A 115,343-nucleotide genomic window follows, 5' to 3' on the forward strand; every position below is an offset into this window, starting at 1 on the left:
GAGATTGCCGTAACCATCCAACGCCATCGAGTACGGCCCGTAAACCATGGCGGCATTGGCCGGTCCATCATCACCCTGGAAAGACTGTCCTCCAGTACCTGTAATCGTTTCGATCAGCCCGGAGACTGCATTGATCCGCCGCACCCGATTGTTGCTGGTATCCGCGATCAGGAGGTTTCCGGCGGTATCGAAGAGCAGCGCTCCGGGATACTTCAGCTCCGCCCCCAAGGCCGCACTGCCATCACCGGAGAAATCGGGAGTCCCGGTACCGGCAACATGCTGGATCACGCCCGCAGTGACGCACCGCACCCTGTGGTTGCCTTGGTCGGCGATGCATACATGGCCGTCGGCCGCGACCGCTACTCCCCAGGGAAGATTGAGCTGCGCAGAAACGGCAGTGCCTCCATCGCCGCTATACCCTGCCACGCCGGTTCCGGCAAAGGCATTGATGGTCCCAGTTACCAGGTCCAGCTTGCGTACCGCGCTGTTGCCGGTATCGGCAATGTAAAGAACCCCAGTTGCCGGATCGACAGCAAGTCCATTCGGTCCATCCAGACGGGCAGAGGTCGCTGCGCCTCCGTCTCCGGAGTAGCCGGCGGTGCCTGTTCCGGCGACGGTACGGATGATATTCGTACCAAGGTCCACCGCGCGCACCACGTGGTTGTAATTGTCGGCGATGTAGAGCTTGCCAAGGCCATCCAGCGCCAAGCCGGTGGGATTGCTCACAGAAGCCAACGTCGCCGCACCGCCGTCCCCGGTGTATCCGGGGTTACCGTCACCGGCAATCGTGGTAATCACCTGGGTCTGAGCATCGATGCGCCGGACGCGATTGCTGCTGGAGTCAGTGACGTAGAGGTTTCCCGCAGCGTCCACCACGACGCCCTGAGGTAGAAACAGGGTTGACGCTGTAGCCTGCATACCGTCGCCGCGATAGATCCAGGTTCCATCGCCCACTACCGTGGACATCGTGCCGGGCAACCAGCCAACCAGGGGACCGGAACCGGTTCCGCTCAGCAGAACCCAGCCCATCACAGTGCCGCTGCCACTCTTCAGGACGATGCCACCGGAGCGCAGGCCCGGCGATTGCGGCGCGAACTGCACAGCGACCGTACAACTCTGACCGACGAAATAGCCCGTGTTGATACCGCAGGTTCCGCCGCTGACCTTGGAGAAGTCGTATCCCGTAAGTCCCTGCGTGCCCACCGCAATCGAACCGAGCGATCCGGCGGAGGTCACCTGAACCGTGACAGTCTGAGTGCTATTGCCCCCGACTGCAACCGACGATGGGAACTGGAACACCTGCGCCGCGGCAGGAACCGTCGCGAAGACGGTAGCAGCGAGAATGAGCGGAAGGACGGGCAGAAACGCGCACACACGTTTCCACAAGGTGGAGAGAGAACCAAGACGGCAAGACTGCACGGAAGCCGGACCTCGAAACAGATAGCTCCAGCAGTGTTTTAAACCGGCGAATATTCCTCGTACGTGGGCGGTCTATCGGGCCACGATACGTCGGTGACATAGCATCCGAAATTCGTGCTCAGGGGGGATGGCATAGGTCGTCGGGGGAGAACCTGCGGAAGTGTTAACCAGGAAAGTACCACCCGTAACATTATTCCCGTCACCTATTTTCGGGGTTACTGAGTATGCAGTCCCGATTTGGTAATTGCGAGGCGGATCTCGTCTGCCTGCATAAATGTGGCCCAGATCATCTCGGTACGCAGGTTCTCAGCCATCAGCACGCCGATTCCCTGGTCGATCCCCAGAACATCATCGTTAAACCAGCGAGCCGAGGGCCGCAAGGCGTCGGTAAACCCGTATCTCCCCCAGGCATCCTTGCCGTAGCGCTCCCGCAGTGACATCAGCACCCGCAGGCATTCCTGGGGTAGAAAGGCCACTGAACCCGCCGTAGCACACGGCACCACGCTGCCATCGATGTGGCCAAGCGCCGGCGGGCCTCCCCAGGCCTGGTATCCGCGCTGCGAGTCTGAGGCAGTTACACCCCAGTAGTCGTCGTTGTACCACTGCTTCATCGAAAGACAGAACGCCCTGTGCGCCCTCGTCGCGGAGATGGAGTTATCGAAGTAGTTTGCAAACTTATCGCGCAGATTGCGGAAGTCGAACCACGCATGCGAGAACTGGTGCGTAAACAGCGGATCAGGCCCACTGATATAGCGAATTCCGGAATAACTCGCAATCGGCCGCCGAAAATACTGCCAGTAAATGCCATCGATCGGATGGGTGTTCGACCCGATGGCTAACAACACCAGCATCATCAGTTCGCAGTAATGCTGCCAGCGGACAGCCAGAAAACCGAACTCCGGCGTCCATCCCATGCTGAACTGTGTTTCCTTGTTCAGCATCCAGGGAAAATCCACGCGGTCGTAGATCTTCGTTGCCAGCTCGGCGATCTGCGGCCCCAGGCCTGATGTGTTCTTGAAGTACTCCCGCGCCATCAGAGCGCCGCACAGAAAGATGCAGGTGTCGATGGAAGAAAGCTCGCATTTGAAGGCGCGCACTCCCGTCTCCATATCGTTGTAGTGGTAAAAGAAGCCGTGCTCCTGCGGCATCTGCTCCCAGTGGTACTGAAGTGTGTGCAGCACACGCAGACGAATATCGTTGCGTGGCAGGTAACCGCGCCAGTCAGCGATACACAGTGCCGTCAGACCGAAACCGGTTGCAGCGATGCTGGAGACACGCCGACTCTCTTTGCCATGAGACGAGGGGATCTGGGCCATGGCGCGATCACGCACCTGACCGGTTTTGTCGCTTGCCTCTTCCCAGAAGTAGCGGCAACCTGCCTGGGTTAGATCCTCAAGGAACGCATCCTCAGGCGGAGTAAGCTCCCGCTTTTTGGTACTGCCAAATGGGAAGGCTAACGCTGTTTCATTCAGACCCAGTCCTGCCGCGCCAGCGGCCACCAGTTTCAGCGCATCTCTCCGGTTCAACGAATCTCCACCAGCGCCAGGCCCTGCGCCGGAACATGCACCGTCAGCTTGCCGCCACGAAGCGCAAGCCTCTCCGGCGGGGCCAGGGCGCCGGCTTTCTTCAGTGCTACGATCTGTGCCTGGGTCGGCGTTGCAGGCCGCCCCATGTCGTCATATGCCTTCACTACATTGCCGTGGTTAACATCCACACGCCATACTGTCGCGGAGGTCGCCCCCCTGCCCTTCACCACCACCTCGAAGGTTTTTTCGGGGACACCGTCATAAGTCTCCTGTGTATACGATGCTCCGGTTCCGGCCGGGGGTGCGTAGTTCCACACGGCAATCGCCAGCCCGCCCGATTTCGTTTTTGTCGCCAATACATCATCGCTATCCAGTTCCAGGCGGCGATCACCCAGCTTATGCAGCAAAACGAACGCGTTGAAGGCCGGCTTGGGGATTCCACGCTCCGCAAGCAAGCCAAATCCGCCATAGAACGGCGTCTTCACAACACCTTGCTCCTCAAAGACATCGGAGAAGGTCCAATAGCTCATCACATCGACCAGGCCGTCGCATTGCCGTATCGTGTCAGCCAGCCACGGCCCCATGAAGATCGAGTCAGTCACATTCGGCTCGTTGGCGTAACTTGCGTTGTACTCACTCAAGATGAATGGAATATCCGGATAAGCCGATGCCGCAATCTCGTTGTGCACTTTGCTGACTGCACGACACACCATGCTGTCCCGTGGGATACGCTCCTCTGTCTTGAACACGTCTTTCGCTGTGTCGTTGGCATAGACATGGCTGGAGACAAAATCCACGGGAACGTTGGCCTGCTTGCAGTGCGCCAGAAACTCGCCGGCGTAAGCGGCCTGTGCCGTGGACGGACCACCGACGCGGATACGATCGTTCACGCCCTTCAGAGCGCGGGCGGTGTGGTCATAGAGCTCGTAGTAGGTCGGCATGGAAGGCTTGCCACCCCAGAAGTCGAGGTTCGGCTCGTTCCACACCTCGAAGTACCAGGTCGCCACCTCATCGATGCCGTAGCGCGCGACAAGATGCCTGGCGAAGGCGCGGATCATGTCGTCCCACAACGTATAGTCTTTCGGCGGAGAGATGTTCTGCTTGTACCAGAAGGCGTGCAGTTGATTCGGATCAGCCGCCAGCTTCTTCGGCATAAAGCTCAGCTCCACGAACGGCTTTACTCCGTTCTCCAGCAGACCGTCGTAGATCTGGTCGATGTAGGAGAAGTTGTAGACGGGCTTGCCCTGTGCATCCAGGTCGAAAAGACCAATCTCATCCATAAAGATGCCGTGCGGACGCACGTAGGTGAAGCCAGTTGCCTTCTTCACCGTCCTCAGGTCTTCGCGATAACTGTCGCGCAGCGTAAGAATGGCGCGACCGGAGCCGAACATCTCCTCCCAGAAGTGAGGCAGGGGCGTTCCCTGATCTCGGGCATTGATTACGACTTGTTCAAAATCCTGCGCCGGCATGGACGCGGCAATAGCTAGTACGAGCACCGACAGAGATTGAATCCAGCGACGCATGGTCCTCCCCTTACTTTCTTGGACGCAAAATAACGCCGCGACGGCAGAAACCGTCGCGGCATTGGTTTTCAAAGGTTGGCTAGAAGTTGAACCGGCCGGTGAATTCGATTACGCGGGCGCCAAGAGCCCGCTGCGCGATGCCGAACTGTGGGTTGGAGGTAACTCCATCGGAGCTGATGACATTGGTGATGCTCGCCGGATCGAGGTTGAGCTTGTTGAAGATATTGAAGAAGTCCGCACGAACGACGAACTTTGCACTGTCCCCAAGAAAGCCCCAATTCGGCAGACCGAAGCCTTTCTGAGCCGACATATCGAGGTTGAAGTATCCAGGACCGCGGAGGCTGTTGCGCCCAACACCGGGCGCCGGAGGAATTCCCGAGCCTGCGGTGTAATTAGGAATTGTGAAGTAGTTCAGCGCCCCACCACTGTAGTTGCTGCCGGTCTTGAAGGCGTCGTTGCTTTGGCTGGCGCCTGCTCCGCCCCGATAGCCGCCTGCGCGCAGCGAACTGTAGCCGCTGCCGCTATACACGATATTGCCGCCATAGTTGGAGTAAAGAGGCTGCCACGGATAACCCGAGTGCCAGTTCATAATGCCGCTGAATTCCCATTTGCCGGCGACCTTCTCCTTCCAGTCATTCCCGCGGAAGATAACCGGACGAAAGGTGCCATAGAGCTTGACGTTGTGTTTCACGTCATAGTCCGAGGGGCCGGTGGCAAAACGGATGTCATACGGGTACTCGCCGATGTAGTAGTCATTCGATCCGTTATCCATCGACTTCGCATAGCGATACTGCGCATCGATATCGAACATGCGCGAGAAGCGATGATTCAACTCCACCCATCCTGCATTGAAGTTCGCATTGGCGTCATTCACGTAGAAGTACATGTTCTGGATGCGGGAATCCCGAATGTTTGGGTAATTCCAATTGAGATTCAACTGGCGTGTGTAGTGCCGGGTAGAGCTTCCCTGGTATCCAACGGTTGCCACCCAGTTCCCGCCAAGCTCCTGACTTGCCGTCAAAGAATAGCCATAGGTCACAGGAGTCGGCAAAGAGAGTGGGAAGCCAGTCAATGAAAGCGCCGTACCTCCAACAGGCAATCCCTTGGAGTCGAAGGTCTGCCTTGCCGCGGGATTGGATGGATATCCATCGAAAGACGTCGGACTGCTTGGTGTCTGATACAAGATGCTGCCGCATCCTGTGCGAGCGTTCACATCAGTACACTGCAACGTAAGGTTTGTAACCAGCGGAGGATTTGCGCGTCCATTCAACGTGATGGCTTCCTGCATACGGTTGTAGCCAATGCCAAAACCACCACGGATGACAAACGGCTTACTCCAGGCCATCTTTGGCGTGAAAGCAAAACCAACCTGGGGACCCCAATTGTTCTTGGAGGCTCCGTAAAGATCACCACCAACTCGAATGGAAGCTCCGGTCAGAAGCGCATTCCCCTGACCAAGAACAACATTGCTGAGGTTGTTGTACTTCTCACGCACCGGCGTGAAGTACTCCCAACGCAGACCGAAGTTGAGCGTTAGATTCGGCAACGCCTTCCAATCGTCCTGGATAAAGCCCGCCCAGATATTGGAGCGGATGTATTTTTTGTTCGACGTCGGGGAACCGGTTCGAGGATCGAAATTGCCGCTTTCTTTGTACGGCACGTCGTTCGCGACATCCCAAAGATTGCGGAAGAAGTACTGCGGCCGAGCTGCGCCCGCCTGCACATCGTTGTCCTGCTCCCAGTAAAGATCTGCCCCCGCCTTGATAGTGTGAGAGCTAATCGTTTTTGTTACGACGTCGCGGAAGTTGTAGGTCGTCTGATAAAAGACTCCAGGCCCGGGTGCTCCTGCAGGCTGAAGTCCTGTCGCGATGGTTCCCGGCGTATCGGTGGTAAGCGTTGGCAATCCCCATGGTTCCTGCGGGTTCGAGGTTACTTCGTTGAAGTACCAGCGACTGACATTTCCACGGACTTCATTCACCAGTGTCGGGCTGAAGATATGGTTCCAGAGCAGAGATGCAGAATAGTTCAAACGGCTCGAATGCCAAAGATTTGCGGAACGAATCGGGCCGTTATAGAAAGTTGAATTGCTGGGGACCCAATATGTCGTATAGGTCAGCAGGTCATGTTGCGTAATCTGCGCGTCCGCTCTTCCCTGGAACTGCTGAAATGTATTCTGAACCGGGTTTGCGGTTGTGACATTGAAGATATCAGGGGCCCCATCGAATCCACCTCCTACACCAGGTGTTCCGCTGCTGACATAGGTTGGATCGGGAGTTCCAAGAGCAGTTGACGTTGGGGAACCTAGATCGAGCCCACCATTCACATTACGGCAGCTCGCAGATGTAAGACCAATGTCACTGCAGGTTCTCCCATTGATCCCGGTATAGGAGACCCCCATCCCTTTGTAGTTGTACAAGCGCGAACCAATGCCATTTGCTTTACGGCTGGCGAGGGTCTGGATGTATTGCGGAGTCTCATACCAGTCGTTTCCGTAACTGATGCTGTTATTTCGTAGCGTCTCATAGGAAAAGAAGAAGAAGAGCTTGTCCTTCCAGATGGGTCCACCGACACTGCCGCCAAATTGATTGAACTTATTGGAGTCGCGCAATGTCTTCGTGTTCGGTCCGTTGTACCGTTGATAGGCATTCAACCCAGGCCGGTGAAATTTGAAAAAACCGCTACCGTGCCAGCTATTCGAGCCGGCCTTCGACACGACCAGCACCTGCCCACCGCTGTTGTGTCCGCTCTCGGCATCGTAAGGATTCGCCGAGACACGAACCTCTTTGACGCTCTCTTCGTTCGGTGTGATTACGGCTGCGCCGCCCCACGCGAGGCTGTTAACCGATACACCATCAACCTGCATGTTATTGGAGATATTGCGGGTGCCATTCGCGCTTACCTGCGCCTGGTTTTCTGTCTGAAAGATGCTGCTCGTCGTACTCGCTCCGCCTGGACCGGCATTCCCTGGAAGGTTATTGGCGCCGCCAGAGCCGGAACGAGACGAATCGCCATACATGCCGGGAGCAAGCTGCAGTAATTGGAACGGATCGCGACCGGTTGATGGCAGCGACTGTATCTGCTCTGTCGAAATTGTTCCACCCACCTGTGCGTTCTGCGTGTTAATCAGTGGCGTCGCATCGGTCACTTGCACGGTTTCTGTTACAGCGCCGACATGGAGCTTCACATCCAGTCCCGTCGTCACCTCGCCCTGTACCGTAACATTTGAAAGCTGCTCCTTCACAAACCCCGTTGCTTCCACCGTCAGCATGTAGTTCGAAGGAGCGAGGCGCGAGAAAGAATATGTTCCATCCGCGTTGGAAGTGGTTTGCAGTGTCCGGTTCGTCGCCTTATCGACCAGTGTGATCTTTGCATTGGGAATCACTGCCCCATCCGGATCAGTCACCGAACCCTGCAGTCCGGCACGATACTGCGCCAGCACAACGACCGGCACTAACAGCACGAGGGCCACGAGCATGGCCGCGCGCATCATGCATTTCCTGTTGTTCTTCATCCTGCCTCCAAAGAAGCGCGTCAGGAGCCGTCACATTCAGGAGCCGTCCATATTTATGGGGGAGACGGCAAACTTTTCGGTACCTGGCCCGCATTGGTCACACGCCTGGACACACGTCATGTATCCGCAGTCCATAGCCGCGCACGTCATCACGCGGTTTCCAATCTGGAAAACCGGCTGGCAGGAAGATGCGAGTCTTGTTAGAAAGGGTTGTCTTTTAAGGGGATGACTTCAGGGAGAACAGCGGTTAACTACAAGGGAACGCGCTGTCAGCAATTAGAGCATTTTCCCTGTTACTGGGTATCCCAGAGGGGCTTGCAGCGGCGTTTTCATTGCGGAAAACGCCCATCAGATGCGGAAGCCCTACACTGCACCTACAGGAAAAATACTCTAGCGCACTACGCCCATCTGGTCGAAGGGCCAGAAGACGAGCACAGCTTTACCGTAGATATATTTCCGGCCCACAGCTCCGAAGTCACGGCTGTCGCTCGATACCGAGCGGTGGTCACCCATGACCCAGTAACTCTCCGGACCAACGGTCTGCAGCACCACGGAACGCTCATCGCGGAAACGCCCAGGCACATATGGCTCCGGCACGAGATTGCCATTGACATACACGCGGCCATGACGAATCTCCAGCGTGTCGCCGGGTAACGCAATGACGCGTTTGATGTAACTCTTCGAAGGATCACGCGGATAGTTGAATACCACCACATCGCCGCGATGAATATCACCGACGCGATATGCGACCTTGTTGATGAACAGGCGGTCCTGATCTTCGAGCCGCGGCAGCATTGATGTTCCTTCCACCACGACCGGCTGGTAAAGGAAGATGATGATAAACGCCGAGATTGCGATGGAGATGACGAAGTCGCGAATCCATCCCGTCACCTGACGGGCGGGCTGCTGCGCTTGGCTCGGTTTTAGCTCGTCGTGCATGACCACCTGAAATATTAGACGGGGTGATACCACTAATCTACTACTTCAGGCCCAGTCCCGGTTTCATTTGCCGGGCGTCCAGACCCTCCGGGGACCATTCCTGCACAATCTCCCGGGCAATTCTGGCAATGGTTCCTTCTCCTTCGTTATCCGTCGTCCAGCTCGTGTCCTTGTTCTGCCAGGTGAAGATGCTGATCACGATTGGCCCGGATTTAGCCGCCACGATTGCCACATCATTCCGTACAGCATTCAAGGAGCCGGTCTTGCTGGCGATCGCTGACCCGGCCTCGCTGGAGTCCAGCGTCTCCAGATAACGCGGGATGGTATTGCGGTAGAACTGGTTCCGGAGCATGTTCAGTGCGGTCTGGCAGATAGCCTCGTCCTGGGGCTGCGACGGTCCCCCGAGGTCGCAGCGGCCGATCTTCTCCATAACCGTCGCCATCTCGTGTGCAGTGGTCTTTCCCAGGCCAAACTTTGGCTGATCCTCGGGCATGGGCTCCGTTGCAGGCTTCATCACTTTCTTATAGAAGTGCGTGTCTTTCACGCCGAGCGCGTGAATGCGATCATTCACCGCCTTCACGCCGAAGCGGTCGATCGCCAGGTTGGTGGCCGTGTTGTCACTGAGAATGACCATCAGGGTGAGAACGTCCTTCAGCGTCAATTCCTTGGGCGGATCCATAAAGGTCAGCACGCCCGAGCCGCTGACAGCATCGCCAGGTTTCAGCACGATCTTTTCGTCCCATTTCGCCTTGCCGTCACGGATCTGCTCCATGGCTTCATACAGCATCGTCAGCTTGATAACAGATGCCGTCTGGACAGGTACATCCTCGTCTACTGCAATGACTTTGCCGGTATTGAGCTGCCGCGCGTAAACAGCAACTTTGCCATGATGAGCCGCGACTAACCCGCGGATGGCTCCGGGGACGTGGTCCTGTGCGTGGGTCAGGGATGTCGTCGCGAGACAGAGGCAGGTCTGAAACCAAAATTTCCGGAAGTGAAACATAAATGGCACCTTAACATAACAAAGGATCAACCAACACTTTCGGGTACTTAGCCATCCAAGCAAAAGTATCGTTCCTTCCAACATGCACGATCGTAAGAAAGGACTTCGTATGTCTCGTTCGTTTTCTCTCGTAGCCACCCTTATTTTGGCCACGGTCGGTTTCACCGGATGCAAGAGCTCACAGCCCACGACACCTCCAGGGCAGTCGCCTGACAGCGCCAGCCAGCCCGCAAACAGTCAGCCGGCACCCGCCGGAACAGCAACGGCGCCTTCGGGCACCGCTGGCAGTTCAGCAGCCCCGCGTGAGGCGCGTGCTCCTCGCCCTGCTGCTCCTGCCGCCCCGGTCGTCACCACGGTGACGGTTCCGGATGGCACCCGGGTTGGAGTCCGCGTAAACCAGACCATATCCGCCAAAACCTCGAATGTGGGTGACGGATGGAGCGGTGTGCTGAATGCCCCAATCGTCGTCGGTGAGACCACCGTCTTCCCGCGTGGCACCGAAGTGAGCGGCACTGTGATCGCGGCCAAGGGACAAGGACGTTTCAAGGGCGCGGGCGCTCTCGGAATCGAGCTGAGCGAGATCGGTGGAATGCGTGTGTCGTCCTCTCCCTACGAGGTAGCGGTAAAGGGTAAGGGCAAGCGTACTACCGGATTCATCGCCGGCGGCGCCGGTCTGGGCGCCTTGATCGGTGGCCTGGCGGGCGGCGGTAAAGGAGCCGCGATCGGTGCCGCCTCCGGCGCCGGCGCCGGCACGGCTGGCGCGGCCTTCACCGGAAACAAGGATGTAACGATCCCCGCGGAGACCCTTATCAACTTCACCCTTACGGCTCCTCTGACGGTTCGTAAGTAAGTAGTCAGGACTGGAAACCAATAGCGGGCGCTGAGAATCTCTCCGCGCCCGCTACACTTAACAGCGTGAAGGTTTCCGTAAAGTTCCTGCTCTCGGCCACCAGTCCGTCGCATTTCCCTGCCCCCACGGTGCCTGAGGTCGCGTTTCTGGGCCGCTCCAACGTCGGTAAGTCCAGCCTGATCAACGCGTTACTGGGAACTACCGTCGCCCGGGTCTCGTCCACGCCCGGCCGCACACGGGCCATCAATTTCTTTGCCCTGTCCACCTCGCCGAATGCGCCCGCGAAGATGATCTTTGCCGACCTGCCGGGATACGGCTACGCCAAGATCTCGAAGTCCATCTCCGCGGAATGGCCCTCGTTCATTGAGCCATACCTTACCGATCGCGAGTCACTGGCGCTCTCAGTCTGCCTGGTCGATACCAATATCCCGCCGCAGGCCAGCGACCGCATGCTGATCGACTTCCTGCAACAGCACCAGAGGCCGTATCTGGTTGTCGGAACTAAGGCAGACCGGCTCTCCAACAATACGCTGTCGAAGTCGATTGCACTGTTGAAACGGGAGCATCAGATCGACGATCTGGTTCCGTGCTCGGTTAAGAAGCCGGATGGGACAAAGGCTCTATGGTCACGCCTGCTGGCAGCACTGCCGTCATAGCATCCCGTTCCTGCTCCGTCAGCCATAGATAACGCCGTGGCGGCTGCTCGCGGCGAAAGAACTTCGGAGCACCGACAACCCAACCGCGGCGCGCATCACCGTCCGTAATCAGACCTGCGGTTGCCTGCTCGGCGAAGCGCAAATCTGCATTCGACCCCGCCGTAAGCCTGCACGGAATCCAGCCCGGCTGCGCTGCAACGGTCTCTCCGGACTCCAGCAAGTGAACCAGGTTCTCTGTCCGCTCGGCGGGAATCGCATCTTCCGCAGAACGAGTTACCAGCAACTGAGGGTAGACGCCGCGCTCACCGATCTCCTTCAGGATGGCAGAGGTATTCCCCTCCAGCACGACGGTCAATGGGCGGCGTTTGCGAACCTCATTTTTCATGGTCCTCAACGCTTCATCCAGCGTGTTCACCAGGAAATCGCAGTAGCCGCCACGCATCGCAACACGCGCCTGTGCCGGATCCGCTTCCACGCTCAGGCAGACAGCTCCGCAGAGATTGGCGGCAACTGCCAGGGCTGAACCGAGGTCATCTACGCCGCGATGTATCAGGATGCTTCCACCCCAATCTGAGCGATGCGCCCGAAGAGCCCCGTAGAGCCTCCAAGCGGAGAGCTGGCGGTCTACCATGTCGAATACATGCTGCCGTCGGTGCCGATCTCCTGCGATCCGCTATGGACATCCTGAATGCCCGTGTCCGTCTGATCGACGGAGCTGTAGGTACCGTCGGAGCTGGTCTGCCAGGTATCGCTGCGATGGGTAAAGGGATCGATCGGCATCGCTTTCAGATACCCCGCCTGTACCAGGTCTTCCAGGGACTGAGGACCTTTCTCCTTATCGACAGTGTAAGAGTCGATCGCCTGCCGCATGGTTTGCAGGTCTTCCTTCAGGACAGCCTCTTTGGCTTTCTTGACCGCATTCTGATATGCAGGGATAGCCATTGCCATCAAAAGAAGAATGATGGTCATCACAATGATGAGTTCAATCAGAGTGAAGCCGCGTTCGGGGTTCCGCTTCCTTACCATTCGGAGTACCTCGATCCGTCAAGTCCTGTGCCTGTGCTGCGGGTGTGCACATCGAAGACATTCTGTCCGCCCCAGCTATCGCTGCTTGGGTCATCCTGCATGGAGCGCAGCCCCCAGTCAGTATTTCCGGTCATTGGATCTTTAGGAATCTGCCTCAGGAAACGCACCTTGTGCCCCTGTACATCTACACCGTTGACCAGGGTCTCCAGGTCGGGCGGATAGTTCATGCTCTCGAGCTTGGTCTGAAAGGCGCCGCGATCGGCAGCGTCTTTATAACGGTCAATCGCCGCACGCATCTCCCACAAATCTCGCCGGAGCTCCCGTTCTCTTTGACGCTTGAGCTGGAACCGCGCAATCGGAAGCACCGCGGACGCAAGGATGGCGATGATCGCTGTCGCTACGATCAGTTCCACCAGGGTGACGCCCGCCTCCCCCCTTCGGTTTGGAGCATGCTTCGGCATGGCTTACTTCACGTGCACAATGGCCTGAGAACCGACAGCCGGCAGATTCACCTGCACCGAGTTCTGAGCGCCCACCTTCGTCAGCATGAGGTTGGAATCACCCGCGGCAGTGGCCTTGAAGGTCAGCACGCAGATGCTCCCCTGTCCATCGACACCCTTTGTCGAAGGCGGACGCGAGGCAGAGATCGTGACCATTCCATTGCCCTCATCGCGATGCGCCAGAGCCACAGCCTGACCGTCACGGCCCAGCATCTCCCCGCTGTCCACGTTCACCAGTTGCAGGACCTGCGGATTGAACTGCATTTGCAGCGGCACCGAGTACAGGTCGCGAGCATTCGAAGCCATGACTGCCACCTGGAAGGTGCTGCCAACGGCCTGGGTCGCATTGCCCGGCGTAATCGCAAAACTGACAGGCGCGGCCACCGGAGCCGAGGTCCTAGCCGTACCGTCCTGCTGAAGCTGCTGAAGAGCAGCATTTGCTGCGGCGGCAGCCGTCGTACGCTGTGCAGGCGGAACAAGCGGCCCGCCGGGACCGTCAGCCCCCGTCGTCCTGGTTGACGCAGAATCCTGCCCTGCTTCGCGGCGCAACTCAATCGACTGGCTGGTGCCCGTATCAATGGCGCGCGTGTTCATGCGGCTCAACAAGCTCTCTCGCACCAGGTGCGGAATCAGTAGGAAGACAACCTCATCCTGCGACTGGGTCTTTGACCTGGAACCAAAGACATACTTCAGAATCGGGAGTTCTCCCAGACCGGGAGTTCCGCTCACACCTAATGAATCCTGCCGCTGGAGAATGCCCGCAAGAATGCTAGGCTCCCCCTCTTTCAGTTGGATCGTATGTTCAACGGAGCGCTGACTGATGATCGGTTGCGTAACCGAACTGATGGTCACCGAACCGCTCTGGGAGGTGACCTCGATCTTCATCTTCAGCGTAATATCCCGATCCGTGTGCACGGTCGGCGTCATATCGATGTTGACACCAACATCGATATAGGTGAACTGGGTGTTCACAAGCGCGCTGACGGCGGTCGTCGTACCGGAAGCGAATGATCCGGTTGCGATAGGAATCTTGGAACCGATCTTCAGTGTCGCCTTTTGTCCATCGGTTGCGCGAATCCGGGGATTCTGCAGAATGCGCGTGTCGCTGTCCGTAAGCAGCGCATTCACCGTGCCGGTTCCGATGGCCACGTTGAAGTTGTTTCCATTGAGGTGGGCCAACTGATTGAGTGTCAGAGCGCTGTTGTTGTTCGAAGAAGACGAACTGGAGCTCGAACTCGAGCTGGAGCTGGACGAACTGGTACTGGAAGTACTCGACGTAACAGGAGTGACCGCAAAGGACTGCGGAAGCGTAATACCCAGATTACGAACCTTCTCGCGGTTTACTTCGAGAACGGCTACATCGACCACGACCTCCGGCTTGGTGCGATCGAGATCGTTCAGAAGTTTCTGCGCCAATAGAAGCTGGTCAGGTGTGGCCCGCATCACGACCGCGTTCTGGCTGGGAATGGCAAAGACGCCGACGTTCTGCCCGGTACCGAAGACGTTGCGCAGCGCAGTGACAATTTCGTTGGTGTCAGCGGTCTGGGTGGCATTGGTCAGATAAAAGGTCTGGACCGCCATCTCGTCCAGGTCTTGACGCTTATTACGGGTGTTCTGCGCTACCAGGATGGTGTTTTCTGTCACCGGCTTCCAGAAGGTACCGGAGATGGCGCCCACAATGCGCAGGGCGTCATACAGTGACACATTATTCAATTCCACCGGGATACGCGTGGAGGTATACGCCGGATCAAACAGAACATTCAGGCCCGCGGCCTTGCCGATGGCCTGATAGATATTCTTCGTGTCTTCCACCATGCGAAGCGTGATGGGGTCATTCGAGATGGGCTTGAGAGAGACCGGTCCGCCCAGCCCGGAAATTTCGGCCTGAGTGGCCAGAATTCCGCTCTCCAACGACTGCAGTTGTGGTGATGGGGGAGCGGCCGCCATCTTCTGGGTGAGATCCAACTCCTGCTGTGCGGTCTGGTTCGCGGGATCGATCTGCAACGCACGAGTGAACTCCGTAAGAGCTCCGCCGAGGTCGCCTCCCTGCCGCAAAAGGCGTCCACGATCTACATGTGCCGTTGCCGCCTCAAAACGCAGGCGCTCCGTCTTCACCTTGTAGCGAATATCTCTTGGCTTTTTTGCGAGGGCCTGGCGATATGCCTCATACGCCGCGTCGTAGTCTTGCCGTTCTTCGGCTTGCTGCCCCCGTTTATAAAACGAGCCGGCAGACTGGGCATGCGCTGCCCCTCCGGTGAGGGCCAGAACGGTGACGACGAAGGCTGCATTGCGAAGGGACGTGAAGCTGCGATCCATGTTTCTATAGAGGCTCAAATATGTGGGTGAAATCGGACCGCTCCCCGCTTGCTGATGGCGAAAGTATAGCATTCCGTTTCTCTTAGACGCCGACCCTGCCCTTGAGGCTGGCCGCCGAAGACATGGCCAGAGTTGGAATCTTTTGCCGCGTGTTAACATCAAACGTCCAGATGGCCCGTTCTGTAAGCCAACCCGTTCCCGGAGCTGTTAAGGCGCGCCCCACGCGCCCGCGTGATCCCGTGGCGACGGGAGAGCGGGACGCCGCGCAGAATCGCGCTGCCAGCCACAATTATTTCCTGACCGACCGTTTTGAGGCCGGCGTCGCCCTGCGCGGTACTGAGGTCAAATCCGTCCGCGAAGGCAAAGCCAACCTGAAAGACGCCTACGGTCTGGTAAAAGACGGAGAAATCTACCTCCTTAACGCGCACATCGGTCCCTTCTCTCATGGCAATGCCATGAATCATGATTCGCTGCGGACCCGCAAGCTGCTGCTGCACAAGGAGGAGATTCGCAAGCTAGTAAGTAAGACGACACAGAAGGGCTTTACGCTTGTTCCGACGCGCCTTTATTTCAGGCACGGCCGCGTGAAATGCGAGCTGGCCCTGGCCAGAGGCAAGCAGGATTGGGATAAGCGCGAGACCGAGCGGCGTCGGGAAGCCGACAAAGAAGCTCGCGCTGCCGTGGCACGTGGTCAGCGGCGCTGATTGTCGAATTGCCGACATTCCGTCTACGATGGACTTTCTTCTCCACCGTTACCATCGTTACCATGAGGAATATGCAGACCAAGCTTGTTTTTGAGGATGCCGCATCCTCCGCCTCCCCCCTGCTTACCGTTTTCGCCCTCGACCAGAACACGGAAAAGGAAGGCGATCCGAAAATCGCCCTGCTCTCTGTGTCTGCCGCCGTACAGTCGGCAGCCGCCGCCGTGCTGACCTCCGGAGAGTTCAAGGGAGGAGTTGCGGAGACTCTGCTGCTGCATAACCCCGCTGGGTTGAAGGCTGCCCGGCTCCTGATTGTCGGCCTGGGCAAAGCAAAGTCCCTTTCCACCGCTGAGCTGCGGAAGGCCGGCGGCACGGCAGTCCGCTTTGCCAAACCTCGCGGGATCCGCGAGGTCGCAATCATCTTCCCTGAGGGGCAGGACCTTGCTATCGAAGCTGCCCGTTCAGCGCAGGCCATCGTTGAGGGCGCGGTGATCGCCGACTTCGATCCGGACACCTATAAGTCTGACCGCAAGGACCAGAGCATTTCCACCCTTGCCCTGTTTGCCCCCTCTGGGGCACGTGCGGCCGTTGAAACCGGCGCCGCTGAGGGCGAGCTCATCGCCTCTGCACAGAACTTTGCCCGCTCGCTGGTCAACGAACCGGGGAACAAACTTACTCCCACCGTTCTGGGGCTGCGTGCCGCGGAGATGGCCCGGACGTCCGGTCTCGCCGCCGAAGTGTACTCCACCGAAAAGATGAAAGAGCTGGGCATGGGCGCCTTCCTCGGCGTGGCCCAGGGCAGCTATGAACCGCCCGCGCTCATCGTGCTGACCTATACGCCTCCGTCGGCTCCCACAGCCGATGCTCCGGTGTTTGGCCTGGTCGGTAAAGGCATTACATTCGACACCGGCGGCATCTCCATCAAGCCGGCTGACGGCATGGAAAAGATGAAGTACGACATGGCCGGCGCGGCCGCCATGCTGGGCGCCATGCAGGCAATTGCCGCGCTGAAGCCGCCGTTCAAGGTTATCTCCGTCATCTGCTCTTGCGAGAACATGCCCTCCGGCCGCAGCTACAAGCCGGGCGACATTCTCACCTCAGCCAGTGGAAAGACGATTGAGATCAACAATACCGATGCCGAAGGCCGCCTGGTGCTGGCCGATGGCCTTTGGTACGCCAAGCAGCTTGGCGCAACCAAACTCGTCAATGCAGCCACCCTTACCGGGGCCTGCGCCGTCGCCCTGGGACTGATCAACGCCGGCCTGTTCACTAACGATGAGGCCACCAGCACAGCGTTTACCGGTGCGGCCAAGATCGCCGGAGAAGGTTTCTGGGCACTTCCCAGCTCCGACGAGTATCTGCAACTGATGAAGTCTTCCATCGCCGATCTGATGAACACCTCCAACACACGCTGGGGTGGAGCCTCCACTGCAGCGGCCTTCCTGAAAGAGTTCGTCGGTGAAACCCCCTGGATCCACCTCGATATTGCCGGTCTGGCCTGGCAGGACGCAGACAAACCCTGGATGCCGAAAGGCCCGTCGGGTTTCGCCGTGCGCTCCATCGTGGAGTGGGTTCGTTCTGCCCAGTAGAAATAAAGAAGTAAACGTGCTTCAGAATGCAGCAACAACCAACGATTCTTTTCGTCGATGACGAACCCGTCCTGCGCGAGCTTCTCCCCCTGTGGCTCGCGCAGCATGGATACCGCGTGCTAACGGCCTCGAGCGGAGAAGAGGCCTTAGCGATTCTGCAAAGAGAGACCGTCGATGTTCTGCTGACCGATTACAACCTTCCTGGTATCAGCGGAGCGCAATTGATCGAACAGGTTCCGGACAAGCCCGCGCTCGTCCTGTATTCCGATGCAGCCGACTTTCCAGAGAAGGAAAAGCACCGCCTCAAAATTAGAGCGGTGCTCTCCAAGCCCATTCGGCGCGAGATCCTACTCTCCGCGCTCAAAGACATCACGCTCCGAAGCTAGAGCTGGACGGCGGACCTCCGCCGTCCAGCCCGGGCGATCATGTTGGTCTACATCACGTCGGGAGCTTCAATACCCAGCAGCGACAAGGCGCGCATCATCTCGCGTTTAGCGACTGCTGCCGTAGCCAGAAGCAGTTTCTTCTTCGCCATATCCGTCTCAGTCAGGATGTGGTGCTTGTGGTAGAAGTTGTTGAATTGCTGAGCCAGCTGGAAGACATACTTTGCCAGGATCGCCGGTTCTGCATTCTGGATGGCCTGCTCGATTACCATCGTCAGCTTCGAGGCCGTGAGCCATACCTCCCAGATGCTGACGCCACTCTCCCCTTCCAGCAGATCCCCTGCTGCGAGGTCAGACACTGCGTCCCGCTCATCGACACCGGCTTTACGGAAGATATTTGCGGCCCGCACGATAGCGTACTGCACGTACGGCCCGGTCTCCCCCTCAAAGCTCAATGCATCACGGAAGTCGAATGCGATGACGGTATTCCGTGAGTACTTCAGCATGAAGTAACGCAGAGCGCCAACAGCGATTTTGCGCGCAGTTTCAAAGCGGTCGGCCTCGTCCAGTTCAGGATGACGCGTATCCACTTCGACCTTCGCCGCGGCGATCAGCTTATCCAGCAGGTCGTCGGCTTTAACGCCGAATCCCTTGCGCCCGCTTACCTCGATGTAGGCTCGCTGCTGATCTTCCTCGCTGACGGTGTAGCCCAGCTCGATCGCACAACGCGGCGTCAACGCTACCATCTCGTAGTTCACGTGGGTATAACGATCTGCCGCATCCTCGTATCCCATACCGCGCAGAGCCTGGATGACGTTGTTCTGCGGATCGTTCTGACGCGAGTCGATGACGTTGTAGATGGCATCCGCGCGGCCGAAATATGGATGCTGCTCTTCGCCATGTTCGGTCGAGATCCAGCACATATGGTTTGGGTATTGATGGAACGGCTTATAGCCGAAGTCCTTGCCCAGCAGACCGAACTTCCACAGATGATAGGCAATATCCTTACCGACGTAGGTCACCGTGCCGTTAGACCGTACGATCACCTTCGCATCCTCGTCCGGCCCCTCGTTAGGAACCTCCGAGCCGGCGCGACGCATCACCCAGCAACCTTTGTTTTTGCCCTCGGTCTCCTGGTAGAGCACTCCCTTCTCAATCATCAGTGCCCGTGCCGCATCCCAGAACTTCAGATGAAGGATCTCGCTCTCTCTGGGCAGGAAGTCATACTCGATGGCGAGCCGCTCCATGGTCTCGAGATGCCGGCGCAGAACGGCCGTTGCAATCAGGTCAGCAACCTCGGCAGTCTCATTACCGCCATGCTCGATGGCGTGCAGCGTGTCGAGACGCAGCGTCTTCCGCGCTTCCTTCTCTGCCTCATCGGCGGTGTACCACTGCGAGACACGCGCATACAGGTCCCACATGTAGTAGTCGACTCGTTGGTTACTGGCCGCGAGTTCTTCAAGCAACGACTTCACGCCGGCCAGCGAGCGACCTTCCAGGGCAACGAGGCCCACCACCACATCGGCTACCTGCACTCCGGTGTTGTCGATGTAGTTCTGAACTCCGACGTCATAACCGCTCTTATATTCGTCTTTGCGCAACAGCCGCTGAAAGGTATCTCCCAGAATGGCATTGCGCAGGTGACCGATGTGGGCAGCTTTGTTCGGATTGATGCTGGTGTGCTCCACCAGCCGGAACCCTGGACCGCCAACGTCGGCATGTTCACCCGTTGCGATACGGCTGGCAACCACGCCGCGATCGAGCTTGATGTTCAGGTAGCCCGGACCGGCAATCTCCACCGAGGCGACGCCATCGATCGATTCGAGCTCGGAACGAAGCTCCTCGGCGACAGCTCGCGGCGCCTTTTTCACCCGCTTTGCCAGTTGCAGCGCTACAGGCAGCGCATATTCGCCGAACTCAATCTTCGGCGGCTGCTCCACGGCAACCTGGGGCAGTTCGATTCCGTATTTTTTCTCGACGACAGCGGCAATCTGCCGCAGAAGATCTAATTGAATCTTGCGATACATACACTCTCTACTTTACGGAAGCTCAACAGGAAGCTCTTGGACTTCCTGGGACAACGAAGGGTGCGGGCCGCGCCGCGCCCGATGTAACAGGAACATGACACCGCCAGCAGCGGTTACCGTGAACAGGATAAAGACATGGACCACCAGGGCGAAGACCACAGCAGGTGTCTCCGCCGCTCCATGCGAGACCATAGCCAGTTTGGCGGTGAATTCGAAGGTCCCCACGGCTCCCGGCGAGCTCGGGATGAGATAAGAAAGGTTGCTGAAGGCCAGAGCCCCCCAAGGCCCGATCCAGTCACTCACAATTCCCAAGGCACGCGTCATCGCGACGAAAATCATTCCCTCACACGCCCATAAGACAAAAGACTCCAGCAGAAGAGCCAGCCGCACCGGGAGAGAGATGATGGCAATTGCATCCAGCGCCGAGACCAAACGAGCCTCAATCTTGCCGACCAGCCCGGGATGCGGTAACAGGTTCAAGAGCTTCCTGAAAGGCGATTTAAGCTTTCCCGCAGCCAGCAGAAGCACCAGCACCGCACCGCTCACTCCCAGCAACAGCACACGCGCCACGATCTGAGTTTTGTGCGAAATCAGCGTCGAATTGCGCCCCATGGTAGCCACAAATAGAAGCAGCAGCGTGAAGACGTCCAGAACGCGTTCCAGAACCACGGTGCTCAAAATCACAGGAGCGGTTGAGTCCAGATCACCGGCATAGCTGAAGACACGGAGAAAATCTCCAATGCGGAGCGGCATGATGTTATTCGCCGCAAAGCTGGTCATCAGTACGCGGGCACAGGCGGAGAACTTCGCGCGGCTGGAAGCACGCATCATCAGCCACCAGCGATGTGACCGCAATGTATAACCGGCAACAAGAAAGATCACGGCCACCAGCATCCACGCGGGTTCCACCAGCCGTACCTGGCGCAGACCGGCATAGTTCACCTTGCGGAAGGTGAACCAAAGAAAAAAACCGCTGATCAGAAAACCGGGGACTGTTTTCAGCAAATTGCGGCGCTGCTGCGGCGTCATGCGGTTATCCTTGGACGGGCCTTGGGAGCGGGCACGGGCAACAGTTCATGGGTGCGGAGCATCGTCCTTATTATAGTGAGGACGACGAGCTGGCCCATTTTCTTCCCGCGATTGAGCGACATCGAAACTTTTTCCACAATGCTGTTCGTCTAAATATCTCGGAGCCCTTCTAACCATTGGCCACGTTCGTAGTAACGCAACCGCGACCGGTAGAGCGCACTGTTCGCCAGTTCACCGCCTCCCGCAGCGGACAGGCCCTGGTTCTGGCTGTTCTCACTCTTGCGGCACTGGTCATTCATGGCTACCACCCCTATAGCGAAGATGGCGGTATTTATATCGCCGCTGCCCAACACGCGCTGCAGCCCCAGCTCTTCCCCCATCTCAGCCAGTTTGCGAATGCACACGTCTCCTGCCTCTTCTTTTCGCGGATGATGACCGGCATTGTGACGCTGACGCATCTGAGCCTGACCTGGGTCTTTTTTCTCGGCTATCTGGCCTCCGTCTATCTCACTCTGAGCGGGCTGCACAGCATTCTGCAAACGTGCCTGCACAGCGAGGCAGCCAGGTGGTTCGCTCTGTTTCTCTTCACTGCGATCATGTCGATGCCCGTCGCAGGGACATCGATCATCATGGCGGATCCCTATCTCACCTCGCGTTCGCTTGGTCTTCCGATGGTGCTCTTTGCCATCGCCGAAGCCCTGCAGGACCAGCCACGCTGGATGCGCATCGTGATCTTCCTTATACCCGGCAGCCTGCTCCACCCACTGATCGCGGCCTGCGGGGTCTACTTGATCGCTCTGATTGTTGCCCTTCGTAGCGGAAGCCGCGCCATGGTATATGGCGTCATTGCATTTGCCCTGACGACATCGACGGCCGTCCATTGGCTTGCGCCTGTCGAATCCCCTGCATATCGCGAAGCCGCCGTCTCCCGAACCTACTGGTTCCTGACCCGATGGAGCTGGGATGAGATCGTAGGTGTGATCGCCCCGATTCTGTTGCTGTGGGCGCTGGACCGCTTTCGTCCCACAACTTTCACCGACACCTTTTCGACCTTTCTACGGGCTCTCTGTCTTGGCGGGATCGTCACCATCGTGGTCAACCTGTTGTTTGCACATCCCGGGAGCAGCAATCACCTGGTTGCCAGCCTGCAGCCTCTGCGTTTTTTCACATTTCTTTATCTGGCGATGGTCCTGGCGCTCGGCTCACTGCTCGCTCTGCTGCCTCGCAGAATTGTTGGCGGATTCATCATTGCCGCGCTCGCAGCATATCTCTTCCTCGTCCAGCGCAATATCTATCCGAACACAGCCCACCTGGAGCTCCCCTGGCGAGGCTTGTCGAATGAGTGGGAACGCGCCTTCCTCTGGGTACGGGAACACACGCCGCAGGACGCAGTGTTCGCGATGGACTCCGACTACCACAATCTTCCGGGTGAGGACACACATGTCTTCCGCGCCATTGCGCTGCGCGATGCATTGCCGGACTACTCCAAAGATGGAGGGATCGCTGCTGTAAAACCATCCATCGCCAGCGACTGGGTCAGTGGCGTCGCCCTACAGCGTGATCTCGATGACCTGGATGACACGACACGTATCGCCAGAATGAAATTGGCGGGCGTGACCTGGGTCATACTTCGCCCTTCAGCCAACACCCGCCTTGATTGTCCCTACATCGATCACGATATCCGAGTCTGCCGGATTCCGTAGTTCATTATTACTGCCGCCTTAGTTGCTCGCCCCCGTGGTCGTAGCCGCCGGTGCAGGCTGTAACACGACGTTCTCCTGATCCTTGGCCTGCAGCTTGTTATAGAAGGTCCGGATTGTCGGATAGTCGGTGACTGGATAAATCAGGCCGTTGCGCGCCAGGTTACGCCGAACCGTGATCGTGTTCGTCACCTGCTGGCTGCTGATGTCATACAGCATGCTGTCGAGGATCTTATCCTGCGCTGTCGCGGGAGCCGACTCAACCTTCATCCCAGCCGGAAGAACATACCGCACGGCATCGCGCTCCCATACCTCATAGTTGAAGTAGATCGGAAGCTCGCGCTTGTCATGCGGGAACGCCGCCTTGGCGCGCGACTCGTAGATGTCACCCGGAAGGATCATGCGCTTGGAGGTTGTAGCGCCTACCGGCCCACTTACCTTCAGCGTCACTCTCAAGGGCTTTTCGTAGTCATAGAGCTGTTCGATCTTCGTGACTTCCGCTTCCATGCCATTGGGCAGCATGGCTTCTACAGCGTCCTTCAGATCCCGATTCAACTCCGTTTCGTCCGTGCGGGATGCACGTTGACGCCAGCGTACGGCAGGAGCTCCCATAAACGTAACCACACCAACACCAGTTGCCTTACCCGTTTCATCGAGTTTCAGGTCGGCCACTCGTTGCACCTGGGAGTATTTATAGCTCTCACCCGGCAGCTCTGCGACCTTAACGCCCTGGTCGCTCTGACGAATGCCGCCGGCATACGTATGCTTCCAGTCCAGATGGCCGTAGGGGACGTACTTCATACCTGGATCAAAGAACTGCTCCTTACCGTCCACTACAACAATGGCGATCAGATCGTCCAACTGGACAAGGTCAAGCCATCCAGGAAGAAAAACACGATCATCACGCCGCACAACCGCCATACCGTAGGCTTTCATGCCGGCCGCGCGCGCCATTGCGAGAAAGAGCTTCGTCAAATCGTCCCCGCTGCCGCGCTTGCGCGTGAGGATATCATCCGCTGTCTTGACCGTTTTTAGACCATTGGCCTTATCTTCGGAGGCACTTCGCGCGCGGGTGAAGTCGGTGTTGTCCATTGCCATCACAGCGGCATAGATCTTCTTCAGCTTGTCTTCCTGCGTCGTGGCCCCGCCAGTACTTTCCGTGGTGAAGGTCCGCACGGCCGAGGAGGGCTCGGCAAACTTATCGATGTCCTTTGACCATTTCTTGCCTTCCGACTGCCAGAACTCATCCGCCGTCCGATAGCTCAGGTAATAGAACATCACCCGGTAGCTATTGCTCTTCATGGGAGGCATATAGTCCTCCTCAACCACAGCCGGAATATCCTTCGCGTTCAACTCGAAGATGATCTGTCCGTTGTTTCCATTCACAGCAGGCAATTGGGTCTGCTTGATTTCCGTACCTTTGGGAAGAATCGGTGTCCAGGAGATTCGTGTATTGTTCTTTCCGTCAGAGAAATACAGATCCTTGGTGCTGGGCTTCCATACGTAATGCGCCTTCTGCATGTATAGATCTCCCTGAACGTCCCAGCGAGGGAAGGTGTAGTAGTTATCATCCCAGCGTCTCTTATAACGGAGTTCGATAATGCTGCCTACTGTGACGTCGGGAAGAGTAACGACTTTTGCCGTGTACTTATTCCCCTTGGTCTTTTCCATGACCTTTTCATAGGGCTTTCCGGTGTACGGGATAATTGTGCCGTCTGGATGAATCGTGCGACCCTGAACATCGTCGATATTCCAGTACCAGCCATCATTGCCGCGATACTGCACTAGTTCGTAGTTGGCTCTGTCTCTACCCTCTTCGCTAAGCACCTTGATGCGAACGTAGACACTGTGCATGTGCAAGGCATCCTCGGTCAGCTCGTCATAGTTCAAGATCACGGCTGAAGCTCCCGGCGCCTGCGGGAAACTCATCATCTTCAGTTCTTCCGGTGTTGGCGTAATCCACTGATCAGCAGCGTGCGCCACACTGCTTCCTACGACCAACGCCGCTGCCAGATATGCGGCTCTTACGATACGAAACATCTCAACCCTCCGAAACCACCCGTCGTTACTTCTTTTTCAGAACGACATTGCTTTGCTCGTCGTAACCGATCACACCCGCGAGCTTCTGCACTTCTTCGTATTTCTCCGCGGGTAACTCCACCTGCCGGACCACATACGTCCGTGTGTAATGCAACTTGTTCCCTTCAACCTTGCTGGCGCTCTCATAGGAAGCCCAACCCATGTCGATCTTCACCGGATCGGGCAACTCATCGGCCACGTAGCCATCTGGAAGTTCGATCTCGTAGTCGTCTTTCACTTCGCGCGCTGCGCCGAGATCAATGGGATACACACGTACTTTCTTGTCCGTGTCCAAGGTGTCTGTTCCAAGCACACGGGGGCGCATCATAAGCAACGAGCCCGCCGGCCTGGCGAAGCTTGATGCTTTGAGTGCATAAGACATCTTCAAATCCTTCGTGAGCTCCATCGCATTTTCGACTTTGAGCCCGTCGTAGCTAAAATTCACCAGGTCGCGCCCGAGCATGCGATCAAAAATCTCGCGTTGCTCTTTTTCCGTTCCGGTACGGAAAAGCCGACGATGCCAATCGGCAATGTCACCGAATCGGCTTTCTAACATCTGACCATTCAGTGAACCATCTTCCGCCAGCTTGAATTGTCCCGTACGGTGGATGGAGTTCACATTAGGACTGAGTATGGGGAATTCAATGACCTGACTGTCCTTGCCGTCTATCAGCACACCATAACCGCCCTGCAGATTGAACTCCAGGTGTCCGAAGGGGGTGTACTCCCATGTAGGGTCGAAGATCAAAAACCGTTTGCCGCTGTTCGCTTTCACAACAGCATGGAGCTTCGGAGACTCATATCCTGCCGGAAGCTCGATCGCGGCTACCATATGATTTGAGGCAATCGATGGAGCATTCGGATCCACTACACCTCGCTCGGTATCGACTCGCACCCATGTCGAGCGGATACCGATACTAGCAAGCATGGCGGAGAGTAGTGTCGCTTTGTCTTTGCAGTCACCAGATTTGTTCTTGTAAATCAACTGCGCCGGATGAGGCTGGTTCCCACCTATGCCGATCTCGATAGCGACATAGCGAATCTGACTCTGCACATATTCCCCAATTGCCTGGGCTCTATCTGCAAAGTCTGTTTTTCCAGCTATCAGTTCCTGCGCTTTGGCGGTGATTTCTGGTGTTGCATCGTTCCGTCCCTTAGCCAGAACCTCATACCATTCACCGATACTCTCCCAGGTTCCGTTCGTCGCATAGGGAGCCGCGGCACCAAAATAATGGACAGACATGCGCTTCATTTGTCCTCGCCGCTCCGGAGCCATATTGACATCCCGCAGGTCGAGTGGCGGTTCGTTGGAGACCTCCCACAAATATTTCCCTTTTTCAAGATCGACTGGGGTTGTTTCCTTCTTTCCCTTCCAGACCTCTTTGTAGTCCATCCCTGGCGGCAGTTCGACCTTCAGGCGCTCTTTCAGGACGGGTATTTCCTTCTGAACGCCCCAAATATATTCGGTGTAATAGGGTCTTGCTTCCTGTTCGTACTCCATGGCAACAATTGCGCCGGGATCTCCGGCCGGCGCAGTGCCTCCGCGATGGCGGTCATCGTTGTAGATCGAGTAACCATCATAGACAGCCTGATCGGTAATCTCGTTATCCTTCAATTCATACTCATGACCATCCGGCCCAATGCTCCATATCTTCAATGACCGGATTTTCGAATCGCCATCATAGTACGTACCAAGATGGGCATACCCTCTTCCCTGCGGTCTAAGGATCTTGATCGCCCGTCGATGATGCTCCACCGCCCGCAAGTCGCCACCCACGGTATAGGTAGTGTCCGAAAGCAGGACAACGGCATTGGTATTTGCTGGATATGAGGGCAAGGGCTGCTTCGCAGCCTCTTTCAGCCAGTCAGGCAGGACCGGTTTCTTTTCCGCTAATGCGGAAGGGCTAAGCAGCGCGAAGAAATATGCACATGCGAGGAGACGAACCGAGGAAGGAAAGGCAAGAGAACGATTCAGTAACACAGCTACAAACCCTTTGCAGATCAAGCCAACGAGCGGGCCAAGGAATGACGGGCAGAGAAGAGTTTCTTCCCCGCCTGACGTACCAAATTTGGTAATGTAGCTGCTTTATATCCTGCACAGTGAGGCGTGGCAAGAGAATTTGCACAAGCTTTTAGAAGCATTTTCCCTTTTCTGAAAACGCCCATAGATGCGGAAGCCCTACTCTACGCCCCCGGGGAAATGCTTTAGAGCATTTTCCCTGTTGCTGGGTATCCCGGAAGGGCGTGCAGCGCGTTTTCATTGCGGAACGCCCGTAGATGGGGAAACCCTACACCACACCTACAGGGAAATGTTCTAGGGTACACGCAACGGACGGAAACCGTCGTACGGGAACAGGCCCGTCGGGTAATCCTCCGTCGGCACCTGCGGCTTGAACAGGTAGCGGAAGAAGAATCCGGCCGTAATGGTGTTGTAGTTATTCGTATTGTTACCGTTCAGGATGCCGCCAACGTACCAGTGGTCGGCGATGCGGTAGCTCATCTCTGAGTTAAGCGAGTAATTCAACCCGGTGCTGGTGTTGACCGGATACTCTCCGCAGGTATGCGCCGCGATAGAGGGCAATGTGCAACCCGAGTACGCCCCGGTCTGCTGCGACGTATCCAGCGGATAGTACTTGGCGTAGGCTTCCTGGAAGCTCTGTACGCCGACGGCGCCGGCAACCGTATAGTGCCAGTTCGTGCCGTAGAAGCCGTTGAAGGTGACCGGCACAGCGCCCAGGAAGTAAGCGTTAGGGCTGAAGTATCCGCCCATGCCGTACGTCATGCCGCGCTGGTTGTTGTCATAGTGCATGCCAAAGAAGCTGGCGCCGAGATTCAGGCTGCCATAGCCCGGGAACTGCTTAACGCGCCAGTAGGACCCGACCGTGCCTTCGAATTTTCTGTTATCCAGAACGTGATATCCGGTCAGAGTGGCGCCTGCCGCACTAACGTAGAAGCCCGAGCGCTCATTGCCAAAATCGAGACGCATACCGCCGCCGGTGGAGACGACGCCGCCCCAGATGTTGCCCGGAAAGACCGGTGTGGCGGAGCCCGGATCGCGCATACCGGAATAGGACAGCTGCGTGTCCTTCACATTGTCACGGTCAGCGAACAGCAGGAAGTGGCCACCGAAGGGGCGCCAGCGCCCGTGGCCAATGACATTGGTTACGAGAAACTCGTAGGGGGTAAAGCCAACCGACAACGCCATGTTCGTGGTTACCAGTTGCGCCTCGCCACCGAGGCCAGCCGTCAGCTGCTGCGAGGGCTGATTGATGGCATTCAAAGGAAGTGTGCCCAGAATCGGTACCGTACCGCTGGCGTTCTGGTACGACGCAAGATCGAGTGTGCCAGCATTCAGGAAGACAGCCCGGGGAATGATGCTGAGCCGCAGTGTCTTATTCGCAACCAGCGTCGCCTCAAAGGGCGATTCCAGATCGAACAGCCGGTTCATGCCGGAGATGCCGCTGCGATAACGAGCAAGAGCCGTCGCGCCGATCCATGAGGAATAGCTTGCCTCCAGCGAGGCCAGGTCCAGTTCCGTCTGCTGCCGCTCGCTTAGCGGAGGTCCCGGAGTCAGAGCTGCGGCGCGATCCCAACCGCCACGCAATGGCGGAACGTTCTTTGCCACCAGCATGGGATCGGTCGGAGGATTCCCCAACGGATAGCTCGGTCCCAGATCGGGATACGGTTGACCGCTCAGCGCCACAGGAACGCCGGGATAGAACAGCGGAGCCTGCTGCGGTCCGGTGGAGGCTCCTTCGACCGAGCGGCTACGCACCGTCCGGCGACCGGTCGTAGCGGGGCGACGTGCCGGCTGCGGATACTGCTGTCCGTAGGTCTCTGTCGCGGCAGCCGCGCCGGTATTCTGCGCCAGGTCGCCACGGTACTGATAGTTCGACTGCGTCTGGGGAGCCTGAACGGTCGAGCCCATCCCGCCCTGCGGCTGCGGAATCTGGGTCTGCGCGGCGTTGTACGGCTGACCGTTGTACTGAGTCTGCGTCAGGGGAGCAACATCGATCGGATCCTGCGGAGGATGGCTGGCGCCAACCAACGGTCTGGGGTCGGACTGTCTGCGGCGCGTGGCAGTTGCCTCGGCGGCCGCGATATCCGGATGCGAGGATGACGACGGCACCCGTCCCGTGCGCTTGGAGTTCGGCACATACTTCGCCGTCGGGACAACGTCTGTAGGCTGCTGCACCGTCGGCTGGATGGGCTGGAGGTCCGAACCAAGATTTACCGGGGACTCCTGCGCCATATAGGCGGCATTCTGGTTCACAGCATTTTGCGGGTTGTACGGAACGTATGGACCGTACATATCAGAGCGCGCCTGCTGCTGCGCCGGAGGACCATAGGCAGAGAGAGGGCCTGCACCATTGACTGCACGCTCTGTCAGCCGCCGGATCTGCTCCCGCTGATACGCCATATAGTCATTGGCATTGACGGCATTGCCGTTGGTATCCGTCTGCGGAAAGGCCGGAAGAGCACTCTGCGCGGTGACATCGGGTTGCTGCTGCCCCAGAGGAGCAAGCGCCGGATTTGCCTCAGCCTGCGGGATATAGTCCTTCAGCCGCGTGGTCGTTCCAGGACGAGCCGGTGTGCGCTGCTGCTGATAGGCCGGGTTCGTCATATATGACGGAACAAGACTGCTATTCGGGGAGGCGGCGCCGTTTCCCTGTAGCTGTACTGGCGCGGTTCCGTACTGGTTCGAGTAGCTGGGAAGATACGGTGGAGGCGCTGGAGCTGCAAACTGTCCGGCCGCAACGGCTGAGTCCGATCCCGGGGCCATCAACTGCGCCAGGTCCAGAGCCTGAGTTGCATTCGGCAGACGGCCACCATTCTGGGCCGCAAGACTCATCTCGGCAGCGAGCTCCGCACCTGGATCTCCCGGAGGCATCGCACTGAGACTTGCCTTGTAGTAATCCGCCGCACGTCCGCTGTCGCCGCGAGCCTGCTCAAACTTCGCCGCCAGGATCAGCATCTGCGCATCTTTCGGATACTGATCGAGGCCATAACGCAGCCACAGTTCGGCATTCTTGGTATCGTTCGCCGCCAGAGCGGCTCCGACGGCGGCCTTGTAGTCCGTCGCCGAAGCTGTCGTCATGTCCTGCGAACGGAAGATCGCGACGGCCTGCTTCGGTTGACCTGCACGCGCATAGCCGGTCGCCAGGGCGCGAATCACTGCTGGATTATCGGGAAAAGCCTTTGCCGCGGCGTTCAGAATCGCCAACGCACGACGGATATTATTGGCCGCCACTGCCTGATTGGCGCGGCGCACTGCCCAGTTCGCCCAGATGGTCTGCACCGTACGGCGCTGCTCTTCGTTCAGGTCGTTGCGGCTGCCAATCATCATTAACTGGCGATAAAGACCGGAATCATTCTGGGAGTTATAGAGCAGCCAGGCGTCCTGGATATCGATATCCGCGGGAGGCGCCATGTTCTGCTTGGCATAGTGCTGCTGCACGCGCTGCAGAAAGACCATCGCCTGCTGCGGCTGTCCCAGGCCTCCGTAGATACCACCTACGGTCTGCAGATACTCCGGATCCAGTTCGAGCTGCTTGCGTGTCTGCTGCGGAATCTGCTGAACCTGTGCCAGCGCCTCCTGGTCATGGCCGCTTGCATGCAGAGCCGTCAACAAACCCTTCCAGCTATCGAGCCGGTCAGGGTTCTCTGTCAGGACCTGGCGATAGATGGCATAGGCCTGCTGGGCGTTGCCGCGCTTCATGTAGATGCCCGCCAGTTCGCTCTGCATGGCGATCGACGGCTTCTGCCCTGCCATGCTTGCCTGCGAGACAGCCTTCTCCAGCATGTCCTGCGCGACATCGAGCTTGTTCTGTGCGTCGTAGACCGCTGCTACCGTGCTGACAAAGCCAGGATCGCGGAGCGCCTGGTCATACGCGGAGGGCGGCATGCTCTCCAGCGTCTGCTCGGCAAGCGCGTCATTCTTCATAGCGTGCTCAACACGCACCAGCCCCTGCCAGGCAGCAACATTCGCAGCATCTTCACTCAGGACCTGGCGATAGAGCCCGGCGGCCTGATCCATGTGATTGCCGGCCAACAGAAGGCCTGCGTACTGCAACTGCGTCTCGATCTTGATACCGCGCCCATCAGCGGGAAAAGGGAGCTCAAGGGCTCCCTTCAACACTCGCTGCGCATCTGCGTCTCGACCTACGGCCGAGTAGGCCGAGGCCAAGGTTCGCAGGAAGTCCGGGTCCCTCATGAGCTGAGCTCGCACCCCCGCCGGCATCTTCCGTTCCGTTGCCAATGCAAGAGCTGCGTTCCCTGACTGATACTGCGCGGTGAACAAACCTCTCCAGCCGGTAATTCCGCTGGCTCTCAGCCTGATGTACTGCTCGTAGTATGGAGCCGCAGCTTCAGGCTGTTGTGCCTTCATCAAAGTTCCAGCCAGACCTTCAAGAGCTTCCGGGCTGCCGGTCTTCATGTCCAGCGCCGCACGGAAATGCTTCTCTGCCGTCGTCAGATCATTCTCATTCAGGGCTGAGGTACCTTCGCCCATCGTGTACCAGAACCGCGAGGTCGAGAGAGCATTTTCCAGACCAGCATCGCGCGCGCCGTCCTGCTTGGCCTGCTCCAGGAAGCTGATGGCTCCACCGAAATTCGACTGCTGCATGCGGATATAGCCCATGCCGGCCAGCGCGCGAGGGTTATCCGGATTCTTGCCCAAGAGCGCCTTGAAGCGCTCTTCTGCTTCCGTCAGCCGCTTTCCATTCAGTGCCGCATAGGCTGCCTGCTCTTCCTGGCTTACCTGACGGTTTGCAACGATCTCCGCCTGCTCTTCAGGAGTCATCGCCGGCCCCTGCGCCGCAGTGCGCGCTCCCGTGCGGACCGATGCAGCGACGCGAGCCTGCGTGCTCTTCATCGCCATCTCCAGAGCGGGATCCTTGTGCTTTGCGAGATAGGAGCGAATGTCAGAAAGAGCCGCCGGATTCTGTGCATCCCAGGTCAGCGACTGACGCAGTGCTTCCATGGCTCCCGGATCACTGGGATGGCGCTCAAGATAACGCCGGCCTTCGGCGCGGGTGGCTGGGTTGTAGGTCAGAATGCGTCCCAGAGCAATCTGGTAACGCGAGTCCTGCGGATATTTATCGATGAGCGAACGCAGGCCGGCGACGGCATGAGGACGGCCATCTTCCGTGGCCGATTCTGTCTCGTAGTAGGCCAGCGCCCAATCGCCCGGAGGCGGCGTTCCGCCGAAGACCTGGCGATAGATATTCATCGCCTGCGCGTATTGCCCGCCCTGCGCCAGCTTGCCAGCCTGCTGCAACTGCTGCAGTTGGTTCTGCTGGGTCATCATGTTCTCGGCCCGCTCAATATTCGGGTCGTTTGGACTGACCGCCCGCAGACGATCCAGATATTGCTTTGCCTGCTGTTGATTTCCCGCCAGCTTGGCGGCGCGGGCCAAACCGCCCAGCGCCTCAGGATTGTTCGGGTCAGCCAGCAGAACCTGTTGCCAAGTCTGGGCTGCCATATCCATACGCCCTTTTACTTCAAGAGAGTGCGCCTTATCCAGCAGAGCCGCTGTCGTAGACGCATTTCCCTGCGCCCAGAACATGGCAGGCGTGCCCATCATGCCGGCGTATAGCGCCAGGGTGGCCGTGAGCATTCGCATTGGTGGCAGATTCTTCATTCCTACTCGCAAAATCGTTAGGCGGCGCGAGGGGGTATCTAGAGAGACACCGCGTCGCAGCTTAGCTTACCGCTTTCTTAGGGTTTTGTCCCTGTTTTTTTCCGCTATTAACTGCGGAATCACTAGTTTACGGCGTGAGTTGTTACTTCCACTTCAGCTTCAATCGTCCTTCTTTGTCAATGCGAAACCGCTGGTCCTGCCAACCGGTGGCAAACATTACCAGGTTCTGGTCGTAATAGTCGCCATTCCTGCCATAGAGTCCCGTCGATGGATCTTTAAGGGCCGCCAGACGATCCATCTGTGTTTTGAACTGCTGTTTCAAGCCCATCATCTGCAGATAGGGGGCAAGAGCCGCGGAAAAACCAACGGGAGCATCGGCATTCAACACCTTGCCGGCGGAGTCCACCTGCAGCGGCGGCAGCAGGTTGGTCCGCATGTAGTTCGTCATGCCGCCGAGCGGCGCCGCCATCTCTCGAAGTCCAGGAGTTCCCGGGTCGCTGATCCCCAGCCACAGATAGATGCGAATAGCCTCGTAGGCGCCCACCGGGACACCTTCATTCTTCCCGGTAGCCAACTGCGCCGGAGTCAGAGAAGGACGCACACCGCCTGGACCAGCCAGGACCCAGTCCATGGCAAAACCGCCACCACTTCCCTGCGCCAGCAACTGAGGCATGGAGTCCAGAACCGTCGACCACGGTCCCTGCGGGTTCTCCTTCGCCAGCCGCACAAGGATGAAGGGAGGCAGATAGCTGGGATTCAAGATGTAGGCCGTGGGTTCGGGATGGAATCCCTGTGGCCCCGGAAGAATTGTCGTCCCCAGCCCCGGCGCGAGAATAACTTCGCTCTGCGCGATGCGGCTGGCCATCACCGTCCCCAGCTTCGCGTAACGATCGTCGCGCCAGATGCGTCCAGCTTCCAGAAGCGTGTAGGTCATCCAGAGATCGGCGTCTGAAGCTGCGTGATCATCCAGCACCTTCCATTGGCCTTCAGGAGACTTGCCCCAGTTCCAGGCGGGCAAACGCAGCGTCATGTCACCGCCCGCAAGATTCTCCTCTGTCCACTTCAGCAGCTTGTCAAAGCGGCCGCGGTCCCCGGCGACCAGTGCGAAGAACATGGCATAGGCCTGTCCTTCGCTGGTCGTGCGATCCTGCGCCGTGCGATCGATGACGCGACCCTGCGGGTCAACGAACTTCGCGGCATACTTCTCCCACAGGTCCCAGGATTGTTCCGCCCGGCACCCCTGGCCGAGCCAGGCCACAAGTGTCATCAACAACGCAACGCATGTGCTCACGCGTGCACGGTTTGTTCTGCTCCGCATCTCCGTCTCTCTTTTATTCGCCCTGCAGGCGGACTCTGGCCCGGTGCCGTAACCATACGCGGACGAGACCGGCCATCAGGAAGGAGAAGCCCATGACCAGGATCACTACCGTCCAGGAGAACTGGGTGAAGAACATCTTCAGCCGAGCCCAAAGCGACAGATAACCCACATGGTAGACATAGTTGCCGATGCGATACGACGAAAACTTCTCGCCGTGCAGCACGCTAACAGACTGAGCAATATCCGACGACTGAGAGTCTCGAAGGAAGGTGGACAGGAACTGCGGGATCACGGAATGATCCCGTGCTGCGATTACCACGACAGACCTGCCCGAGTTGTTCGGCCACTCGATGCCTTCGAGGATCGTATCCGGCAGACCGCCGGCCATCGTCAGCTCACCGGTCTGTACATGATCGCTGGAACGCACCTTCCACCATGCGTTCTGCAGAGGCGTGAAGAAACCCTGCGTGTCCTGCACATGCAGGCCGCCTCCGTCGATGCGCACGGGAAGGTCGTTCTTCAGAATGCTCAGAGCCGGCTGATCCTCAACCGTTCCAAGAACGATGTAGTCCTTCTTGGAGTCGCGCTTCATCCCGTCGGCCGTCACGACCGTAACGTCGGTGACCGGATAGCCGGTCTGCGCTCCGAAGTGACCCATCAGCGTCAGGTACTCTTCGATCTCGTCCGTCTGCGCGTTGTCAGGAATGACGACGGCGGTCTCTGACAGATCCTTCATGCGGGTGAAGGGATATCCGGCATTGGCGAAGAGCTCGAGATTCGGCAGCACCGCCCAGTGGGGAATATCGCGGATATCGAGATAGGAACCTTTCAGGATGGCGCCCTGCAGGTTCAGCGGAGCCGTGTCCTGACACTTACCCTTCTTCGCGATCTGGAAGACGAACTTCAGCATCAGCGAATTGGAGAAGGGCCGCATGTTGACGACCGGCACCGGAATGGGGGTCTGCAGAACAGCGCTGGCATTCTCCTGATGCGGCATCGGCGTCGAGCTGACATAGGCGCCATTCATATAGACCTGCAGCGTGCTCTCATTGGCCAGGGGTACCGGGTTGTAGCGGTACTCCATGTGGAACTCGAGATTCGGCTTCGTCACGCAGTCGTAGCAAAGATCCGGAGGTACGCGCATGTAGACGCCCAGGGGGACGCTGCCGTCGCCCTGCAGCTCGGCCTGCCGTGTGATATCACCCAGCGTGCGGAGCTGATCGGTCGGCAACCAGCGTGGAGCATCATCAGGCTGGCTGGCGGCCGGATGTTTCACCTGCACGCTCACCTGGCTCCCCTGCCACATCGAACGCTGCAGGGACAATCCCATCGCAGCCTTCACCGTGTCTTCCGCGCTGTCGCCGGTAAGAATCAGCACCTTCGAGTAAGGATCGCTCGGGTTTGTTCGCATGGCCACTGTGGCCCCACTACTTCCCGTGACACTTAAAGCTGCCGGCAACTCAGACGCATTCTCACTGATGATGATTGCGTTCCCCTGAGGAATGGTGCCGTAGGAGACGGGGAAACGTACCGGGTGGTAGTCGGTAAGAATGCCGAAGTACGAAGCGACGATACCGGCGGCCTGCAAACCTTTCGGCGTGGGCTGCGAGAGAAAGACGATGGGGATCGACGGATGCAGATTCACCGCAGCGTCATAGAACGGCAGCGGCAACAGCTTGAGGTCATCCTGCAGAGGCAGCAGATTGCCGGCCAGCTCGATCGTCGTAGTGGTATCCACATGGCTCCACAGCGTGGAGTGCGAAGGGTCTTCGCACTGCAGCGTGTAGTGGCCGACAAACTCAAAGGTGATCTGGTTGTCATGCACCAGCATCTCCGCCGGCATGGTAAGCGTTGCTTCCAGCAGAGCATTGTTCTCGAAAGAACGTGCATTGCTCAGGCTGTTCTGCGCCGCAATCTTCTGCTCGGGAGTCAGATCGGCAGGCTCACCTACAAAGTTCGGCTGAGTCGTCACCGGCAGGGTCGCAAACAATGTGCCGTTCACGCTTACCTTCAGGTGGCTGATCGCCGGCAACAGGCCGGGCGAAAAGTGATACCTCAGGTGCATCGTCGCCGACTTTACGACCTGGTTCTGCGGAATCGAAAAGTAGGTGGAGTGATAGGCATCCACACCGCGCAGCACGATCGTGTCGGGAACGCCAACATCCGAGAGAGTAAAGATATTGTCAAACTGTCCGGGCGGAACGGGACGCGCCTGCACACCGCCGTCATGTCCCGGTAACTGGGACTGGGGAGCGCCTGTGGGCGCAACTCCTCCTCCGTTTGCATTCGGAGAGGTTGCCGGCAGCATCGGCCGGGCCTGCGCCTGAGCCTTACCCGCGCCCATCAGCATTGCTGCCAGAATCAGCACAGGAGCAACACTGGCTGCCATCTTCTCTGTCGTCTTCTTCTTCATCAGGCCCTTGACTGTCTGCTGCAACCCAAATATCGCCAGCCGGAAAATTCTCATCAGGCTCACCAGCGGCTTATCAATTTCACGAGATTCACCCCAGCCAAGCCAGGTATCGGCGCGGGAGTACAACACCATCGTCAGCGCCTCTTCTTCCTCAATCGTCAGTGAATCGAACTGCGCGCGCAGCTGCACACCGTCATACCAAACAACTGTGGCGGGAAGCTCGGCATCACCATCCAGTACCGGGAAGACTACCTTGATGTTGTCGCCGGCATGGAGCGCTGCATTGCCCTCCACGTTCATCTGCAGACCACCGCTGGAGATATCCGCGGTAAGGCCGGAGATCACCGAGCCGTCCGGAGCGATGACGTCCGCCGGCACACTCATCGTGATACGCACAGTCTGACGCCGCTGCTGGCTTTCCCAGGCCACGGCCGTAGCCACGCCCAGGATCATGATCGAGAAGAACGTCCAGATCACGTTCATCCAGATGGTGCCTGGATGTGTGCCGTCATACAGTCCGCTCAGATAGTTGAACGGGAACGGAAGCGTGGGCGAGAAGTAGAAGTAGCGCGGAATCGCCATCAGCAGACCGATAACGTTCAGCACCAGCATCACCAGGAAGGGTTGCGCAATGCGAGAGTCGAAGAACCTGCGGTTGACCACACCACCCTTTGCCGTCACGTTGAACGAACCCAACTTCGGGTTGATCAACGCCATCATGGTCGGAAGGAAGATATACGGCGCCAGAACGGTCTCATAGATCTCATTCCAAAATGAATGCCGATGCTGTCCCTGGATACGCGAGTTGGTAATGCTTGAGAGCACCAGGTGGGGGAAGGCGTACGCCAGAATCGCAGCCCAGTAACCGGGGATATTCGTGTGACCAAGGATCAGGTAGATCAGAGGGGCCGTCAAGAAGATCAGACGCGGCAGGCCATATAGAAAGTGCGACATCGCGTTGAAGTAGCAGAGGCGCTGCGCCGGCTTCAGTCCCTTGGCAAAGAGAGGGTTGTCCGTACGCATGACCTGGATCATGCCGCGCGCCCATCGGATACGCTGCTTGACGTGACCGCTCAACCGCTCGGTCGCCAGACCTGCCGCCTGAGGAATGTTGATGTAGGCCGTATTCCAGCCATTGATCTGCATGCGCAACGACGTGTGCGCGTCTTCTGTAACCGTCTCGACGGCGATGCCGCCGATCTCATCCAGAGCTTCGCGCCGCAGCACTGCGCAGCTTCCGCAGAAGAAGGTAGCGTTCCAGAAGTCGTTGCCGTCCTGCACGATGCCGTAGAACAGTTCGCCTTCGTTCGGAATGATGCGGAACTGTCCCAGGTTGCGCTCGAACGGATCAGGTGAATAGAAGTGGTGCGGCGTCTGCAGCATCGCGAGCTTGCGATCGCGCAGGAACCAGCCCACGGTCACCTGCAGGAAGCTGCGCGTCGGCACGTGATCGCAATCGAAGATCGCAACCAACGGCGCGCTCAACCGCTTCAGAGCGCGATTGATATTGCCGGCCTTCGCATGCGCGTTATCGTCACGCGTCATGTAGCCAATACCAGCCTCTTCGCAGAATGAGCGAAACTCTTCGCGTTTTCCGTCGTCAAGAATGTAGACGTTCAGCTTGTCCGCCGGCCAGTCGATGTTCATGGCCGCAAGCGCGGTGTAACGCACTACGCTGAGCGGCTCGTTGTAAGTCGGGATCAGCAGGTCGACCTCGGGCCACTCGTTCGGATCCTCCGGCAGAGGCACGGGGGTGCGGCGCAAAGGCCAGATGGTCTGCAGATAGCCAAGGTAGAGGATCAGGAAGGCGTAGGTCTCTGCAAAGCAGAGCGTCAGGATAAAGAAGGCATCCAGCGGTCCCCACTTCGTTCCGGGATCCTGAAAGAACTCCACCACCGTTGCGATACGCCAGTAGCCATACCGGAAGGTCGAGAACATTGACGCCAGCATCAGCGTCAGCGTGACCAGATAGCTGCGAGAGCTGCGGTCCATCCAAACACCGATCAGCACGGTCAGCAGACCAAGCACAGCCTGCTGCGGCCAGGATAACCGGAGCATGCCCGTGGTTCCCAGGACGAAGAAACCGCCCAGGATCACCAGCACCCTTACCAGCTTCATCACCAGACTGTCGCCAGTCTCAAACTCACGCCACGCCGTGGTATGCGTCATCGTTCCGTCCACCTTGCTCCGCGGAATCCGGCTGTTGCCGGCGCGGTAGCCGCGCGTACCCACGTTGCCACGTTCATAAAGTCTTCAGAGACAGGGCTCGACGGAGCATAGTCGATCACCGTCATTCCCTCTGCCAGCGCCTCACTTACCGCCGGGTTCCGGCGGATGGTAAAGGGCAGAAGACGATCGCCAACCAACTGCCGCATCACCTCACGTACATCCAGGTGCAGCGGCAGTGAAGAATCGAACTGATTCAGAACATAGCTCGGCCGTACTGGACGTCCATCGGCATCCGTGACTCCGTGGAAGAACTTCTCCACGGCCTGCAGGCTGATGACCGAGTTCATATCGGGAGCCAGAGGCACAATCACTGTGGGATTCAAGCGTCCCAGGCGGCGCAGCAACCAGCTCGAACCGGAGCTAAGGTCCACGATCATGCGATGCGCGCCCTGACCGTTGCGGGCGACCTCATCCATCACCCACTCCTGGGTTGCCTGATCGTTGCCCTTCTGATCGAGCTCGTAGTTCACCAGGTAGATGGGCGCGTCGGTGCTTCCAGGCGGCGGCGAGAAGGTCCGCACCACGCTCGGACGCAGTTCACGCGCACCGAAGTAGAACGGCAGCAGACCATGTGATGTGGTATCGGTCAGCAGTACCTTTTCACCCATGCTGGACATGGCGCGGCCCAGCGTAGCCACCATGCTGGTCTTACCGACACCTCCGGCGAGCGAAAAGATCACCAGGGTTGGAACGCGATACTCCGGCTTGCGTGCAGGCTGCGGCTCGGCCTGTTCCTGCGAGTGATCGAAGACACCCTTCAGAGCAAACCAGCGCGAAGCAACACGCTCACGCGAGTGCTGCAGCGTATCAGGAACCTGCGGCGGCTCCTGCTGCTGCACAGGCTGAGGCTGCGGACGCTGCTGGCGATCTTCACCATACAGCCATGCCGGACGCACCGGACTCTGCTCTCGCTGAGCCGCCGGCACCATACCGCTCTGCCGCACCGGCGCAGGGCGATACATCGGCTGAACCGGTTCGCGCTTCTCCGGCATCGTCTCAACTCGTTCCTGCGGAGGATAGTTCTTAAGCGGCGTCTCGTGGACGGGCGGCAATGTGACCTCGTGAGGCTGTGGCTCCTGCCGAGGCATCGGAGGAGCAGGAATAAAGTTACGGACCGGTTCGACAGGTGGCTCCACGACATCCGGACGCCGCGGCATGGTTGCCGGGCGGTCTTCAAAGTGCGGCTGGGGAGGCTCCGGAGCCGGAATGAAGCTGCGCTGAGGCGCCTGATAACGCGGCTCTTCCCGATATGCGTCCATCTGTGCTGTTGGAACATCCGGACGATAGCCGCGCCGCAACTGCTGCTCCTGCTGTGCTGCCGGCTGTTCGACAACACGCTCAGGCTGCTTCGGTGTGACGGGGTCAACGATAGGAACCTTCTTCATGCCCGATGAGAATCCGGGCTGTACGCGCACCGCCGCGCGGATTGCAGAGCTCTGCCGCAAAGCAGCGGCACGTTCGGCAGAAGAGGTATGCGGGCGATGGATATGGTGTTCGATCTCGACATCGTGCGTAGGCTTGCTGTACGGATCGCTGATCTCGCCCGGGACGGCGGGCTGAAGCTGTTCGTTCGGCCAGCGGCGCTGCTGCATCTCGGCATGAGCGTGGGCTTCAGCGGCTTCGCGCTCGGCACGGCGGGCCGCGGCCTCTGCCGCAGCGGCAGCTTCGGCATGACGCGCTGCCTCCAGACGATCCTGTGCAGCCTTCTGCGCCTGCCGCGCACTCTCAGCGGCGGCAGCAGCCCTTTGCGTCTCTTCCGCATCAGCCGCTTCCTGAGAGAGCTTCTCGGCGACTGCCTCTTCGTGGCGCGCAGCCTCTTCGGCTTCCGTCTTCGCCTTCTCTTCCGCTTCACGCGCTGCTTCCGCGGCGCGATGCTTCATCTGGGCGCGGAACTCACGCCGCGACGCCGAAAAGTCACGATACTTAGCGCCCTGCAGATTCGCCCACGAATACAGTACGGCGACGTCTTCAGGGGTCTCGTCCGCAGCTTTCTGCTCTCCACTCCGCTCCGGATTATTGCTGTCCATAACTGCTCCTTGAGCCTGGTGTGTCGTCAAACCGTCAGCCAGTTACTGTCCGGAAAAGACACACTTTTTCCGCAATTGTTCGATCCAATGCCCTGAGCGTACTGGCCTTAGGAACTCAAGTCAATCACCAGCAGATGCTACTTAAGTGTCAGAAATCATGCATTTTGAGCCTTATGGAAACAGCCTTTCCATAGGGCCGGGCACCACTGCACATGCCTCATTTGTGCTACCTTGAAGAAAGTGCGAGAGCGTAGCTCAGTTGGTAGAGCATCGCCCTTTTAAGGCGCTGGTCCTGGGTTCGAGCCCCAGCGCTCTCACCACTCTTCCTTCCCTTTTCTTCTCAACTCAGGGCGATTCTACCCACTCGATGGGCAACCTGAACCACACAGTAGTACCCTTCTGGGCACGAATCCTGAACGTTACCTGTCGGGCACGGGTCTGTCCGGAAGTATCGCGCTATCGCCAGCCTCAAGAGTATCGGTAGAGAAGCTGCAGATTTCTCCGCTATGTTTCACCCCAGCCACCAACGCTGGCCGGGGACACGAGCGTGGGAAAGTTCCCGAACCAACTTGTTGAGAGTTTTTGTTGGTCATCCCGAAGGGATCTGCTATCCGATTTTGCCTTCGTTTGAGAAGCAGATTTCTCCGCTCCCTTCGGTCGCTACGAAATGACAAACAAAAAGACGATTCGAGCTTCGCTCGAATCGTTCCCCCTGCGAACAAGTTCGCCTGGACCCCGAATATCCCATCCAGTGCGTGGATTACGTTCCTGCTCTAGCCTACGGGCCTGTCGGGAACGGGAGCCGTGGCGCAGAAACGCTCCAGGAACTCCGCCGAATACTGCTGCACCAGCGTGTTCACCCGTTCCGCGCTCTCGGAGGCAACGATCAGCCCGGCGTGGTGATGACGTTTCAGCGTCTCGACCACCTCCGGAGCATCGAACGGGGAGAGGTCAGGCTCCGCCATCTTTGCCAGGCAGAGCACGCTGCCGGCATAGAGGCTCTTCGGGCGAGGCAGGTCGTACTCAACTCCGGACATCGATGCGACCTCGATCTTCGCCCATTCCCGCCAGAGATTGATCCCGGTCGAGTGCTCGATGACATCGGCGATATACGCTCCACCAACGCGGGCGGCTGATTCGAGGAAGTAGAACTCTCCATCCTCATCTGCCTTGATGAACTCGGTATGGGTCACGCCGCTCACCATCCCTAGCGCAGGGATCACAACTCCGTGAGCCTCGACGAGCATGCGGGCATCCAGGCTCTCCCGGTGGATGGCGCGCGTGGTGAACACGCCGCCTTCATGCATCACCTTCATCGGTGGAGCACCGTACTGATGCACGGCGCTGAAAAGGATGCGCTGCTTCCAGGTCACACCATCGACGTGGAAGACCTCACCGGGCACAAAGCGTTCCAGCAGATAGTGGCTCTGCTTGTCACCGAGCTCATCCAGCAGCGGCCAGAGATGCTGTGGTTGATGAATCTTCTGAATCCCAATTGCTGAGGCGCTGGAACGCGGCTTCAGCAGCCACGGCCCCGGAACGCTCTGCATGAACTCCCGCAGATCGTCGTAGTTCAGAATTGGCGTGAACTCCGGCACAAGCACGCCCGCTCTCTGGGCGCGCTGCCGCATCGCCAGCTTGTCGCGAAAGAAGCGCGTGGTCGACTGCCCCATGCCCGGCAGGCGCATATGCTCCCGGATCAGCGCCGCCGATTCGAGTTCGAACTCGTCCAGAGCCACGATGCGATCAATGCGCTGGTGCCGTGCCCGATAGGTCACCGTATTCAGCACCTGTTCCGGGGTAAGCCCCTCAGGCATCGTCATCAAGTCGGCCAGGGCTTCGCGCGGCCACGATGCATCCTTGAGCTTTTCGACCGTGAGCAGCAGGACATTGCAGCCGAGCCCTGCGGCCTCGCTGAGAAACGCCTTGCCCTTCTCATAGCTGGTGATGCACAGAATCGTCTCTTTGCCGTCGCTCATAGCATCCTCTCGCCAGTCGGTCTACCGCCAGGGCATGTCATCAAAACTCCTTAGAGCTGCAGCGGCTCCTCGGCGAATGTCTGACGTACACCCTCTTCTACATCGGTCATCGGATCCGCATATCCAGCCTGGCGCAGACCAGTGACATCAGCCTGGGTAAAGTGCTGGTACCGTCCGTGCAGGTCCGCGGGGAACGGAATAAACGTAATCTTGCCCTCACCATGGACGCTCATCAAGGCCTTGGCAACGTCCTTGAAAGTCCGGGCCTTACCGGTGCCTGCGTTCACAACGGCCTTCACCGGCTGCTTCGGGCTCTCCAGGAGCAGACCTCCGAAGAACATGTTGATGCGCGCAAGATCCTTCACAAAGACGAAGTCGCGCAGCTGCTCACCGCTGCCGTACCCGCCTGTTCCCTCGAACATGCGGATCTCGCCCTGCGTCTTCAACTGCTTAGAGAAGTGCTGCATCACGCTCGCCATGCGGCCCTTGTGACGTTCACGCGGACCGTAGACATTGAAGTAACGCAGACCGATCACAGTGGACTCAAAGCTGTTCATCCGGCGGCGCACATAGTTATCGAAGACCAGCTTGGAGTAGCCGTAGATGTTCAGCGGCTTCTCGTTTTCCTTGGTCGGCGTGAAGTTCTCGCTCAGGCCGTAGACGGCCGCGGTCGAGGCATAGACCAGCGGGATCTTGCGGTTGGTGGCGAAGTGCAGGAGCTCCTTCGAGTACGTGAAGTTGTTGTCCATCATGTACTGCCCATCATCTTCCAGCGTGTTGGAGCAGGCGCCCTGATGCAGGATCGCGCGAATCTTCACGCTGTCGAAATCGCCGGCGTTGAGTGCTTCGCGGAACTCATGCTTGTCCATGTAATCGGAGTAGTCCGCGCCCAAAAGGTTAACGAACTTCGGTCCGGTCCAATTCGCAGCAGGCGCGAAGTTATCCACCAGCAGAATATCCTTCTCCCCGGCACGGTTCAGTTCATGAATCAGATTGCTTCCGATAAACCCGGCGCCACCTGTGACAATGATCAACGCACTTTCTCCTTCAAGTTGCTATCGCGGTAGGGAACCTGGGCGGACTTCAGCAGACGCCCGTAAGCTTCTTTACGATGTTGGTCGTTGAGAACCCGGCTACGATAGGCACAATCTCGACACGGCCTCCGGAGGCAATGACGATTTCATGGCCTACAACCGTTTCTATGGTGTAGTCGCCACCCTTCACCAGAACGCTCGGCTTCAGGTCACGGATCAGTTCCAGGGGCGTGTCCTCATCAAACAACACAACCGCATCGACCGCCGCCAGCGCCGCCATTACCCGGGCGCGTTCGTTCTCTCCCACAACCGGACGCATTGGCCCCTTCAGCCGCTGCACGCTGGCATCGGTATTCAGGCCCACAACCAGCTTGCTGCCGAACCGGCGGCAGTCTTCCAGCAGCGTGATGTGTCCGACATGCAACAGGTCAAAACATCCGTTGGTGAAGACGATGGTTTCGCCCGCAGCACGCCACTCCTCGACACGGCGCTTCACGCGCTCCCGGTCGAGCACACGCTCATCCGATCGCAGGTCCTGGCTCGGCGTCAGCAGCTCAACCAGCTCGCCGGAAGTGATGGGCACAGTACCAACCTTACCGACGACGATACCGGCAGCCAGATTCGCCAACTCGATCGCCGTCTCAACCTTCAGACCACCAGCCAGGCTGGCGGCAAGTGTGGCAATTACCGTATCGCCCGCACCGGAGACATCGAAGACCTCACGTGCCCGGGCGGGCGAGTGATAGGTGTATCCAGGCCGTACGATCCGGATTCCCTTCTCGCTCATCGTGACCGTCAGGTATTCGAACTCGTGCTCCACCACCTGCTTTTCTGCGGCATGCAGCAGGGCGTCCACCTCATAGGAGGGGACTCCCGTTGCCTGCGACAGCTCATTCAGGTTTGGGCAGACGGTCGTTGCTCCGGAGTACTTGCCCAGATCACGCGTCTTTGGGTCCACCAGTACCGGAATCGCGCGGGCGCGTGCGGCGCGGATCACCGCCGAGCATAATTCGTCGGAAAGCGCGCCTTTGGCGTAGTCACTCAGGATGACTGCATCAGCATGAGCGACTGCTGCCACTGAGGCGTCGATCAGCCGCTGCAGATCGTCAGGGGAAGGCTTCTTCTGGCTTTCGATATCCAGCCGCAACATCTGCTGGGTGCGCGCCACGATACGTGTCTTCGAGATAGTAGGCAGGCTGCCAGTAACGACCGGGGCATAGTTCACGCCATCCTGGTCCAGCAGCGCCGCCAGTTCTTCTTTTTCACGGTCAGCGCCCCAGAACCCTGCGAGCGTGGCCCGTACCCCCAGTCCGGCCAGATTCATGGCCACATTTGCGGCGCCGCCGGCGCGCTCATACCGCTGCGCATGGCGCAGCACCGGTACGGGGGCTTCGGGCGAGATGCGCTCCACCTCGCCATGAATGTAACGATCCAGCATGATGTCGCCCACAACCAGAACGCGGAGGTTGGAAAACCCTCCCTCCAGCAACCCGAGCACCTCATGAACCTGCGGAAGCATCGTCTCTCCTTCTTCCCATCATCGCATCACGCGAACAATCCATCATTTCGCCACTGTTGACAGAGCCGCACGGACCTCGTGCATCACCTCATCCACGGTGATTGACATCAGGCACTTCTTTTTCTCAACGATGCAGGTCTCCAGGCCGCATCCCCAGCAGTCAACCTTGTGATATATCACTCTGTGCCCAGGGCCGTATGGGAACCAGACCGCCGGCTTGTTGCGAGCGGCGAAGATGGCCACGCATGGCGTTTGTACCGCTGCCGCAAGATGCATCGGACCGGAGTCGTGGCCTACAAACAACCTGGCATGGGCAAAGGCCGCGGCACTCTCACGCGGGGTTAGTTTGCCGCAGAGATTCACCACCGGCCCTCCGCCGGCTGCGCGCCAACCATCGGCTGCTGCTTCGCTCACCGAGCTCTCTTCCGGAGCTCCGGCAAGAGCAAGACCGAACTCCGGATAAGCCGCACCCATCTGCGCCAGCAGGCCGCGCCAGTTCTCTACACCCCAGTCCTTTGCCTGTACTTTCGTGCCAACACTGACAGCGATCACCGGGCGGTCGCCCAGCGGCTTCAGCAGAGCCGCTGCCTTGTCCTTCTCCGCAGGAACCAGCTCCAGATCCCAGCTTGCGGCGTCGTCCAGACGTACATCTCCCAGCTCGGCGATATTCCTCGCATGCTTTGCGGCTTCCTGCTCGTAGATGCCGTTCTCATCCAGCCGGTTCTGCTGCATGTCTTGCGTCAGAGGGATGCCTACAAATTTCTTCACTCCAGCGAGGCGAAAGAACGCGGCATCACGCTTCGCATTGGCCAGGCCGCGGCCTGCCGCCAGATAGACAAGAACATCGGGCTTGAACCGCCGTATCTCCCAGGCCAGCTTCGCTAAAGCCAAAGGATTTCGCATTCCTACCTGATAGCGCATGTATCCATGGATCAGCCCGGTAGGGCCCAGAACCGCTGCCGCGGCAGGAGCCTTGCTACTCACAGGCCAATTCGTCAACATACGCCGCTCGGCGTTTGGAAAAGCCCGCGCAATCAGGCGCAGGCTAGGAAGAACAATCAGCGTATCCCCAAGACTTCCCAGACGGTAGACCAGTACTCGCTTCGCATCGAGATTTGGAGTCATTGCACATAGAATATCCGCTGAGCATGTCTGTTCCGTTACTCGACGCCTTCGCCATCACCGCGGTCCAGGATCTGCAGACCAAAAACTGGCATCTGCCCGAGCCTCCACGCACCACGCCGGCAGACCCTTTTGAGCGCCTGCTCAGTCAGCTCCATCGAGCCAACTTCGACCTGTGGCACGAGGAGGACCGGGCCCGTGACCCCAACGCCAGTTCTGATCAGATCGCGATTACCAAACGAGCGATCGACATTTTGAATCAGCGCCGCAACGATGTGGTCGAACAGCTCGACCGCGCACTGCTTGATGCCCTGACACCTCTCTCATTACCCAACGCGGACGCGGCGCTGCACTCCGAAACGCCAGGACTGATCCTTGACCGGCTCTCTATCCTTGCGCTCAAGATCTTTCACACCCAGGAACAGATTGACCGCACCGACATCACCGAAGAGCATCGCTCCAGGAACCAGGCTCGCCTCGCGATGCTCACGGAACAACGCAACGATCTTGCCGGTTGTCTGGACGCTCTTTGGAGCGATGTCACAGGCGGCAGGCGCCGCTTCAAGCTGTACCGGCAGTTGAAGATGTACAACGATCCGACACTGAATCCTGTGCTCTATGCTCGGAGGAACATCTAAGCGAAGTTTGGCGTTTCTTGACCTGTGCGCGTATCCTGCGTATAAATCACCAACGACCTTTTTAGACGCTACCCCTTGCACATAACCCTGCGTCTGAATCAACTGGAACCGCAACCATGGCCACGACCAAAGCCAAAACAGCAAACAATATACGTCGCATGCCTCGCACCATCGCTGCCCAGCCCGCCCCCGATGCTGCTCGTCAGCAGGCCCTCGAACAGTTTTCCGCTGCCGTCCAGTTGATGCAGTCCGGCAAGTTCGATAAGGCTCTCGTCGCTTTTGAAAAGCTCCTTCCCGATGCTCCCTTCGAGCTCGCAGATCGCATCCGCACCTTCCGTACTGCCTGTGCCAAACAGACAGAGAAGGTCGCTGCGAAGTTTACGTCAGAAGAAGAGCGTTGCGACTATGCCGTTGTTCTGTTGAACGACGGTAACTACGCCGACGCACGCGAACATTTCGATGAAATTCTAAAGAAGAACCCGCAGAGCGACTTCGCTCTTTACGGACTGGCAGTGCTGTCGTCGATGACAGGAGACTTTACTGCCTGCCTGGAGCACCTGACCGCCGCCATCAGCATGAATCCGCAGCGCCGTATCCAGGCACGTTCCGACTCTGACTTTCAGGACATGGCCGATGATCCGCGGTTCACGGAACTGCTCTATCCGGAGACCTAAACCACTACGCATGCAAGAGAAAGGGCGTGGCCCGCGGCCACGCCTTCTTGTTTGACCCAATAGATAAACGGTTAGTTCGGCAGTGAAATCTCGGTGGTGTTGGCCGGTCCGGAAGCGCCACTGTTTTCTCCATCCTGCATGTAGCGCTTGAGCAACTGATGATGCAGGCAGTAGAGGGCCAACTCCAGGCGATCGCTTACGCCCAGCTTGTCGTAGATCTTACGCAGGTAATTCTTGATCACCTGTTCGGTAGTGCCTAGCTGGAAGGCGATCTCCTTGTTACGCATGCCGCGCGTAATGCAGGAGATAATCGAGATCTCCTTGGGTGACAGGCGTGGCTGCACCTTCGGGTTGGTGAGAGTCGTCGCCTGAGCTCGGTAGGCCTCGATGACCCAGTTGATCGACTGATTGTCGATCCAGGTCTCACCGGCTGCGATCTTGCGGACGCACTTCACCAGCAGATCGGGAGAGATGGATCGGGCTACGACACCACGCACGCCGCGGCGATACAGTTCCACGGTATTCGCCTCATCAGTCTCCACCACCTGGACAATGATCTTGGCGTCCGGAGCTCGCTTGACCAGCTCGGGAATAGCGTCGATGGTGCCGGCGATCATCTGCCCTTCAAGCAACACCACATCGGTCGGATAGCGCTGCAGCGCCTGATAGAGATTGGGAAGATTCTCCGCCTGAGCGACGACACGGATATCGTCTTCAACGGCAAAAATCTTTCGCATGCCCACACGGTAGATGGCCTGGGAGTCAGCCAAAATCACACGAATGGCGCTACCTGCACCGGTTTGTCCTTCAGTTACATCCACGTCCTGGATCGGTTCGTTCCCACTCATACTCAGCTTGCCTCAAGAGAATACTCATCGATCACCACAGCCGCTTTTTGTTCTGTTTCAGACTGCTGATGACGTACAACCCTGCCCACACAATGCACCTTGACATCCGTAGACGTACCCATAATGGCGGACGGCATGGCCATCGTAAATTCCACCTTTGTGTCTACCCCCGGCAACTTACGGGCTACAAGCAGCAGACCACTGGCGGAAACATTCTCCGTCATTGCCTCGAGAATGCCTTCGGGGGTCTGTAGACTCACTTGCAGCCGTAGGGGAAATCGCACGGCGGTGCGTACAGGGTCTTTCGTCAGAGCGAAGCTGGGAGGCAGATAGGACATACGATTTCTCCCGCGGAATTGGGGCCCTTGTAACCTCTTACCCTCTTCTTGGTTACCACGGTGGACCCCAGTGTAACTCATTTACAAATACCCGCTACCTCAAATTTGAAACAAGAAGTTACCGTTTTGGGAAGAATCCAGCGGATCCGCCGACCCAGGTTTTATCGCGGTTATGGTCGACTCCCATCATGAGCCCACGTCCCATCCTGGCCAGGCTGATCATCGGCCGCATCCGTTTTCCCTCCGGCCAGAGATAGAGAATCCGCACCTCAACCTGGGTTGCTCCCTCAGGTGTTTGGATGACCGGCTCAAACTGAACCCGCTCCTGTAACAGGTAGTTCCGGCGCTCCGCTTCCGGGATCGAGCGTAGCACCGCCTCCTCCGGGGCGAACGTAATTCCTTTTCCTGCAAAGGAATACAGGGGCTTCAAAATCCATTGCTCGCGTTTTTCTGGAAGCCGGTCGCGGCCTATGCCAGCCATCCAGTCGTCCAGAAAGACCGCGGCCGGTACCGTTCTGTGACGCAGATATGGAAGCGAAAACTTGCTGATACGGAAGTACCAGTTCGGGTGGCCGGCCCACTCAACCTCAAGCTCCTCGCGATAGTCGAAGCCCGGAACGACTCCCTTCCGCTCCATCTCATCGACGATCGCCCGGTTATAGATCCTCTTGACCGGAATCTCACGACCATCGGATTCATACACCAGCCCCCGGCCACACCGCTTCAGAGCGGTTACGTCCACGATCCGGAGGCCCAGGCGGTCAGCATGCACATGAAAGTCCGGCAGTGTCTTCTGCTCGGTGGGAGTCACCTCGGCGAGAACGACCTGTTCCGGGTCATGAGCGCCGACAATCTCCTGCCGCAGCAACTCCCAGTAGCCGGCCTCGTCCAACCCGCCGAGAAACCAGGAGCAGTCGTCGATCCCGAAGATCTCCGCATAGGCACTCGACAGGGCCGCCTGATAGCCAAAGATCGAAGGGAATGCCTGCATCTCGACCAGGCGAGGCCGTAGTGTGCCGTCCGGCTCACGAACCAGCCCGAAATCGATGGCCAGAAAGAGTGGCCGGCGGCTCTCCTGGGGCACACGGTAGCGCTCCGGCACGGTTGCCGCTGAATCCCGCATGTACTCCGGATTTTCGGTCAGTTGCAGGGTAAGCTCTTCCCCAGCCTGTACCATCTCCTCGAGCGTCTCCGGGGCGAAGAAGCATGGCGTCTCCGCCATACGGAACTGGACGCTGGCACGTGTGCGTTCGTCCATCAGCCGCTGCAACCGGCCGTACTTTTCCGAGCTAAACCCCGCGTTGAAACGTTCCCGCCGGTCTGCCAGCATTCGATCTCTTCTCCCGCAGACGCCAACGCCCCGCACGAGGCGGGGCGATGCTGGCGCCTTGATGGCTAGCTTAGGTTACTTCAGTTCCTTGAGGTACACATTCTTTACCGAATACTCGCCGGTTGATTCCACTTCGATACCGAGTTTGCCGCTGGCGCGGAAGTACTTCGGGTCGAGATCGACAAACGAGGTGATGAGGTGACCGTTCATGAAGATCTGGGTGGTGTTGCCCTTGGCAATGATCATGAACGAGTTCCAGTCGTCCTTCTTAAACCACTGATTCAACTGTTCCTTCTCCGCGATGGTCGCCGTCGTCAGGGTTGGCTTGCCAGGCTCGGCGAGGATGGCGTGTCCCGGGGGCGAGATGATGGAGCGGCCCCCCTGCTCGTAGAACATGCCCGACCACATGTTGCCGGCGTCGAAGTCGGCCTGCGGTCCAAAGAGATCCCATTTGGCCTGCGATTCCTTGCTCGGCGGCGTTCCAGGGTTCGCGCATGCCGGCTGACGCGGCGGCGCACCGGCTGGACGAGCTGCTCCCTGACCGGCAGCGGCGCCGGCACCTGCAGCAGCCCCTGCAGGACGAGGAGCTCCGCCGCCGCCCATTCGCTGACGCGGCGGATAAACCGTGCCTGTCGGCTTCTCCGAGAGATAGCTGCGGAACTGCATACCGCCGTTCACGCGCTCTGTACCCTTGAAGTCGTACTTGAGGATGAAGTCGGCAGGTTCTCCTCCCTGCCAGATCAGATACACCGTACCGGTGGGGTGTTCGCAGCTCGGATGGATGTAGATAGCGCCGTCTTTGACAGACCACAGCGAGGTATCGCCGTCCCAGCCCTTCAGGCTGCTGCCATCGAAAAGAGGCATGAAGCCGGTGTTGTCAATGTAGTCATACGGCGCGGAACCACGCGGATTGAACCCTGGCGGAAACGCAGGGGCGGCCTGCCCGGCCGGAGCCTGTGAGACGGCCATCGGAGCCGCCAGCATAAGGGCAGCGGCGCCAAGGTGCAGTGGAATCGAAAACAGCTTCTTCATCGGTGTATAGCCTCCAGAGCTTACAAAATGAGTCGTCTCAGGTACGGACCCGAAATTTCCCTCTTCAAGACTGCGAACGGAATCCTACCCGAACCGAGTCACTTTCGCCTAGGGGAGAGTTGCCGGTGCGTGCAGAGACGCACGCACCGGCCCCGGAAGTCTCAACCGAGCGTCATCTTGACCGGGTCCCAGTGAATGATGGAGCCCTTCTCAGCACTGCGGTTCGCCAGCAGAGCTGCACCTGCCGCACGGAAGCCGAAGGTAGCATCTTCGACCGGCTGTTTGCGGGTTCGTACTGAGTTAAAGAAGTTCCGGAAGTGATCGTAGTTGTCCGCGTAGCCCTTTTCGGCAGAGAACTTCTGGATCGTCTGCAGAGGCGCACCCTCGGGATGGGGGACGGGATACTTCTTGCGATACTCTGCCGTCGCCTCCTTCTGCATGGCTTCGGTGAAGGTGCCCACGGTCAAACCGGGTTCCTTCTCATGCGGAACGCGGGTTACGGTCACGGTGCTACCGGCGATCTCCATCGTGCCCTCGTCGCCCGTAAAGAGGAATCCTTCGCTCTCTTCGCCACCGTTCACGAAGTTCACGCGCAGGCTGAGGTTGAAGCCCTCGGGATAGTCGAACAGCGCCAGCAGCACGTCGTTGGCGTCCCGGCCATCGTTCCAGTAACGGATTGCGCCGGTCGCCATCGCCCGTGTAGGTCCGTTCGATCCTGTAATGAAGTGCGTTCCGCTGAAGAGATGGACAAACAGATCGCCGGCAACGCCCGAGCCGTAGTCGCTCCACTTGCGCCACTGGAAGAAGCGCTCCGGGCTCCACTCATGTTTCGGAGCAGAACCGAGGAAGCGCGGCCAGTCGCAGGTCTGCGGGCTGGCATCCGCAGGAACGGTGTAGTTCCAGGCGCCGATCGATGAGTTGCGGTCCCAGCGGGCGTTGATGGTATTCAGCTTGCCGATAGCGCCTGCGGCGAGCAGTTCCTTGGCCTTGGCATAGACGACGGAGCTGACGCGCTGGCTGCCGACCTGCAGGATGCAGCCGGTCTCCTTTGCCGTGCGGACGATCTCCGGACCATCCTCGTATACGTGGATCATCGGCTTTTCGAGATAGACGTCCTTGCCTGCCTTCATGGCGTCCACGGCGGCCTGCTTGTGCCAGTGATCGGGCGTAGCGATAAGCACCGCATCGACATCGGGACGGGCAAGAATCTCCTTGTAGTCGCGGGTGGTAAAGACATCGCTGCCCCAGAGTTCTTTGCTGTGCGCCAGACGGCCGTCGTAGCAGTCGGCAACAGCAACCAGCTTGACTCCAGGAACCTGTACGGCCCAGCGCGCGTCGCCCTGCCCCTGGATGCCGGCGCCGATCAGCGCGAGCTGGATGGTGTCATTCGGCGACTTTACGCGCGGTCCCTGAGCGTGCAGGGAACGCAAGGTGACTGCTCCGGCAGCAGCCATAGCCGAAGAACGAAGAAACAACCGGCGATCCATATCCATCCTGTAAGCCTCCACTTTGTGAGTCCAGACAGGTATACGGGGAAGGGGGTGCGCTCGGCAACTGGGCGGGATGTCCTACGGTTAACTTGTTCTTGTCTCAGGCATCGCAGACAGCATGCATTTTTTGTTTGTCATTTCGCAGCGTAGCGAAGAAATCCGCTTCTCTAGCCTGTCCTGCTTGAGCTTCCTACAAAATAAAAGGCGGTCGCGCAGAGCGCGATACCCACCCCTTGTTACCCCAGCAAACGAATTTGCCTGGGGGACCCCACTCTTTCGCGCTGCGAAAGAATGGGGCAACGAAGGTATGGGCACCTTTAGCTTAGAGCGGAGCGGTTGTGAAATCGCTGATGAACTGAATTCCAGGAATATGGAGCTTTTGCAGCTTCTTATCCCCAGTGAGAAAGAGATCTACTTTTTCCACTGCGGCCGCAGCAAGATGAATCGTATCCGCCGCTGATGTTCGGTGGTCCGCCCGGATTCTTGCGAAGATATCGACCGCACGCTCGTCGAAGCTCAATAGCCGAATTCCAGCAACTCGCATCCCTTCGCGAATCGCTCGGGCTGTCTCTTCATCCTTGTCGCGATAGGCACCTGCCAGAATTTCACCTAATGCAAGATGGCTGGTGCATAGCTCATCTCCCCGCTCCATAGAGCGCTTACGCAGATAAGCCACGCGATCGCCGAACTCTGCGTCGTCCTGAAAGAGATAGATGAACAGCATCGAGTCCCAGTAAATGCGGCTCATTGAGACTCCTTACTGTCACGTCGGATCTCTTCGAGGAAGGCCTTTGCTCCTTCGCGAATAGCACCTCGCAGCGAACCGCGTAATCCAAGAAGTGAGTCCTTGGCTGGAGTCACGCCTGGCGTCTGCGTCTCCGGCTTATTTGCAGGCCGAAATTCATATCGTGTCGTTACGCGATAGTCGTCACCTAAAACCCGGACAGAAACACCTTGGGCCTGTCGTAATTTTTTAGATTTGAGCGCCTCGCATATCTGCCGAACATGGCTCGGAGGAAAACCCTCCTGGAAGAGCTTTTCTTGTAACTCCCCCACCTCGATGACAACCGCACCATCTCTCGAATCCTTTTTGGAAAGATAGTCGCGAATAGCTACGTCGCGTACCAATTGACTGCTCCCTTTGCCCATCTCCCCTCCCAGGCTGCCGGACTATAGAACGGGCCTTCAGCCCTTCACCCATAAACGCGCCAAGAAACCTGGGGCGCTGCCCCAGGCTGGTATAGAACGCACCTTCAGTGCTTTGTCCCGATCTCACAAAGCCTTATCCAATAAAATACAGTATTTCCATTATTAAAACAGTATGAAGGACTTTGTCGGGAATTTATCCTAGAGGAGTAATGCCTCCGATTCTGAATGCACGCACCATCAGTAAGGCCTTTGGGGCCTTGCCGCTCTTTCGCGATATCTCGCTCACCATCTCGGATGGCGACCGCATCGGTCTGATCGGCCCGAATGGGGCCGGCAAGTCGACGCTGCTCTCGATCCTGGGTGGGCAGCAGGAGCCGGACTCCGGCGAGGTTGCAAGCCGCAAGCGTGCCCGCGTCGCCTATGTGGCACAGGACTCGGAGTTTGCACCTGGACGCACCGTTCGCCGGGTGCTGGAAGATGCCCTCGCCAATGCACGGGTCTCCGAGGACGAGCACGATGGGCGCCTACATGAGACGGTGGGCCGAGCCGGATTCCCTTCATTCGATTCCGAGGCCGCTTCCCTCTCCGGAGGCTGGCGCAAGCGCCTCGCCATCGCCGAGGCCACCATTACTCATCCCGATGTGCTAATGCTGGACGAACCGACGAACCACCTGGATCTCGAAGGCATTGAGTGGCTGGAAGACCTGGTGCAGCAGGCGCCCTATGCCGTCGTGACCATCTCGCACGACCGCTACTTCCTGGAAAACGTCGTCACCGACATCATCGAGCTGAACCGCGTCTACGCCGAAGGTCTGCTGCGCGTCCGAGGTTCCTACTCGCGCTTTCTGGAAGAGAAACAAAGCTATCTTGCCTCTCAGTCGCGGGAGCAGGAGGCGCTCCGGAACCGCGTCCGCACCGAGATCGACTGGCTGCGCCGCGGCCCCAAGGCACGCACCACCAAGAGCAAAGCGCGTATCGATAAGGCAAATGAACTGATCGGGCAGCTTGCGGACGTGAACTCACGCACCAACACTCGCACTACCGATATTGATTTCAGCGCCTCCGACCGCAAGACCAAGCGGCTGATCGAACTGGAAAATCTCGGCTATGAGATCGGCGGCAAGACCATCTTCCGCGACCTGAGCTTCACCTTCACCGCCGGGACCCGCGTGGGGCTGGTCGGCCCTAACGGCAGCGGCAAGACCACCCTGCTGCGTCTGCTGCGGAATGAGATTCAGCCGACCTCAGGCGCCATCAAGCGAGCCGAGTTCCTGCGCACGGTTTACTTCTCCCAGCTTCGCGAGATCGACCCTTCCCTGACCTTGAAGCAGGCGCTGACGCCGGACGGCGGAGACTCCGTCACGTTCAACGGTCGCCAGATCCATGTTGCGAGCTGGGCCAACCGCTTTCTCTTCACCGGCGAACAGCTCAACCAACCGGTGGATCGCCTCTCGGGCGGCGAGCGCGCCCGTGTACTGATCGCGCGGCTGATGCTGGAACCGGCTGACCTGCTGCTTCTGGACGAACCGACGAACGACCTCGACATTCCGACGCTCGAGATCCTGGAAGAGTCGTTGCTTGAGTTTCCGGGAGCCCTGGTGCTGGTCACACACGATCGTTATCTGCTCGACCGCGTATCCACGACGGTGCTCGGCCTGGATGGCGAAGGTGACGCTGCCCAGTTCGCGGATTACAGCCAATGGGAGGAGTGGAAGAACCAGAAAGAGGAGCCCAGCAACGCCGCCCCTGTCCGCGAAGAGAGCGCATCACCTCCAACCGAAGTCCGCGCGCAGAAGAAAAAACTCTCCTACCTGGAAGCCCGGGAGTTTGCCACGATCGAGCAGCGCGTGGAGGAGGCAGACGAACGAGTCTCCGCACTGAAAGCGAAGCTGGAAGACCATGCCGTGGCCACAAACGCCAACGAGCTGCAAGCCACGCTGGCGGAGCTGGAGACAGCGCAGACCGAAATGGAAACGCTCTATGCACGCTGGGCGGAGTTGACCGAAAAGGCCGGCTGAGCGGGTGTTATCCTCGTACAAAATGCACATGAGTCCAGAGTTTCATCAGAAGGCCCGCCGCCTTGCCTGGCGCATTCTGCTCGCCGCTGTTGTGCTGGCGGTGATGCATCACGGCTACACCTTTGGACAGTGGCTGCAGAAACATTAGAAGTATCACCCATACGCTGGGTGCCCCATCCATTGCACAGTAATATTCGAGCGCAGCTCGAACCCGTTTCAAAGTTTGAATACCGGTATAAGTAAGGCTGTTCGAGCACAGCTCGAATATCCCACTCACGCTTCGCGTGAATGGGGCACCCAGATCATCGACTGCTTGGGATTGCGATACAACCCGACACTTTTCGCTGGTAAAGATGGGCTCGTGGTCTGAAACTGTCTTCGTATGAAGACGATACTGGCGACGCTTCTTCTTTCCTCTTCCCTTCTTCTCGCACAGCAAAAGCAAACGGTTCTGCATGCAGCCAGGCTGTATGAGGCCGAGACCGGCCGCATCCTCTCCCCGGGGGAGATCCTCGTCGAAGGCGATCACATTGTCTCCTCCGGCTCTCATGTCGATCATCCGGCAGGAGCGGAGGTCATCGATCTCGGCGACCGAACGCTGATGCCGGGCCTGATCGATGCGCATACGCATCTATTTCTTCATCCCGGAGCGGAGGATGCGCAGACCTTCGAGGAGTCCGTTCCACAACGCACCCTCTTAGCCGCCGAGGCCGCGAAACAAGACCTGCTTGCCGGCTTTACCGCGGAACGCGATATGGGGACCGAAGGCGCAGGCTCAGCCGACTCCGCGGTCCGCAACGCCATCAACAGCGGCCTGATTCCGGGTCCACGCATGCGCGTCTCCGGCAACGCCATCTCTATCACCGGCGGACACGAAGACGCGATCCACTACAACCCGGAGCTGCACGTTCCCTCAAACGCTACCTACGCTGACACCGCGGACGACCTGGTGCGGGTGATCCGCCAGCAGCTCAAGGAGGGTGCGGACTTCATCAAGATCTACGCCACTGGAAGCGACCGGCTGCGCGATGGAGTCTTCTCGTCCCCATACCAATACACGGAAGATCAACTCAAGGCGGCAGTCGACGAGGCTCGCCGTCAGGGAGCAACGATCGGTGTGCACTGCTCCACTGATCCGGCGGCTCTGTTTGCCGTACGCGCTGGAGTCGTCTCGATTGACCACGCCGACCAGCTCACGCCGGAGACCATGCGGCTGATGCGCGAGAAACAGATCTACGCCGTGCCGACCTTCGCCATCAGCGAGTACTTCGAGCAGCACGCAGCTACTCCCGCAGCCGCCGCCAGCCGCCATGCCGGAAATCAGTTCCATATCGCGGAGTTCAAGAAGCAGATGGCAGCAGGGGTTCCCTTTGCCGTCGGCTCAGACGTCGGTCCGTTTCCCCATGGCACACAGGCGCGCGAGATGGTGCTCATGGCCGAGTATGGGATGAAGCCCGCTGATGTGTTGCAAGCGGACTATGTCCATGGCGCTCGGCTTCTGGGCTGGGAGGGCCGGATTGGCACACTTCACCTCGGAGCATGGGCCGACGTTATCGCCGTACCAGGCAATCCGTTGGACGATATCTCCGCATTGACCCGAGTCGCCTTCGTCATGAAGAACGGACAGGTCTATAAGCGCTGACAACGGCCAGCGCCGCGGAAGGAAGGCATACCGGAAATCGCAGATTGAGACGAAAAAGCGGCGTGCGCATGCGCCCGCCGCTTCCTGTTATTGGAACAGGACTTGAGCTTGTGGGTTATTCCACGTCGCCTTCATCCTCATCTTCCTCGACGATATCCAGTGCGAACCGATGCTGGAGTTTCATGCTGGCGGCACCGAGGATGGTACGCAACGATCTTGCCGTCCGTCCCTGTTTGCCGATGACTTTACCAACGTCTCCAACCGCGACTCGGAGCTGGAGTACTGTTGCTCCGTCGTCTTCCAAGGTATCGACAACTACTTCGTCTGGTTTATCGACCAACGCACGGGCGATATCCAGAACGAGGTTCCGCATACTTTCTACTGGGCCTGTAGGCTCCGATTGCACAGCCTGACTCATCACACACACCTCTTGGGAGTAAAACGCCTCCTGAACTCTTCACAGCGGCTCTTGTCCCTCTTTTGGGATCTTTCGAGCACACTGCTACTTGCAGAGTCCCGGCAGCGATACGAACCAGCCGAGTGGGTTAATACACGGCCAGCCCGCTGTTGCCAGATCACTTCCGTCTGGAAGGGAACTGTTGGGAGAAGTTTACGTGAGCAGGCCGCCAAACGAACAAGCGAAATGGTGCGAATGTTTTGCTTTTAGGCACCGGAGATCTCATTACTTTAGGCCACCGGCAAAAGTAACCTAAGCCGCAACGGGGGTCTTCGCAAAGAGTTTCGCGACGATCTCAGACATCTGGGCGCCCTTGCTGGTCCAGTAGTCGATGCGCTCGCGGTTCAGATTGATCGAGGCAGGATTGGTACGGGGGTTGTACGTGCCCACCACTTCCACGGAACGGCCGTTGCGGGCGCGGTCCTTCTCGATCACAACAACGCGGTAGTAGGGCTGCTTGCGCGCACCAAAACGCGCGAGACGAATCATCAGCACAGGAAATTCCTCAATCTCTCTTCTTGATTTGGGCAGGCCGGCTGTGCCGGTCGCGGGCCCACGCGGGAGCTACAGGGCCATGGCCCGTTATTTCCCAACATCTAAGTATCGCGCAACTGGCCTCTGGGATGCAATGGGATCAGGCGGGAAAGAGAAAACGCAGCACGTCGCCCAGGCGGGCGGCCCAGGCTTCTTCCGAATGGGTGCCGGCCGGTTCCTCCAGGTATCGCAGGTGCGCTCCATCCCAGCCCTTACGGCGAAGCAGGGCTGCCATGGCTGCGGTGTTACGAACGTGGCGCCCTCCCTCAAGCAGACCTATGTCCAACCAGATGCGCGGCTTAGGCTCCGGGCTGAGCCTCTCCACGTCGTCAAAGATGCTGCGGCGAGTCCACCATAACGAAGGGGACAACACCGCCAGACGGCCGAAGATACCGGGGAAATGGAACCCAGTCCAGAGTGAGATCAACCCTCCAAGGGAGGATCCTCCAAGCCCCGTGTGTTCCGTTCCGGGAAGGGTCCGGTACCGGCTGTCAACGAAAGGCTTCAGCTCTTCGACCAGAAAACGTGCGTAATTTTCCCCTTCTCCGCCACCCAATTGCGGGTCGGAGGAGGGCGTGTACTCCGTAATGCGGCGAACCCCGGCGTGAAAGATTCCGACCAGAATAAGCGACTCGATCTGGCCGGCAGCGGTTAACTGGTCGGCTGTAGAGTGCGCCCGCCAGGTCTGCCCAGGGATATGCGAGGTGCGCGGATCGATGAGGTTCTGGCCGTCATGGAGGTACAAGGTGGCGAACCGTCTCTCTGGCTGCTCAAAATACTGCGGCGGAAGATACACGAAGATCTCCCGGTCGCCAGGCAGATGACGGGAGCGAAAGCCAGCATAGCGGTGAAGGCGCGGAGTACGATCAAGCGCTGCTGTCTCTTCTTTGAACTGGTCCTCTGGCGGATACTGCGCGACGATAGTAAAACTCCCGAATAGAGCATTTTCCCTGCAGGTGTAGTGTAGGGCTTCGGCATCCATGGGCGTTTTCCGCAATGAAAACGCCGCTGCGCTCCCTTTTCGGGATACCCGGTAACAGGGAAAACGCTTTAGGGTGCGTCATCAAACTCGTGCCAGTCAGCGTCGGGAGCAGATTTTTTCGAGATCGAGGAGAGAGGAGAGAACTGTAGCTGGTCTACTGAAACGACGAGTGACGAAGAGATCGGGAAATCGGGGTCCCCAGTCAGCTTTGCTGGCTGGGGTGAAGAAAATCTGCCCCGACCCTTGGGTTGCGGCGCAAATTCGCCCATACTTCGCTGTCGGCCTCGTCTGAACAAATTTGCGCTCGCAACGCTGACGGCAGGAGTTTGATGACGCACCCTGGGGTTAGGATGGCTTCAGCCTGGCAGAGCGGAAAGGGCCCTCATGAATCGGGAATATCACAAATGGTTCTCGCCTGCGTTAGGACGCGAGATGGAGTTGTTGATCTTCGGCCATGGAGGCATGCCGGCGATTATCTTCCCAACCTCCCAGGGGCGCTTTTACGAGTTTGAAGATCGCGGCATGGTGGAAGCTGTCCACCGGAAGATCCACCACGGACAGTTGCAGCTCTTCTGTGTAGACTCAGTCGATGCCGAAAGCTGGTATAACCGCGGGGCGCCTGGACACTGGCGGGTCGCACGGCATCTGCAGTATGAGCAATACATCCTCAAGGAGGTGCAGGCTCTGGTGCGCCAGAAGAATCATGCCCCGCAACTGGCGCTGGCCGGTTGCAGCTTCGGCGGATTTCACGCGGTCAGCATGGCCTTGCGGCACCCTGATGTCTTCACCGGTATGTTGTCGATGAGCGGCGCCTTCGATCTCTCAGGCTTCTTGAATGGCTACTACGATCAGGATGTCTATCTGCTCTTCCCCAATCATTTCCTCCCGAACCTGCATGATCCCTGGTATCTGGATCGCTACCGGAAGAATGTCTACGTTCTCGCGACCGGCGTGCATGACCAGTGCTGGGACCAGAATGAAAAGCTCGCAGCCATCATGCGGCAGAAAGGAATCCCGGTAAGGCTCGATGTGTGGGGCGACAACACGGGCCATGACTGGCCATCGTGGCAACGCATGGCCGCTGAATACTTTTGAGGGGAATTGAAGCATTTTTCCTGTTGCTGGGTATCCCGAGAGGAGAGTGCAGCGGCGTTTTCATTGGGGAAAACGCCCATAGATGGAAAAGCCCTGCATTACACCTGCAGGAAAAATGCTCTAGCCTGAGAATTTCCCTGCGTGTTTCTGATTTGCCTTACAGAAGGATGCGTATCATCGTTCAACGAATATATCCATGACCCAGCAGGCTCCCTCAATCCCGCTTCCTCATCGCCGTACCCGTTTCCTTGACCGGCTGGATGCAGCGGTGGCTTCGCTCACGGATGCTGGAGAGGTGACGCGGATAGCCTGTAGCCTGCTGCGCGACGATCTTCGGGCATCGCGCTGCATCTATGCGGAGCTGAACCAGCAGGAGCATGAGTCATCTTCGTTCGGAGAGGAACAGGAGCACTTCACATTTCCTGCCCCCGCAATCCGGCCGCGCGAGTTCTCAGAAGCAGCAATGATCTCGTTACGCGCGGGTCTGACCTTCGTGATCGAAAACACCGAGACCGATCCACGAGTAGCCGCGTCGCGAGAGTCCTATCGGCAGGCGGATGTCCAGGCGCTGGTATGCGTACCTGTACCGAAAAACCAACCTCTGGCGGCTGCACTGGCTGTCCATAGCCAGCAGGCACGGCACTGGACTCCCCAGGAGATTGATCTCATTGAACAGGTCGCGGCACGATGCTGGGAGTCGACCGTTCATCTGGCCACGTTGCAGGAGCTGCGAGAGAGCGAAGAGAACCTGCGATTGGCCATGGAAGCGGCGAACTTCGGATACTATGCCTACGAACTGGGCGCGCCGCACATCAAGATCTCACACAGGTTCGCACGGATCTTTGGCTACGATCAGACACCAGAAGACTGGACCTTTGATCGCTGGGTCGAACATCTGCACCCGGAAGACCGGGATGGAATCCTGGACGTTGTACAGACCTCAGAGCTGCACAACAGCAGCATCGAATATGAATCGCGCATCTTTCCCGCTGGAGCCGAGCGTACGGAGGGCAATGTGCGGTGGGTCTGGCTGCGCGCTCGTTATTCTCACCGTGAAAGCGGCCGCCGCTATCGTTTTGGCGTCATCGCAGACATCACAGAACGCAAACAGGCCGAGGCCGCCCTGGAAGCAAGCCGGCGCGAGGCCTACCGGCAATGGACCGAACTGGAAGCCATCTATCAGACGGCGCCCATCGGATTGTCTCTCTATTCAGCAGATGAGTTTCGCTATCTAAGAGTGAATGATGTACAGATGGGCGTAATCGGTCTGCCACAGGACCAGATCATCGGACGTCCCTTCCGCGAAATTGCACCTGCTCTGTGGCCAGCGTGCGAGCCCATTCTGCGCAGAGTGGCCACAGGCGAGACCATTCGTAATGTCATGCTGGAAGGCGAGCTCTCCACGCGTCCCGGGCAGCATCGCTACTGGACGGTTAGTTATATGCCGGTACGAGGAGAAGACGGCACAATACGCGCGGTGGGTGCTGTGATCATGGAGACAACAGCGCAGAAACGGGCGGAACAGGCCTTGATCCAGAGCGAGAAGCTGGCTGCTGTAGGCAGGCTCGCGAGCTCCATCTCGCACGAGATCAACAACCCGCTGGAAGCGATCACCAACCTGCTCTATCTTGCGCAGCATACCGAGGGCCTGCCGCAGGAGGCAGCCGATGCCCTGATTCTGGCGGAAAAGGAGCTGATGCGGGTTTCGCAGATTGCCTCGCAGACGCTGCGGTTTCATCGCCAGGCCACAAAACCAACCTGGGTTACAGCGGTAGATCTCCTAAAGCCTGTTGTGGCTCTCTATCAAGGCAGGCTGACGAATTCCAACCTTCGCCTGGTGGAAGAACACCACAGCGCGGAGCCGGTCCAGTGCTTTGAGAACGATATCCGGCAGGTACTGAATAACCTGATCGGCAATGCCATCGATGCAATGAAGAACATCGGCGGCCGGGTTCTGATCCGCAGCCGTGAAGCGACCGACTGGAAGACGGGCCGCAGAGGTCTGCGAATCACGGTGGCCGATAGCGGCAGCGGCATGTCCGAGACGACACGCAGGAGTATCTTCACAGCCTTCTATACCACCAAAGAAATCAACGGCACCGGACTGGGCCTCTGGATCTCCTTCGGCATCGTCGGTAAACATGAAGGCGTGCTTCGGTTCTATTCCAGTGACCGTCCAGGCCACAGCGGCACGGTCTTCTCGCTCTTCCTGCCGCGATACGGATGATGCGGGTTCGATCATCGGCGATATTGCTTCTACTTCTTTCCGCGACCGTACTGCAGGCCGAGACGGCGCAGGTAGCTCTGCACAATGCCCTGGCACGCACGCAGGCTTCCGCTGTCGTACTAGACGCCGTCACCGGAAAGATACTCACGCGGGAAGGGATACCGCGGCGCGGCACACCTGGTTCTACGATGAAGCCGTTTGTGCTGGACTATGCCCTGCAACACGGGCTCGTGCAGCCGCAGACCCAGGCGTACTGCCGCCGCGATCTGCATATCGGCGGACGCAGCGTGCCCTGCACGCATCCGGCGGATGAACCGTTCTTCGATGCAGAGAATGCCCTGGCGGAATCGTGCAACACCTGGTTTGCGGCACTGGCGCAGCGTATGCCCGCCGGCGATGTCGAACAGGCGGTTGCCGCTACGGCGCTGCCACATGAGAACCTGCGCGGCGCGAACGTCGATCAGCGGCAGCTCGCCGTGTTGGGTCTTTGGGGCAGCACGGCGTCTCCGCTGGAGCTCGCGCGGGCCTATCGCTCGCTGTTCCAGAGATTGCCTCAGGGAGGCGTTGTCGAACGTGGGCTGCAGGCATCGGTAGAACGAGGCATGGCGAATCCGGCAGCAACCAGAGGAATAACTATTCTGGGTAAAACAGGTACCGCTCGCAATCCCGGCGAAAGCTGGACACATGGATGGTTTGCCGGCGTTGTTCCCGGACGTTGGATCGTCGTCATCTACATCCCGAAGGGTGATGGCGGCACAGCAGCGAAGCTGGCCCATCAGTTCTTTGAGGAGATGGCACATTGAAAGCAGTCTGGTTGCTGACGCTTCTTCCGGCATTGGCTATGGCACAAAGCGATGGCGGGGGCCGCGATGTCACCGTCGCCATGTTCGCCACGCACGCAGTCCATGCGGTCACACTCGCTGCCACTGGTGAGGGGGCATGGACAGCAACCTGCGCCACTTGTGCCCATCATCCCCTCACCACACCGATACACTTCGCAAAAGGTGAGATCTTTGCCGGAGGTCCTGTCCGGGTCACCGACGATGCTTCCAAAGAGACCCGCAATGCGACCGGTCTGTGGCATCTGCGCGCCACGACCAACGGGATAGATATCGTTCTTTCGCTTCCAAGTGAACGCTACGTTGCTGCCGTCGTCGCAGCCGAGGGCTCTCCCAGTGAGAAACCACAAGCGCTGGAGGCACTGGCGATCGTTGCCCGCACCTACGCTCTGAATGGACGACACTGGAAGCCTCGAGCCGGCCACCTGCCGGCGGAGCTTTGCGATAGCACGCAGTGCCAGGCCATGCACCTGGGACGGATCTCTACAAGCATCGAGACCGCCGTACGTTCCAGCACAGGCGAAACCATGTGGTTCCATGGACGCAGAGCCGAAGTCTTCTTCAGTCAGCACTGCGGCGGCGAGACCGAAGCCGCGGCCGCCGTATGGCCAACGCTGCGCACGGCAAAGTATCTGGCGGCGCATCCCGATACCTTCTGCATCCGCCGTGACAAAGCCGCCTGGCATACGGAAGTTCCCACGGCTCAGCTGATGGAGATCGCACACGCAGAAGGCTGGAAGATCCCGGCCCAGCTCGCAGATCTGCGTGTAACCCGACGCAGCCCTTCGCATCGTGTGCTCAAACTCGACCTCGTCGACCAGGACGGCACACGCTTCCCTGTCGCCGCAAGTTCATTGCGGCTGGCTATCGGCCGCGCGCTCGGATGGAACCGCGTGCGGAGCGATCTGTACGACGTTGCCGTACGAAATGACATCGTGGTCTTTGATGGACACGGCCACGGACATGGCGTTGGCCTATGCCAGGCGGGCGCGAGCGAGATGGCGGTGCAGGGCAAGTCCGCTCGCGAGATTGTCGAGTACTACTTCACCGGAGTCTCCGTGGGAGTTACATCGAATGATGCCGGCTGGCAGCAAAGCTCCAACGGTCCGCTGCGGATACGATCCGTTGGAAACGACACCGCGTATGTAGCAGCCATCCAGCATGCCTGGGCTGAGGCAGCCAAACGCTTCCCCATGCAGAAGACGCTGACACCTGAGATCGTCGCCGCACCATCGGTGGAGATCTTCCGGCAGATGACCGCCTCTCCCGGTTGGCTGCTGGCCGCGACACGCGGGAACACCGTGGTGTTGCAGCCGTGGAGCATCCTTCGCAACCAGGTAGACAGCGTGCTGCTGCACGAGTTCCTGCATCTGTGTGTCGAGTCGGAGGCCGGCGCCAAAGCTCCGCTCTGGCTACGCGAGGGCTTGGTGGAGTACCTGGCCGGCGACGCACAGAGCGGCGAGACGATGCGGGCTGCATCTCTGGAAACAGCGCTGCGTAATCCATCCACACAGCACGAAAGCCAGCAGGCTCATGCAGCGGCTGCAGCGAAGGTGCGCGGTCTGGTCGGCCGCTATGGAATCACTTCCGTGCGGGGCTGGCTGGCCTCCGGAGTGCCGTCCGGCATTGCCTGAGTCTGCGCCAGGATCGCCAGCAGCAGTGAGATCACCGCGCCGTCAAGGATGACGACAAAACCGAGGCGCACTATCAGGCTGAAGAGCTCTACACCGAGACCATGGCCAGGGGTCCAGTCCATCATCTTGCCGGTTACGGTTGTCGACAAGATGTAGAGCAACACCAGGGCGACCCACCAGGTGACGCTGACGAGAGTGCGGAATACGGCGCGCGGACGGCCAATCGTCACCGCATAACTGGCGGCGGCCAGGATGCCGCCGACGATCCACGTCAAGAGAGACCACAGCCAGCCGAACCACTGGTAGATGTGGTTATAGGTAAAGAAGCTCCGCAGACCGTGCGGGAAGCGTGAGTTCAGATAGCTGGCTCGCTGGGAGTCGCCAGCGTGCAGTGCCGTGATCCATTGCGAGAGCAGGCACCACAGCAACACGGCGACAATGATTGAAGCTGCGCCAATCAACAAGCGTCTGCGTGTGCGCTCTTCGTGCGCCAGCCAGAGTGCGATCCACGACTGTCCTCCGGTAGCAATGGCCAGGACCAGCAGGCCCAGAACAAATGAGGCCACCACCTGAAGCGCACTCGCGTCCGGCAGACGCAGCCACAACATCGCCAGCAGACAGACCGTGACGCCCAGGGCCGTCTCAAGCAGGAACAGCTTCAGGGTGAAGCGACGCAGTGCGCCGCGCAACAGGCTCATTGCGGACCTCCGGTGGATGGCTGCGGCACCTCAAGCCGCAGGGCGTCGCTGGTCGCCGAGACATTGGGCTGATACATCGCCTCAACGTGCGCCGGACTGATCTGGAAGACTCCCGGATTGACGACGCGGATGAGATAAAAGATCTCCTGCCGTCCATTGAATTCCGTCGAGAAGAAGGCAGCCCGGTCATCGTGGAACTCACTGCGGGTGTACCAGGAGTACCAGCCGCCAGGGCGCTGCTCGATCGGATAGCTATCCTCATTGCGGATGAACTCTGTCCCCGCGGGGATGGGATCTTCCAGCATGAGGTAGCGCATGGGAGCTCCGCCGATGGCCTCGTGTACTGCGAGCACATCGCCCACCTGCGCTGTGCCTGAGAGCGGCACCAGCGTATAGACCACCTTGCCGTCTTTCTGTGCGGGTTGAAGCTTGAAGTAGTCGCGCGTCAGGTTCAGGGTCATGCTGCCGGCCTGGTAGTCCTTCTTCTCGGTGGAGAAGTAGCGCCCGCGCACTGACCAGTAAAGCCGTCCATTTCCCTTGCGGGTGATCTGCAGATTATTCGCGTTGGGCGCCAACTGCGCTGTATCGATGGTGAGCGAGAGCGTGTTGCCGGTAAGCGACTCTCCGGATTTGAAGGTGCGCTGTGCGATTGATTTGCCGTTCAGCAGGACCTCCACCGAAGAGTCAGCACTGAGCTCGTGAGAGGCAGCGAGGTAATCCACCAGGCCGAAGAGAGCCGTAGCGGTCTGCTCAGTGGAATCCCACCACCCGCCGCTGTTCCGCGCCAGCATCAGCCACTGTGCCGCATTCGGCAGCATGGCATCGTTGGCGTCGACCTTGGACAGCAACCGCAGCACATAGGCTGTTGCTTCTGTGTCGTTCGGATATTCAGTATCAAGTGTGGGCACGTAGCTGCTCTTCCAGAAGACCAGCTCACCCTGGTGCTGAGCCTTCGACTTGAGCAGAGCTGCGATCTCGCTTGCCCGCTTATCGCCGGCCTGTAACATCGCCAGGCCGGTCATTGCCAGGGGTTCGGCATCGAGGTCCTTGCGACGGCTGTACTGCGCGTCGAACGCCTCGCTGAGCTGTTTGTCCCCAGCCATGGCCAGCGCATAGACAACGGCGGCACGTAGCTCCGGACGCATCCGCGGATGCTGCTGGAGCTGCTGCTTCAGATACTGCCGCCCGCGCTCCATCATCGACTGCTGCTCCGGCGTCAGCGGCGTAAACTCAGCTCCCGCGCCAAGTCCGGCAACCACATACGCAGTCATATGAACGCGGCTCTCGTCTTCCTTCCACCAGCCCCAGCCGCCATCGTCGTGCTGATAGTCCTGCAATCGTTCCAGGCCGGCGTCCATCTTCGCTCGCAGATCGGCAGGATCGATTCCGGAAGGCACCTTGAGTCTGGCCAGCGTCTCGGCCACGATGACGTTGGGCAGATAACTGGACATCGTCTGTTCGGTGCAACCGTAGGGATAACTGGTCAGGTAATCGAGCGCCGAGAAGAGCGAACCGGCAATGGTCGGGCTGACATCGATGCGGATGGAGTGTGCGGCTACATCGGTGTTGGCCGGGAAGTTGATGGGCACATTTGCCATGCCTCCGGTCAGAACGCCGCTTGGCGCGATGCTGCGGGCAACGCCTGCCGGTTCGACCGGGAAGGTGATCTCCAGAGCATCTGACTCAGCATCGGTGATAGCCGTCGCGGTGAGCTTCGCCGTTCCCACATGCGAGGCACGCAGACGCCACAGCGCCGTAGCCTCACCCTTGCCTGGGATGGTGATCTTTTGCTGATTGCCGATCACGGTATCGACACCCTCTACAGCCAGCGAGATGGTCGCTTCCTTTGCTGTATCGAGATAGTTGTGAACGATGACCGGCAGGGTGAGCTCATCGCCCTTCAGCAGGAAGCGAGGGTTGCCCATCCGTACCAGGACGTTCTTGCGTACCAGAACGCGGCTGATGGTGGAGCCGGCCTTCGAGTCCATGGTGATGGCTCGCGCGGTCGCGCGCCACGTCGTCAGCGAGTCCGGGAAGGTGAGGTTAACCGTAGCGTGGCCGCTGGCGTCGGTGTGAATGCTGGGCTGCCAGAAAGCTGTATCTGGAAACGCCTTGCGAACGCGGGGCTTCTGCTCGTTGCCAGGCTTGACCTGGGCGAGTTGCGGACGGTACCGGTTCGACCGCATGGCCAGCATCGGGGACTTGCTGCCGGCGGAGCCGCTGAAGTAGAAGTCGAGCGAGGAATCGGTCTGCGCCTCGGCATATCGCTGCGGATAGAGAGCCTTCACCATATCGCCGCTGCTATCGGGATAGAGCGAATAGATTGCCTCATCAACGACGCCAAGGCTGACATCGGCACTGACAGGCTTGCCGGCGAAGTCACGCGTCGTAATCTGATAGGTCGCCTGCTGTTGCGGCTGGAAGACGTCTTTCGAAGGCGTGACCTCAACCTGCAACTGCTGCTGAGCCGAAGGCACCTTCAGCATCTTGCTCGCCTGATAGAGCGTGCTGTTCTTGATAAACAGGGCGCTGACATTCACATTCGGCTGTGACTCCGCGGTGATCGGCAGATCGAAGGAGAGCGTCGTTCCGTCAGCATGCAGCAACTGGCGGCGCAACAGCGTATCGCCTTCGACGAGTACCAGGGCGTAGAAGCCGGGCTGGTCGGAGACCAGGCTGAGATGAGCCGTATCGCCGGGAGCATAGCTCTTCTTGTCGGCGATGAGCTGGGTTGTCGAGGAGCTTTCACCCCATCCGGCCTGTCCTGCACCGAGCACCCAGATCGAGGTGGTATCGACAGGCCCGCGCGTGCCGGGCTGTACCGGGGTTGCTGTCGCAACCAACTGAGTCGACATGAAGTTCGGCTCGTTCACCGTTATCTGGCCGGTCCCCTGCCCGCCCGCATCGGTCGTGACGTCGACCGCCGGGCCATCGATGACCTGTGGGTCGCGGCCATACTTCCGGTACTTGAGCTGAACGTGCACCTTCGCCGCGACTGGATGATTGTCGTAATCCACGGCGGTTACGCGGAAGCGGGCAGCTTCGCCGTTGTGGACGGCGTAGCTGATGGGCTCAATATTGATGCGAAAGGTGCCGTAGGTTGCCAGGAAACGGCCGCGGCCTGTGATCTCGCGGTTGGCTGCGTCGGTGACACCGGCCTCGACTGTATAGTCGTAGTCGCCGAAGTTCTTCTCATCGACGGAGGTAGGAACCTGAATGGTCAGCAGGCCGTTGGCATCGAGCTTGCCGGTCTTCTCGCTCTCTTCATCGCCGGCATAGCCGCTGGAATCCTCTCCGCTGTACTCGCTGGGAGATTCGTCGTTCTCTTCTTCCCCGCCCCACCAGTAATGCCGCTCGTGATAAACGCGGTACTTCACCTTGGCATTGGCAACGGGCTCGCCGAAGAAGTAGCGTGAATCAATGGTCACCGGCATGGTTGCGCCTTCAAGAACGCGACGCTGGGCTGAGGTTACAGTTACCCGATACTCGGGCTTGCGGTACTCCTCCACGTGAAAGCTGGCGAAGAGCCCGCCTGGTGGGTCACCGACGCGGATGGTGTAGTAGCCGAGCGCAGTATCGCGCGGCAGATCGATCTCGCCTGAGAGCGTGCCGGTGGGCGACAACGTCATCTGACGATCGAAGATGGCCTTATCAGTCGCATCAGAGATAGTGACATGGATATTCCCCTGTTTCGGCGCAGTAAGCAGGTTATTCGCGTGCTCACGAACGATCGCCTTCCAGTGCACCGTGTGCGTCGGCCGATAGACGGGCCGCTCGGTGTATACATAGCCGACATACTTGCCCCCTTCGCTGGAGCTCAGTGCCCAGGTGCCTGGTGTAGAGACGGCGATGTCTTTTTCCTTGGATGCCACCACCCAGAAGGCGTCCTCATGGGCGCGGTCGGCCGGGATCGGTAATTGTGCGACGCCATTCGCGTCAGTGCTGGCGGAAGCTACTGCCTTCTGCCCGAAGCCGGCATCGATCTTCACGCCTTCGAGCGGCTTACCGCTGATGCGATCTGTAGCATAGGCGAGTACGGCGCCGTTACTGGTACGCGTGACCAGCGCCATGGGAGTGACCATCACCAGGGTGTAGGCCTTTAGATGGCCGTCCGTCGCCTCCAACAGATACAGCCCCGCGTCCAGCTTCTGCTGGATGGGGAGATCGTTGTTATCGGAGACGTAGGTTGCCGGCACAACCTGTCGCCACCGGGCGACGAGCTGGCGCTGATTGAGGATAGGAATCTGCGCGAACTCGGCCTCGTTGATGATGCGGCTGCGGCGGGAGAGCGATGTCTGTTTGGCGCGCATGGAGTGGCGGGCTTCGCGCGAAAACTGGTACCGGAAGAAGTCTCGGATGCGCTGCCAGAGCTGCGCCTTCCAGTCGTGGAACTTCTCAAGCCAGGTCCGCTCGTCGATGTGTTCGGGACCATAGGAGTAGTCGGAACCGAAGGAGTGCAGCTCCTTCAGGTTCTCGACGAACTTGACCGGATCATCGACCCGATAGATGCGGAATTCCAGCGAGTCCACATCATGGGTATAGAGATGGATCGTCGGTTTATCACCCGGAGCGAAGGTCTTGCTTGTGCTCAGGTTGAAACTTTGCGCGCGTGCGGATGGGTTTGAGGGGAGGACGAGGGCGGCGAGGAGAGCGAAGAGAGCGAGGCCACGCGGTCTCATTGAGGGTCCTCTCGGAGGATAGACCAACGATACACGCCGAGAAAGTTGGTATTGTGTGAAACCGGCCTCCAGCGGGGATCGGGATGTTCCAGCAGATCTTCCAGAGCGACACGGCGGATCTCGCCAGGCCCAGAGCCGATGGGACCGGTGTGATATACCACCCAGTCTCGCTTGCTGCCGGTCACGATCATCGAATGGTAAGGAGAGTTCTGCTCCAGTTGCCGGTAAAAGAGCAGATCCCCTTCGCGTGCGGCATGAAGATCGCGGGAGACGAAGAATGTGTTGCGCTGCCACAGCGTCTTTGCGTCAGCAAACTGAGCGAAGCTGCCGTTGGTCAGGTCGACCGGGGAATACGCCCCGTCGCGCACACGGAAGAGGTTCGCTCCCAGAGGCGTTAGCGGATAGACGTACTGGCTGACAGAGCTGGAAGGTAAGGCGAACTCGATCGGCAGTGTTGCCTGCCAGACCTCATTATGCGCATGCAACGCTCCTCGATAGCACCAACGCAACAGAGCGGCGCAGTCATTGATCTCAGCCGGAAGCTTCTGCGGAGGAGCCGCCGCCGCCAGATCGGCGAGTGAGGAGAACCAGCGCCGGAAGGCGGCGCGGTCGGCAGAGCTGTGCAGGCGGAGATATTCCGGCGTGCCGTCGCCGAAGAGATCAGTTGCGTCTGACGTGAAGTCCAGCGGGATGCTCAGGAGCCTGGGACCGTAAGTGACCTGCAGCCACCGATGACCGGGCAGAACCGGCGACTGCACCAGGACGGAGCCGTCCTCCAGCACCCGCGTGGCAACAACATTGGGCAGGCTGCTGATCTGGAGTTCGGCGCGTCCTCTTCGAACAAGGTGCGCAAGGCGATGTTCACGGCCATCCGCCGGAAATATGTGCTGCACCTGCGTCAGCCGGATGCCCGGACGTCCGCGAAGAAACCAGACAGCGGCGGTGCCTACCAGGAGTGGCACGATGACGAGAAGAAGAATTCGGCCCTGCGTTGCTCGGCTCACGGGTTTCGAGAGTGAGCATAACAGGGCCGACAGAGTTTAATGAGCGCGTTAGAGCATTTCCCTGTAGGTGTAGAGTAGGGCTTCCGCATCTATGGGCGTTTTCCGCAATGAAAACGCCGCTCCACTCCTCTTCCGGGATGCTCAGCAACAGGGAAAATGCTCTAGAAACTAATTCGGGCAGCGAGCTGGATGCTGCGCGGATCTCCTACTCCGTTGGCTGCACCAAAAGTTGAGCTGGAAGTTGTGGGATACGCTCCCGTTCCCCAGGTTCCGTTGGGCAGCATGTCGTTACGGTGGTTCAACAGGTTGAAAGCCTCCGCAATTCCTTCCAGATGGATTCGATCCGTCAGAGCGATGGTCCGGTTGAGCCGGGCATTCACTCCGAAGAAGTCAAACCCGACGCCGGTGTTGCGGCCAATCGCCGCCCCGGCAAGGCCCTCCGTGCAGGGATTCGTCGTCGACAGTGAATAGCCGCCGACGCAGGGACGCTGCGTCGTCTGCTGCTTCGTCTGTCCGCCGGTCACGATATTGAACGGCAGCCGTGAGTAGTACTGCAACACTCCGCCGAACTGCCATCCGTGTGTGAGATGTCCCATCACCGTACTCGTATGTGAGGTTGGCGAGTGAACGCTGAAGTCGAAGACCAGGCGGTGACGCTGATCGTCATCGGAACGGCCTCGATCGACATTGAGATCGAAGTTGTTAATCGGCGAGGAGAAGAAGAATTCGCTGATATTGTTGATGGCCTTCGACCAGGTATACGAGACCCGCGCTGAACCCCATGAAACCGGCCGCTGCACCAGCGAGACCGCCAGACCGTCATAATACGAATCAAACAACGAATCGTAGTAGCGAACGTTGCCGCGCGAGTTATCTGGCCGCGTGCCGTCGAGGTTGATATTGCGGTTGATGGACGAAAGCAGGTGCAGGCCGCGTGTGTGCTGATAACTAAGTCCCAGAGTCGTTGCGCGAGCCAGTTGCTGCTCCAGGCCCAGGCTCACCTGCTGTGCATAGGCATTCTGAATTCCAGGACGCATCAGCGTGTAGCTGATCTTCGCGGCAGGATTCGGCGTAGTGGAGACGTTCGGAAACGACGGTGCACCAACGTCACCCGGAACATAGGTGTACTGCAGCAAGCGTCCCTGCGCCGGATCCTGCGTGTTATTGGCTGACAGCAGCGCATTCGCCAATGCGCGCAGTGGGATGCGGTCATAGAAGAGACCATAGCTGCCGCGCACCACGGTACGGTGATCGGCAAACGGCGACCATGCGAAACCGATGCGAGGGGAAAGATTATTCGTATCGGTATTCACGGTCGACAGAAATTGCAAGTCATAGCGTAGACCGGCGTTGATGGTCAGCGATGGAAGCGCCTTCCACTCGTCCTGCACGTAGAAGCCAATGTTGGGGTTGTTCTGAGTAATGAATGGCATGCCGAAGTTCTGGGCATAGCTGGAGTATCCGGTAGTGCTGGACAGAAAGGCCGTCAACGAGGGAAAGGTATAGTTTCCCGCAATCGACATAGGAAAGGTAATGGTGTCGCGGTTGAAGAGGAAATCTATGCCGGTTTTTACTGTATGGGCTCCGCGCTGCATCACCAGGTTGTCGACTACCTCATACAGGTAGTTCAGGCGAGCGACGGGAGAAGAAGAAAACCGTCCGAAGCTGGCGACTCCGCTGATCGTAATGGCCGGGCTGTTCTGAGTATTCGATGGAGCGTTCAGGCTGTCATAGGTGAACTGTCCCCTGGTCTCGTTGAAGGTGCGCGGCGAAAGCGTCGCGACATTACTCGCTGCAACCGTGTGATTGGTGTCGCGTACAGCGGTTCCATAACTCACGTCTGCCAATGCTCCGGCACCACGTGCGTTGACACTGTTCAGCCGGTAGTAGCTGTAACGCAACGTGAGCTGGTCTTTGTCACTGAAGCGATGGTCGCCGCGCAGGAAGAGGTTATCGGAGTGCACCGTCGTTGGGTAAAGGGTTGTCGTGCCGGTTCCTACCGACAACCGCGGACCGGCGAAACCGAGTGCGTTCAGGCGATTGTTGATCGCCGTGGCGTTCGCGGGAGAGATGGTCACGATTCCGTTCGTATTCAGTCGCCGGCCTTCATAGTTGCCGAAGAGGAAACTGCGATCATGCCGCAGCGGGCCGCCCAGGCTTACGCCATACTGCCCTTGCGTAAGCGGCAGCGTGGTACGCGAGAGTGGATTCTGCGCGTTGAGCCGCTGATTCCGCAGAAACCCATACGCTGTACCGTGCAGGTCGTTGGTTCCGCTGCGCGTGACGATATTGAAATAACCGCCCATGGCCCGGCCGAACTCCGCCTGGCCACCTGAGGTGACCACCTGGAACTCCCGCACCACGTCCATGCCGTATGAGTTGCCGGCGAGACCAGCGGCATCGTCGTTGGCGGAGAGACCATCCACCACAAAGCTGTTGGAGAAGTTCCGCTGGCTGTTGATGGAGTATCCCTGTCCGATGACCGGAGAGGTCTCGGCAAAGGTCTGCGTGCTGTTGGTATTGGTCGGGCTTACCCCCGGAGCCAGAAGAGCGAGATCCAGATAATTGCGACCGTTGTAGGGCAGCTCTGTCACTTCGCCCTGGTGCACTGTCTCCGAGATCTGGCTGCGGTTGGCTTCGAGGGGTAGCGCCGTTCCGCCCACGACTTCCACAGTGACGTTTTGCCCGACAACCGTTGCTTGCAGCGCAAGGTCGAGAGCAGCCCCGACACCGAGCTGCACCCTCAGGCTGGTTGCCTGGAATCCTCTCGGCTGGGCGGTAAAGACATATTCCCCAACAGGGAGAAAGGGTAGACGGAAGCGGCCGCGCTCATCGGTCATGGTCGTGTAGTTCTGATTCGTTGCGACAGAACGAGCAGTAACGGGAGTCTGAGCGATGAGCGCTCCCGAGGGATCGAGGACGCGGCCGGTGACGGAGGCGCTGGTCAGCGTCTCCTGCGCGTAGATAGCTGAGGTGGCAAAGAGGGACAGGGCGGCAAGGGCCGCTCTCCGGGTAAACATGCTTTCCTCCAAACGGATGGGCTGTCGCGGAGCGCACTGTGCAAAAGCAGTAAGGCGCGCCACACAACGACAGCAGAGACGTTCTTGAACCGTTGGCTAGAGCATTTTCCCTGTTGCTGGGTATCCCGGTAGAGGAGTGCAGTGTGGCGTTTTCATTGCGGAAAACGCCATAGATGCAGAAACACTGGTCTACACCTACAGGAAAATGCTCCTAGGAGAAAAGAAGGGCCGGCGGACCGCGCTCCGAATCGGAGAGCGTATGCAGTACTAACTGCTGCGAGAGAGGCCGGGCATAGATGTAGTCTCGCGAGGCGCGGACCGGAGGAAGGCTGGCAAAGAATGGAAGCGATGCAATCGGCTGCGCCGGAGCATCGATCGAAGCCGGGCAGTAAGGGCACTTCTCCGCCGGTGTAGCGACATGCAGATGGTGCGGCGCTGCATCCTGATCGGTCGCATCTTCTCTGGCCATCTCGGCCATAGCTGCGCTCATCGCCTTATCCGTCGTTCCCGCCATCATGCCCATAGAACAGTGATGTTTTCCGTGCCTTCGGCAGCACGGCGGCAGGTGCGCGTCATCGTCCTGCATGGCGGCCAGCAGAGGCGTGGCCAGCGGCAAGGCGAAGGCAACCAGCAACAGAATGGAGAAGAGTTTCCTCAATCTCCCTTGATTGCAACACTCCGTCGCGCCATGTGCAAGCGATTCGTCGAAAACCGGGCGGTATTCGACGTCAGGCCACGGCCTTCACCGGAGCCGTGGGAAGCTGTGGTTGCGTACGCTGAAGCTCCCGCAGGGCCGGCTTGCTGAGTGGGCGCTCGTGCAGCAGCAGCTCCGCGGCACGCACTTTGGCATTCGCATGGAACCAGTGCTGGAAGACGTTGTCGCAAAGCAGGTTGGTGACTGCAAGCAGGCACATGCCCTGGTGATGAGCCATCCAGCTCCGTACCAGCTCGGGCTGCTTTTGATTCAACCGATAGTCGGCCGCCTCATAGAATCCGTAATCACCGACCCAGCCCATCTGCGCCATCCACCGCAGGTTGGAAATCGCATGCTTGCGGATAAACGGCAACGTCAGGAAGGTGGAATAGGGCGAGATAACCGGTCCATCTTCGGCTCCATACTTCAGTGCCAGGTCAGGAATGCCCCACGCCTGGTACTGATAGCGTCCGTCGGGATCGCGTGTCGCCATGCCGCTCTCCGAGATGCCCCAGGGCATGCCTTTGACGTGATGTTGCTGAATGGCGATGGCAGACTCCATCGATCGCGTGATCAGCGTATCGGGATAGTGGCGCATCCACAGAGCGGGCATCAGGTATTCAAACATCGTGCCCGTCCAGGAGAGCAAAGCCGCCCGGCCGCCCACGATGACATGGGAGCGGCCCAGACGGAACCACGCCCGCTGCGGGATATCGCCTTTGGCAATGGCCAGGAAGGTGGCGATACGCGCCTCAGAGGCGACGAGGTCATAGCAGGCCGGAAAGAGTTCCTTTTGTGCTCCGTCGTATCCGATGGAGAGAAGCTGGCGCTGCGGCTCCAGCATGAAGTCGAAGCGCATGGCGTTGGCATGCCAGCCGCTGAGATTGGCGATGTGCTGCACCTCGTGCACCAGGGCGACAAGAGACTCCATCGCCGTCGGCATCAGGATCCGCAGCTCGATTGCCAGTTCGCGGTCTGCGCCGGTCGCAGCATTGGCCAGATGCATCAGGCGCTCGTCGAGAGAACGCACGTAGTCCACGGCATTCTGCAAGGCGGGGACAATCTCGTTCTCTGGATCGGCAAAGACCGTCAGATGAAACAGCGACTCGAACTTCGGCAGCAGCCAGGGGGTGTAACGCTCCACGTAGTCGATAAGCTGCTTCCGGCGGCGCTCTGCCTCCGCCAGCACCCACTCTCCCTGGGCGTCGATGCTGGGAAGCTCGACCAGCCAGCGAATGCTGTCACGCAGCGCCGCGACAGACTGATTCGGCGGGAACCCTTCGTGCCCCATCATCTTGCGGATCGCAGAGAACGTTGTCTGGGTGAGGAGCGGCTGCTTCAGAATGTCCTGCACACCGCCGGTAAGGGCATAAAGACTGGCTGCCAGGTTGCCGCTATCCACGGAAGAGATGGTGAATGGCGGAATCGCCTGCAATGTGGGGATGTTGATCCAGTTATAGATATGACCGTTTACCTTCTCCAGGCGGTCATAAGTGGCCATGGTGCCTAACGTGGCGCGGGTAAACTCCGGCACCGTAAGGAAGCCGAGCTGCAGGGCTGCCTGGCGTGCGTTGAAGAGCATGCCCAGATTGGTGGGCGAAAGCGTGCGTGTCTGGTGCAGATTCTCTTCCGTGACGTTGTCGGGAATCAGCCACTGATTCCGCTCGTCCCCAAACTCCGCATAGTATCGCCAGGTAAGCAGCGCCTGGCGCTCCAGGAACTCGCGATCCTCTGCCGACAGAGGAGCATCCAGCTTGCGCGGCGGCGAATTGAGCCAGCCGGTGATCGCCGAGGTGAGTGCCCAGAGGATGAGGATTGGACCGGCGATGAAGAGATCTTTCCAGTGATGCAACGCAATGACGACGCCGATGGCGAAGGCAATGGCGGGAGAGATCTGCAGGTAGATATCCAGCGAGCTCCGTGTGCGTGCCGCCTCTGCCTGCGCTGCAGTCTCCCACTCCAGCAGCTTTCGCCCGGTGAGGAAGCGCCGTACCAGCGAACGCATAATGGCATCGATGGAGAGAAATGCGTGATGGGGCAGAAACGCAAGATTGAGGAGATGGAATCCGAGTGAGGCCCAGAAGCCTCGGAAGCTCTCGATCACAGCCTCAGAGTTGCGGCGTGCCACGGCGCGGCCGATATTGAAGGCAAGCTGCACAAAGACCGGGAAGAGCAGCAGCATCAGGGTGACGAAGGTCCAGTAGCGGGCGCCTCCGGGCAGGAAGAGCCAGCCGCAGATCAGAAGGATAAAAGTGATGGGCTCCACCAGGCTGCGGCGCAGGTTATCGAAGATCTTCCATTGCGAGATCATGTTGATGGGGTTCTCAACCATCCGGTCCGACTCATCCGGAACGCTGCTGAAGAGCCATTGCAGGATCTGCCAGTCGCCGCGCACCCAGCGATGTTTCCGGCGTGTATGCGCCGAGTAGTGCGACGGATAGTCGTCGATGACCTCAATGTCTGTTACCAGGCCGGCGCGAACATAAGCTCCCTCGATCAGATCGTGCGAGAGCAACACATTCCGCGGGAAGCGGCGATCAAGCACCTCGTGCAATACTGACGCCTCATAGATGCCTTTGCCGGTGAAGCTGCCCTCGCCGAAGACGTCCTGATAGACATCACTTACGGCCCGTGTGTAGATATCGAAGCCGGTCTCGCCGGAGTAGAGGGACGCAAGCCGCGAACGCGATGCCGATTTAACGCTGACACCGACACGAGGCTGCAGAATGCCATAGCCGCGTGTAACGATCCGGCGACGCGGGTCGATGATCGCCTGATTCAGTGGATGCGACATGGTGCCGATCATCCGTGCGGCAGTGTTACGCGGAAGTTGGGTATCGGAGTCGAGCGTGATGATGTAGCGTACGCGCTTCAGCACACTGACCGGACCCGCCTTTACCGGGAAGCTGTCGAACTCGCTTCGCAGCAGTTTGTTCAGATCGAGCAGTTTTCCACGCTTACGCTCCCATCCCATCCATACGCCCTGGCGGGCGTTGAAGACGCGATGCCGGTGCAAGAGCAGGAAGCTGCCGCCTTTATCCTTCGCGTAGCGCGCGTTCAACTGGTCGGTCATGCGCACGGCAAGATCCACAAGCTCATTGCGGTCTTCCATACGCGGACGAATCTCAGAGTCTGGCAGATCGGTCAGCAGACCGAAATACAGATTCGGATCGGTGTTCGAGAGATAGCGCGCCTCCAGCTCATCAAAGAGGTCGATGATCTGCTGCTCATTCAGCAGAAGCGTCGGTACCACGATGAAGGTCGCCGCATCTTCCGGGATGCCTTTGGTGTAGTCAAGCTTGGGCAGAGCACGCGGCCGGATAAAGGCGGTGATCGTGTTGTTGACCAGGTCGCTGGCCCCCTGCGTCGCCGGCAACAGGGCAAGCAGCAGGGTGCCCATCACCGCCAGAAACGCATGGTTCGGCACCAGGGGAACAATGAATGCCGCGATCGACAGCACCGAAACGACGAAGATGCTGAGGATATAGGCCTCTTCGCGGTTGGCTGCCAGCGCGGCGCGCACACGATCGACCAGCGTGGGGTGATACCCGATGCGATTCTCCAGCTCCGGGAAACCTTCTTCAAAGAGGTAGTAGCCCACGTGTGCAAGGCGCCGCGCCAGACGCTGATCGGAGGGAGGATTGATCTCTGCCTGCCGTGCAAGATCAAGTGCAATATGGGCTACCTGCAATTCGCTGCAATCGGAACGGCATGCCAAAGCGGCAATACGTTGCAGATATCCCGAACGTGTCTCTTCATCCATCGCCAGAAAGACGCCGTAGGGATCACGCGCAAGGACGGGATAGAACGCCACCATATCCGGCGTGAGCAACGACCACTCAAACTGCTGCAGACGCCGCAGCGAATGAAGCGGCGCGGAGAAGGGCGAGTCCTCGATCGGGGGCATGGCGCCGGTAAACGCCTCTCTGGCGCGGTCGAGAAGGAACTCCACCTGCGCAAGACGTAGAAAGAACGGAAGTGCAATGGTCTCGTGCAGTAGCAGCGGATCTTCGGTTTGAACGACCGAGACGAAGACGAGGAGCGATTCGGGCGACCAGATGCCTCCTGCCGCGTCCAGGTACTCTTCGGCGACGCGCATGGCGCGGGGCAACGCTCTATCTCCGGGAACAGTCACGCGCGGAAGCCGGCGTACATTCTTTTTGCTGCTCTCCGCCTCGGTGAGCACCGCCTGCAGCATGCGTGAGCTCTCCAGAAGTTCCAGCGGAGGCGTGAGCTTACGGAGATCGGCAACCGCCTCGCACTGGCGCAGAGTCTCGCTCAACCGTGCCGTTACACGTTCAAGCCGCACTCCCAGGTCGTCCGGTGCATCCTTAGGATCCTGTTTCACCGGTCGCCAGGCTGCCAGGAGCGACTGTGCGCGTTGACGCAACACGTCGTCGCTGACAAAAGGCTTCTCCGGCAGACCCTCGGTCTCAAAGACCGGAGCCGTGAGAGGCAGGTGCTCGAGTTCTGTATGGCCCTGAACTTCTGTCATCATCCTTCTTTCGCTCGTTAGCGGTAACTTGCCGCTTGCATCTCAAACATCTCGGCGTAGAGCCCACCGGATTCCATCAACTTCTGGTGATTTCCTTCTTCGATCAAACGACCGCCGCTCAGCACTACGATGCGATCTGCCATGCGGACGGTCGAAAAGCGGTGCGAGATCAGCAGCGCCATCTTGCCCTGCGTCAGTTCGGCAAAGCGTTCAAAGACCTCAAGCTCACTGCGGGCGTCGAGTGCCGCCGTGGGCTCATCGAGAATCAGCAACTGCGCGTCCCGCAGATAGGCGCGCGCCAGCGCGATACGCTGCCACTCACCGCCCGAGAGCTCCACACCGCCCTCGAAACGCCGGCCCAGAAGCTGGTCGTAGCCGTGCTCCAGCTTCGCCACCACAGTGTCAGCGAGACTTTTGTGGGCGGCATATTCGATCTCGCCCGCATCGAGTTTGCGGTCAACACGGCCGACGCCGATGTTTTCGCGCGCACTCATCTCGTACTTCATGAAGTCCTGAAAAATGACGCCGATCTCGTGGTGCAACTCCTCCAGCTTGTACTCGCGCAGGTCGCGGCCATCCAGAAGGATCTGGCCCTCGGTAGGGTCATACAGCCGCGTGATGAGTTTGACGATGGTTGTCTTTCCCTGTCCGTTCTCACCGATCAGGGCAACACGCTCTCCGGGGCGAAGCGTGAAGGTGAAGTTTTTGAGCACCGTACGGTTGGTTCCGGGATAGGTAAACGACACATTACGGAACTCGAATCCTTGACGAATGGGATTTGGCGCCGGTAGGCCCTTGGGATCGGACCTGACCGTCGGTTCCATGCGGAAGAATTCGATCAGATCGGTGAGGAACAGTGCCTGATCGGCGATACCGGAGGCCGTGGAGAAGACCTGCTGCAGGTTCGAGTTGGCCTGCTGGATCGATGCCGTAAGGAAGGTGAAGTAGCCGATGCTGTACTCGCCCTGGATCGTCCTCCAGATGACGTAGACGTAGGCGCCGTAGTAGCCCAGGGTGCTGACAACATTCAGCAGGCCGCCGATCAGCAGCTTGCGACGCGCAAAGGCGGTGTCTTCGGCATGGATCCCCCGCGCCAGCTCGTCGAACTTGCCGGTGAAGTAATGGCTCAGACCGAAGAGCTTGATCTCTTTGGCGCCGTCGCGGCTGCCGGCCACCTGGCGAAGGTAGTCCATCTGCCGCTTTGCCGGTGTCTGCCGAAAGTTCTTGGCATAGCCGAGGAAAGCAAAGTGGGTCTCGCCGAGGAACGATGGCAGCACACCCACCAGCATCAGCAACACCAGCCACGGCGACGCCAGTACCAGGGCCGCGGAGAAGACGAAGGTCGTGATGATCTGCTGCAAGAGGCGGCCGATCTGCTGAATCATCACCAGGCGGTCCGTTGCCTGCACCCGTGCGCGCTCCAGACGGTCGTGGAAGATCGGATTTTCGTAGGTGGTCAGGTCCAGCCGGGCGGCCTGCTCCATCACTTTGACCGAGGCGTAATGGGTGTAGCTGTTGGCCAGCAGCGCATCGCTGAAATCGATTGCCCGCATCATGAGACCAAGCAGAACGTTGATACCGATCTCGGCAGCGACCAGATACCAGAATCGCGGATCGAGCGAGCGCCCGCGCAGCGTATCCGCAATGTCATTGATGATGTACTGTACGATCTTGGCGGCGGCAAAGGGGCACAGCGCCACGATGATCCGCAGGATCACACCCCAGATCACGGCGGCTTTGCTGGAGCGCCACATAATCGTGAGCACCATCGGCACGTTGCGCAGCGCGGCAACGCGTTCGCGCCAGGGGTTCTGGTTGGTGGTCTTCTCGCTCATGGACTCTCGGTCAAGGTTTCAGGACTGCGTCGAAACGATCGCGTGTGCGGAACGCGACACAGTGGCTGCTCCGTAGGATGCACGCAACTGTTGTGGAGGTTGTGCAAACAGAGGCATCGGAGCTTATCGTTATGCAGGAACTCGGGACACTCTGCATAGACCAACATGAAAGGCGATGCATCCGTCAACACACCATGAAAAGTTCCGTCTCGCTTGATTCCTTCATAAGCTTGGTGCGCGGCTTCTTAACCAGAAGCCGTCGGGAGGAACTTTCATGGTTCTCCCCGGCGCTTCTTTTCATACACTCGCACTACACTAGCGTGAAGTGAACGGAGGATCCCCCCAACTGTGAAGACGATCGGCGTTCTCTTTGGCATGGAAAACACCTTCCCCGGCGCCCTGGTGGAAAACATCAATGCGCGCGGGCTCGACGGCATTCGGGCAGAGTTTGTGCAGGTTGGCGGTGTCGAGATGGACGCGGCTTCGGGCTACGACGTCATCGTCGACCGCATCTCGCATGACATTCCCTTCTATCGCAGCTTCTTGAAGAACGCCGCTCTCCGCGGAACGCAGATCATCAATAACCCTTTCTGGTGGTCGGCGGACGACAAGTTCTTCAACTATGCCCTGGCCTCCCGGGCCGGGGTTGCGGTTCCGCGCACGGTGCTTTTGCCCTCCAAGCAACTGCCTCCGAACACCACGGAGCGCTCCATGCGCAACCTGCAGTATCCGCTCGACTGGGACACGATCTTCAGTTACGTCGGGTTCCCCGCCTTTCTGAAGCCGCACGACGGCGGCGGCTGGCGCGATGTCTACCATGTCCATAACGCGGAAGAGTTTTTCCACGCGTACGACCAGACCCGCGACCTGTGCATGGTGCTGCAGGCGGCCGTGAATTTCACAGAGTACTTCCGCTGCTACGTCGTCGGCCAGAAGAAGGTGCGCATCATGCAGTACGATCCGCGGCGGCCGTACCATGAGCGTTATGTGCACGACGGTCCGGCGCCGGCCAAGGCACTGCTGAAGCGCGTCGAGAAAGATGCCCTGACCCTCTGCCAGGCGCTCGGTTACGACCTGAATACGGTGGAGTTCGCCTGTGAGAATGGCGTTCCCTATGCGATCGATTTCATGAATCCGGCGCCCGACGCTGACCTGCACTCCGTCGGCAAAGCGAATTTTGACTGGGTGGTGAATGCCGTCGCCGACCTGGCGATCGCACGGAGCAAGCTGAGCGGCAAACCTCCTGAGCTGAAGTGGTCTGCCCTTCTCGGTGCTCCGGAGGAAAAGCCGGCGAAGAAGTCCTCAAAGAAGCCGCCGATGACTCCGAAAGCTCCAAAGCCTCCGAAAACGCCGAAGAAAAAGTAGCGGCGAGCAGGCCCAGCGCCCCGGCGTAGAGTACATGTATGGTTGATGAACCCAACAAGGTAGATCAGGTCTCCGTCACCAGCGACGGAGCTTACGTGCTCACCATCAAGGACCACTGGGACTGGGAAGTGGACTTCGATCACGTGCAGGTGTTGGAGGACAAACTGAACGCCTATCTCAGCTTTATCGAGGGCGGCCAGATGGAGGAGCTTTATCCTGCGTCGGTCCGATTGCCGCTGGAGATCGACATCCAGTTCCAGTTCGCTCCCAGCGAGCTGGGGCTCCAGTTCCTTGACGCCGCGAAGAAAACCATCGAAGAGGGTGGCTACAAACTCACCTGGAACATCGCTACGCAAGCCGATGCCTGACAAGCTTCCGGGGGCCTGATACCTTCATCTCACCATGCGCCCATCGTTCACGCTCGGCATTGAAGAGGAGTACCAGACCGTCGATCCTGAAAGCCGGGATCTTCGCTCGCACATCGCCACCGAGATGCTGGCCAAGGGCAGGCTCCGGCTGGAAGAGCGCGTGAAGGCTGAGATGCATCAGTCTGTCGTCGAGGTAGGCACGCGCGTCTGCCGCAATATAGAAGCGGCTCGCGAAGACCTTTACGATCTGCGCCGCAATATGGTCCGGCTGGCCGAAGAACACGGTCTGCTGCTGGTCGCCGGCGCAACGCATCCTTTCGCGGACTGGCGTGTGCAGGAGATCTATCCAGACGACCGCTACAAACGCGTCGTTGAAGATCTGCAGCTTGTCGCCCGCGCCAACCTCATCTTCGGCCTGCACGTCCATGTCGGCATCGAAGACCGCGAGGCGGCGATTCGCATCATGAACTCGATGCGGTATTTTCTGCCGCACATTCTGGCGCTGAGTACAAACTCTCCGTTCTGGCTGGGGATGGAGACCGGCTACAAGAGTTATCGCGCCAAGGTCTTCGAGAACTTTCCGCGGACGAATCTCCCTGACAGCTTCGCGAGCTACTCGGAGTTCGAGAACTACGTCAATCTGCTGATCAAGACCAACACGATCGACAACGCCAAAAAGATCTGGTGGGACGTCCGTCCTCACCCTTTCTTTAATACCGTCGAGGTGCGCATCTGCGACATTCCGCTGCGCGCGGAAGAGTCGATTGCCATCGCCGCGCTGATCCAGGCCACCGCCGCTAAACTCTACAAACTGCACGAAGCTAACGTGGACTTCCGCCAGTACAGCCGCGCGCTGCTGATGGAAAATAAGTTCCGCGCCGTGCGATACGGCCTTGATGGAAAACTGATCGACTTCGGGAAAGAGACCGAGGTCGCCGAGCGGGATCTGATCCGCGAATACCTCGCCTTTGTCGATGACGTTCTGGACGAGTTAGGCTCGCGAGCTGCAGTCGAGGAGCTACACAACATTCTGGAACGGGGTTCCGGCGCCGACCGGCAACTTGCGGTCTTTCGCCAGACCGGCAGCCTGCGCGCTGTCGTCGATTACATGGCGGCGGAGACCAGGGCCGGTCTGTAACGAATTCATGACAATCAAATTTTCTGTTCATTCCTCTTTTCAGAAAATTTAATCCGGCGTACATTTGTCTTCAGAAGAGCAGTTTCTGCTGCTTTACGTTTCCGTACATTTTTTGTTCCCTTTTGGGTTGTGGCAAGTTTTTGCAGTCTCCGGCGAAGCTATCGCCGATGTGTATTCGCAATCTTTCTTGTAGTCGCCGTCGTGTCGCTGTATTCAACCTGCAGTCTTTTTTGTGAGGGAAACACCCATGAGCTCGATCTTCGACGTTAATTCCGCAGTCTCCCGCCGCAACTTCATGCGCCTGTTCGGCGCTGGAGCAGCGGCCGCAGCCACGCTTCCTAACTTCTCGCAGACCGCATTCGCGCAGGCAGCTGGCCAGACTGCCGGTCGTCGCGGTATGGGCGAGCGCCCGATGATGGATAAGGACGTCATCGTGATCTCCTCGAACGAGAACCCGCTTGGACCGGCACCCTCGGCTCTTGCCGCTGTCGCGCAGGCAGGCCCCACGGGCGGCCGTTATGACAAGTATGGCGTTACTATTGGCGTGGTAAAGACCCTCTCAGAGCAGTTCGGTCTGAAGCCCGGCTACGTACAGCTCTATCCCGGTTCCAGCGGCCCGCTGGATATGGCGCTGATGTCCAACATCGGCCCCGGCAAGGGCCTGGTCACAGCTGATCCTTCCTATGAGCAGGGCTCTCGCGCTGCCCAGAAGCTGAAGGCTCCACTGAAGCAGGTTCCGCTGAACGCCAAGTACGAGCACGATGTGAAAGCCATGCTGGCCGCCGATCCGAACGCCGGCGCCTTCTACATCGTCAACCCCAACAACCCCACCGGCACCATGACCCCGAAGGAAGACATCATCTGGCTGATCAACAACAAGCCCAAGGGTTCGGTTGTGATCGTCGACGAGGCCTACCACCACTTCTCCACCCATGAGTCGGTCATCGACCAGGTTGCCGCGGACAAGGACGTTATTGTTCTGCGTACCTTCTCGAAGATCTACGGCATGGCCGGTGTCCGCGCTGGTTTCGCCATCGCCCGTCCGGATCTGCTGGAGAAGTTCGAGACCCTGTCGCCCTCTGTCAGCCTGCGCAATGCAGCTTCGGTTTCGCTGCTCTCTGCTGCTGCAGCCGGCGCCAGCCTGCGCGATCCTGAGCTGGTTCCGCTGCGCCGCAAGATCAACACTGACATCCGTGAAGCCACGCTGGAGTTCCTGGACAAGAAGGGATACAAGATCGTTCCCGGCTCCCAGGCCAATATGTTCATGGTCGACGTCAAACGCCCCGGCAAGGAGTTCAATGCGCTGATGATGAAGGAGAAGATCGCCATCGGCCGTACCTGGACCGCGATGCCGACCTACGTCCGCGTCACCGTCGGCACGAAGGACGAGATGGAGAAGTTCCAGACTGCGTTCGTCAAGTGCATGGATGTTCCCCCGGGAGCCGTCAATGCCTCGCTGCACTCGGAACTCTACATTCCCAGCGAACTGGACCGCCACCGCGCTTAACCCCTCCGCGTTCCAAACCCGGAAACGAACCCCAGCTTCGGCTGGGGTTCTTCTTTTCATCCGCCTGCAATGTCGTTCACAATGCCTTAAACTTGGAGTAACGCCATGATTCAGACGGCCCAGCAGCACCCGCTTCTCTCCACCTCGTTTCCCGCCGAGTTCACGCCCGGCGCCCGCTCCGCAGTGCGCACTTGCCTACGCGTTCAGCCGGAAGAAAAAGTCACTCTCATCACCGATGAGAAGTGTCTACCCATCGCAGCCTCCATCGCGGCAGAGCTGGAGGCTGTGGGCTGTATCTGGAATGGCTTTGTTTTAGAACAACTTGCGCCCCGGCCGCTGGCAAACATGCCGCAGGCGGTTCTGGACGATATGGAGACCTCCCAGGTCTCAATCTTCGCCGTCGAGGTGCAGTCGAACGAGCTGCGCAGCCGCATGCAGATGACCGACGTTGTGAATCGCCAGGGAATCCGCCATGCCCACATGGTGAACATCACTCCTGAGATCATGACTCAGGGCATGCGCGCCGATTACCGAGCCGTCGATGCTCTCTCCCAGGCTGTGCTGGACCGCGTGCAAAAAGCGACCTACGTCCGCGCCACCACCCCAGCGGGAACCGATCTGCATGTGGCGCTCTCGCCGGAATACAAGTGGTTCAAGACCTCCGGCATCATCTCGCGGGAGAAGTGGGGCAATCTGCCCGGCGGCGAGTGTTTCACCGCGCCGGGAGAAGTCAACGGAGTCTTTGTCGTGGACGGCGTTGTGGGCGACTTTCTCTGCGCCCGTTACGGCATTCTGGAGCACACCCCGCTTACGATCTGGATCGAAGGCAACCGTATCCGCCGGGTGGCTTGTGACAACAAGCAGCTCGAAGAAGACTTCTGGGACTACACCCACACCGACGGCAACTCCGACCGCGTGGGCGAGTTTGCCATCGGCACCAACATCGGCGTCACCAAGGTGATCGGCAATATCCTGCAGGACGAAAAGTTCCCCGGTATCCATATCGCCTTCGGCGACCCGTACGGGGCGCACACCGGCGCGCCCTGGAGGTCATCGACACATATCGATGTCGTGGGCCTGCACTTCAATATCTGGCTGGGCGATGAACATGGGGAGACCCAGATCATGCAGAATGGCGAGTTTCTGATTAAGCCGTAAGTATCGGCAGAGTTCGATATTTCTTTTGGTTGTCATCTCGTAGAGATTTGCTTGTAACTCTGTTCCTGCTCGAAACGCAGCGGTAGAGAAGCAGATTTCTCCGCTACTCTTCACCCCAGCCAGCAAAGCTGGCCGGGGACCCCGATCGCTACGAAATGACAAAAAAGTGCCAAGGACGCTGCCTGAGCCGGTTTTTCCTCTTGTCGCGCGCATCTCATACAATCGCGAGATAGAGCATTTCACTGTTGCTGGGAATTCCGGAAGAGGAGTGCAGCGGCGTTTTCATTACGGAAAACGCTAATAGATGCGCAAGCCCCGCACTACACCTACAGTGAACATGCTCTATTGCCAAAGGAGCGATGCGTGAACTTCAACATTCTCGGCAACTCAGATATGCAGCTTTCCCCGATCGGATTCGGCGCCTGGGCTATCGGCGGCGGAGGATGGGCCTTCGGCTGGGGCGCGCAGGAAGATACAGACTCCATCACTGCCATCGAGCGCGCTCTGGATCTCGGCCTCAATTGGATTGACACCGCTGCCGTCTACGGCCTGGGACACTCTGAACAGGTCGTCGCCAAGGCGCTGCGCAAGTCTGCGCACAAGCCGTGGATCTTCACCAAGTCCAGTATGGTGTGGGATGACAAGGGCAACATCACCAACTCCATGAAGCAGATCAAGCGGGAGTGTGAAGATTCGCTACGCCGTCTGAATCTCGATGTGATCGATCTGTATCAGATCCACTGGCCGAAGCCCGATGAAGAGATCGAAGAGGGCTGGGCGGCCATGGCAGAGCTGCAGCGCGAAGGGAAGGTACGCTGGATCGGCGTTTCGAACTTCTCCGTCGACCAGATGAAGCGTGCACAGAAGATCGCTCCCATCACTTCGCTGCAGCCGCCTTACTCCATGCTGAAGCGCGACTACGAGGCGGAGGTGCTTCCCTTCTGCCGCGAGAACGGCATCGGCGTCATCAACTACTCGCCCATGCAGAGCGGTATGCTCACCGGCAAAATGACCAAAGAGCGCGTCGCCCAGATGCCGGACGACGACTTCCGCAAGCGCGCCCTTAACTATCAGGAGCCGAAGCTCTCGCAGAACCTCAAGGTCGCGGACAAACTGAAGGAGATCGGAGCGAAGTACGGTGTCACCGCCGGCGTGATCGCCATCGCCTGGACGCTGAAGAACCCCGCGATTACGGCGGCCATCGTCGGTGGACGCAATCCGCAGCAGGTGGAAGAAACGGCAGAGGCACTCGACTTCGTTCTGCCGGACGAAGAATACAAAGCAATCAACGACTATCTACAATCAAACGCATAGGCTTTGCGGCTCTGCCCGTCCCTCTGGACGAGCAGAGCTACACTGCATGGACGTTTGTATGAAGATTCTTACCGCAGAGCAGATGGGCGAGACCGACCGGCGCACCGCCGCCGAGTTCGGCGTCTCCATGCAGGAGTTGATGGACAACGCCGGCACCTCGGTCGCGCGCTTTGCGCTGCGGCGTTATCCCGAGGCGCGCCGCATCGTCGTCCTCTGTGGCAAGGGCAATAACGGAGGCGATGGCTTCGTCGCCGCTCACCGGCTGCACGCGGCCGGGCGGAAGGTGCAGGTGATCGTTCTGGCCGCGGGCAAAGACGATCTGCGTGGCGATGCCGCCAACGCCTTCAGCGCACTGGATGCACCGGTGATCTTCGCGACGGAAAGCATCGTCCTTCCCGAAGCCGATCTCTATATCGATGCCATCCTCGGTACCGGGTTCAAGCCGCCGATGCGTGGCCTGGCTTGCAACCTGCGGGCACAACTGACCCAGCTTGCAAAACCTGTTTTGGCCGTAGATCTCCCTTCCGGATGGGATGCTGACTCGCATGGAGCCACCGCGGGCGACGCATTTCCCGCCGATGCGGTCGTAACCTTCACCGCTCCAAAGCCGGCTCACATCTTCGGCCAGATGAACCGGGATGGCGCCTTCGGTGCTGTCGCCGTGGCCCCGATCGGCTCACCTGCTGAATCTCTCCCCAAAGCCGATCTCACCTGGACCGGATCTTCCAAAGCGCTGACGGAGACACCTCGCCCACTGAACAGCAACAAGGGCAGATTCGGACACGTGCTGGTGCTCGGCGGCTCAAGGGGAAAGTCCGGTGCTGCCGCAATGGCTTCCCTCGCCGCATTGCGCTCCGGTGCAGGCCTGGTTACAGCCGCGGTGCCTGATTCTGTGCTCGATTCGGTAGCCCGCATCGCTCCCGAATTGATGTGCCTGCCACTGCAAGAGATCGACGGGCACGTCGCTCTAGCGAACTTCGAAACGCGCACCCAGTGGCTTGAGAAGATCAGCGTTCTCGCCATCGGTCCCGGTCTTGGAACACAGCCGGAGACGACCGAGTTCGTCCGCCGCGCGGTGCTTAAAACAGCTCTTCCGGTCGTCATCGATGCCGACGCCCTGAATGCCTTTGCTGAAAAACCGGAGCTGCTGCGCGCGCAAGCCGGACGTGTGATGGTGCTGACACCGCACCCAGGCGAGATGGCCCGCCTTCTCGGCATCACCGTCAAAGAGGTAGAGGCCGACCGGATCGGGCTCGCCCGTTACTATGCCACCGACCGCAACCTGACCCTGGTGCTGAAGGGCTGGCGGACCCTGGTGGCGCATCCCGATGGAGAGATCTCCGTCAACACCACCGGGCATCCCGCGATGTCGAAGGGCGGCAGTGGAGACATTCTGACCGGCATGGTGGCAGCCATGCTGGCGCAGCATCCCGATCACGTTAAAGACGCGGTCAACACCGCTGTCTATCTACACGGTCTCGCCGGCATGATGGCCGCGCGCAACCAGGACGAACATACGGTGCTGGCCACCGACACATTGGCCCATCTGAGCGACGCCTTCCGCTACCGCATTGCGGACGAAGACGGCCTCACCTGGGTTGGAGGACTTCGCTAGTTTCATGCTCGTAAAAAGATTCAAGACCCGCTCCGTGGAGGGCACGCTTGCGCTTGGCCCGAATATGGCCGAAAAGCTGATGCCGACACCGAAGCTGATTCTGCTGCGCGGCGAGTTAGGCGCCGGGAAAACCACCCTGGTGAAAGGCATCGCCCAGGCGCTAACCGGCGTCGATCCGGAGGAGGTCACCAGCCCGACCTTCACACTCGTGCATGAGTACGCAGGACCGAAGGTGCATCTGTATCATCTCGACCTTTACCGTTTGGAAAAGGAAGAAGAGCTTGCGGCGCTCGGTATCGACGAGATGGCCTCGCAGCCTGATGCTCTTGTCCTGGTGGAGTGGGGTGATAAGTTTCAGAGCGTGATTCAGCGCGCCAGTGGACAGATCATGATGCGGGCGAATGAGCTGGATGAGCGGGAGATCTTTTTGGAGATTCTGTAGGACTGCTCTTGAAAGATCGATACCACTTGAAGGTGTCATCCTGAGCGAAGCGAAGGACCCGTTGTGTTGGCACCTTTATACTTCCGGGCAGCCCATGAAGCAGGTCCTTCGCTGCGCTCAGGATGACAAAATTTGTTTGAGTGCCAGCTCCGAATGTTTGCCTTAGTTCGATTCCAGCGTGATGCACTCCCATCCGCATCCGCCAGGGTTCCTGCGGCGGTCGAAGTGGAAGTGGAGTTCCTGCTCGCTGCTGATGGGTCTGCCGTTCTTCACTGCCGGATGAAAGACCCACTGCTGTACGGTAGCCAGCACCATCTGGTCGATCTGCGTTCCCATTCCTCTACGCGCGTGCACCCGGGCAATGTGACCGGTATCGTCGATCTGCAGATCGACGAAGATATCGCCGGTAGCGCCGACCGCTGATAAGTCCGGACGTTCCTGGGGGAACGCCTGCACGTAGGCGATGCTCACATTTCCATCGCCCAATGCTTCATTGCCGCGCTCCCCTGGAGGATCGACCGGAGGCGTCACCACCACTGGAGCCTCTACCACGTTCTTCCGAGGGGTGTGATGCTTCAAGGCCCGCTTCACCTCATGCGTCTGCGAGAGCTTTCCGGGGTTGTAGGTCATCATCACCCTGGCGCCTTGGCGGGTACCGGCCGGTTTGAGCTTCCGCGCTCCAATCCACCATGCGTTCGCAACAACAAAGAGCGTGAGCAGATGCAGTCCTGTCGACACAGCAACCCTGCCCTGCTGCGTCTGCAGCAGGAGCGCCGAACGCTGTCTCCACAACAGGAGCTGCTCTCCCATGAGGGCCCTCTCTCCCATGGGGCTCATCGTATCGCAGCGATCCGGCAGGAAGCGACAGCTTTCCTGCGATGCAAACTACAAGATAGACTTCTGCGGTGAAATTCCTGCCACTATCAGCCGTCGTCGCGACCGCACTCCTCTGCCCGGCCCTCCCGTCCCAGACCGCAAAGGTCGGTCCCGCCGGCAAGCCCGCCGCAACGAAGACGCTGCCGCCTTTTTCCGGTACGTGGATGCTGAATCCACAGCGCAGCAAGTTGACTCGGCACATCGAGGGCGAGAGCAAAGCCGTCATCCAGTACGACGGCAAGACCTGGCACTACATCCATTCGCACCAGGAGACTCCCAATGACGAGCCAGATGCGTGGCAGGTGACGCTGGAAGTCAACTCACCCAGACTGCATGTCGAACCGGGCGACGAAGTCACCTTCCGCTCGCGGATCCGCCAGCAGGGCAACGCTATGTTGTTGGAAGAATGGGGCACTACCGGGCACGGCCAGAAGATTCACAACACCGTGCGCTACACCCTGGAAGACAGCAACAATACGCTGGTGCAGACCGAGGTCTCGGTCGGTCCGCTCGGCCCCGTACGTAATGTCTACGTTCTGGAGCGCGTGCGGACCACCGCAGAGTGAGAAGGGATTAGAGCATTTTTCCTGTTGCTGGGTATCCCTGGAGGAGCGTGCAGCGGCGTTTTCATTGGGGAAAACGCCCATAGATGTGCCCGCAATACACCTACAGGAAAAATGCTCTACTGCGATACGCCCACGGCAACCTGCTTGGGCTCATCCGAGCCTGCAGCAGTTGTGGCCGGAGCCGTTTTCTGCAGGAAGTAGCTCTTGTCGGCCATCGAACGATAGAAGATTCCAGTCAGCTCAGCCGCCTTCGGACCGAAGGTCGGACGTCCGCCTTCCAGGAAGAAGACCGTCACCATCCGGCCGACTGGAGTGTCCGCATAAGAGGCGAACCAACCATAGCGCGTTCCGTTGTTGGAGCAGGTGCCAGTCTTGCCGAGCACCGGGAACTCCTTGAAATTGGCGCGCAGCGAGCGGGCGGTACCGTAGCGGGCATCGACCGCGCCGGCCATACCGGGCAGCATCTCCGGGATCAGCGGAGCGATGTCGAGCGTCCGCTTCACCTTTGGCTGGAAGTTCGCGACAGCGTCCGCCGTGGTGGGGTGCTGCAGATAGTAGAGCGTGCCGCCGTTGGCGATAGCAGAGACCAGAGCGCCGAGCTGCAGCGGAGTCATCGAGATGCTCTCACCAAAAGAGCACATACGGCCCACGCCACCCAGCTTCTCCGGCAGTTCCTCATCGGGGTAGACACCGAGCTGCTCGCCATCAATGTTGTAGCCGGCCAGTTCGCCCAGGCCAAACATGTTGGCGTAGTGCTTGACCCGCTCAAAGCCCATGCGGCGGCCCAGAACCTCAAAGTACGGATTCACCGACTTGGCAAGGGCGTAGTCCAGATCCACGTTGTAGTGGCCACCGAGGTTGACCGGCGTGTCGTGCTTGATCAGGCCTTCGGAGAGAGCCGCCAGGGCCACACTCAGCTTGATGGTGGAGCAGGGTTCAGCTCCGCGCGAGAGCGCCAGCTTCTGGTTGACCATGGCCAGGACACGGCCGTTGGTGGGATCGATCGCCACCGCGGTGCCATTCATATTGCCCAGAGCCTGGATCAGAGACTCGCGGACTACCGGATCCTCTCCGGTCGCGACATCGCCCAGCGTTAGATTGTCCGCGAAGGAGCTGGCTGTAAAACGCTCAGAGAACCGGCCGGCGCGGGTTCGCTTAACGGCCAGTCTCGGCGCAGCGCCGCGTTTTCCCTTAGTAGCAACAGCCTTCGACCTGGCGGCTGGGGCTGCCTTAGCGGCTGCCGCCGATTTTCCGGCGCGGCGGCTGTGCTGCAGGCCGGCAAGATGCGCCTTTCCGCGAGTACTCTCCTGTACCTTGGAGCCTCCCCGGGTGCGCCTTGCACTTGTCGGCGTGGGGTCGGCCGCCAATGCGGCGGCTGTGGAAACAGCGAGAATACCTACAACCAGTCCTGGAAAAAACTTCTTAAAGCCCTGAATCATGCGTCGCACATCCCTGCGCCAACCCGTGCTAAGCGCCGATTTTTATTCTTTTTATCCTACCTTGATCTGACCAAAATCGATCAGATCCGGCGCCATACAACTTTAGACGCGTTTGCCCAATACGGAACGCGTTTTTTTTACATGCCTCCACGCCGTAGAAACGCTGGAATATCCAGCTCATCCTGCTCTTGACGTACGGTAGCCGACGGAGTGGAGGCAAAAGTTGCCACCGGCTCCGGAACCACAGGAGCAGCCGCGACCGGCGCGGGCTGTTCGACCGGCGCCGCCACCTCCGGCGTTGTCTCCACCCACTGCTGCGGCGGCGGAGCAGCCGACTCACGACGCTCGCGACCCGTTAGAAAGAACTCGTCTTCGAAGACCGATGGCGACTCGGGCCGCTGGGCGATCGGAATCTCCACCTTTTGCATGACCGGAGTCTCGCTGGCAAAACGCGGCATCGCAGAGGGGCGGGCGTCGTAGCGGACTGCAGGCTCCATCGCCTCCTGCAACATGCGTTCGCGGCGCTGCGGCATCTCCTGCTTGAAGCCGGTGGCGATGACGGTAATCTTCACATCCTCGCCCATCGACTCATCCTGCACCGCACCGAAGATGATGTTGGCATCCTCATGCGCAGCGTTCTGAATGATGGTGGAGGCTTCGTTGACCTCGCTCAGCTTCAGCGAGCTGGATCCGGTGATGTTGATCAGGATGCCGCGTGCTCCATCGATCGCGCCGGCTTCCAGGAGAGGCGAAGCCATGGCGGCGATCGCAGCTTCCACTGCACGGTTCTGTCCCGCGCGTACGGCCGTTCCCATCACCGCATAGCCCATGCCCGCCATCGTTGTTTTCACGTCGGCGAAGTCGCGGTTGATGATGCCGGGGATGGTGATGATGTCCGAGATTCCCTGCACGCCCTGGCGAAGCACATCGTCCGCAATGCGGAAGCTCTCGAAGAAGCCCGCGTCCTTGGCGACAGCCAGCAGCTTCTCGTTGGGGATAACGATGACGGTGTCGACCGCATCCAGCAGCTCCTGCAGACCACGCTCGGCCTGCATCATGCGGCGCTTGCCTTCAAACCCGAACGGCCGCGTCACCACAGCCACCGTCAACGCACCCATCTCGCTGGCCAGCGAGGCGATCACCGGAGCGGAGCCGGTTCCTGTGCCTCCGCCCAGACCGGCCGTGACAAAGACCATGTCCGCGCCTTCCAGCGCCTCAATGATCTTGTCGGAGTCCTCCAGAGCCGCGCGGCGGCCTACGTCAGGGTTCGCGCCGGCGCCCAGACCAGAGGTCAGCTTCACGCCGAGCTGCAGTTTCACCGGCGCCAGAGAGCCTTCGAGCGCCTGAGCGTCCGTATTGGCGGCGATAAACTCCACGCCTTCCACTTTGGCCGCGATCATGCGATTGACCGCGTTGCCGCCACCACCACCTACGCCGATGACCTTAATCTTGGCGCCGGTGCGGGTCTCATCGTTGTAGTGAATGCGGATCGGATCTTGGGGCGTATTCGACATGGGAATGCGTTAACTCCTGCGTTAATGGTCATTCTGTCATTCGTCCGCTTGCAAAGAAATGCGGAAAAGCAAATGACGGTTATCAAAGTCGATTCCTGAGGCCGAATCAGGACTATCTTGTGACAGCGGGGATGACTACATGGTGCCGGCGAAGATCGCCTTTAGCTTGGCACGTAGTCCCATCTCTTCGCTGGCGCGGCGTATCTGCGTGCGGTGCGTGTACAGCAACATGCCGATCAGAGCCGCGAACTCCGGCTGCGCCAGCTCCTCGGGCATACGTGACAGCGGTACGGGATAGCCAACGCGAGCCGGTACACGTAGCATGCTCTCGGCGACATCCAACAGGCCGACCAGCTTGGCCGAGCCGCCGGTCAGAACCAGGCCGGCGCCGAGCGCTTCCAGCACGCCGCCCTGCCGCAGGTTCTCGCGCAACATCTGCATCAGCTCGCGCGCTCGCGGCTCAAGAATCTCCGCCAGGTAGCGATGACGGACGATGCGTGCCGGCTGCCCCCCACTGAGCGCCAGGTTGCCGCCAACCTCAATCTCATTCAACTGCGGCACACTGGTCACAACACAGTTGCCCCAGACCTGCTTCAACTGCTCCGCCTCTTCGACGGGCACATGGAGGCCGACCGCGAGGTCGTTCGTGAAGTGGTCGCCGCCGATCGGCAGCACAGCCGTATGTGCGACCGCTCCCTCGAAGAAGACCACCATCTCGGTGGTGCTGGCTCCGATATCCGCGATGCAGACGCCAAGCTCGCGCTCGTCCGCGCTAAGAACGGCCTCAGCCGCGGCAATGCCCTCATAGACCGTGTCCAGTACCTCGAGGCCGGCCTTGTTCGCGCAAGTCACAACCGACTGCGCTACGCCTCCAGAGCAGGTAGAGAGATGGAGGTTCACTTCAAGCTTCGTGCCCACCATCCCGACGGGATCATGGATGCCCGGCTGATCGTCGAGGATGAACTCCTGCGGCAACAAGTGCAAAATCTCACGGTCCGCCGGCAAAGCCACGGAACGTGCGCGGTCGACGGCCGCCTTAACTTCTTCGCGCGTGATCTCGCGCATGCGGCTGCCCATGCTGATGCCGCCGCGGCTGTTGACGCCGCGCACGTGCATGCCGCCAACGCCGACCACCGCCGTCTCAATCCCCGCCTTTGCTGTACGTTCAGCGGCAAGCGCAGCTCGATTGATCGCATCCGCTGCCGGACCGAGATCGGCAATCAGGCCCTTGCGCATGCCCTTCGACGTCTCAATACCGTGTCCGCGATAGCGCAGCACGCCTTCCTGAACCTCACCAACCAGCACGCAGCTCTTGGAGTTACCGGCGTCCAGAACCGTAATCAGAGTCTCTTCGCGAGGTTTCACTGAGCCACCCCCGCGGAGGGCACGGTGGAATGTGCCGACTGATGCAGGAGATCCTTCGACGGGCGAGCCACCTGGCCAGGTTTCGCAATCGGCATCTTCCACTTCACCGCCGGCTTTGCGGGCTGCTTTGGCGCTGGCCCTGCGAGACGGCTGGCCACATCATCCGGAATACCGGAGCTGGTGTCCCTGACCGGGGCTGCGCTGGCGACCGTCTGTTTCGGCTTTACGGCGGCAGTACGGGGCGCAGCAGCTTTGGCTGTGGACGCCTTCGGTGTCACGACAGGCTTGCTCTTTGACGCAGACGGCTGCGGAGCAGTCGTGGCTGCGGCAACGGCCTTTACTGGGATACTCGGCTTTGCTGGGGCATCTTTACCCGGAGTGACATCCGCCGCAGCCGGAACCGGAGGAGGGCCGCCTGTATCCTTCGCCATCTCCAGCACGACCTGCGTCTCATAGCGCATATCGGCCGAGGCGAGCCTAGGATACTGCTGCTTCCACTCCGGCAGATGCTGCTGATACTTCTGGTAGCGCTCCAGAAACTTGTCATCGCCAAAGTGCACCAGCACTTCCATCCCGTGATCAGGGATAAGCGCCTTTACATCTTCGGGATTGCTGACATCCACTTCGCTGACCTGGTCGCTGATCTTCGCGCCTCCGCCATCAAGGTCTGCAATGAAGCGCTGATAGAGCTTCATGCGGGCCCCGCGGGTTCCAGAGGGCTCGCTGGCCACAATCCCGGTGACCACGGGGAAGGAGTAGCGTGGGTCGCCTGCCGCATCAGCCGGCAGATCCAGAATGACGCCATTGGCGTCGACCAGGCGGATACCGTCGGACTGGCGGAGATACGCGACGGGGGTACGTTCCACCACTGCGACGCGGAGCCGATTCGGCAACAGACGCATGACGGTGGCATGCTCCACCCAGGGCAGGCCCTCCAGTTGCTCGCGGCGATCTGTCAGCGGTACGCGGAAGATATTGCGCTCCACATCTTCTCCAAAGATGCTGAGCATCTGTGGCCGGGAGACATGGGTATTCCCGGCGATCTCAATCGATGCCGAGCTGGCGATGCGGAAGCGGTCGTCCCGTAGAAGATAGTTCCTCGCCACGATGACTGCGCCGGTCATGCCGCCGAGTGCAAGCACCAGGCCGGATGCGGCGGCGATGCGGCCCCACTTGGTCTGGGGCAGAAGCCCTTTCCGCACGCGAACGCGCTGACTCGCGCGAAAAAACTCCGCGTCGTCATCGGGAAAATCTTCCTCAGAGCGGCGACGCCTGCGGCGGTCGACCTCCTGGTTCGGGTACGAATCGGCTACAGGTTCAGCTTTTTCCGAGGCGCGTTTTGAAAGAAAATCTGGCATCAGGCAACAAAATACAGGAAGAAATGCCGCAAACGTGCTCGCGAATCCGCTTCGACTATAAATTGATAGCGCCAGAATTCAGCCCCGTGCGTATCCGGGAAGATACCTCTTTAGAGCATTTTCCCTGTTGCTGGGTATTCCGGAAGGGGTGTGAAGCGGCGTTTTCATTGCGGAAAACGCCCATAGATACGGAAGCCCTGCTCTACACCTACAGGGAAAATGCTCTATGCGTTCCCTTCCAGTTTTGACAACAACAACGCTCCGGCCTGAGAGACGTTCCCTGCTCCCAGCGTCAGAATGACGTCTCCTTCACGAGCTTCCGTTGCCAGTGCCTGTATCGCCGCTTCCATGCTTTCAGCGTGAGATACGGAGGGATGCCCGGTGCGGCGAACCTCCTCCACCAGCGCCGGAGTGTTCACGCCGGGGATGGGTTGTTCGCTGGCGGCATAGATGTCCAGCACCTGCAGCACATCTGCATCCCCAAATGAAGCTGCGAACTCTGCCATCAGGTCGCGGGTACGGGTATAACGATGCGGCTGGAAAAGCACCAGCACCCGTCCGTAGCCGCATTCTTTGGCGGCACGAAGGGTTGCCTGCACCTCGGTGGGGTGATGACCGTAGTCATCGACGACGGTAATGCCTCGAGCTGCTCCTTTAATCTGGAAGCGGCGATCGACCCCACGAAATGCAGCAATACCTTCGACGAGCTTGTCATCCGTCACTCCAAGCTGCACCCCGATAGCCACTGCCGCGGTCGCGTTCAGCACGTTGTGCTTTCCGGGAACATGCAACTCCAGAGGTCCGATCATGCGCCCCTGATGGGTCACCTGGAAACGCGCATGCGAGCCTGCGGTACGCGGCAGTATCTCCAGCCGGAAGTCAGCCTCTTCGCGCTCGCCGTAGGTATAGATGCGGCGGCTCGTTCGCGGCAGAATAGAACGCAACGGATCGTTGTCGATGCAGGCCGTAACCGCACCATAGAACGGCACGCGGTCCATAAAAGTGATGAAGGCACCTTCCACATCTTCCATGTCGCGGTAACAATCCATGTGCTCACGGTCGAGGTTGGTTACGATGGCGAGGACACTGGGGAGCTTGAGGAAGGAGCGGTCACTCTCATCGGCCTCGGCCACCAGGTACTGCGAGGTTCCCAGACGCGCGTTTGAACCCAGAGCCGCAACGCGCCCGCCGACCACAACCGTTGGATCCAGACCACCGGCGGCGAGCACCGATGCCACCATCGAGGTGGTAGTGGTCTTACCGTGCATACCGGCAACGGCGATGCCGTACTTCAGCCGCATCAGTTCGGCGAGCATCTCGGCGCGCTGAATGACTGGGACCTTGCGCGATCTTGCATCCAGCACTTCAGGGTTATCTTTGGCCACGGCAGAGCTGGTCACCACGACATCGGCCTCGGCGGCATTCTCTGCATGGTGGCCTTCAAAGATCATGGCGCCGAGCTTTTCCAGCCGGTCAGTCACGGGCGAGCGCCGCAGATCGGAGCCGGAGACGGGATACCCCATCGTCAACAGGATCTCCGCAATCCCACTCATACCAATGCCGCCAATGCCAATAAAGTGAACCCGCTGTGTTGGTGCAAACATAGGTCTCACTGTATCAAGGCAGGCCACGAGAGAGCTTTTCTCTGTGGGTGTCGTGTCGGGCTTTCCGTATGCTTTGGACGTTTTCCGTAATGAAAACGCCACTGTATGGCCCTTCGGGATACCCAGCAACAGGGAAAATGCTCTAGGGCTGTGGACGCTTAAAGCAGAAGGGGCGCGGATTGCTCCGCGCCTCTTCGGTTATGTCACGTTCCGGTTAGAACATGATCTTTCCGCCCAGCGTGATCAGGCGCGGGAAGTTGATGGCGTTGGTCGAGACGGTACCGAAGGCGGGGTTGCCCACCTTCAAAGCGGCCGAGGAGATAGCGAACTGAGGAGTATTAGTCAGGTTCATGAACTCCGCACGGAACTGCATGGTGACGCGCTCCGCATGGAAATCCTTGAAGATGGATGCATCCACGTTCCGGTATCCGGGAGCCTGGCAGCTGCCGATAGTGCGCGGAGCGTTGCCGTAGTTCCCCTGTCCGGGATCCGTAAAGGCGCTGGTGTTGAAGTAATGGCTAATGCGGCTCTGCACCGAACCGGAGGTGCAGACATTCGCTCCCGCAACCAGGTTCGGACGCTGTACAGAATTGCCATAGCCGGAATTGTTGTTGGTATTCAACTGGATCGGAACTGGTCCACCTTGCTGTGCAACGAAGGTCGAGTTCAGATCCCATCCACCGACCGCGAGATCAACCCAGCGATTGTGGAGGAAGGCACGGCCCTTTCCGAAGGGAAGCTGCCAGGTGCCAGCCGCCGTATAACGAAGAGGTGTATTGTTGATCGCGCGAGCATACTCTCCATTCAGGTTATAGATATCCTGCGGACCGTTGTTGCCGGAGTTGAGGCTGCTCCCCTGACCGAAGCTCGAGTCCCAGTTCGAGGACCAGGTCAATGCCGTCACGAAGGTTGCACCGTGAGCCATCTTCTTCTGGGCCTTGATGATCATCGAGTTATATAGCGACTTGGAGTTGCTGGGCTGAATGCTGACGCTTGCGAACTCAGGGAACGGTCTGCAGAGCTGAGAGTTAGCCACGGTCGGCGCGGCAATCGCGGTAACTCCACCCTTGCCGTAATAAGGATTACTGCTCTTCGCGTTCAGGAAGGCCGCGGTCGAGGCTCCGGTGCTGGCGGGGCAGGCGCCCTGGCCGTACGGAACGGCTCCCAGGTTGACCGAATCCAGGTTGTAGGTGGTGCCGTTGCCAGGCAGCAGGTTACGTCCCTTCGAACCGACATAGCCCAACTGCAGCGCAACGCCGTAGGGTAGTTCCCGCTGGACATCAAGCGAGTACTGTTGCACCACAGGCGAACGACGATACTGATCGATGGTCGTGAGTGAGTCGCCGATGCCCTGTGAATAGCCAAGCGAGTTACCAACCGGCTGATTGATCCCGGTCGGGTAGGGATTCGCAAGAGAGTTCGCAGGCGTGTTGTTGGAGTCGTTGGAAGCGACATACGTGGTCGTCGCGACATAGCCAGGAGCCAGCGAGGCGCTGGTGGAGTAATAGATCGGAGCGTAGAAGACGCCATACCCGGCGCGCACTACAGTCTTCTGATCAAGCGCATACACCAGGCCGATACGTGGAGCAAACTTCGTATTGCTGTTGTTGCAGCACGTCGTCGGGTAGCCGTTCTGGCCGGCGAACATGATACCGCCCTTGGTCGCTACGCCAGAGGTGGCAGAGATCGGGTTGGTGACAGTACGGTCGAAACCGATCGCGTACTTGTTGTACCGTTCATGAACGCCCGGCTCGTACTCATAACGAAGACCGGCATTGACCGTTAGGCGATTCGTAAGACGGTAGTCGTCCTGGACATAGAAGGCATGGTAAGGAACATTGAGTGCGATTCTGCTGGCGATCTGTACCTGGCCGGTGGTCGGGTAGCCGAGCAGGAGATCAGCTACGTCAGCGCCGGTCCCATTCTTCTGATTCGCATTGACCGCGGTGAATGTGTTGTTGAAGGTAAAGAAGCCGTTACCGTTGCTGACGTTGGTGAAGTCTACGCTGATGGAGCGATAGACGTAGCCGGCTTTCAACGACTGCTTACCAAGCGACTTGGAAATACCGGTCACAAAGTTGCGGGAGTAGAACACTGCCGGTCCGGAGTTGTTGGTTCCCATCTGTGCGTTGATCTGCGACATCGTAATGCGTGGGAACGCTTTTTTCTGAAGTGCGCTTACATAGCTTGAAGGAAGTCCGAGCTGCGTCTGATCGTAGTTGTTGGTCAGATCGAGCGTATTATTCGGGAAACGATTGAAGCCCCATCCGGCAGTCAAGACTGTCGTCGGGTTCAGCGTATAGGTGGTGTTGACCGCCGTGGCATCTACCTTGCGGTATAGCAGGTACGAATTGCTGTCACCGGCGAATGAGCCCAGCGGGTTGCCACCCGGCTCCTTCGAGCCATAGTGCATATACGAGATATTCGCGGCCCATCTTTGTGTGATCTGATGATCCAACTTGCCGACGAACTCATCCGCACGGTCACCCAGAAGATCTGTCGGGCGGAAGTTGAACGCACCATAGGTGCTCACAGGGGTGCAGATGGAATTGCAGGTCGGAAGCGCCGCGAGAATCTTCTGGCCGACCGCCGACTGACGGCTGGATGGGATGATATTGCCGGCGAACTGTGTACGATTGCCGCTAGAGTTGGTAGTCGCTGGATCATAAATACTCACCGAGCTTTTCGAGAAGTCACCACTGCGTTCGGCTGCCGTCGGCAGATAATAATTACCAGCCAGTGGAGAACGCTGGCGATAACCTTCCTCGGTCAGCCAGAAGAACGTCTTATCTTTACCATCGTAAAGATGAGGGATTTTCACCGGGCCACCGATGGACCCCTCATAGGTGTACTGCGTGATGTTCGGACGGCCGGCACCGGTGTAATTATTGTTCCAGGTGTTCGCTGACCAGTTGGTCTGGCGGGTTGTGCCGAGCAGGTTGCCGTGCAGCGTGTTTGTACCGCTCTTCAGCAGCGTGTTGAAGTTACCGCCACCCGTACGGCCCATTTCCGCATCGTACGTATTGGTCTGAATCTTCATTTCCTGCACGGCGTCGACCGACGGAATGATGACGGCACGATTCGAGAAATCGGTGACCGGAACGCCATCGATCTCGTAGTTGTTGCCGTTGATCGGTCCGCCTGAAACGGAGATTGCCGAAGATCCGGACTGATCCTGGAACCGATTGAAGCGCGGGTCGCCCGTCGCCGTCACGTTAGTGTTGAGCTTGGTGAGCAGGAAGGGATTACGACCCAGGTTGGGAAGATCCTGCAGCTTCTGCGTATCGAAGACCTGGCCGTTCGACGCGGTGGAGCTATCGACAAGCGGTGCGTCGGCGGTGACTTCGACCGTCGTGGACGAAGCGCCAACCGCCAGAGGTGTATCAATGGTCACCGTCTGCTGCGTTGCGACGCTGACGCCCTTACGGACATAGGTCTGGAAGTTTGCAGAGGTCACCGTCAGATCGAAGGTGCCAGGATCTACGGCGCTGAACAGGTACTCGCCGGATCCATTCGATACCGCGGTACGTGCAATCTTGGTGTTTACATCGGTCATCGTAACGGTAGCGCCGGCAATTGCGGCGCCCTGGGAATCAGTGACACTGCCTTTCAGCGTGCCGTAATAGGATTGCGCGAGCATGCCGGGTGCGAACATCAACGCCACCGCCAGCAGCCCCATCAGCCATTGGAAACGGGTACGGATAACAGCCACTACAACCTCCCTGAGAACTTCTTTTTGTGACACATGCCTTGTGCAACCGTCGGATACACGTATGCGTACACGGCGGCGGCAGTTCCGTGAGAAAGAACTTGAGCGGCGACGAGATGCGGCTGTGCATCGACTTATGTCGACTTGCCGACACGACGCCCCTTGGCGTTTTCGCCCTAACTGTCAGTTGCTCTACAAAAAAGGACCGATACTGCTTACAACCATCTCTGCGAATCTGCTCTTGCTACGACGGGAAGAACAAACTTGAACTTACGAGACTGCTGTGAGGGTTCCGCATTGTTCGGCGCGGAACGAAACCAAGTACATAGACTCCGGCAGCCCCCTGCGAGTCGTTTGGGCCCGAGGATGCTAACCGTAGGTTGGTGAGATTGGTTTGAGTCTGCCAGCACCCCTGCGGCGTGTCAACGAATTTTTATATTCGTCTCGCCATCTATTCGCATTCACTTGAAGATTTCTTCTACTTCCCGCAAGATTTGAAGACACCCGGTCCCCGCGATTCACGTGTTCCAACAAGGAGATATGTCATGTCGTCCCCGGTTTCTCGCCGTTCGTTCCTCTGTAGCATGGGTGCTGCCGCCGCCAGCATTCCAGTCCTCACCGAATCCCACTTTGCCTGGGCAGCACAACAGACTGGCGCAGCACCCGCCAAACAACCGTCGCAGATGCAGATGATGAAGCAGATGATGGCCTCCATGCCGAAGGATGCCGTACTCATCAATGCCAACGAAAATCCGCTCGGCCCCTGCGAAGCAGCTCGCACCGCCATCGCCGAGGTTGCCGCCAAGGGCGGACGCTACGACTTCCTGGAGATGTTTTCGCTCATGGAAGTCTTCGGCAAACAAAATGGTGTCGAGCCCGACTACGTTGCCGTCTATGCCGGCTCGAGCGAACCACTCCACTACTCTGTCCTGAAGTACACCGGTCCAGACAAGCCGCTGGTCACCGCCAATCCCACCTATGAGGCTGCACAGCGTGCCGCAGCCATCGCCGGCGCCAAGACCATCACCAAAGAGCTCACATCCACCTATGCTCACGACGTGAAGGCTCTTGCCGCCGCAGCGCCGAACGCCGGCGTGATCTATCTCTGCAACCCGAACAACCCGACCGGCACCATTACCTCGCGCGAAGACATCCTGTGGCTGCTCGACAACAAGCCGAAGGAGACCATGCTTCTGGTCGACGAGGCTTACATCCACCTCTCCGATGCGAAGAGCGTTGTTGACCAGGTCAACACGCGCAAGGACATCATCATCTTGCGCACCTTCTCGAAGGTCTATGGCATGGCCGGCATCCGCGCCGGGCTTGCCGTGGCGCATCCTGAGGTCCTGAAAAAGCTGACCGAGTGCGGCGAAAACGCTATGGCCGTCACCTCTTCGATCGCAGCGCGCGTTTCCCTGGAAGACAAAGACCTGGTACCCGCACGCAAGAAGTACATCGGCGAGGCTCGCACCGAGACGCTGAAGTTCCTTACCGACTGCGGATACAAGATCATTCCGGGTTCGCAGTCCAATTGCTTCATGATCGATACGGGCCGCAACGGCCGTCAGGTGATGGCGGCAATGGCGCAGAAGAAGGTCATCATCGGCCGCACCTGGCCCATCTGGCCCAACGTCGTGCGCGTCTCCGTCGGCACCAAGGAAGATATGGCGAAGTTCCGTACCGCCTTCAAGGAAGTGATGGACACTCCGGCCAAGGCAGAGCTCGAACAGATGCAGCGCATCGCTGTTCCAGTGCACTTCTCCTGATCGCATCAAACCAGCCGCGAACGGCTCCGGTGTCACCGGAGCCGTTTAGAGCATTTTCCCTGCTCTATCTTTCACTCATCCCGCACAAGGAGTTTGTTTTTGATCTCTGCCCGCCGTATCGCCGCTGCTACCCTCTTACTTCCCTTGGCAGCCCTTGCTCAGAAGAAGGTGACCGATGCCGAGGTGAACAAGATCACCCGTGAAGCCATCCTGATCGACATGCATAACGACATCACCTCCGAGACGGTGACGGGGTACGACATCGCCACGCCCAACACCAAGGGACAGACCGACCTTGCCCGCATGAAAGGCGTGCTGGGCGGCGAGTTCTTCGCCGTCTATGTGGGAGCGAATTATGTCGAAGGAAATCACTCGGCGAACCGGGCGCTGCAGATGATCGATACCGTGCGCCACGACGTTGTGGATGGCCATCCGAAAGACTTCGTGCTTGCGACCACTGCCGCCGACGTCTACGAAGCGAAGAAGCAGGGCAAGATCGCCGCGCTGATGGGCATCGAAGGCGGACATGCCATCGAGGATTCTCCTCGCCTGCTGCGCGACTTCTATACCCTTGGTGTTCGCTACATGACGCTCACCCACTTCAATACCAACAACTGGGCAGACTCGCAGGGCGATATTGACAACCCCAAGGTGGAACACCATAACGGCCTTACACCGCTGGGTAAGGAGATCGTCAAGGAGATGAACCGCCTGGGGATGATGGTCGATATCTCCCACACCGCAGACAAGACCTTCTGGGATGCCCTCGAGACCTCGACGGCGCCCAATATCGCATCGCACTCCGGTTGCCGCGCCGTTACCGGATACACCCGCAACATGACCGACGAGATGATCAAGGCGCTTGCGGCCAAAGGCGGCGTCGTGAATATCAACTTCGGCTGCGAGTTCCTTTCGCAGAGCTACTTTGAAGGCTCGCGCGAGTTGAATGCGAGGCTCCGTCCCCAGTTTGAAGCAGCGCAGAAGATTACCGATTCCAAGGAGCGTGACGCCGCCATCGACAAGCTTCGTGCGGAGTTTGCCGGAGCGCTTCCGCCTGCCACCATCGACGATGTGGTCGCTCACATCGATCACGTCCGCAAAGTTGCCGGCATTGACGCCATCGGCATTGGAACTGATTTCGACGGCGTAGCCTGCGTCCCGAAGGATCTGGATTCCTACGCGAAGTTCCCTAACCTGACACGAAAACTGCTGGAGAAGGGCTATACCGCCGAAGACATCAAGAAGATCTACGGAGCCAACATGCTGCGCGTGATGAAGGCCGTGGAAGATCGGGCCAGGGCGATTCAGGCGGGAAAGTAAAAGTCAGGTGATTGACACAAGATTTCAGGCGGGCCGCGCATGGCCCGCCTGAAATCTTTAACAACGCGTAACGAGACTTCAGTGTCAGTTAATGCGGCGCGATGAAACTCAGTGTGCCGGCCAAACCCCGAGCCCATCCTGGAGTCTTCGTTATGCGCCTGTTCCCACTTGCAGGAACCCTTCTTCTGTCTCTCGCCTCCGTCTCTCACGCGCAGGCCTATCACATCGCTGACCACTGGCAGGTTGGCGGCCAGGGCGGTTGGGACTATATCCTCAGCGATGACGCCGCGCATCGCCTCTACATCGCCCACAACGCGCGGGTTGAGGTCGTCGACACTGCCACCGGTAAGCTGATCGGCGCTGTTACCGGCCTGAAGAGCACGCATGGCGTCGCTCTCAATCCCGACGGAAAGACCGGCTATATCAGTGACGGCGCCGGCAACGCGATTGTGGTCTTTGACCGTGCATCGCTCGCGGTCAAAGCAACGGTTCCTGCCGGAACGAACCCCGACGGCATCGCCTACGAGCCCACCACGAAGACCGTATGGGCCTTCAATGGACGCAGCAAGAACGTCTCCGTCCTGGACACGAGCAACAACACCATCGTCGCCACCATTGCCCTTCCCGGTAAGCCTGAGTTCCCGCAGGCGGATGGCCACGGCGCGGTCTTCGTCAACATTGAAGACGCCAATTCCATCGTCAAACTCGACGCGCAGGGCAAAAAGATCGAAGGCACGTGGCCGCTGACCGGCTGCGAATCTCCCTCCGGCATGGCCATCGATCACGCGAAGCACCGCCTGTTCTCAGTGTGTGACGGCAAGAAGATGGCTATCGTCGATTTCGCCTCCGGTAAGCTGCTCGGCCTCGCATCCATCGGAGACTCTCCCGATGCGGCCGGCTTCGATGCCAAAACCGGCTTTGCCTTTTCTTCGAATGGAGAGGGCTCTCTGAGCGTTGTCGATACCGGCAAGGCGGGCTTCCCCACCATCCAGACGCTGGCGACGGCGCGCGGTGCAAAGACCATGGCCTTCGACGCCGTCACGGGAAAGATCTTTCTCGGCGCCGCCAAGTATGGACCGGCTCCTGCTCCGACGGCTGCCACACCTCGTCCTCGTCCGACGATTCTTCCGGACACCTTCGAGATCCTTGTTGTCAGCCGCTAGAGGATTTTTCCTGTAGGTGTAGTGCAGGGCTTGTGCATCTATGGGCGTTTTCCTCAATGAAAACGCCGCCGCACGCTCCTCCCGGGATGCCCAGCAACAGGAAAAATGCTCTAAAACGCTCTCGTCCCATCCAAAGGAGGTCCTGCCAGGCGGGACCTCCTTTCTTCTTTCCGGGAATCTTAACTCCACAAGGATCTGCCTCTGTCGCGGCGCGTACAACTTTAATTCTCGTTAGGCTTCAGAGGCCGACTCTGGTATTCTCACTGGTTCCCCCGGATTTTATGCCTGAGCAGCGAGCCAAAGCCCATCACCGCAACCGAGTCATCGGTACACTTCGCGACGAGATCGCCATCATGATTGAAGGCGAACTCTCCGACCCACGTATCGGTCTCTGTCACGTCACCGAGGTCGTCCTTGCCCCCGGCGGCAAGTCGGCCCGTGTCTTCATCTCCGTCGAAGGCGATGAAGACACGGAACTTTCCACCCGTGAAGGCCTGATGGCCGCACGGACGTACATCCGTTCCGAGGTACGCGACCGGATGGGCGTACGCCAGATTCCCGAACTCACCTTCGTTATTGACCGCTCCGAAAAGCTCACTGCACGGGTCGATGAGCTGCTCACGCGCACCAGGAAACGTGAGCGAAAGGCGGGTCAGTGACCTATTTTGCCGCCACTTCTGAGCTGTTAAATCACATCCGCAGTCGGCAGCATTTCCTGATCACCTCGCACGCACGCCCCGACGGCGACGCCATCGGTTCTCTGTTGGCCACGGCAATGCTGCTGGACCAGCTTGGCAAGACCTGTGACCTGGTCGTCGCGGACCCCGTGCCCGCGATCTACCTGAACATGCCGCAGGTGGACCGCATCCGCGTCACCACCTCGGTCGAAGGCCATTACGACGCCGTTATCCTGCTGGAATGCGACTCGGTGGAGCGCTCGCACATCCGCGGCACCGATGAGATCTTTCTTATCAACATCGATCATCACTCCAGCGGACGCGAGTTTGCCGACTTCAACTGGATTGATCCGCACGCATGTGCGGTGGCGGCAATGATCTACCATCTGGCGCTGGCAGCAGGAGCGACCATCACTCCTGAGATGGCGACTTGCCTGTATGCCGCTGTGCTTACCGACACCGGCTCCTTTACCTTCGCAGGCACCAATGCCGACACCTTTGCCCTGGCGCGTGACCTGGTGCTTGCCGGGGCCAATGCCGCGTGGATCGCTCGCGAGGTCTACTTCACGAATCCGGCGCCCCGCATCCGCATCCTTGGAGCAGCCCTTTCCAAGCTTCACATTGAGGACAAGCTTGCCTGGGCGTGGATCACCCTGGAAGACATGCTGGAGAGCTCAGCCCAGGAAGAGGATTGCGAAGGCGTGGTGAACTACCTCATTTCCATTGCCGGCGTCGACTGCGCCGTTTTCCTGCGGGAATTGCCACAGACCACGGCTAACGGCGGTCCACAGTTCCGGCTCAGTATCCGGAGCAAAGGGCAAGCCAATGTAGCCCGGGTGGCTGAGCACTTCGGCGGCGGCGGGCACCTGACCGCCAGCGGCTGCACAGTCGACGGCGACCTCGAAACGGTCATTGATCTGGTCGTCAAACGACTTCAAGCCGAACTCTGTTAGCCTAGTTTTCATTGCGCGACAAAGCCGAGATGACTCCGCCCAACGATGGCGTTCGCCGGTGGCTTCACCGGCTGCGAACGGCTGAGGCTTTTTCTGCCACACAGGAACTGGTTGTCCTCTTCCTGGTGACCTCCTGGCTGCTGGCCTTCGGCTTGATTCCACTCCGCATCGGTCATCTGCATATCAGCCGAACCGAACTGGGCCTGGTTGGAGCAGACGAGCCCCGTTACGCGCAGGTAGCCCGTGAGATGCTGCAGGTCCACTCAGACGAGTGTCACGCCCTGCACACCACCGTCCGGCCCCACAGCCTGGCCTGGAAAGACCTGTCGGCCAGCTACCACTGCCTGACTGCGGGTGCGATTACTCCTATCCTTTACGGCGTTCCCTGGCTGGAGAAACCAGCACTTTATTACTGGCGCGCCATGAGCTTCTTTAAAGAGTTCGGCATCTCCGACTGGTCTGCCCGTCTGCCCTCCACGACCGCCACCTTCGCCCTCATCCTGCTGATCTACCTCCATATGCGCCGTTTCCGCCCGGGAGGGCACCTGGACGCGGCTTTGATTACCGCATCGTGTATCGCGATGGTGGCCTTCTCTCGCGGCGCTTCTACAGATATGCAACTGGCCGCTCCGTTTTCCATCGGCATGCTGGGCTGGTACGCATGGTATGAGACAGGTAAGAAGTTCTGGCTCTTCGACCTTTACTTCTTCGGCGGCGCGGCGACTCTGGCCAAGGGTCCTATAGCGCCCTTCATGATCATCTGTATCCTGCTGCTGTTTGCGGGTCTGCGGCGGGAATGGAATATCGTGCGCCGCACCATCTGGCTGCCAGGAGTGGCTCTCTACCTGGCGATGGTGCTGCCGTGGTTCATCGCTGTACAGCTCCGCAATCCCGACTTCTACCGGCTCTTCTTCCTGCAGCACAACCTTGAGCGCTTCACTACCGATCGCTACCAGCATCACCAGTCGATCTACTACTACCTGGTCGTGCTGATCCTGGGCCTCATGCCCTGGACGGTGATGAGCCTCCGTGCCATGGTGGACTCTATCCAGATTTCGGTTGCGGAGTGGAGGGTACGCCATAACCGGGTTCGGTACGTCGGCAATACCCGCCCGGGCGATGCCTTCCCGGAGTTCCTGGTCATCTGGGCTATCTTCCCGGTGCTCTTCTTCACCTTCTCCGGTTCCAAGCTCCCCGGCTACATTCTGCCGGCCATCGCCCCCATCACCATCCTGACGGGCGACTACCTGTACCGCATACGGCAGTACAAGCTCAAGTGGTGGATGCTTGGCGGCCACGCCCTTGTCGTCTCAACGATGACGTTTGTGCTTCTGCTCTGCCCCCAGTACATGATCTACGAGCGCTTTGTCCCGGCGGCCAAAACCATCTTCTGGGCGGCTCTCTGGGCGACTGTGACCGGTGTCGCCATCTGCCTGATCGTCCGCCGCTGGGGAACAAAATACCTGCGGACCGTCACCCTGGCTCCAGTTCTGGCGATGCTCTTCTTCCTGCTGCGGATGAACGGCTGGCTGCTGGACGCCAACTACTCCGCCCGGCCCCTGGCGGAGCGTATCGCCCAGGAAGCGCCGGATATCCCCACGCTGGCGACCTATCACATTCGCCGCGATATGGACTACGGCCTGGCGTTCTACCGGAACCAGCCACTCCGCCACTACTTCCATGAAGAAAGTGCGACGGAGAAGGTGAACATCATCGCCGAAATTCCCCAGGAACAGCACATCCTGGTCCTGCGCGAACGCGACATTCCCCAGCTTTCCACGATCCTTGCCGGACGCGTCTACACGCCGCTTTTCCTCTATGAGTGGCAGGGGCTGGCTGTCTATCGCGTCTCAGCGGGAACCCAGACCGCAAACCTTTCGGAAAAACCTTCCGTACACAATCGGCGTTAACTCCGCTAAGCTGCTGCAAGGCCCAAACGACCTGTGAGCGCAGCCGCACAACTCGATCTGCTTGACCTTCGGCACTACTCCGGCCGTCAGCTTCGATCTCTTCTGGAAGAAGAAGCGCGGCAGTGGAGAGACCTGCTCGAGTGGGACTACTCTACCTCGATCGAACTGCTGCTGCAGTATCTGGATGCCCGCATCCTGCCCGGATACGTCGCGCTCGACAATGGCAATGTCTGCGGCTATACCTTCAGCGTCTATGAAGGCGATAAAGCCGTCGTTGGAGATACCTTCGCCCACGCCACGCAATCTGAGACCGCCAAAGAGATCGAGCATCGCCTGCTGACCCATCTCATCGAGACACTGCAGAATTCGCCTCAGGTACAGCGTGTGGAGTCGCAGTTGTTACTGCATCCCGCCGGTTCCCTGGCTGCCCCGTTTCTGACCACCGGTTTCCGGGTTCACCCACGGCTCTTCCTCCACTGCGATCTGAAGCAGAACGCAGCCCTGCCCGCGACTCACCCAGAACACAAGCTTCCCGAGCCGCTGATTCTGCGGCCGTGGGTTAATGCCCACTTCCAGCCCGCAGGCGAGCTGATCCACCGCACCTACCGCGGCCACCTGGACGCCTCTATCAACGACCAGTACCGGTCTCTGCATGGATCGTTGCGCTTTCTGCATAACATCGTCCGTTTTCCCGGATGCGGTGTCTTCGACGCAGAGTCGTCCTGGGTGATGCTCGACCCCGACGGCGGCACGCTGGAGGGCATGATCCTCTGCTCCCGTGTCTGCGACCACGTGGCGCATATTACGCAGCTCTGCATCGCTCCCCGGCTGCGCAGCCAGGGCTATGGCCGCATGCTGATCCAGAAGGCGGCAGCCGGCTTGCGGCAGCGCGGATATGAAGCCATTACCCTTACGGTCACCGAAGAGAATACCTCTGCCGTCCGTTTGTACGAGGATCTCGGTTTCCACGCCCGCCACCGCTTCGACGCCATGGTCTGGGATAAACGGGAACTTCCAACCGCAAACCGTTAGAGCGTGTCGTTCACTTCCTGACGGGCTGATATCATCAGAGACGGAATGGCAACGCATTCACAGATTCCGGCCTCGCTCGCCGGAGAATCCAAGACACTCCCAATCATGGCGCTTCTGGCCGGATGGTTGATTCCCGGTGCGGGTCATCTCTTCGTCCGCAAGCCCATCCGCGCGGTGCTGGTCTTCGTCTCCATCACGAGCATGTTCTTCATCGGCATCGGCCTGCAGGGCAAGATCTATCAGCCCAACACCGGCGACCTGCTCGATATGCTGAACTTCGCCGGAGATCTCGGAGCCGGGCTCCTCTATCTGCTTGCCCGTTTGCTGGACTGGGGCCACGCCTCGGTACAGATCGCGGTTGCAGACTATGGCACGCGCTTTATCGTCGTCGCTGGCCTGCTGAACATCATGGCTGCGGTCGATGCACATTCGCTGGCGAACGGGAGGAAGCCGCTGTGAGCCTCTCCCACTTCTCCGCCGTTCTGCTCTTTTCGCTCTTTACGTCAGTCGTCTTCGGCATTACGCAGCGCAGCGAACCCAAGGCAATGATTCGCTTTGGAGCTTATTGTTTTGCGATGTTCGTCGGTGGCGTGATCGTCGCGAGCTGGCTGATGTATTTCATCAAGCACTAAGCCTATCCAACCACAAAGCCGGGTGCCCCATCTCCCCAAGGGACATGGGTATTCGAGCGCAAGCTCGAACTGGGTGGGAGCCGTGGGCTTTCAGCCCACGGTTTACGAAGCCAAAAAGAATTGGGCTTTAGCCCTGGGTTTTTCGTTACTCGTAACGAGAAAAGCCCAGGGCTGAAGCCCGTGCATTTATACGCTTGACGTCAGCGGGCTGAAGCCCGCTGCTCCCACCGGTTGTGCTATTTCCCGATATTTCCAGACTCGGCTGTTAGATCCGTACTAACTCTCTCTGGATCTTTCCTGTCACAACCGCCTTCCCCCACCGCGTAATCATATTCACTTCACTGCGGACACCGAACTCGCCCGGATAGTACAGTCCCGGTTCTACGGAGAAGCAGGTCATCGGCAGGATCAGCCGTTCGTCGTGTGTCTCCAGATTGTCCAGATGCGCGCCATTGCCGTGCAGCTCGATCGCAATGTTGTGCCCCGTCCGATGCGTAAACCACTCTGCCTGCCCAGCGTTGCGAATAACGGTACGAGAGGCCTCATCCGCCTCCCATCCGGCAATGGGACGATTCGCAGCGAACGCCTCTTCAACTGCTTTGATAGCCGCATCGCGAGCCGCTGTCACCGTTGCAAAGGTTTGCTGCTCGCGCTCGGTTGGCTCGCGGTCTACGACACCGGTCCAGGTGATGTCATACCAAATCGCATTCGGATCCCCTGCCATCTTCGACCAGATATCGATCAGGACAAAGTCGCCCTTGCGGATCGCGCGTGAGCTCGACGGCGAAGGCTCATAGTGCGAGTCAGCCGCATTGGGACCGACGCTCACATTGGGCCCGTGCTCGGTGATCATGCCGGCCTGTTCGATCTTCTCCTTGAGCCAGTTCACCATGGTGTACTCATCAGTTCCGCCGGAACGCACACGCTCGCCGATCTGTTTCCAGCCAGCGGCAAGAATCTCGTCCAGCAGCGCCTGCGCTTTGTAGTGTGAGGCCACCTGCTCCTCGGTCAGAACAGCCTCGAAGCGGCTGACCATATCCGCAGACGACACGATCTGCTTGCCCCAGCTCCGCAGCAGCTCCACGGTGCCGGCATCCACCATCGACACATACATGATGGCGTTGCGCGGCGAATACTGCATGGCGATCCTGGTTGCGCCGGCGGTCAACTGTTCGAGCTTTGCTTCAAGCTCCTGCCAGGAGCTGTACTCTTCCTTCTGCCCTGGAAGACTATCCAGCCGCAGCGATTCGATGCGATGCACCAGTTTCTTCGGCTCTCCATGTGCGGGAACCAGGTAGTACCAGCGGCGGGTGACATGCAATCCCCCGCCCAGACCGAGGATGCGATACGCGATGGGGTCGCGGTAGTGATGGTCATAAAACAGCCATGCATCCGCGCCGATCTCGCGCAGCGCTTCCTGAATCGCCTGAAGGTTCATTGCTCCACTCCGGTTAAAAGACTAAGGCACGCTCAAGGAGCGTGCCTTAGTCTCTCTCGAAATCTTTAGCGCACGATGATCGGCACAGAGACGTCGGTCGTCTCCCACTTGATGTGCATGTCGGTCCGCTTGCCCACGGTGTTCTCAAAGCTGATGCTCATCTTCTCTTGCGGAGAAGGCAGCGTCTTTACGTCCATGTCGACACGGACCAGATCGCGATCGGCATGGTACTCGGTGCCCCACTGGCCCGTCTCCATGCTGATGATCAGTTGCCACGACTTCTCGCCGGGCATGGTGTAGATCGTATAGTTGCCGGCAGCGACCGGCTTTCCGGCAACAGAGATGTTGCCGCCGCTCACGACGAAGGTCGTGGCTTCATTCGCTCCGGTGCGCCAAACCTGTCCATACGGCACCAGGCCACCCATAACCTTGCGGCCGCGCATCGACGGCGTGTGATAGTCCACGCTAATCTTTACAGGCCCCAGCGCCACCTCGGCCTTGGCCGCCGGACTCGCCATCGGACCACCCGGTTGACCACCACCCATCTGCGCCATCAGCGGGCTACAACAAAGTCCCGCGACCAAACTCAGCAACATCGAACGACGATTCATGACAACCTCCGCCACCACTCTACATTGACGCAAGCTAAGCCGTCTTGTTACCACGCTGCATGGCTTCCATGCGGCTGTAAAGCTCCTGCAGCAGATGCACGCCAGTCACAGCCTCTTCATGATTCGGCGTCTCATCGGTTTCGTTCCAACCGGACTCTTCGCCGTTGAGGCTGGTCTGCACGACGATACCGTCGCGCCGCGCAACGATGTTCACGTTCTTATAGCCGAGGCCGTAGTGCACATTCTCCTGAGGAATGAGCCACGCGATCTGACCGCGCACTGGCGTAATCGACTCGTCATTCCATAGGGCGCGGCCGCCGTAGCCCGGGCAGTTGATGATGGTCTTCTGCGGCAGTGAGGCAAGATCCGCGGGAGAGTGGAACTCGACCCTCTCAATCTTTCCGCCCGCGATCAGAAAATCGTTCATCAACTGGCGCGAATAGTCGGCCACATTGAACATCAGCGTCGTATTGCGGCGCACATACTTTGTCGGGAAAGGATGCGACCCCGCGGGAAGCAGTTGCGGCGTAGCCGTAATGTCGTGGATCCGCGAGGCATAGCGCGCGAACTCATGGCGTCCCGCCTCCTGCGCCTGACTCTCGCGACGCTGCTGCGCCTCCTCCGGTGAGAAATCGCTCAACTGGTAGCTGTCGAAATACTCAATCGGATTTCCCGGCATGCCGAGATAGCTCTGGTACATCGACCAGCTTGTACGCGCCATCCGCTCCCACAGATCGCCAAACGCAGGCGCCACTACATTGCTGAGAGCAACGCGCGAGTCCGGTGTCCAACTTCCGGTAGCGCGAGCGGAACGTACCTCAGGCGGACGCTCCTTGGCGTAGATGGTGACGCGCGCCCCTGCACGCTGCGCGGTAATAGCAGAGGTGAGCCCCAGCGCGCCGCAGCCGATGACAGCAATCTCCTTATCGCCGTTGCTCGCCTTCATCGCGTTCTCGACCGCCACTGCCGCCGAACCCCAGCTCAACGACCATCCGCTGCCGCCGTGGCCGTAGTTATGCGAGACGATCTTGTCGCCTACCTTCTCCACCTCAAGCCGGGGTCCCTGTGCGCGAAAAGGACGCAGGCACACC

81 protein-coding genes and 1 tRNA gene (2 of these 82 running past the window's edge) are annotated in these 115,343 nt (G+C 59.0%); 33 read left to right on the forward strand and 49 right to left on the reverse strand.

The genetic code is table 11. The annotated features are described in order from the left end of the window. The 6 genes from FTW19_RS19110 to FTW19_RS19135 all read right to left on the reverse strand — a co-directional run. Window positions 1-1,374, reverse strand: the start of a protein-coding gene (locus FTW19_RS19110) for an Ig-like domain repeat protein (RefSeq protein ID WP_147649168.1). The gene continues 3,726 nt to the left of window position 1, outside the view; the window shows 1,374 of its 5,100 coding nt (coding positions 1-1,374); it begins with the start codon at window positions 1,372-1,374; the stop codon falls past the left edge of the window. Window positions 1,375-1,634: 260 nt separating this feature from the next. Beyond that, window positions 1,635-2,945 (reverse strand): glucoamylase family protein, encoded by a 1,311-nt coding sequence (locus tag FTW19_RS19115; protein WP_147649169.1) that lies wholly within the window; start codon window positions 2,943-2,945, stop codon window positions 1,635-1,637. After that, on the reverse strand, window positions 2,942-4,468 hold the full coding sequence (locus tag FTW19_RS19120; RefSeq protein WP_147649170.1) for a GH39 family glycosyl hydrolase: 1,527 nt from the start codon (window positions 4,466-4,468) through the stop codon (window positions 2,942-2,944). Before FTW19_RS19120 ends, FTW19_RS19115 begins: the two co-directional genes overlap by 4 nt. Before the next feature lie 79 nt (window positions 4,469-4,547). After that, on the reverse strand, window positions 4,548-7,979 hold the full coding sequence (locus FTW19_RS19125) for a TonB-dependent receptor (RefSeq protein WP_147649171.1): 3,432 nt from the start codon (window positions 7,977-7,979) through the stop codon (window positions 4,548-4,550). A gap of 390 nt (window positions 7,980-8,369) precedes the next feature. After that, window positions 8,370-8,918: a signal peptidase I gene (gene lepB / locus FTW19_RS19130; protein WP_147649172.1), complete on the reverse strand. Its 549-nt coding sequence runs from the start codon at window positions 8,916-8,918 to the stop codon at window positions 8,370-8,372. Between the two features lie 40 nt (window positions 8,919-8,958). Next, window positions 8,959-9,921: a serine hydrolase gene (locus FTW19_RS19135; protein WP_147649173.1), complete on the reverse strand. Its 963-nt coding sequence runs from the start codon at window positions 9,919-9,921 to the stop codon at window positions 8,959-8,961. A gap of 109 nt (window positions 9,922-10,030) precedes the next feature. Here FTW19_RS19135 and FTW19_RS19140 point away from each other — a divergent pair, with 109 nt between their 5' ends. Both FTW19_RS19140 and yihA read left to right on the forward strand, forming a co-directional pair. After that, window positions 10,031-10,771: a hypothetical protein gene (locus tag FTW19_RS19140; protein WP_147649174.1), complete on the forward strand. Its 741-nt coding sequence runs from the start codon at window positions 10,031-10,033 to the stop codon at window positions 10,769-10,771. 65 nt (window positions 10,772-10,836) lie between these two features. Further along, window positions 10,837-11,427 (forward strand): ribosome biogenesis GTP-binding protein YihA/YsxC, encoded by a 591-nt coding sequence (gene yihA / locus FTW19_RS19145; RefSeq protein WP_147649175.1) that lies wholly within the window; start codon window positions 10,837-10,839, stop codon window positions 11,425-11,427. Here yihA and FTW19_RS19150 read toward each other — a convergent pair. Genes FTW19_RS19150 through FTW19_RS19165 form a run of 4 tightly spaced genes read right to left on the reverse strand, consistent with a single transcriptional unit; the run spans window position 11,366 to window position 15,269 of the window. Then, window positions 11,366-12,058, reverse strand: coding sequence for a urocanate hydratase (locus FTW19_RS19150; RefSeq protein WP_147649176.1), 693 nt, complete (start codon window positions 12,056-12,058; stop codon window positions 11,366-11,368). The two genes, yihA and FTW19_RS19150, sit on opposite strands and share 62 nt — an antisense overlap. Further along, entirely contained in the window at window positions 12,052-12,453 is a 402-nt protein-coding gene (locus tag FTW19_RS19155) for a type II secretion system protein (protein WP_147649177.1), read from the reverse strand. The genes FTW19_RS19150 and FTW19_RS19155 overlap by 7 nt, the downstream gene beginning before the upstream one ends. Beyond that, the gene (locus FTW19_RS19160; RefSeq protein ID WP_147649178.1) at window positions 12,447-12,914 is read right to left on the reverse strand and encodes a type II secretion system protein; all 468 of its coding nucleotides are present in this window, start codon (window positions 12,912-12,914) and stop codon (window positions 12,447-12,449) included. Before FTW19_RS19160 ends, FTW19_RS19155 begins: the two co-directional genes overlap by 7 nt. A 3-nt stretch (window positions 12,915-12,917) precedes the next feature. After that, a complete protein-coding gene (locus FTW19_RS19165) occupies window positions 12,918-15,269 on the reverse strand; it encodes a cohesin domain-containing protein (RefSeq protein WP_246153402.1) in 2,352 nt (783 codons plus the stop codon). A 170-nt stretch (window positions 15,270-15,439) separates the two neighbouring features. Between FTW19_RS19165 and smpB the strand changes: the two genes are divergently transcribed. The 3 genes from smpB (at window position 15,440) to FTW19_RS19180 (ending at window position 17,945) form a co-directional block, all read left to right on the forward strand. After that, on the forward strand, window positions 15,440-15,973 hold the full coding sequence (gene smpB, locus FTW19_RS19170) for an SsrA-binding protein SmpB (RefSeq protein WP_147649180.1): 534 nt from the start codon (window positions 15,440-15,442) through the stop codon (window positions 15,971-15,973). Window positions 15,974-16,044: 71 nt separating this feature from the next. Next, window positions 16,045-17,559: a leucyl aminopeptidase gene (locus FTW19_RS19175; protein ID WP_147649181.1), complete on the forward strand. Its 1,515-nt coding sequence runs from the start codon at window positions 16,045-16,047 to the stop codon at window positions 17,557-17,559. Window positions 17,560-17,585: 26 nt separating this feature from the next. After that, a complete protein-coding gene (locus FTW19_RS19180; RefSeq protein WP_147649182.1) occupies window positions 17,586-17,945 on the forward strand; it encodes a response regulator in 360 nt (119 codons plus the stop codon). Window positions 17,946-17,992: 47 nt separating this feature from the next. On the opposite strand, the gene FTW19_RS19185 is transcribed toward FTW19_RS19180, so the two are convergent. Beyond that, complete coding sequence (locus tag FTW19_RS19185; protein ID WP_147649183.1) at window positions 17,993-19,969, reverse strand: arginine--tRNA ligase; 1,977 nt, start codon at window positions 19,967-19,969, stop codon at window positions 17,993-17,995. A 12-nt stretch (window positions 19,970-19,981) separates the two neighbouring features. After that, window positions 19,982-20,998, reverse strand: coding sequence for a lysylphosphatidylglycerol synthase transmembrane domain-containing protein (locus FTW19_RS19190; RefSeq protein WP_147649184.1), 1,017 nt, complete (start codon window positions 20,996-20,998; stop codon window positions 19,982-19,984). Between the two features lie 176 nt (window positions 20,999-21,174). Here FTW19_RS19190 and FTW19_RS19195 point away from each other — a divergent pair, with 176 nt between their 5' ends. Beyond that, window positions 21,175-22,701, forward strand: a complete 1,527-nt coding sequence (locus tag FTW19_RS19195; protein ID WP_147649185.1) for a hypothetical protein — start codon at window positions 21,175-21,177, stop codon at window positions 22,699-22,701. 18 nt (window positions 22,702-22,719) lie between these two features. Here the strand turns inward: FTW19_RS19195 and FTW19_RS19200 are convergent, their stop codons facing one another. From FTW19_RS19200 to FTW19_RS19225, 6 genes are all read right to left on the reverse strand, one after another. Beyond that, on the reverse strand, window positions 22,720-24,738 hold the full coding sequence (locus FTW19_RS19200; protein ID WP_147649186.1) for a DUF3857 domain-containing protein: 2,019 nt from the start codon (window positions 24,736-24,738) through the stop codon (window positions 22,720-22,722). Between the two features lie 25 nt (window positions 24,739-24,763). Then, entirely contained in the window at window positions 24,764-26,758 is a 1,995-nt protein-coding gene (locus tag FTW19_RS19205; RefSeq protein ID WP_147649187.1) for a DUF3857 domain-containing transglutaminase family protein, read from the reverse strand. A 333-nt stretch (window positions 26,759-27,091) separates the two neighbouring features. Beyond that, a complete protein-coding gene (locus tag FTW19_RS19210; protein ID WP_187143060.1) occupies window positions 27,092-32,401 on the reverse strand; it encodes a cellulose synthase subunit BcsC-related outer membrane protein in 5,310 nt (1,769 codons plus the stop codon). 160 nt (window positions 32,402-32,561) lie between these two features. Next, on the reverse strand, window positions 32,562-33,737 hold the full coding sequence (gene bcsZ, locus FTW19_RS19215) for a cellulose synthase complex periplasmic endoglucanase BcsZ (protein ID WP_147649189.1): 1,176 nt from the start codon (window positions 33,735-33,737) through the stop codon (window positions 32,562-32,564). A gap of 13 nt (window positions 33,738-33,750) precedes the next feature. Continuing rightward, complete coding sequence (gene bcsA / locus FTW19_RS19220; RefSeq protein WP_348641830.1) at window positions 33,751-38,382, reverse strand: UDP-forming cellulose synthase catalytic subunit; 4,632 nt, start codon at window positions 38,380-38,382, stop codon at window positions 33,751-33,753. Beyond that, window positions 38,316-40,406, reverse strand: a complete 2,091-nt coding sequence (locus FTW19_RS19225) for a cellulose synthase operon protein YhjQ/BcsQ (protein WP_147649190.1) — start codon at window positions 40,404-40,406, stop codon at window positions 38,316-38,318. The genes bcsA and FTW19_RS19225 overlap by 67 nt, the downstream gene beginning before the upstream one ends. A 244-nt stretch (window positions 40,407-40,650) precedes the next feature. Between FTW19_RS19225 and FTW19_RS19230 the strand changes: the two genes are divergently transcribed. Beyond that, window positions 40,651-40,726: transfer RNA gene (locus FTW19_RS19230), tRNA-Lys, on the forward strand. A 453-nt stretch (window positions 40,727-41,179) separates the two neighbouring features. On the opposite strand, the gene FTW19_RS19235 is transcribed toward FTW19_RS19230, so the two are convergent. The 4 genes from FTW19_RS19235 to FTW19_RS19250 are packed head-to-tail and all read right to left on the reverse strand — an operon-like array spanning window position 41,180 to window position 46,063. After that, complete coding sequence (locus FTW19_RS19235; protein ID WP_147649191.1) at window positions 41,180-42,385, reverse strand: ATP-grasp domain-containing protein; 1,206 nt, start codon at window positions 42,383-42,385, stop codon at window positions 41,180-41,182. A 50-nt stretch (window positions 42,386-42,435) separates the two neighbouring features. Then, on the reverse strand, window positions 42,436-43,419 hold the full coding sequence (gene rfaD / locus FTW19_RS19240) for an ADP-glyceromanno-heptose 6-epimerase (RefSeq protein WP_147649192.1): 984 nt from the start codon (window positions 43,417-43,419) through the stop codon (window positions 42,436-42,438). Window positions 43,420-43,468: 49 nt separating this feature from the next. Continuing rightward, entirely contained in the window at window positions 43,469-44,938 is a 1,470-nt protein-coding gene (gene hldE, locus FTW19_RS19245) for a bifunctional D-glycero-beta-D-manno-heptose-7-phosphate kinase/D-glycero-beta-D-manno-heptose 1-phosphate adenylyltransferase HldE (RefSeq protein ID WP_147649193.1), read from the reverse strand. Between the two features lie 42 nt (window positions 44,939-44,980). Then, on the reverse strand, window positions 44,981-46,063 hold the full coding sequence (locus FTW19_RS19250) for a glycosyltransferase family 9 protein (protein WP_147649194.1): 1,083 nt from the start codon (window positions 46,061-46,063) through the stop codon (window positions 44,981-44,983). 23 nt (window positions 46,064-46,086) lie between these two features. On the opposite strand from FTW19_RS19250, the gene FTW19_RS19255 reads away from it, so the two are divergent. After that, window positions 46,087-46,698: a DUF4254 domain-containing protein gene (locus FTW19_RS19255; protein WP_147649195.1), complete on the forward strand. Its 612-nt coding sequence runs from the start codon at window positions 46,087-46,089 to the stop codon at window positions 46,696-46,698. Window positions 46,699-46,814: 116 nt separating this feature from the next. After that, window positions 46,815-47,372, forward strand: coding sequence for a TPR end-of-group domain-containing protein (locus FTW19_RS19260; protein WP_147649196.1), 558 nt, complete (start codon window positions 46,815-46,817; stop codon window positions 47,370-47,372). A gap of 71 nt (window positions 47,373-47,443) precedes the next feature. Here FTW19_RS19260 and FTW19_RS19265 read toward each other — a convergent pair whose 3' ends face one another. From FTW19_RS19265 to FTW19_RS19295, 7 genes are all read right to left on the reverse strand, one after another. After that, entirely contained in the window at window positions 47,444-48,220 is a 777-nt protein-coding gene (locus FTW19_RS19265) for a response regulator transcription factor (protein ID WP_147649197.1), read from the reverse strand. A 2-nt stretch (window positions 48,221-48,222) separates the two neighbouring features. Continuing rightward, the gene (locus FTW19_RS19270) at window positions 48,223-48,558 is read right to left on the reverse strand and encodes a PilZ domain-containing protein (RefSeq protein ID WP_147649198.1); all 336 of its coding nucleotides are present in this window, start codon (window positions 48,556-48,558) and stop codon (window positions 48,223-48,225) included. Between the two features lie 118 nt (window positions 48,559-48,676). Further along, entirely contained in the window at window positions 48,677-49,888 is a 1,212-nt protein-coding gene (locus FTW19_RS19275; RefSeq protein ID WP_147649199.1) for a hypothetical protein, read from the reverse strand. 75 nt (window positions 49,889-49,963) lie between these two features. Next, window positions 49,964-50,920, reverse strand: a complete 957-nt coding sequence (locus FTW19_RS19280; protein ID WP_147649200.1) for a 3-keto-disaccharide hydrolase — start codon at window positions 50,918-50,920, stop codon at window positions 49,964-49,966. A gap of 161 nt (window positions 50,921-51,081) precedes the next feature. Continuing rightward, window positions 51,082-52,413 (reverse strand): Gfo/Idh/MocA family protein, encoded by a 1,332-nt coding sequence (locus FTW19_RS19285; protein ID WP_147649201.1) that lies wholly within the window; start codon window positions 52,411-52,413, stop codon window positions 51,082-51,084. A gap of 319 nt (window positions 52,414-52,732) precedes the next feature. Next, a complete protein-coding gene (locus tag FTW19_RS19290) occupies window positions 52,733-53,158 on the reverse strand; it encodes a type II toxin-antitoxin system VapC family toxin (protein ID WP_147649202.1) in 426 nt (141 codons plus the stop codon). Further along, window positions 53,155-53,559: a hypothetical protein gene (locus tag FTW19_RS19295; protein ID WP_147649203.1), complete on the reverse strand. Its 405-nt coding sequence runs from the start codon at window positions 53,557-53,559 to the stop codon at window positions 53,155-53,157. The genes FTW19_RS19290 and FTW19_RS19295 overlap by 4 nt, the downstream gene beginning before the upstream one ends. A 209-nt stretch (window positions 53,560-53,768) precedes the next feature. Between FTW19_RS19295 and FTW19_RS19300 the strand changes: the two genes are divergently transcribed. After that, window positions 53,769-55,577 carry an ABC-F family ATP-binding cassette domain-containing protein gene (locus tag FTW19_RS19300; protein ID WP_147649204.1) on the forward strand — a complete coding sequence of 603 codons (1,809 nt, stop codon included), beginning with the start codon at window positions 53,769-53,771 and terminating at the stop codon, window positions 55,575-55,577. 382 nt (window positions 55,578-55,959) lie between these two features. After that, window positions 55,960-57,219 (forward strand): metal-dependent hydrolase family protein, encoded by a 1,260-nt coding sequence (locus tag FTW19_RS19305; RefSeq protein ID WP_147649205.1) that lies wholly within the window; start codon window positions 55,960-55,962, stop codon window positions 57,217-57,219. A 115-nt stretch (window positions 57,220-57,334) separates the two neighbouring features. Here FTW19_RS19305 and FTW19_RS19310 read toward each other — a convergent pair whose 3' ends face one another. The 3 genes from FTW19_RS19310 to FTW19_RS19320 all read right to left on the reverse strand — a co-directional run bounded on the left by FTW19_RS19310 (window position 57,335) and on the right by FTW19_RS19320 (window position 59,192). Next, on the reverse strand, window positions 57,335-57,592 hold the full coding sequence (locus FTW19_RS19310) for a KH domain-containing protein (RefSeq protein WP_147649206.1): 258 nt from the start codon (window positions 57,590-57,592) through the stop codon (window positions 57,335-57,337). Between the two features lie 336 nt (window positions 57,593-57,928). Continuing rightward, window positions 57,929-58,165 carry a 30S ribosomal protein S16 gene (gene rpsP, locus FTW19_RS19315; RefSeq protein ID WP_147649207.1) on the reverse strand — a complete coding sequence of 79 codons (237 nt, stop codon included), beginning with the start codon at window positions 58,163-58,165 and terminating at the stop codon, window positions 57,929-57,931. A 145-nt stretch (window positions 58,166-58,310) separates the two neighbouring features. Next, a complete protein-coding gene (locus FTW19_RS19320; RefSeq protein WP_147649208.1) occupies window positions 58,311-59,192 on the reverse strand; it encodes an alpha/beta hydrolase in 882 nt (293 codons plus the stop codon). 384 nt (window positions 59,193-59,576) lie between these two features. Here FTW19_RS19320 and FTW19_RS19325 point away from each other — a divergent pair, with 384 nt between their 5' ends. From FTW19_RS19325 to FTW19_RS19340, 4 genes are all read left to right on the forward strand, one after another. Continuing rightward, on the forward strand, window positions 59,577-60,287 hold the full coding sequence (locus FTW19_RS19325; protein ID WP_147649209.1) for an esterase family protein: 711 nt from the start codon (window positions 59,577-59,579) through the stop codon (window positions 60,285-60,287). 196 nt (window positions 60,288-60,483) lie between these two features. Next, entirely contained in the window at window positions 60,484-62,514 is a 2,031-nt protein-coding gene (locus FTW19_RS19330; RefSeq protein WP_147649210.1) for a PAS domain S-box protein, read from the forward strand. Between the two features lie 23 nt (window positions 62,515-62,537). Then, on the forward strand, window positions 62,538-63,317 hold the full coding sequence (locus FTW19_RS19335) for a penicillin-binding transpeptidase domain-containing protein (RefSeq protein ID WP_187143061.1): 780 nt from the start codon (window positions 62,538-62,540) through the stop codon (window positions 63,315-63,317). Further along, the gene (locus tag FTW19_RS19340) at window positions 63,314-64,987 is read left to right on the forward strand and encodes a SpoIID/LytB domain-containing protein (RefSeq protein WP_147649212.1); all 1,674 of its coding nucleotides are present in this window, start codon (window positions 63,314-63,316) and stop codon (window positions 64,985-64,987) included. Before FTW19_RS19335 ends, FTW19_RS19340 begins: the two co-directional genes overlap by 4 nt. On the opposite strand, the gene FTW19_RS19345 is transcribed toward FTW19_RS19340, so the two are convergent. From FTW19_RS19345 to FTW19_RS19375, 7 genes are all read right to left on the reverse strand, one after another. Then, a complete protein-coding gene (locus FTW19_RS19345) occupies window positions 64,927-65,685 on the reverse strand; it encodes a hypothetical protein (protein WP_147649213.1) in 759 nt (252 codons plus the stop codon). The genes FTW19_RS19340 and FTW19_RS19345 overlap by 61 nt on opposite strands. Continuing rightward, the gene (locus FTW19_RS19350; protein WP_147649214.1) at window positions 65,682-70,364 is read right to left on the reverse strand and encodes an alpha-2-macroglobulin family protein; all 4,683 of its coding nucleotides are present in this window, start codon (window positions 70,362-70,364) and stop codon (window positions 65,682-65,684) included. The genes FTW19_RS19345 and FTW19_RS19350 overlap by 4 nt, the downstream gene beginning before the upstream one ends. Beyond that, window positions 70,361-71,368 carry a DUF1175 family protein gene (locus tag FTW19_RS19355; protein ID WP_187143062.1) on the reverse strand — a complete coding sequence of 336 codons (1,008 nt, stop codon included), beginning with the start codon at window positions 71,366-71,368 and terminating at the stop codon, window positions 70,361-70,363. The genes FTW19_RS19350 and FTW19_RS19355 overlap by 4 nt, the downstream gene beginning before the upstream one ends. Before the next feature lie 161 nt (window positions 71,369-71,529). Then, entirely contained in the window at window positions 71,530-74,388 is a 2,859-nt protein-coding gene (locus FTW19_RS19360) for a TonB-dependent receptor (RefSeq protein ID WP_147649216.1), read from the reverse strand. A 211-nt stretch (window positions 74,389-74,599) separates the two neighbouring features. Next, window positions 74,600-75,046, reverse strand: a complete 447-nt coding sequence (locus FTW19_RS19365; protein WP_147649217.1) for a hypothetical protein — start codon at window positions 75,044-75,046, stop codon at window positions 74,600-74,602. A gap of 70 nt (window positions 75,047-75,116) precedes the next feature. Continuing rightward, window positions 75,117-79,580: a glucoamylase family protein gene (locus FTW19_RS19370; protein ID WP_246153403.1), complete on the reverse strand. Its 4,464-nt coding sequence runs from the start codon at window positions 79,578-79,580 to the stop codon at window positions 75,117-75,119. Window positions 79,581-79,594: 14 nt separating this feature from the next. Continuing rightward, window positions 79,595-81,412 carry an ABC transporter ATP-binding protein gene (locus FTW19_RS19375; protein WP_147649218.1) on the reverse strand — a complete coding sequence of 606 codons (1,818 nt, stop codon included), beginning with the start codon at window positions 81,410-81,412 and terminating at the stop codon, window positions 79,595-79,597. A gap of 348 nt (window positions 81,413-81,760) precedes the next feature. Here FTW19_RS19375 and FTW19_RS19380 point away from each other — a divergent pair, with 348 nt between their 5' ends. From FTW19_RS19380 to tsaE, 8 genes are all read left to right on the forward strand, one after another. Continuing rightward, on the forward strand, window positions 81,761-82,777 hold the full coding sequence (locus FTW19_RS19380; RefSeq protein WP_147649219.1) for an ATP-grasp domain-containing protein: 1,017 nt from the start codon (window positions 81,761-81,763) through the stop codon (window positions 82,775-82,777). Window positions 82,778-82,815: 38 nt separating this feature from the next. Continuing rightward, window positions 82,816-83,145: a DUF6572 domain-containing protein gene (locus tag FTW19_RS19385; protein ID WP_147649220.1), complete on the forward strand. Its 330-nt coding sequence runs from the start codon at window positions 82,816-82,818 to the stop codon at window positions 83,143-83,145. A gap of 34 nt (window positions 83,146-83,179) precedes the next feature. Further along, window positions 83,180-84,283: a carboxylate-amine ligase gene (locus FTW19_RS19390; RefSeq protein WP_147649221.1), complete on the forward strand. Its 1,104-nt coding sequence runs from the start codon at window positions 83,180-83,182 to the stop codon at window positions 84,281-84,283. A gap of 247 nt (window positions 84,284-84,530) precedes the next feature. Beyond that, window positions 84,531-85,790: a pyridoxal phosphate-dependent aminotransferase gene (locus tag FTW19_RS19395; RefSeq protein WP_147649222.1), complete on the forward strand. Its 1,260-nt coding sequence runs from the start codon at window positions 84,531-84,533 to the stop codon at window positions 85,788-85,790. 105 nt (window positions 85,791-85,895) lie between these two features. Next, window positions 85,896-86,948, forward strand: a complete 1,053-nt coding sequence (locus tag FTW19_RS19400) for an aminopeptidase (protein WP_147649223.1) — start codon at window positions 85,896-85,898, stop codon at window positions 86,946-86,948. 363 nt (window positions 86,949-87,311) lie between these two features. Further along, window positions 87,312-88,262: an aldo/keto reductase gene (locus tag FTW19_RS19405; RefSeq protein WP_348641831.1), complete on the forward strand. Its 951-nt coding sequence runs from the start codon at window positions 87,312-87,314 to the stop codon at window positions 88,260-88,262. Window positions 88,263-88,320: 58 nt separating this feature from the next. Beyond that, window positions 88,321-89,877 (forward strand): NAD(P)H-hydrate dehydratase, encoded by a 1,557-nt coding sequence (locus tag FTW19_RS19410; protein WP_147649224.1) that lies wholly within the window; start codon window positions 88,321-88,323, stop codon window positions 89,875-89,877. A 4-nt stretch (window positions 89,878-89,881) separates the two neighbouring features. After that, window positions 89,882-90,319 carry a tRNA (adenosine(37)-N6)-threonylcarbamoyltransferase complex ATPase subunit type 1 TsaE gene (gene tsaE / locus FTW19_RS19415; protein WP_147649225.1) on the forward strand — a complete coding sequence of 146 codons (438 nt, stop codon included), beginning with the start codon at window positions 89,882-89,884 and terminating at the stop codon, window positions 90,317-90,319. 162 nt (window positions 90,320-90,481) lie between these two features. Here tsaE and FTW19_RS19420 read toward each other — a convergent pair whose 3' ends face one another. Next, window positions 90,482-91,129, reverse strand: coding sequence for an energy transducer TonB (locus tag FTW19_RS19420; RefSeq protein WP_187143063.1), 648 nt, complete (start codon window positions 91,127-91,129; stop codon window positions 90,482-90,484). A gap of 95 nt (window positions 91,130-91,224) precedes the next feature. On the opposite strand from FTW19_RS19420, the gene FTW19_RS19425 reads away from it, so the two are divergent. Continuing rightward, window positions 91,225-91,761, forward strand: a complete 537-nt coding sequence (locus FTW19_RS19425; protein WP_147649227.1) for a hypothetical protein — start codon at window positions 91,225-91,227, stop codon at window positions 91,759-91,761. A gap of 116 nt (window positions 91,762-91,877) precedes the next feature. On the opposite strand, the gene FTW19_RS19430 is transcribed toward FTW19_RS19425, so the two are convergent. From FTW19_RS19430 to FTW19_RS19455, 6 genes are all read right to left on the reverse strand, one after another. Next, window positions 91,878-93,200 carry a penicillin-binding transpeptidase domain-containing protein gene (locus FTW19_RS19430; protein WP_147649228.1) on the reverse strand — a complete coding sequence of 441 codons (1,323 nt, stop codon included), beginning with the start codon at window positions 93,198-93,200 and terminating at the stop codon, window positions 91,878-91,880. Between the two features lie 137 nt (window positions 93,201-93,337). Then, window positions 93,338-94,714 (reverse strand): cell division protein FtsZ, encoded by a 1,377-nt coding sequence (gene ftsZ, locus FTW19_RS19435; protein WP_147649229.1) that lies wholly within the window; start codon window positions 94,712-94,714, stop codon window positions 93,338-93,340. A gap of 135 nt (window positions 94,715-94,849) precedes the next feature. After that, window positions 94,850-96,079, reverse strand: coding sequence for a cell division protein FtsA (gene ftsA / locus FTW19_RS19440; protein WP_147649230.1), 1,230 nt, complete (start codon window positions 96,077-96,079; stop codon window positions 94,850-94,852). Beyond that, on the reverse strand, window positions 96,076-97,437 hold the full coding sequence (locus tag FTW19_RS19445; protein WP_147649231.1) for an FtsQ-type POTRA domain-containing protein: 1,362 nt from the start codon (window positions 97,435-97,437) through the stop codon (window positions 96,076-96,078). Before FTW19_RS19445 ends, ftsA begins: the two co-directional genes overlap by 4 nt. Before the next feature lie 224 nt (window positions 97,438-97,661). Further along, on the reverse strand, window positions 97,662-99,041 hold the full coding sequence (gene murC / locus FTW19_RS19450) for a UDP-N-acetylmuramate--L-alanine ligase (RefSeq protein ID WP_147649232.1): 1,380 nt from the start codon (window positions 99,039-99,041) through the stop codon (window positions 97,662-97,664). Window positions 99,042-99,255: 214 nt separating this feature from the next. After that, complete coding sequence (locus tag FTW19_RS19455) at window positions 99,256-102,753, reverse strand: TonB-dependent receptor (RefSeq protein ID WP_246153404.1); 3,498 nt, start codon at window positions 102,751-102,753, stop codon at window positions 99,256-99,258. 542 nt (window positions 102,754-103,295) lie between these two features. Here FTW19_RS19455 and FTW19_RS19460 point away from each other — a divergent pair. From FTW19_RS19460 to FTW19_RS25895, 9 genes are all read left to right on the forward strand, one after another. Further along, on the forward strand, window positions 103,296-104,516 hold the full coding sequence (locus tag FTW19_RS19460; protein WP_147649233.1) for a pyridoxal phosphate-dependent aminotransferase: 1,221 nt from the start codon (window positions 103,296-103,298) through the stop codon (window positions 104,514-104,516). A 99-nt stretch (window positions 104,517-104,615) separates the two neighbouring features. Next, entirely contained in the window at window positions 104,616-105,836 is a 1,221-nt protein-coding gene (locus FTW19_RS19465; RefSeq protein WP_246153405.1) for a dipeptidase, read from the forward strand. A 152-nt stretch (window positions 105,837-105,988) separates the two neighbouring features. Next, a complete protein-coding gene (locus tag FTW19_RS19470) occupies window positions 105,989-106,999 on the forward strand; it encodes a YncE family protein (RefSeq protein ID WP_147649235.1) in 1,011 nt (336 codons plus the stop codon). Window positions 107,000-107,280: 281 nt separating this feature from the next. Next, entirely contained in the window at window positions 107,281-107,658 is a 378-nt protein-coding gene (rbfA, locus tag FTW19_RS19475) for a 30S ribosome-binding factor RbfA (RefSeq protein WP_147649236.1), read from the forward strand. Beyond that, on the forward strand, window positions 107,655-108,629 hold the full coding sequence (locus FTW19_RS19480; protein ID WP_147649237.1) for a DHH family phosphoesterase: 975 nt from the start codon (window positions 107,655-107,657) through the stop codon (window positions 108,627-108,629). The genes rbfA and FTW19_RS19480 overlap by 4 nt, the downstream gene beginning before the upstream one ends. A 29-nt stretch (window positions 108,630-108,658) precedes the next feature. Next, on the forward strand, window positions 108,659-110,539 hold the full coding sequence (locus FTW19_RS19485; RefSeq protein ID WP_147649238.1) for an ArnT family glycosyltransferase: 1,881 nt from the start codon (window positions 108,659-108,661) through the stop codon (window positions 110,537-110,539). 33 nt (window positions 110,540-110,572) lie between these two features. Beyond that, on the forward strand, window positions 110,573-111,571 hold the full coding sequence (locus FTW19_RS19490; RefSeq protein ID WP_147649239.1) for a GNAT family N-acetyltransferase: 999 nt from the start codon (window positions 110,573-110,575) through the stop codon (window positions 111,569-111,571). A gap of 45 nt (window positions 111,572-111,616) precedes the next feature. Next, window positions 111,617-112,030 carry a DUF6677 family protein gene (locus FTW19_RS19495; protein ID WP_147649240.1) on the forward strand — a complete coding sequence of 138 codons (414 nt, stop codon included), beginning with the start codon at window positions 111,617-111,619 and terminating at the stop codon, window positions 112,028-112,030. Next, window positions 112,027-112,203, forward strand: coding sequence for a hypothetical protein (locus tag FTW19_RS25895; protein WP_187143064.1), 177 nt, complete (start codon window positions 112,027-112,029; stop codon window positions 112,201-112,203). The genes FTW19_RS19495 and FTW19_RS25895 overlap by 4 nt, the downstream gene beginning before the upstream one ends. Before the next feature lie 265 nt (window positions 112,204-112,468). Here the strand turns inward: FTW19_RS25895 and FTW19_RS19500 are convergent, their stop codons facing one another. The 3 genes from FTW19_RS19500 to FTW19_RS19510 form a co-directional block, all read right to left on the reverse strand. Beyond that, the gene (locus tag FTW19_RS19500) at window positions 112,469-113,641 is read right to left on the reverse strand and encodes a M24 family metallopeptidase (protein WP_147649241.1); all 1,173 of its coding nucleotides are present in this window, start codon (window positions 113,639-113,641) and stop codon (window positions 112,469-112,471) included. A 65-nt stretch (window positions 113,642-113,706) separates the two neighbouring features. Beyond that, window positions 113,707-114,252, reverse strand: a complete 546-nt coding sequence (locus tag FTW19_RS19505; RefSeq protein ID WP_147649242.1) for a DUF2911 domain-containing protein — start codon at window positions 114,250-114,252, stop codon at window positions 113,707-113,709. 34 nt (window positions 114,253-114,286) lie between these two features. Further along, window positions 114,287-115,343: the 3' portion of an FAD-dependent oxidoreductase gene (locus FTW19_RS19510; RefSeq protein WP_147649243.1), read on the reverse strand. Its footprint extends 185 nt past the window's final position; 1,057 of the gene's 1,242 nt are visible here — the last part of the coding sequence; its start codon lies off the right edge, out of view; the stop codon is at window positions 114,287-114,289.

This window comes from Terriglobus albidus (genome assembly GCF_008000815.1).
In the GTDB taxonomy this organism is placed as follows: Bacteria; Acidobacteriota; Terriglobia; order Terriglobales; family Acidobacteriaceae; genus Terriglobus; species Terriglobus albidus_A.

Excerpts from the sequence above, each read along its gene's own strand:
- FTW19_RS19120 (WP_147649170.1), bottom strand. The coding sequence starts at position 4,468 with ATGCGTCGCTGGATTCAATCTCTGTCGGTGCTCGTACTAGCTATTGCC.
- FTW19_RS19125 (WP_147649171.1), bottom strand. The coding sequence starts at position 7,979 with ATGAAGAACAACAGGAAATGCATGATGCGCGCGGCCATGCTCGTGGCC.
- lepB (WP_147649172.1), bottom strand. The coding sequence starts at position 8,918 with ATGCACGACGAGCTAAAACCGAGCCAAGCGCAGCAGCCCGCCCGTCAG.
- FTW19_RS19135 (WP_147649173.1), bottom strand. The coding sequence starts at position 9,921 with ATGTTTCACTTCCGGAAATTTTGGTTTCAGACCTGCCTCTGTCTCGCG.
- FTW19_RS19140 (WP_147649174.1), top strand. The coding sequence starts at position 10,031 with ATGTCTCGTTCGTTTTCTCTCGTAGCCACCCTTATTTTGGCCACGGTC.
- FTW19_RS19150 (WP_147649176.1), bottom strand. The coding sequence starts at position 12,058 with ATGGTAGACCGCCAGCTCTCCGCTTGGAGGCTCTACGGGGCTCTTCGG.
- FTW19_RS19155 (WP_147649177.1), bottom strand. The coding sequence starts at position 12,453 with ATGGTAAGGAAGCGGAACCCCGAACGCGGCTTCACTCTGATTGAACTC.
- FTW19_RS19160 (WP_147649178.1), bottom strand. The coding sequence starts at position 12,914 with ATGCCGAAGCATGCTCCAAACCGAAGGGGGGAGGCGGGCGTCACCCTG.
- FTW19_RS19165 (WP_246153402.1), bottom strand. The coding sequence starts at position 15,269 with ATGGATCGCAGCTTCACGTCCCTTCGCAATGCAGCCTTCGTCGTCACC.
- smpB (WP_147649180.1), top strand. The coding sequence starts at position 15,440 with ATGGCCCGTTCTGTAAGCCAACCCGTTCCCGGAGCTGTTAAGGCGCGC.
- FTW19_RS19175 (WP_147649181.1), top strand. The coding sequence starts at position 16,045 with ATGCAGACCAAGCTTGTTTTTGAGGATGCCGCATCCTCCGCCTCCCCC.
- FTW19_RS19180 (WP_147649182.1), top strand. The coding sequence starts at position 17,586 with ATGCAGCAACAACCAACGATTCTTTTCGTCGATGACGAACCCGTCCTG.
- FTW19_RS19185 (WP_147649183.1), bottom strand. The coding sequence starts at position 19,969 with ATGTATCGCAAGATTCAATTAGATCTTCTGCGGCAGATTGCCGCTGTC.
- FTW19_RS19190 (WP_147649184.1), bottom strand. The coding sequence starts at position 20,998 with ATGACGCCGCAGCAGCGCCGCAATTTGCTGAAAACAGTCCCCGGTTTT.
- FTW19_RS19200 (WP_147649186.1), bottom strand. The coding sequence starts at position 24,738 with ATGTTTCGTATCGTAAGAGCCGCATATCTGGCAGCGGCGTTGGTCGTA.
- FTW19_RS19210 (WP_187143060.1), bottom strand. The coding sequence starts at position 32,401 with ATGCGAATGCTCACGGCCACCCTGGCGCTATACGCCGGCATGATGGGC.
- bcsZ (WP_147649189.1), bottom strand. The coding sequence starts at position 33,737 with ATGCGGAGCAGAACAAACCGTGCACGCGTGAGCACATGCGTTGCGTTG.
- FTW19_RS19225 (WP_147649190.1), bottom strand. The coding sequence starts at position 40,406 with ATGGACAGCAATAATCCGGAGCGGAGTGGAGAGCAGAAAGCTGCGGAC.
- FTW19_RS19235 (WP_147649191.1), bottom strand. The coding sequence starts at position 42,385 with ATGAGCGACGGCAAAGAGACGATTCTGTGCATCACCAGCTATGAGAAG.
- hldE (WP_147649193.1), bottom strand. The coding sequence starts at position 44,938 with ATGCTTCCGCAGGTTCATGAGGTGCTCGGGTTGCTGGAGGGAGGGTTT.
- FTW19_RS19250 (WP_147649194.1), bottom strand. The coding sequence starts at position 46,063 with ATGACTCCAAATCTCGATGCGAAGCGAGTACTGGTCTACCGTCTGGGA.
- FTW19_RS19255 (WP_147649195.1), top strand. The coding sequence starts at position 46,087 with ATGTCTGTTCCGTTACTCGACGCCTTCGCCATCACCGCGGTCCAGGAT.
- FTW19_RS19260 (WP_147649196.1), top strand. The coding sequence starts at position 46,815 with ATGGCCACGACCAAAGCCAAAACAGCAAACAATATACGTCGCATGCCT.
- FTW19_RS19265 (WP_147649197.1), bottom strand. The coding sequence starts at position 48,220 with ATGAGTGGGAACGAACCGATCCAGGACGTGGATGTAACTGAAGGACAA.
- FTW19_RS19270 (WP_147649198.1), bottom strand. The coding sequence starts at position 48,558 with ATGTCCTATCTGCCTCCCAGCTTCGCTCTGACGAAAGACCCTGTACGC.
- FTW19_RS19275 (WP_147649199.1), bottom strand. The coding sequence starts at position 49,888 with ATGCTGGCAGACCGGCGGGAACGTTTCAACGCGGGGTTTAGCTCGGAA.
- FTW19_RS19280 (WP_147649200.1), bottom strand. The coding sequence starts at position 50,920 with ATGAAGAAGCTGTTTTCGATTCCACTGCACCTTGGCGCCGCTGCCCTT.
- FTW19_RS19285 (WP_147649201.1), bottom strand. The coding sequence starts at position 52,413 with ATGGATATGGATCGCCGGTTGTTTCTTCGTTCTTCGGCTATGGCTGCT.
- FTW19_RS19290 (WP_147649202.1), bottom strand. The coding sequence starts at position 53,158 with ATGAGCCGCATTTACTGGGACTCGATGCTGTTCATCTATCTCTTTCAG.
- FTW19_RS19295 (WP_147649203.1), bottom strand. The coding sequence starts at position 53,559 with ATGGGCAAAGGGAGCAGTCAATTGGTACGCGACGTAGCTATTCGCGAC.
- FTW19_RS19300 (WP_147649204.1), top strand. The coding sequence starts at position 53,769 with ATGCCTCCGATTCTGAATGCACGCACCATCAGTAAGGCCTTTGGGGCC.
- FTW19_RS19305 (WP_147649205.1), top strand. The coding sequence starts at position 55,960 with ATGAAGACGATACTGGCGACGCTTCTTCTTTCCTCTTCCCTTCTTCTC.
- FTW19_RS19310 (WP_147649206.1), bottom strand. The coding sequence starts at position 57,592 with ATGCGGAACCTCGTTCTGGATATCGCCCGTGCGTTGGTCGATAAACCA.
- rpsP (WP_147649207.1), bottom strand. The coding sequence starts at position 58,165 with ATGATTCGTCTCGCGCGTTTTGGTGCGCGCAAGCAGCCCTACTACCGC.
- FTW19_RS19320 (WP_147649208.1), bottom strand. The coding sequence starts at position 59,192 with ATGGATGCCGAAGCCCTACACTACACCTGCAGGGAAAATGCTCTATTC.
- FTW19_RS19325 (WP_147649209.1), top strand. The coding sequence starts at position 59,577 with ATGAATCGGGAATATCACAAATGGTTCTCGCCTGCGTTAGGACGCGAG.
- FTW19_RS19330 (WP_147649210.1), top strand. The coding sequence starts at position 60,484 with ATGACCCAGCAGGCTCCCTCAATCCCGCTTCCTCATCGCCGTACCCGT.
- FTW19_RS19345 (WP_147649213.1), bottom strand. The coding sequence starts at position 65,685 with ATGAGCCTGTTGCGCGGCGCACTGCGTCGCTTCACCCTGAAGCTGTTC.
- FTW19_RS19350 (WP_147649214.1), bottom strand. The coding sequence starts at position 70,364 with ATGAGACCGCGTGGCCTCGCTCTCTTCGCTCTCCTCGCCGCCCTCGTC.
- FTW19_RS19360 (WP_147649216.1), bottom strand. The coding sequence starts at position 74,388 with ATGTTTACCCGGAGAGCGGCCCTTGCCGCCCTGTCCCTCTTTGCCACC.
- FTW19_RS19370 (WP_246153403.1), bottom strand. The coding sequence starts at position 79,580 with ATGATGACAGAAGTTCAGGGCCATACAGAACTCGAGCACCTGCCTCTC.
- FTW19_RS19375 (WP_147649218.1), bottom strand. The coding sequence starts at position 81,412 with ATGAGCGAGAAGACCACCAACCAGAACCCCTGGCGCGAACGCGTTGCC.
- FTW19_RS19385 (WP_147649220.1), top strand. The coding sequence starts at position 82,816 with ATGGTTGATGAACCCAACAAGGTAGATCAGGTCTCCGTCACCAGCGAC.
- FTW19_RS19390 (WP_147649221.1), top strand. The coding sequence starts at position 83,180 with ATGCGCCCATCGTTCACGCTCGGCATTGAAGAGGAGTACCAGACCGTC.
- FTW19_RS19395 (WP_147649222.1), top strand. The coding sequence starts at position 84,531 with ATGAGCTCGATCTTCGACGTTAATTCCGCAGTCTCCCGCCGCAACTTC.
- FTW19_RS19400 (WP_147649223.1), top strand. The coding sequence starts at position 85,896 with ATGATTCAGACGGCCCAGCAGCACCCGCTTCTCTCCACCTCGTTTCCC.
- FTW19_RS19410 (WP_147649224.1), top strand. The coding sequence starts at position 88,321 with ATGAAGATTCTTACCGCAGAGCAGATGGGCGAGACCGACCGGCGCACC.
- tsaE (WP_147649225.1), top strand. The coding sequence starts at position 89,882 with ATGCTCGTAAAAAGATTCAAGACCCGCTCCGTGGAGGGCACGCTTGCG.
- FTW19_RS19420 (WP_187143063.1), bottom strand. The coding sequence starts at position 91,129 with ATGGGAGAGCAGCTCCTGTTGTGGAGACAGCGTTCGGCGCTCCTGCTG.
- FTW19_RS19430 (WP_147649228.1), bottom strand. The coding sequence starts at position 93,200 with ATGATTCAGGGCTTTAAGAAGTTTTTTCCAGGACTGGTTGTAGGTATT.
- ftsZ (WP_147649229.1), bottom strand. The coding sequence starts at position 94,714 with ATGTCGAATACGCCCCAAGATCCGATCCGCATTCACTACAACGATGAG.
- FTW19_RS19445 (WP_147649231.1), bottom strand. The coding sequence starts at position 97,437 with ATGCCAGATTTTCTTTCAAAACGCGCCTCGGAAAAAGCTGAACCTGTA.
- murC (WP_147649232.1), bottom strand. The coding sequence starts at position 99,041 with ATGTTTGCACCAACACAGCGGGTTCACTTTATTGGCATTGGCGGCATT.
- FTW19_RS19460 (WP_147649233.1), top strand. The coding sequence starts at position 103,296 with ATGTCGTCCCCGGTTTCTCGCCGTTCGTTCCTCTGTAGCATGGGTGCT.
- FTW19_RS19470 (WP_147649235.1), top strand. The coding sequence starts at position 105,989 with ATGCGCCTGTTCCCACTTGCAGGAACCCTTCTTCTGTCTCTCGCCTCC.
- rbfA (WP_147649236.1), top strand. The coding sequence starts at position 107,281 with ATGCCTGAGCAGCGAGCCAAAGCCCATCACCGCAACCGAGTCATCGGT.
- FTW19_RS19485 (WP_147649238.1), top strand. The coding sequence starts at position 108,659 with ATGACTCCGCCCAACGATGGCGTTCGCCGGTGGCTTCACCGGCTGCGA.
- FTW19_RS19495 (WP_147649240.1), top strand. The coding sequence starts at position 111,617 with ATGGCAACGCATTCACAGATTCCGGCCTCGCTCGCCGGAGAATCCAAG.
- FTW19_RS19500 (WP_147649241.1), bottom strand. The coding sequence starts at position 113,641 with ATGAACCTTCAGGCGATTCAGGAAGCGCTGCGCGAGATCGGCGCGGAT.
- FTW19_RS19505 (WP_147649242.1), bottom strand. The coding sequence starts at position 114,252 with ATGAATCGTCGTTCGATGTTGCTGAGTTTGGTCGCGGGACTTTGTTGT.